Here is a 112,231-nt window from a genome sequence, read left to right as displayed (position 1 = left end):
CTTCAGCCCCATGCGATCACCCTGGATCTCGGCCTGTCGGACATCGATGGATGGGTGCTGCTCGATCTTCTGAAGCATGATCCGCAGACACGCCATATGCCGATCCATGTCATCACCGGGGCGGCAGAAGCTCGGTCGGTGATCGATTTCGGCGCGTTCGGCGTGACCGAAAAACCCGCCAGCCATGAACAATTGACTGGTGTTTTTGCTGGCCTCGCGCGGCATGCGCAGAGCCGTGCGCATCACTTTCTGGTGGTTGGCGGTAGCCGGCTCGAGCGCCAGGCAATCGAAAGCACGATTGCCGGGAGCGGCCGGCGCGTCACCTGCCTCGCGACGATTGGCGATGTGGAAGACCAGCTTGTCCATGACGTTCATGCGGTCGTCCTGCTGGCAGGACGCGGCGCAGCCGGTCAGGCCGCGTTGCTGGCGAAGGACGGGCGACGGCTGGGTGACGCACCGGTGATACTCTACGGCCCCGATCGTCCGTCGTTGAACAAGCTCGCCCTTCCGCTCGAAAAGACACATGATCTGGCCTTTGCTGCGAACCCGGAAGCATTGGATGCGGCGCTGCTCGATGCCATTAAGTTATCGCGCATTGACGGACGGCAAAGCGCCATGACTATCAGCGTTCCGGAACTGGCGGGTGCGAAGATCCTGATTGTCGACGATGACATCCGCAACATCTACTCCCTCACCAGCGTGCTCGAAGGGTATGATGTCGAAGTACTCCACGCGGAGCGAGGCCGCGACGGGATATTGATTCTCGAGCAGACGCCCGGGGTCGATATCGGTCTGATCGATATCATGATGCCCGAAATGGATGGCTATGAAACGATGCGCGAAATCCGCATGCGCCCGGAATTGAGCGGGCTGCCGTTGATCGCCGTCACGGCCAAGGCGATGAAGGGCGATCGCCAGAAATGCCTGGATGCCGGTGCGTCCGATTATATCGCCAAGCCGGTCGATATCGATCTGTTGCTGGCCTTGCTGCGGGTGTGGATAGGCCGCTCGCGGGACGGACAGGCGGGGGGCCTGGCGGCCGTTGCGGCGCAATGACGGTCGCAATCGCGCCGCGCAAGACAGCAAGGGTGTCCCGTTCGCCTTCGTCTGTCATGACGCGGCGCGCGCGTGTACTGCTTGTCGATGATGACCCTCATAACCTGCTGGCTATTCGCACGGTCATCGAGGAAGTAGCGGATATCTTCGTCGCCGCCTCGGGAGAAGAAGCGCTGCGGCAATTGCTGAAAAGCGAGTTTGCGGTCATCCTGCTCGATGTCTTCATGCCGGGTATGGACGGATATGAAACGGCTCAACTGATCCGCCAACGCCCGAACAGCCGACATACGCCGATCATTTTCCTCTCAGCCGTGAACAAGGAGGATGCGCATCTGCTGCGCGGGTACGCGATGGGCGCGGTCGATTATGTGTTCAAGCCGGTCGAACCGATCGTCTTACGATCAAAAGTAAGCGTTTTTGTCGATCTCTATGAAAAAACACAGGAAATAAAGCAGAAGGCAGTCGAGGAACAACGACTGCTTGACGAAAATCTGCGGATACAGGGCGAGCGCCTGGCGGCCGAACAGACTTTGCGGCAGCTGGAGCAGCGTCAGGCGCTGATCGTCCAGTCGCTGCCCATCATACTGTATCTTGAGCCGATCGATGCGCGGCCGCGCGTGCCGCAGTTCGTGGGCGGGAACTTCCAGGCATTGACGGGATTCCCGTTCGGACTTTTGCAGGAGCAGCCCGATCTTTGGGCCGAGCGCCTTCACCCCGAGGATCGCGATCGCGTGCTGCAAGCCTATGCCGATCGCGCCAGTGCCGGAGGAATGGCAATCGAATATCGTTGGCGTTGCGCCGACGGGCGTTACAAACATTTTTCGGAACAGGCGGTGCTGCTGCGTGACTCGGAGGGACGAGCTGCCGAGTTCGCGGGATCGTTGCTCGACGTCAGCGAGCGGCGAGCGCTCGAAGCGCAGTTGACGCAGTCGCTGCGACTTGATGCTATTGGCAAGCTTACGGGTGGTATCGCCCATGATTTCAATAATTTGCTGGCCGCTGTTCTCGGCGGCTTGCGGTTGATAGAGCGACGGGGCGGCCTCAATGAAAAGGGGCAGCAGTTGCTCGACATGGCCCGCCACGCAGCGGAACAGGGGGCGGACCTGATTGGCAGGCTGCTAGCCTTTGCCCGTCGGCAGCAATTGACACCCGCGCCTGTTGCGATCGATCGGCTGTCCGCGTCGCTCAAGGCGCTGATGGAACATACGCTTGGCGGGTTGGTCGATCTGATATGGGATCCTGATCCGCAGGCGTGGCTGGTGATGGCAGATGAAGGGCAGCTTGAACTCGCGCTGATGAACCTCGTGATCAACGCTCGAGATGCGATGCCCAATGGCGGCACGATACGGATCGAGACCGAGAATGTGACGTTGGGTGGCGGAAACGGGGTGCAACTCAAGCCGGGCGATTATGTTTCGATCAGCGTGATCGACAGCGGCACGGGAATGGCGCCGGAAATCGTCGATCGTATTTTCGAGCCATTCTTTACAACCAAAGATATTGGCAAAGGCACCGGGCTGGGTTTGTCGATGGTCTATGGCTTTGCCCAGCAAAGTGAGGGAATCGCTACGGCAGAAAGCATTTTGGGGCAGGGAAGCCGTATTTGCCTTTTTATTCCGCGCGCGACAGGCCTCATTCGGAATGAACAACCCGATCGATCAACGGCGGTGAACGAGCATGCCCGATCACTTCGGATATTGCTTGTGGACGATCATCCGCAAGTGCGGACGATGACGGCCGCCTGGCTTGAGGACATGGGTCATGAAGTCGTTGTTGCCAGTCGTGCGAGCGAGGGGCTGGAGCGGATAAGCACGGACCGGGGCATCGACCTTTTGATGACCGATTATGCGATGCCATTGATATCGGGGACGGACATGATCCATCGGGTGCGGCGTCTGTACCCCAATTTACCGGTCGTCCTGCTGACGGGCTATGCTGATGCCAGCATGATCGCGAACAAACCTGATGATATCATCCTTTTGGGCAAGCCATTTCGCCATGAGCAACTGGTGAAAGCGATCACTGCGGCTGTCCGACCGGCAGAAGACATCCAGTAACACGTCGCCGACGCGCGTATCGCCTTCAGCCCATCATGCCGGTGCGAAACCAGCGTCGCGCGCCGGTCATTCGCATCAACTGACAGCCGCAAAAGCGGCATCGCGCGTGGGTTATGTCGTCGATTTCGGTCTTGCTGCTTGCAAGCGGCGCATGATGGCCGACGGTGCATCCGCGCCGCGATGGGCCCGGCTTGCCAATGGCGCTAGCAAAGGCGGGACGCAGGATCGAGCGGGGTGTGGGATCGCTATGCATGGCTGTCTGTCCTTGCCGTGTCGGTAGCGATCCAATCAGCCCGGCAATTTGCCAGCGTATTTCATGCCTGCAATTTCGCGATATGTGGGGCGGTTTTTGTTGTTGCCCCTGTGATCAGTGGCAGGCGCAGGCGGGCAATTAGCCCGTCGGCACAACGGAGGATCGAGACATCGCCGCCATGTGCGCGGGCGATCGACCGGCAGACCGACAGGCCGAGCCCTATTCCTGCCTTGCCCGAGGCGCGCGAGGCATCGGTGCGATAAAATGGCTGGAAGATGCGCTCCATGTCGTCGTCGGACAGGCCGGGGCCGCGATCGCGAATGTCGACGATCGCATCGTCTCCATCAATCGTCAGCGATATGCGTGCCTGTCGACCATATTTGACGGCATTGTCGATCAGATTGGCCAATGTCCGCTTGATCGCAAGCGCATCGACCGCCACCGGAGCCCGTATTGCCTCGCCAAGCTCGACATCCTTTCCGACGAATGCGGCGTCGTCGACAGCGGTTTCCACCAGCGATCGCAGATCAATGCGTTGGCGTTCGCCCGGATCGGCGGCATCGCGCAGGAAATCGAGCACCGATCCGATCATCGTTTCCATCTCGGCCACTTCGCCGATCATGCCGTCGCGCAGTGCGTCGTCCACTTCTTCGATTCGGAAGCGCAGGCGGGTCAGCGGGTTGCGCAGATCGTGCGAAATCGCACCCATCATCGCCGTACGATCGGCGACAAAGCTTTTCAGCCGTCCCTGCATGCGGTTGAAGGCATCGGCGGCTCGCCCGATTTCGGCCGGCCCCTCGAGTGTGATGACGGGACTGGACGGATCGAGACCGAGCTGTTCGGCCGCATCGGCAAAACTGGCCAACGGCCGGGCGAGCCGGCGAGCGAAGAACAGCCCCAGCGGTACGACCACCGCCAGGGAGACGAGGAACCACAGGAATACGCGGCGCTGCCATGCGTTGGGAAAGGGCTCAGCCGCCGGTTGAACGATGGCCCAGCGCGCCGGACCGAGCCGCAGCGCAGCCACGAAATCACCCTGAATATAGGGCTGTGTCCCGAGGCCGAACAATCCGACTTGCGGCACGCGCGCGATCGGAACGCCGTCGCGATCGATCGTCGGAGTCTGGGCAGGCGTTGGCAGCTGCGTAATCGGTGCGACGGGTTTCGCGGGTTCGGTGGCGATGGGCGGGGGCGATGCGATGGCGGTGGGCGTGTCCGCATCATCCGGATCGTTGGCCGGGACGGGTATCGGCTCTGGCTTCGGTGCTGCAGCGACGGGCAGCCGGAAGGTGTCGCCCGGGAATCTCTGCAGCGGTGCATCGTCGAAACGCGGTAGGGGGGCGGGCAGCCGGGCGATCCGCGGCGCGGGGAAGTGGCCTTCGCCCGGGCGTCCACCCTCGATCACTGGCATCGGCGCTGGCGACCTGGCAATGCCGCGGGGCGCCAGGCTCTGTGAAAAAGCGGGCGCTGTGTCGCCGGGCTGGGCATAGCGAGACGGGGGCAGGATCACTCCCGACTGGCTGAAGCGGCCGCCACCGGGCGACATCGTCGTTCCGTCGCCGATGCGTCCGGCGCCTTGGCGGCGTGCGGCCGGACTGCCGCCTGGAAAGCTGATCGCGCCGCCGTCGCGCAGGCCGGTGGTACCCGTGCCGGGCATGGCGGCCGCCGCCAGTCCGCCGGGTGCGCCGCCAGGCATGGCCGGGCCGCCGCCGCCGGAGCCGCCCGGGCCCTCGTCGAACATCAACATTGATGCGACGCGCGGCTTCGGCGGCTCGGGCATCAGGATTGCGCCTTCGAACGGCAGTGGTGTGTAGAAATAGAGCCGCACATCGTTTGGCGAACGGCGCATCAACCGGGCGAGGTTGACGCGTGAACGATCGGACTGCAACCAGCCACCGCCCTGCGGCACTGGCGGGCCGGGCTGAATACGCAGCACAAGCGCGCGGGGTTGTGCGATTCCGGGCTCGCCGGATCGCAATACCCGCGCGATATCACTCAATTCATAGGTTGGTGGAGGAGCCGGAGGCAGCAGGATGGTCAGCAGCAGAATGACGAACTGGGCAATGAGCAGCCCGCCAACCAGCAGCGCGATGATCTGCATCGCGAGAGGCGGGTTCCGCCAGGCTTCAAGGTGTATTTTCGGGACCATGATGGTTGGTCATGCACCCCGATCGATGAGCCGGATCATGTCGTCATTATCATGCTGCTTGATGAAGCGGGCAAGCCGTGATGGCATCGCCGCACGGACAGGGGAGCGGGCCGGGTACTGAAAGCCTTCGATGGCGAAGCGCGAAGGTGGAGACCGGCATGGTGCGTCTGGGAGATGACGGCCCGCACGATCGATCCATCGCCATCAAGCCAGATGGCATATCTGCCCCGGCCCGCCTGGAGATGCTGTCGCCGTCGCAATGGGGTGCGGCACCCGCCTTTGCCGGAAGGGAACCCGGGAGGGACCAGGCGGTAGCGAACAGAGACATCTCCATGATCGCGATGTTCGCCGGCAAAGGTTGCGGGCGGATTTCAACATGTGACAATCGTATAACAATGCTTGTCGCGAAAATCGGTCGGAATGGGCGATGCTGCAATCTGCCTGCATCATCGGGCTGGCAAATGGTCCGAATGAACGCCATTATTCCCGTCGTGGACCATCAGACACATATCCTTGTCGTCGATGACGATCCGGGCATCCGGACGTTGATTTCGGGCTTTCTCGAACGGCATGGCTATCATGTCGACACAGCCGAGAATGCGGCGAAGATGCGCATTCTGCTTGAACAATCTGCCTATGATCTGATTGTACTCGATGTGATGATGCCGGGCGAAGACGGTTTGAGCGTGCTTCGCCGCATGGATCGGGAGGGTGGCCCGCCCATCATCATGCTTTCGGCGGTAGGCACCGACGTGGATCGTATCATCGGGCTCGAACTGGGAGCCGAGGATTATCTGCCAAAGCCGTGCAATCCGCGTGAGCTTCTGGCGCGTATCCGTACCGTGCTGCGTCGCCGGGCGCCAGTGGAGGAAGGAAGCGCACGGCCAGCCGCTGCGGAGCCGGCCGATGGCAGCGGCGATACGATGCTGCGTTTTGCGGGCTGGCGACTCGATCTGGTATCACGGTTACTCCATGATCCCGATGATATCGTCATCAGCCTGTCTGACGGCGAGTTCCGCCTTTTGAGGGCCTTCGTGGAGCGACCGCGGCGCGTGCTGACCCGCGATCAATTGCTCGATTATGCGCGTGGTGCCGACAGCGATCATTATGACCGGACCATCGATGTCCAGATCAGCCGCCTGCGCCGCAAGCTTGGTCCGGCCGAAGGTAGCGGCGCTCTGATCCGCACCGTGCGGAACGAAGGCTATATGTTCGTCCCGAAGGTAAGCATGGGATAGCCGGAGGCGGGCGGCACGCCTGTCAACAGTTGCGGGTGCATCCACACGCCACGGTGGGCATGGCCTTCACGAACCTCAAGCAGTCTCGAGATCTATCCGGCTTTATTTTCAATATCCTGGCAATATCAGACGAGTTGCTCGATTCGGTCTATGACGATCGAATCGATGTGTGGCGTCGCTGCGGAAAGCGCCTGTGCTGCGCGAAGCAGGAGATCTCGATGCGCGAGCGTATATGCCTCGAGCTCCGGCGCGCTCATCGGGCGGCGCAGTGCGTGCTCCTCCAGAAGATCTGCGGTAACCAGGATTTTCTTCGCGCTACCATCGACAACCGCCCCGAAACTGACGATTCCGTCCGAATATAGCGGGGAGAATCCGATAGTGGTGACTTGCGCCACCCGTTTTCTTTGGTTGTTAAGCATAAACTACATCTCCGAGCATAGCCCGTTACGGATATCCGGTCACCGCTACTATGAGGCGCCGGATCATTGGAGATATGTAACGCCGCCAACATGAACCCTATATTGCCCGGTGGGGGCCGTCGGAGCAGGGCGCCGCGATCGTCGTCAAGGAAGCCGGAAACTACCTGCTTATGGCACAGAATCGATCTCTCCGCGTGGACGAGAGGGAAGTGTGCTTTTTACATTTCAACGTGGATCGGCGGCGAGGATGTGCGCAAATTCCTCCACCACCGCCGCATAGAGTTCGCGTTTGAAGGGGACGATCAATGAGACCAGCTCGTCGGCATCGACCCAACGCCAGGCGTTGAATTCCGGATGCTTGGTCTCGAGGTTTACGTCCTCATCGCTCCCCAGGAAGCGCGCGGCATACCAATGCTGTCGCTGGCCGCGATATCGGCCCTTCCACAATTTCCCGACCAGTTCCGGCGGCAACTCGTACAACAATTCGCGGCTTGCCTTTCCAAGGATTTCTACGAGATGCGGGGGAATCCCGGTTTCTTCCTCCAGCTCGCGCAGCGCGCCGGTCAGCGGTTCCTCATCCGGGTCGAGTCCGCCCTGTGGCATCTGCCACGCGTCGAGCGCGGTATCGATCCGCTGCGCCACGAAGACCTTGTTCCGGTCGTTCAGCAGCATCACCGCGGCCGCGGGGCGATAGGGAAGATCCTGGGTCATGGCCGATATTCTGCGATGATGGTCCGAAGTGCAGTCGTGCAGCCGGCGAGATCGGCCTCGCCTGACGGAATGGCTTTGCGCAAGGTTAGCCAGCCGTGGATCGTGCCCTTTGCCTCGCGATAGACCGTCGGGATGCCGGCTTCGATGCACGACATCGCAAAAGCCCGGCCCTGATCGAGCAATGGATCGAGTGAGGCCGTCACTACCAGGCAAGGCGGCATCCCCGTCTGGCTGCCCGCGCGTGGCGAGGCGCGCCAATCGCTGAAATCCGGGTTATACGCCTCGTTGAACCAGCGCAGCGTGTTAAGGTCGAGCATATAGCCTTCGCCGAGGCGCTCGGTCGACGGATAACGGCGGCGCAGATCAACCGCCGGATAGATCGGCCAGATCGCGATCAATGGCAGCGCGGCGCCCTGATCGCGCAGCGCCATGGCGGTGACGATCGTCAGCGTGCCGCCCGCGCTGTCGCCGGCCAATACCATCGAGTCGAAACGCCGGTCGAACAGCACGCCCTGATCTGCGATCCAGCGCGTCGCCGCCTCGCAATCGTCGGGCGCCGCCGGCCACGGATGCTCGGGCGCAAGCCGATAGTCGATCGACAACAAGGGTAAATCCATCGCAATCGCGATATCGGCACAGGCGGCATCATAGATGTCGAGATCGCCGAAGACGAAACCGCCCCCGTGAATATAGACGATCAGCGGACCGGCATCGCGCGCCTCGCGGGCATCGTAGAAGCGCGCGGCAATCGTCCGGCCGTCGGGCGCAGGAATCACGAGATCGCGGCGGCAGGCGATCGTCGCGCTTTCGACATCGGCAAAGGCACGCATCTTCTGCGACATCACTCGCGCGGTCGGTGCGTCAACCTCCCAGGTCCGCGGCCCCGGGCGCGAATAGACATAGTCGAGGAAGGCGCGCACATCAGGGCGGATAAATTCTTCGGTCATCGCTGCCTTCCATCCAGAAATTCGGTTAGCGTGGCAAGGTGCTGCACATCGTACATCATCCATATTACGTTTCGCCGGCGGCGCCTGGCAGCAGCTTCTCGTTCGATAAATATGGGCTGGTGATGCAGGCCTTTGCCGAACATGCGGTGCCGCATCAGATCCATTTGCCTGATCCCATGGTGCGCGCGTGGATCGAGGCTGTCCACGATCCGCTCTATGTCGAACAGGTGGCGAGTTGCGCGGTTCCCGCCGACAAGGAGCGCCGGATCGGTTTCCCGGTCACCGAACGGGTATCGCGTCGCGCCTTTCTGGCACCGGGGGGCACCTGGCTGGCGGCCCGGCTGGCGCTCCAGCATGGCTTTGCCGCCAACAGTGCCGGAGGGAGCCATCACGCGCTGGCAGATAGCGGTGCCGGTTATTGCGTCTTCAACGATCTGGCGATCGCCGCCAACCGGCTGATCGCAGAGGGCGACGCGAAGCGGGTGATGATCGTCGATCTTGACGTCCATCAGGGCGATGGCACCGCAGCATTGATGGCGGGCAGGGCAGATGTCTTCACTTTCTCGATCCATGCCGAGAAGAATTTTCCGGTGCGAAAGGCGCGATCTTCCTTCGATCTCGGCCTGTCCGACGATACCGGTGACGAGGACTATCTGGCGGCACTGGCCCGGCATCTTCCGCAGGCGATCGATATGTTCGGCCCCGATCTGATCCTCTATCAGGCGGGAGTCGATCCGCACGCCGAGGATCGGCTCGGCCGGCTGGCGCTCAGTGACGCCGGGCTGGCGGCGCGCGACCGCTTCGTCATGCATGCGGCGCGGCAGCGCGGTCTTTCGATCGCGAGCGCGCTGGGCGGGGGGTATGGCGACGATCGCATGGCGGTCGCGCGGCGCCATGTCCGTTCGATGCTGGCCTTGCACGAGGCGTTCATGGCGTGCGGCGAATAGCTTTGTCAGCTTCGGAGAGGCGGGGTACCAAGGTGCGGAAAATTTGGAGTGTGTGATCGTGATCCTGACTTTGATGTTGGTCGCTGCCGTCGCGTCCCCCGCCGTGACGACCAAGGCCCCGCCCGTACAGCTTGTCGAAAGCGCGAAGCGGATTCCCATGTCCGATGAGGGCCGGGCGATTGCAGCAAAGATGTACAGCACGCCGGATTCCCGAACGGCCCAGATTACCAGCGATCTCGTCGCGCTTCGCACCGAACGCGCGCAGATGATCGTTACGCCGCCCGTCGATATTGACCGGCTGGAGGCGCTGCTGCGCAAGGAAGAGGCGCTCACGGCTGAGGCGCGCGTCCGCGCCGATGATCGCCTACTGGTCCTGCTGCGGGCGCTTCCCGAGGCGGATCGCGCGATCATGCTCCAGAATTTGCTGAACGCGCAGAAAGTGCCGGTTGCCAAGCCTGGGTCGATGCCGACGCGCTGAGGACATTCAGTAATGACGTCGATCGTCTGGTTTCGGCAGGATCTGCGGCTTGCCGATCAGCGAGCGGTGGCGGCGGCCACATCGGAAGGCCCGTGGGTCGGCGTCTATGTCCTTGACGATGGCGCGCCGGGCCGATGGGCGACGGGCGGCGCGCAACGCTGGTGGCTGCATCACAGCCTTTCGATCCTGGCGGCAGAGATCTCCGCCAAGGGGGGGCGCCTCATCCTGCGCCAGGGCGATGCCGTTGACGTTTTATGCGAACTGGCCAGCACGATCGGTGCTGCCCGCATCCACGCCATCCGTCATTATGAACCATGGTGGCAGCGCGCGGAGGCTGCGCTCGCGAAGCGGACCGATCTGCAGCTTCATGACGGCGGTCGCCTCGTGCCACCCGCTCGGGTGCTGACGGGCACGGGCGGGCGATATCGGATTTTCACGCCGTATTGGCGTGCACTGAAAGAGCAGATGCCGCCAGCGCTGCCGTTGCGCGCGCCCGAGCGGATCGATGCTCCACATATCCGGATCGCGGCCGACGAGTTAGCCGATTTAGGCCTGCTACCCACCAGCCCAGACTGGTCGACGGGCTTCGATATATGGACGCCCGGTGAGGCGGGGGCCCGCGCCCGGTTGAAGAACTTCTTGCCGAAACTCGCCGCTTATGATGCGGATCGCAACCTGCCGGCGATCGATGGCACCTCGGGCCTCTCGCCGCACCTCCATTTCGGTGAAATCTCGCCTGCGACCGTTTGGCACCATGCGGCCAAGGTGGCGCGGGCAGGGGCCGAGCCATGGCTGCGGCAGGTCGGCTGGCGCGACTTCGCTGCCAACGTGGTCGATATTCTGCCCGGCTACGGCGGCGAGAATGGCCGCGACAGTTATGATCGATTCGCCTGGCGGACCGGCCCGGCGGCGGAACGCGATTTCCGTGCATGGACCAAGGGCCGGACTGGTTACCCGATCGTCGATGCCGGCATGCGCGAACTTTGGGCCACCGGTGTGATGCACAATCGCGTGCGGATGATCGCTGCCTCCTTCCTGATCAAGCATCTGTTGATCGACTGGCGGCGCGGAGAGCGCTGGTTCTGGGATACGTTGCTCGATGCCGATTATGGCAGCAACGCCGTCAACTGGCAGTGGGTCGCCGGCACCGGTATCGATTCCAATCCGTTCGGCAGGATCATGGCGCCTCTGCTCCAGTCGCGCAAATTCGACGCGGGCGATTATATCCGACGTTGGGTGCCCGAACTGGCGCAGGTGGAGGGCGATGCGATCCACGATCCCCATGAGGCTGGCATGGCTATCGCGGGCTATCCTGCGCCTTTGATCGGGCATCGCGAGGCGCGCGCGCGGGCGCTGGCGGCAATTGCCGGAAATTGATCGGGAAAACTTTGTCTCAGGCTTGCAACAAACCGTCTTTGCGTGCCGTATAGGCCAATATAGAGGCGTTGCTCGCGCCGTAACGAACAGGGACAGGACAGCCTTTGATGAATGCCCAGCCGCAACCTCGTGGACGACATCTCATCAGGGCCGACAAGCGTTTCGCGACGGGATCGAGCTGGATGGCGCGCCTGCTCGCACCAGGATTCCAGCGCCTGCTCGATACGATCGATCAAGGCCTCGAGGAAGGCGCGATCGAGGCGACTTTGCCCGATGGCAGCTACCGTGTCCTCGGCGGCCGCAATCCGGGGCCGGTGGCGATCGTCGAGCTCAAGAGCTGGCGACCGCTCGTGCGGCTGGTGACGACCGGATCGGTCGGCTGGTACCGGAGCTGGGCCGAAGGCGAATGGACGAGCCCCGATCCGGTGCCGATCTTCGATCTGTTCATGCGCAACCGCCATCCATTGGGCGAGCTGGGCCGCGCGCAGGGGCCGCTGCGGTTCTTCAACCTGATCTGGCATGCATTCCGCCGCAACAGCCGCGCCAATTCGCGCAAGAACATCTCGTTCCATTACGATCTGGGCAACGATTTCTACGAAACCTGGCTCGACAAGACGATGAGTTACTCGTCGGCCTTGTTCGCGGAGCCGATTTCGGACGCCGAAACCCTCGAATCGGCGCAGCACCGCAAGATCACGGCATTGCTCGACCGGCTTGACCTCAAGCCGGGATCGAAAGTGCTCGAAATTGGCTGCGGCTGGGGTGGCCTCGCCGAGGTGGCGGCGGCCGAATATCAGGCGGATATTACCGGGATTACACTATCGGTCGAGCAGAAGGCTTGGGCCGACGATCGTATCGCCAAGGCGGGACTTGCGAGCCGCGCCCGCTTCGAGATCTGTGATTATCGCGACGTTCCGGGCAAATATGATGCCGTCGCCAGCGTCGAGATGGTCGAGGCCGTCGGCGAGAAATATTGGCCGACCTATATGGAGGCCATCGCACGCGCGCTGAAGCCGGGCGGCAAAGCGGCGATCCAATATATCGAGATCGACGACGCGGTGTTCGAAAGCTATCGCACCGACGCGGATTTCATCCAGACCTATATCTTCCCCGGCGGCATGCTGATCTCCGAAAGCCGTTTTCGCGCGGCAGCAGAGAAGGCGGGGCTGCGCTGGGAAAACCGGGTGGGCTTCGGCCTGCATTATTCGGAGACGCTCAAGCGCTGGCGGCAGACATTCGACGCGGCGATCGCCGCGGACGAACTGCCAAAAGGCTTCGATCCGGAGTTCGTCAAGCTGTGGCGGTTTTACCTGATGTATTGCGAGGGCGGGTTTGCTGGCGGCGGTATCGACGTCGCGCAGGTGACGCTGGTGAAGGTTTAGGCGGGCCTTTTGGCTCGGAGGTTATAGGTTCCAGCCTTCACGGGAATGACGAACTGGGAGGGCTGACACAGTGCCTACCGTTTCGTCGCCAGCCAGATCACATGCTGCGGTCCCTTGCCGTTTTGGCGCGCGCGCACCGAAATTTCCTCGATCGAGAATCCCGCATCGGTCAGCCGCTGGGTGAACGCCTTGTCCGGGGCCGCGGACCAGATCGCGAGCACGCCGCCGGGCGTGAGCGCTGCCCTGGCTGCGGCCAGTCCGCGCATCGAATATAGCTGGTTGTTACCGCGACGGACCAAACCGTCCGGGCCATTATCGACATCGAGCAGGATCGCATCGAACGTGCCGAAGCTTGTGCCGATCAGCGGGGTGACATCGCCTTCGATCAGCCGCACCCGTGGATCGTCGAGGCAGCCGGCGGCAAGATCCATCATCGGCCCGCGCGCCCATGCGATGATTTCGGGTACGAGTTCGGCGACGGTGAGCTTGGCATCGTTGCCGAGTACCGCGAGCGCGGCGCGCAGCGTGAAACCCATGCCATAGCCGCCGATCAGCAGATGCGGGGTCTTGCGGTCGCGCAGGCGTGCGCAGGTGAGGGTGGCAAGCGCTTCTTCCGAACCGCTCATCCGGCTGCTCATCAATTCGTTGCGATCGAGCACGATCATGTAATCGGCACCGTGCCGGACGAGGCGCAACTCGCCGCCGCCGGGAATTTGCGCCGTATCGATCAGTTCACGCGGGATCATTGACGGCTCCGATATCGATACGCGCCCGACCGCGCTTCGGTTTGAGTTCGCTGACCACCACGCCCAGCACGATCGATGCGCCGCCGAGCAGTGCCAGTGGCGGCAGATGTTCGCCTGCCATCCGGCCGATGATCCCGGCCCAGACCGGCTCGGCGGCATAGATGACCGAGGCGCGGGTGGGGGAAATCTGCTTCTGTGCCCAGTTCATCGTAAGCTGAATCACCGCGCTGGCGATACCGAGCCCGACACCAGCGAGCAGAAGGTGCCAGGAGAAGGGCGGCAAGGCCTCGCCCGCGAGCGGCATCGTCGCGAAGGACATCAGGCTGGCAACCCCCACCTGGATCACCGTCACCCGCCGGGCATCGACCTGATCGGCATAGCCGCCGATCAGCAATATTTCCGCGGCGATCGCGACCGTGCTGATCACCGTCAGCCATTCCCCGAGCCCGAGGCCACCCGCGACGGCATCACCCGGATCGGACATCAGCAGCATGCCGATGAACGCCAGCCCAACGCCGGTCCATGCCATCACCGATGGCATCCGGCGCAGCACAAGCCATTGCAGCAGCGGTACGATCGGCACGTAGAGCGAAGTGATGAAAGCCGATTTGCTGCTGAGGATCGTCTGTAGCCCCCAGGTCTGCAGCGCATAGCCGAGATAGATGGTGAGACCGATCAGGATACCCGACTTGAGCTCCAGCCGGGTCAGGCCGCACATCACCGGCCAGGCGAGGGCGCCCGTCACGATCGCCGCGCAGCCGAATCGCAGCCCCACGAAGAATAGCGGGCCGCTCACGGCCATCGCCAAATGGACGATCAGGAAGGTGCCACCCCAGAAGACGGTGATCAGGAGCAAAGACAGCTCCTGCCGGGTGAGGCGAAGCGCGCGCCGCGAGGGCGCGGTCATCCCGCGACGCGGATGCGGTGGCCGGTCGGGAAATCCTGGCTGATGAGGTTGAGAATCGCGTCGGCCACCACCGACGGCGACTTCAGCGTGGATTCGTCCTCGCCGGGAAAGGCCTTCGCCCGCATCTTTGTCGCGGTCGCGCCCGGATCGACGATCGCAGTGCGGATGTTGCTGATCCTGGCGACTTCCTCACCATAGACCAGCAGCAGCATGTCGAGCGCGGCCTTCGACGCGCCATAGGCACCCCAATAGGGCCGCGGCTTGGCCCCGACTGACGAGGTAATGGCGATCACTTTCGCATCGGCCGAGGCGCGGAGCATCGGATCGAACATCGCGATCAATTGCTGCTGCGCCATCACGTTCAAGGTCAGCAGCGAGGCAAATTCCTTGCTGTCCCATGCCGGCACCGGCGCGAGCGTGCCGAGCATTGCGGCGTTGAGCACGAGGATATCGAGCGCGTCCCAGCGCCCGGATATCGCGGTCGCGAGCCTCGCAATGCTGTCATTCTCGGCAAGATCCATCGGTGCGATCGTCGCGCTGCCGCCGGCGGCATGAATCCGCTCCTCGACTTCTTCGAGCCCGCCCGCCGTCCGCGCCGTGAGGATCACGTGGGCGCCGGCCTTGCCCAGAGCCTCGGCCGTGGCCGCGCCAATACCGCGCGACGCACCGGTGACGAGCGCCAGCTTGCCGGAAAGAGATAAGGTCATCGAAAAGCCTCGCTGGGGCGTGGATCAGGCGACCACGCGCTCGCCATGGAGGGCGAGCTGGTCGGTGGGGATCAGCTCTTCCTGATCGGTGAGGTGGGTCGGATAGTCGCCGGTGAAGCAGGCGTCGCAATAACGCGGTTGCCGGGCATCGCGATCGGGTTCGCCCAACGCCTTGTACATGCCGTTGATCGACACGAAGGCCAGGCTGTCCGCGCCGATGAACTTGGACATCTCCGCGATATTCATCTGCGCCGCCAGCAGCTTGGCGCGCTCGGGCGTGTCGACGCCGTAGAAGCAGCTGTGCCGGGTCGGCGGACTGGCGATACGGAGGTGGACCTCGGCGGCGCCGGCATCGCGCAGCATCTGCAAGATCTTGACGCTGGTGGTACCGCGCACGATCGAATCGTCGATCAGCACCACCCGCTGGCCGTCGATCAGCGCGCGATTGGCATTGTGCTTCAGCTTGACGCCGAGATGGCGGACCTGATCGCCGGGCGAGATGAAGGTGCGGCCGACATAATGCGACCGGATGATGCCGAGCTCGAACGGAATCCCCGATTGCTGGGCATAGCCGATCGCCGCCGGTGTGCCCGAATCGGGCACGGGCACGACCAGATCGGCTTCGACGCCGCTTTCGATCGCGAGCTGCGCACCGATCGCCTTGCGGACCGAATAGACCGACGATCCATCGACGATCGAATCGGGGCGCGAGAAATAGACATGCTCGAAGATGCACGGGCGCGGCCGCACATCGGCGAATGGCCGGATCGAACGCAGGCCGCTCTCCGATACGATCACCAGCTCGCCCGGATCGACCTGGCGGATGAAAGTGGCGCCGATCACGTCGAGCGCTACGGTTTCGGAGGCGAAGATATAGGCTTCGCCGATGCGGCCGAGGACCAGCGGGCGGATGCCGAGCGGATCGCGGCAGGCGATCATGCCTTCCGGCGTCATGCACACCAGCGAATAAGCGCCCTCGACCTGCTTGAGCGCATCGATGAAGCGATCGAGCAGGGTGCGATATTTGGACATCGCCACGAGATGGATGATCGTCTCGGTATCGCTGGTCGACTGGAAGATCGATCCGCCGCGCACCAGTTCGCGCCGCAGCTTCATCGCGTTCGAAATATTGCCGTTATGCGAGATCGCGAAGCCGCCCGAGGACAGTTCGGCAAAGAGCGGCTGGACGTTGCGTAGCGCGGTTTCGCCGGTCGTCGAGTAACGGACATGGCCGCAGGCGACATGGCCGGGCAGGCCACGGATCACGTCGTCGCGGTCGAAATTGCCGGCGACATGGCCCATAGCCCGATGAGTGTGGAAGGCTTGGCCATCCCAACTCGTGATGCCGGCCGCTTCCTGGCCGCGGTGCTGTAGCGCATGGAGACCCAGAGCAACCATCGCTGCTGCTGTTTCGGCGCCCCATATGCCAAAAATGCCGCACTCTTCGCGCAGCTTGTCGTCGTCGAACGGATGCGTTGTGAGCATCGCGAATCCTATCGCGGTGGCTGATGGGGGGCATATAGGGTGAGGTATCGGCTTTGTCGCCCCCCAACATTTCACATCTTTGTCACATGGTTGCCTGCTTGCCTCCCGCTATGGTTTCGCGCAATCCGGCGTTATGGATCAGGATCGCGAACAGGGCAGCCAATTGCTGCCGAAATTTGATGCCAACGGCCTCGTCACCGGGGTCGTCACCGATCATGCGACCGGTGATCTGCTGATGGTCGCGCATATGAATGAAGAAGCAATCGCGGCGACGATCGCGAGCGGGGAGGCCACGTTCTTCTCGCGTTCGCGGGGCCGCCTTTGGAAAAAGGGCGAGACCAGCGGCCATGTGATGCGCGTGATCGAGATGCGGATCGACTGCGATCAGGACGCGATCTGGCTGCGGTGCGAGCCGGCCGGGCCCGCCTGCCACACGGGCGAGGCGAGCTGCTTCTACCGGCGGATTGAGGGCGGGGCGCTGGTTCGGGATGATGGATCGAGCGGTATCTGCGGCGTTAACCACGACCATTAGGACTCAATTATCGGTTTCGCCCGTAGGTTAACCCTCAATTACCATTTTCGCGAGGGAGCGGCTGTGTCATCGTGCCGATCATGGACGATGTGGCAAAAAATGTTCCGCTACGCGGACGATTGATCGACTCGCTCTACACCGAGGCGATGGTGCTGGCCGACGAGGCCCGATCCTATTTCGATCAGGGCGGACTCGCCGACCGCGAGGCACTGAGCCCGCTCAAGCGGGTAGTTCTGTCATGCGAATCGCTCCGGGTGACGACGCGATTGATGCATGTCCTGTCGTGGCTGCTCACCCAGCGCGCGATCGATGCCGGGCAGATAGCCACTGCCGATCCCACCCCGGCCGAGCAATGGGCGGGCCTCGAGGCGCAGGCCGCCTCGCTGGAAGGGATGCCGCTGGCGGCGATCGCGATCATCGAGGCGAGCCGGGATCTGTGCGCCCGCGTGGCCCGACTGGACGGCGAGGAGATCGCCGACATGCCGCAAAGCCCCGCGCTGGGCCTGCTCAACCGGCTCGAACAGGCGTTTTAGCACCGCCGATCTGCTGCGACTTCGTACTTTTTGCCGCTGCCGCGGTTGCATAATCGCTATTGCGACGCATAACCTCGCTCCTGAAAGGGAGCTTTATGGTCAAGGCGTTACTTTCTGGGCTGGGGGGCGTGGTCCTTGCCTCCGGCGCCATCGCGGCCGAACCCGTCGCATCGAACGGGCCTCGACAGGAAGCCGATGATCAGATCATCATCGTCACCGCCTTGGCGCGTAGCCAGAACCGCCTCGACACGAGCGTCTCGGTCAGCACTCTGAGCGCCGCCCAACTGGCGATCGTCGTGCCCCGGTCGACAGCAGAGATTTTTCGCGATTTGCCGGGCGTGCGCTCCGAAAGCTCGGGCGGCGAGGGTAATGCCAATATCGCTGTTCGCGGTCTTCCGATCGCGTCGGGCGGCGCCAAATATTTGCAGCTGCAGGAGGATGGCCTGCCCGTCCTGCAGTTTGGCGACATCACCTTCGCCAATGCCGATATCTTTCTGCGTACCGATATGAACGTGCAGAAGATCGAGGCGGTGCGCGGCGGATCGGCGTCGACCTTCGCATCCAATTCGCCGGGCGGCGTGATCAACCTGATCTCGAAGACCGGCGATCGCGAGGGCGGAGCGATCCAGTTCGGAGCCGGCCTCGATTATGACGAATATCGCGTCGATATGGATTATGGCGCGCCGCTGCCCGGCGACTGGACCTTCCATGTCGGCGGCTTCTATCGGCGCGGCGAGGGGCCGCGGGATGCCGGATTCGCGGCCAATCGCGGCGGGCAGATCAAGGCGAACGTAACGAAAAAAATCGCCAACGGCTTCGTCCGGCTCTACGCAAAATTTCTCGACGACCGCGCGATCGCCTATCTGCCCGCGCCGGTGCGGGTGACCGGCCGCAACGGCGATCCGCATTATGCCAGCCTGCCCGGGTTCTCGACCGCTGACGGCACCTTCGCCTCGCGTTATCTGCGCCAGCATTTGACGCTCGATGGCAATAACACGCCCGTCACCGACGATATCGGCGACGGCATGCATCCTCTCGTGAAATCGATCGGGTTGGAGGCGCGCCTCGAGCCCGGCGATGGCTGGACGATCAGCGAACGGTTTCGCTTCGCAGCGATTTCCGGAAATTTCGCGGGGCTGTTTCCGGCGGCAGTGGACAGTGCGTCGGCGGTCGCGACCTCGCTCGGCGGGGCGGGTGCCACGATCGCTTATGCGACGGGACCGCAGGCGGGCACCGTGATCGCCAATCCGGCCGCGCTCAACGGCAATGGTTTGCTCGCGAAGCTGACGGTGTTCGACACGCGCCTCAACAATCTCGACAATATCGCCAACGACCTGCGAGCCACGCGCGATCTCGATCTCGGCGGCGGCAGGTTGAGCCTTACGGGTGGGCTGTTCCTGACCCGGCAGACGATCGGTACCGACTGGTTGTGGACAAGCCTCGTGTCCGAGGTGCGTGGCGATGGGTCGGCGGCTTTGGTCGATATCCGCGATGGCAATGGCCGCCCGGTCACCGAAAAGGGTGTTTACGCTTATAGCGCAGCGTTCTTCGACAATTGCTGCCGGCGCAGCTACGATGTCACCTATACGATCGCGGCGCCGTTCGCGGCGCTGAACTTCACGCATGATCGCTGGACGTTCGCGGGGAGCCTGCGCTGGGACAAGGGCTGGGTGCGCGGCAGCGTGGCGGGCGCGGATCTCGGAAATACCGGGACTGGGCTGGCGATGATCGATGTCAATGGCAACGGAACGATCTCGGCCCCCGAGCGGCAGACCGCGATCCTGCCAGCGGTGCGTTCACCGGTCCATTATGACTATGATTATGTCTCTTGGTCGGCCGGCCTGACCTACAAGGTCAAGCCCGAGCTGGCTTTGTTTGCGCGCTACAGCCGCGGTGCGCGCGCCAATGCCGATCGCATCCTGTTCGGCCCGGCGGTCAATCCCGTGACGGGCGGGCTCGTCGATGCCGACGCTGCCGTCGATGTCGTGCGGCAGACCGAGGCCGGCTTCAAATATCGCGATCGCGGCGTCGGCCTCTACGGCACCTTTTTCTACACGACGACCGAGGAGCAGAATTTCGAGGCGACCACCCAGCGCTTCCTCGATCGCCGCTACCGCGCCTACGGCATCGAGCTGGAGGGCAGCTATCGCAACGGCGGTTTCGGCCTGACAGGGGGCGTGACCTGGACCGATGCGAAGATAATATCCGACCAGCTTATCCCGGCTGTCGTCGGCAACGTCCCGCGGCGGCAGGCGCGCTTCATCTATCAGATGACCCCGCAATATCAGCACGGCTGGTTCACGGTCGGCGCGAACCTGATCGGCACCACCGGCAGCTATGCGCAGGACAATGACGGGCTGCGGCTGCCGGGCTATCGCGAGGTTAACACGTTCGTGCAGGTGCAGCCGCTGCCGCGGGTGGCGGTGTCGCTGAGCGTGAACAACCTGTTCGACGTGGCCGGCTTCACCGAGGCGGAGGACGCGACGATCCCGGCCAACGGGATCGTGCGGGCGCGATCGATCAACGGGCGCACGGTATCGGCCGCGGTGAAGTTCACGCTCTGAAAATTCCTCCCCGTTCCGGGGGGATTTCAGACCTTCGCCTCGATCGCGTCCCAGATCATCGCCGGCGTATCGGTGCCGTTGAAATTGTCGATCGCGACGATGCCGGTGGGCGAGGTGACGTTGATCTCGGTCAGGTGACCGGCGATCACGTCGATACCGACGAACAGCAGCCCGCGCGCCGCCAGATCGGGGCCGAGCGCATCGCATATCTCGATCTCACGCGGGGAAAGTTCGGTCGCGTCGGCGCGGCCGCCGGCGGCGAGGTTGGAGCGGATCTCACCGGCCTTGGGCAGGCGGTTGATCGCGCCCGCCACCTTGCCGTCGATCAGCACGATACGCTTGTCGCCCTTCGATACGTCGGGCAGGAAGGCCTGCACCATGAACGGCTCGCGCCACACTTGCCCGAACAATTCGGTGAGCGCGGCGAGATTGGCATCCTTGCGGCCGACATGGAACACCGCCGAGCCGGCATTGCCGTAGAGCGGCTTCACCACCACTTCGCCGTGCAGTTCGTGGAACGAGCGGGCATCCTCGAGCCGGCGGGTGATCATCGTCGGCGGCATGAAGCGCGCATAATCGAGAACGAACAGTTTCTCGGGCGCGTTGCGCACGGCGGCGGGGTCGTTGACCACCAGTGTCTGCCCCTGGATGCGCTCCAGAAGGTGGGTAGCGGTGATATAAGCGAGGTCGAACGGCGGATCCTGGCGCATCAGCACGACATCGATATCGTCGGCCAGATCGATCACCTTGACCTCGCCGGCTGCGAAATGGTCGCCGGCCACACGCTGCAGTTTCAGGATCGGCCGGGCCGGGGCGGTCAGCCGCCCGTCGCGATAGCACAGATCCCCTGCGCGATAATGCCAGAGCTTATGCCCGCGGGCGAGCGCGGACAACATCACCGCAAAGGTCGAATCGCCGCCGATGTTGAGCGTTTCGAGCGGGTCCATCTGGACGGCGACATTCAAACTCATGGACAGGCGCTCCGGCGACAGGGAAGTGGTGCGTTACCTAGGGATGGCTGACCGGAATGTCACCCGTGCCACACGTTCTTCATGTGAATCGGCAGCCGCCACGGCCGAATCAGCATCACGTCGATCCGGATATCGGTCGCGCCGGCGCCATAGCGCGGCAGCACAGCCTCGGCCGCGGCGATTACCCGGCGCAGGCGGAAATCGTCGATCGCCATCGCCAGCGCGGCCTCGTTCGTCCGCATCTTGACCTCGACGAATGCCAAAGTCCGCCCGCGCCGTGCGATCAGGTCGATCTCGCCGCGCGGCGTCTTCACGCGCTCGCCAAGGATGCGCCAGCCGTGGAAGCGCATCCACCAGGCGGCGATGCGCTCGCCGGCGCGGCCCTGCTGCTCGGCGCGCCTGCGGGTCAATCTTCGCCTTTGAGCGCGGTCGCGCGGACATAGAGGTCGCGGCGGGGCAGGCCGGTCGCCTTGGCTACCTCACCGGCGGCCTTGGCGGCGGGCAGGCGCTTGAGCGCTTCGATCAGCAGCGCATCGGCATCGGCGGCGCTGGCGACCGGCGCCTCGCCCGGGGGGCCGACGACGACGACGATCTCGCCTTTCGGGCCCTGCTCGGCATAACGCTCCGCCAGTGCGGAGAGGGTGCCGGTCACCGCCTCCTCATAGGTCTTGGTGATCTCGCGGACGACGGCGGCGTCACGGTTCCCCAAGCTGTCGTGCAAAGCCGCGAGCATCGCGCCGAGCCGCGGGCCGGATTCGTAGAAGATCAGGGTCGCGCGGATCGCGGCGACCTCGGCGATGGCATCGGCGCGGGCCTTCTCCTTCGATGGCAGGAAGCCCAGGAAGAAGAAGCGGTCGGTTGGCAGCCCCGCCAAGGTCAAAGCGGCGATGGCGGCGCAGGGGCCAGGGATGGTCGTCACGTCATGGCCGGCCGCGCGCGCATCGCGCACCAGCTTATAACCGGGATCGGAAATCAGCGGCGTGCCGGCATCGGACACCAATGCCACCGCGCTGCGGCCCATCCGCTCGATCAGCCCGGGGCGAACCTTGTCGGCATTATGATCGTGATAGGGGGTCATCGCACGCTTGACGCCGATCCGGTTGAGGAGCTTCGCGGTGACGCGGCTATCCTCGACCGCAATCGTTTCGGCGCGCGAAAGGATCGATGCGGCGCGCGGGGAGAGGTCGCCCAAGTTGCCGATTGGCGTGGCCACGATATACAGGCCCGGGGGCAACGGTGCATCGGACGGGATATCGTCGGGCGTGTCGGTTTCGATCAGATCGTTCATAGGATGATGTTCATGGCAGAGGCTTCCCGGCGCAGGCAACCGGTTCGACACATATTCCGGCACGCGGCGCTCATGGCCACGATGCTGTTGGCGAGCTGTTCGATGGTGCCGAAGGGCGGACGTCCCGGGCCGAGCATGCCCGCCAAGCCCGTGGCCGAGGCCCCGGTTGGCGGTCTCCCGCAGGATCAGGCGCGGCATCGCATCGCTTTGCTCGTGCCGCTGACCGGCCCGAACGCGGCGGTTGGTCAGTCGATCGCCAATGCCGCGACAATGGCTTTGCTCGATACCGGCAACAAATCGATCCGCATGACGACTTATGATACCGCGCCCGGCGCGGCGGCGGCGGCGCAGCGCGCGCTGACCGACGGTAACAAATTGTTCCTGGGGCCCTTGCTGTCCGAAGATGCGGCGGCGGTGACGCCGGCGGCACGCAAGGCGCAGGTGGCCGTCATCTCCTTCTCGAACGATGCCGCGATCGCGGGTGACGGCGTGTTTGTGATGGGCTTCTCACCCACCCAGTCGATCGACCGAGTGGTGCGCTTCGCCAGGTCCAAGGGCGTGACGCGTTTCGCGGCCCTGGTGCCGGGCGGTGCTTACGGCCGCAACGCCTCCAACGCGGTGATCAAGGCGGTGGAGAGCGCGGGCGGCAATCTCGTCGCGATGAAGAGCTATGAGCGCAACCCGAAATCGCTCGGCCTCGCGGTCGCGCAGCTCGGCCAGAATCAGGATTATGACGGTGTCCTGCTCGCCGACAATGCCCGCATCGCCGCGACGGCAGTGCCGCTGATCCGCAAGGGATCGAGCCCGCAGGCGCGGATCCTAGGCACAGAACTCTGGGCGGCCGAGCCGACTTTGCTCGCTTCGCCGATGCTGGGCGGCGCCTGGTATGCGAGCGTCTCCGACGGCCGCTACCGGCAACTCGCTTCTGCCTATCGCCGCCAGTTCGGCAAGGCGCCGTTCCGGATCGCCAGTCTCGGCTATGATTCGATGCTGCTGGTGGTGAAGATCGCCGGCGGCTGGAAACCCGGCGAGCGCTTCCCTGTCGCCAAGCTGCGCGATGATGGCGGCTTCGTGGGGGTGGACGGTGCCTTCCGCTTCTCCGGCAGCGGCGTGGCGGAGCGGGCGCTGGAGGTGGATGAGCTGAGCCCCTCGGGAGAGAAGGTGGTTTCGCCGGCGCCCAACGGGTTTTGAGGGGGGAGTTGCGTAATTCCTCCCCGAGCTTGCTCGGGGAGGAATTAGAATGGTTCGATTTTGACGCGTTTTTGCTAGTTTTCGGGCTCCCATCCTTAAGCCTATTACAAAATAACTTATATTAAGATATTGTAATTAATAGATAATTACAAAAAATCTCGAAAAGTCGGCTGGACGCACAGCCGCAATATCGTCACCCTATGATCTGGCGGGATCAATCGAGGAGCCCCCCCCAATGCCGAAGATGATCGCCATGGCCGTGCTGAATGCTGGCGGCCAGCTCGAGCGGATAGAGCGCGATATCCCCGCGCCGGGCGGGGACGAATTGCTGATCGAGGTCCATGCCTGCGGCGTCTGCCACAGCGATTCGCTCACCGTCGAAGGATATATACCCATCCAATATCCGCGCGTGCCCGGCCATGAGGTTATCGGCACCGTCGCGGCGGTGGGCGCCAATGTCAGCGGCTGGCAGATCGGCGACCGGGCCGGGGTCGGCTGGTTCGGCGGCTCGTGCGGCTATTGCGCGCGCTGCCGGCGCGGCGATGCCTTTGCCTGCGAGACCGTCCAGGCGGTGACCGGCGTCACCCGCGACGGCGGCTATGCCACACATATGATCGCGGCCGTATCGGCGGTGGCGCATGTCCCCGCCGATCTCGACGCGATCGAATCCGCGCCCTTGCTCTGCGCGGGCATCACCACCTTCAATGCGCTCAGAAATTGCGGCGCGGGGGCGGGCGATCTGGTGGCGGTCCACGGCGTCGGCGGGCTCGGCCATCTCGGCATCCAGTTCGCCCGCCGGCTCGGCTTCCGCACCGTCGCGGTCAACCGCGGCCGCGACAAGGAGGCGCTGGCCCGATCGCTCGGCGCGCATGATTATATCGACAGCGACGCGGGCGACGTCGCCGAAGCGCTCCAGCGGCTCGGCGGCGCGCGGGCGATCATCGCGACCGTCACCAGCGCCGATGCGATGCAGGCGATCGTCGGCGGCCTCGGCCCCAACGGCATGATGATGGTGATCGGCGCGGTGGGGGCGTTTCCGGTCGACACGCTCGGTCTGCTCGGCAAGCGCGCGGCGGTGAAGGGCTGGTATTCGGGCGTGGCGGCGGATTCGGAGGATACGCTGGCATTCAGCCAGTTGAATGACGTGACCTCGATGAACGAGGTCTATCCGTTCGAGGAGGCGCAAGTGGCCTATGAGCGGATGATGAGTGGGAAGGCGCGGTTTCGGGTGGTGCTCAAGATGCGGTGAGGGGAGTAACCGGGTGAATGTGCCGGTCAATGCTGGAATTTTGAGGGTCTAGTATTTAAGCGCAACGCGACCATCATTTGTTTTATCCAGGGAATCTCTCGGCTTACTGCTGTCAATGCCATCAATTTCGCTTCGATGAAAATGTTGGCCTTTTTCTAGATTCGATGCGGCGATAGCATTGCAAGGGGAAGGAAGCTTGCGATGGTGATCATTGAAGGATCGGCGCTCCCGGGGCTGGCAGCGATTATCTCGGCACTATTGTTGGGGTCGGCAAGCCTCGTTTGGGCGATTAGGCGTAAGCCTTGAGGGGAGTATCGGTAGGTTACCGTAAAGTGATGCGCTTCTGAAGCGTGTCATGGTGAATCTCAATAGAATCTAGATTAAATTCCTATCGGTCGACTTGTTCGGCGTTTCGGGGCATGTGCGCAATTGCAGGTCGAAACAGCTTTTCCGCAGTGGTAACCGCCTCAGCGATTTGATCTGCAAGAGGGTCGGGATCGATGCTGCCCTCCCATATCGCATATTCGAGGTTCTGGCGCGTTTGGAATTGTTGTTCATGGAGCAGCGGGCCAGAGTCGCGGACAAGCATGCTTGCGGCAACATTCACCCGGTGCAAAACTCGCCAGATCTCCTGATAGGGTACTTCGGCTTCTGGACCGAACAAGGCGGTCGCACGATAGCGTCGAGCATAGAAATCGTCGAAGAAGTTGGAATGGGTGCGGACCCTTCGGAGGTACGGATAGTAAGCGTCGCGCGAGCTGCGGATGGCCTCGACCTCGGCATCGCGACCCACACGATCGTCATTCTCGGCTCCGAAAGATCCGGGCGAACGAATGGCCTGCATCCTGCTGCGAGCTTCGTAGAAATCGCTGAGGGCTCTTTCGGCGAACTCGGCGTTACGTTTCCAATCGGTGAGCGCTCGATCAAGCGCCATCTTACGTTCGGCGAGGGCCTTGTCGAACTCAAAGCGCTCTGTCGCCAAAGCGCGGTCTGCGGTAATTTTAGATTGGTGCAGAATCGAGCTTATGACGGCGTTGCCGATCATGACGAATAGTGCGACCAGCCCGGCGACGATTGCTGCATCGACCACCGGTTGGTTTAGCCAGTGGTTGTCGGCAACAGTCTGCACGATCGCCTGCTTAACGCCGGACATCATAACGAAACCGCCGTTAATATTTTGTGGAAACCCTCGGCAGGCGAGGTCATTGGGCGAACAAAAAGCATATTTCTCTAAACCACTGGCCTATCAAGTATAGCACTCTCTGCATTACAATATCAGTACTACCGAATGCGCCAAATGTCGAATTCGGGCGGGCAATGGAGAACCGGATCCGGTCAAACCAGCAACCGCGTGGCGCCGTGACAGTCGGCCCTGCCGTTGCAAGTCGCTGGTCGAATGCATGCACCGCGGCGCCACGTTCCGAATCCACCGCAACGTGCAGAGCGTCCCCGCGCGAGGCCGAGCATATACTGGCCGACTCTATGCGCCGCCATACCATTTGCGCGACGCAAAGATAATGCGCTTGCCGATGCGTGAGGCATAAATGCGAGATTTATACCTCAAATTATGATGCATATTGAGCTATAAACCGCTATCTTATGCCTCATGAAATGGAATTGGCAGCAACCGGACTGGCCGGAGTTTCGCTGGGACCGCACCGCAATCGCCGCGCTCGAAACCCGGTTCCTGCAGCAGGCGGGAGTCCTGATCGGATCGGTGAAGCATCTAGCCGATGGCGATCGTGCCACGATCACTATCGATATCATGACCGGCGAGGCGCTGAAAACCTCCGAGATTGAAGGCGAATTGCTCAACCGCGATAGCGTGCAATCCTCGCTGCGCCGACAGTTCGGGCTGGAAACGGGGCATCGCCATGTCCCGCCCGCGGAGCGCGGCATCGCCGAAATGATGATGGCGCTCTATCGCGACTTTGCCGCTCCGCTGACCCACGAGAGTCTGTGGGCGTGGCACGAGATGGTCATGAGCGGCAGGCAGGATGTCAGCGCGATTGGCCGCTACCGTGACCATGACGATCCGATGCAGGTCGTTTCCGGCCCGTTGCACAAACCCAGGGTGCATTTCGAGGCGCCGCCGTCGAAGGTGATGGCGGACGAAATGGCGCGCTTCTTCACATGGTTTGCCGCGACGGCCCCCGGCGGCGGGCAACCGCCGGGCGCGCTGGCGCGTGCCGGGATTGCACATCTCCATTTCGTCAGCATCCATCCGTTCGAGGATGGCAACGGCCGCATCGGGCGGGCGATTGCGGAGAAGGCGCTGTCGCAGGCAATCGGCCAGCCGAGCCTGATCGCCTTGTCGCACATCATCCAGCGCAGGCGTGCCGCTTATTATGATGCGCTGGAGGCCGCCAACAAGCGCGACGAGATTACGAACTGGCTGATCTATTTCGCCGAGACGGTGATCGATGCGCAGGCGCACAGCCTGGCCGAGATCGATTTCCTGCTCGCCAAGACAAGATATTATGACCGCTATCGCGATCGGATGAACGCGCGGCAGGCGCGGGTGGTGGCGCGCATGTTCCGCGAGGGACTCGACGGATTCAAAGGCGGTCTCAGTGCCGCCAATTATATCGCGATAGCGGACACTTCGCGCGCCACGGCGACCCGCGATTTGCAGGAACTGGTGGCGATCGGGGCGCTTACACAGAAGGGGCAGCTCAAATCGACGCGATACCATCTGAATATCGGCGGCTGATCGAGCAGAAATTGCGGGTTTTTTGGGCAGGACGTCGCTTCGCCGTTTGAGAGGCCACTCTTCAAAAAGTGCGGCTCTACCTGTGGCTCGGTGGATGCTGAAACAAGTTCAGCTGACGATAGAAGAAGCGCGTAGTCAGCCCGTGGACTATCCTATGGCAACGATCTCGGCCAGGATCGCATCGAGCAACAACATCCCCGCCTCGGTCAACGCGATCCGGTAGCCGTCGTGGGTAAGGAGGCTATGCCCTTCGAGGCTCTCCACCTTCGGCCAATGCAACAGATCCTCGGCCGCCACGCCGGTACGCTCGGCGATATCGGCCACGTCGACGCCCTCGGCCAGCCGCAGCCCCATTAGCAGCGCCTCCTGCGCGCGCATTTCCGGGCTGAGATCGTCCTCGCTCTCCATGCCGTGCCCGTTGGCCGTCACTCGCGTGATCCAGTTCTCCGGCTTCTTGCGGCGGACGGTGGCGAGGCGGTTGCGGCGGCCGTGGGCGCCGGGGCCGATGCCGGCATAGTCGCCATAGCGCCAGTAAGTGAGGTTGTGGCGGCTTTCGGCGCCGGGGCGGGCGTGGTTGGAGATTTCGTAGGCGGGGATGCCGGCGGCGGCGGTTTGGGCGCGGGTCTGTTCGAACAATAGGGCCGCGCGGTCGGTGTCGAGCGTCGGGAGGTCGCCTTTGGCCTGGCGGGCGGCGAACTGGGTGCCGGGTTCGATCGTCAACTGGTAGAGCGAGAGATGTTCGGTGCCGAAGCTCAGCGCGCGGGCGAGTTCGGCTTCCCAGCTTTCGGGACTCTGATCAGGGCGGGCGTAGATCAGGTCGAAGCTCACCCGTTTGAACGCGCGCTGCGCGGTGTCGAGGCCGGCGAGGCCTTCGGTGATGTCGTGGGCCCGGCCGAGATAGCGCAAGGCATCGTTGTCGAGCGCCTGCAGGCCGAGCGAGACGCGGTTGACTCCGGCGGCGGCGATGTCGCCGAAGCGGGTGGCTTCGATCGAATTGGGGTTGGCCTCCAGTGTGATCTCGATGTCGGGGGCGAATTGCCAGTGGCCGGCCGCCGCGTCGATCAAAGCGGCGACGGTTTCGGGGGGCATCAAAGAGGGGGTGCCGCCCCCGAAGAAGATTGAGGTCAGCGTGCGGCCGGGGAGTAAAGCGGCTTCATAAGCGAGGTCGGTAAGCAGCGCGGTACGCCAGGCGGACTGATCGACGGACTCGCGGACGTGGCTGTTGAAGTCGCAATAGGGGCATTTCGAGACGCAGAACGGCCAGTGGATGTAGAGGGCGAAACTCCCCTCCCTGCCAAGGGAGGGGCCGGGGGTGGGTTGCGCTGAGGGAAGTGGCAAAACGGTTTGCCGCCCCTGCCAGACTGACCCACCCCCGGCCCCTCCCTGAACAGGGAGGGGAGAAGTCAAGGAAACACCGCCGCGACGAGCTTGGCGAAGGCGTCCGCCCGGTGGCTCATCGCATGCTTGGCGGCGGGGTCCATTTCGCCGAAGGTGATGTCGTGGCCATAAGGCTGGAACATCGGATCATAGCCGAAGCCCTGGTCGCCGCGCGGCGGCCAGACGAGGGTGCCGTCGACCCGGCCTTCGAAGCTCTCGATATGGCCATCGGGCCAGCAGAGCGAGAGCGCGCAGACGAAATGCGCGTCGCGGCCGGCATCGGGGCCGGCTTCCTCGACATGCTGGTTGACCAGCCGCATCGCGAGACCGAAATCCTTGTCTTTGCCGGCCCAGCGCGCCGAGAAGATGCCGGGATCGCCGCGCAGGGCATCGACGCAGAGGCCGCTATCATCGGCGAGCGCGGGCAGGCCCGACAGGTCGGCCGCCGCCCGCGCCTTGAGTTCGGCATTGGCGATGAAGGTGACGCCGGTCTCTTCGGGTTCGGGCAGGCCGAGCGTCGCGGCGGAGACCGGCTCGATGCCGTAGGGGCTGAGCAGTTCGCGGATTTCGCGCACCTTGCCGGCGTTGTGGCTGGCGATCACCAGCTTTCCCGGCGCCAGCTTGCGGTGCGGGATCTCCGCGACGCTCACCGGCCGACGGCCTTGCGCTGAGCGGCGAAGATCTCCGAACAGCCGATGCGGGCGAGCCGCAGCAGACGGAGCAAAGCCTCCTCGTCATAGGTAGCACCCTCGGCAGTCGCCTGCACTTCGGCCATGTTGCCATTGTCGAGCAGAACGAAATTGGCGTCGGCATGCGCGTTCGAATCCTCGATATAATCGAGGTCGAGCACCGGGGTGCCTTCGTAGATGCCGCACGAGATGCCGGCGACCTGCGCGGTGATCGGATCCTCGGTGATCGCGCCCGATGCCATCAATTTGTCGACACAGAGCCGCAGAGCGACCCACGCGCCCGAGATCGATGCGGTGCGGGTGCCGCCATCGGCCTGCAGCACGTCGCAATCGATCGTGATTTGGCGCTCGCCGAGCTTGGCCATATCGACGACAGAGCGGAGCGAGCGGCCGATCAGCCGCTGGATTTCCTGGGTGCGGCCCGATTGCTTGCCCTTGGCGGCTTCGCGGCTGCCGCGGGTGTGGGTGGCGCGGGGCAGCATGCCATATTCGGCGGTGACCCAGCCCTGGCCCTTGCCGCGCAGGAAGGGAGGAAGCTTTTCCTCGAGCGACGCCGTCACCAGCACGCGGGTTTCGCCGAAGCTGATCAGCACCGAACCCTCGGCATGCTTGGTGAAGCCGGTTTCGATGTCGATCGCCCGCATTTGATCGGGGGCACGGCCGGATGGGCGCATGAATAATCCTTCTTGTCGTTCGTCGATGGGGCCGCAATGGGCGGCCGATCGGCGGTTCCTTATGGGAGTGCGGCCGAAGTTGGAAGCCGGGAAACGCCCGAGGCCGGATCGGCGCGGTCCTCCGCGATCCTGCTGCCACGATATGCGCTGTTGAGCATCCGTCATTCTCTCCCTATCTCTCATAGGGTGAGCAGCCAAGCCGTTTCCGAATTGTCGAGCCGGGCCCGCGATGTATTTCGCGTCGTGGTGGAAAGCTATCTCGGGTCGGGCACGCCGGTGGGATCGCGGACGATATCGAAGCTCGCGGGGCTCAACCTGTCGCCGGCGTCGATCCGCAACGTCATGCAAGATCTCGAAGAGCTGGGCCTGCTCGAATCCCCGCACACCTCGGCGGGCCGGATGCCGACCCAGAGCGGGCTGCGGCTGTTTGTCGACGGCATGATGCAGACCGCCGAGCCATCGTTCGAGGAACGCGCCGCGATCGAATCGCGCGCCGCGCGCGGCAGGCCGATCGAGGAGGCATTGGCGGCGACCAGCGCGGTCCTCTCCGGCCTGTCGGCCTGCGCGGGCATCGTGCTGGTGCCGCGCAACGAGCCGGTACTGCGCCAGTTCAGCTTCATCCCGATCTCCCGCGAGCAGGCGGTGGCGGTGATGGTGGGCGGCGATGGCAGCGTCGAGAACCGCGTCGTCGATCTGCCGCCCGGGATTCCGCCGTCGGCCTTGGTCGAGGCCGGCAATTTCATCAGCGAGCGGCTGGCGGGGCTGACGCTGAGCCAGGCGCGCGCGCGGCTTGAAACCGAGATCGGGCGCGAGCGCGCCGCGCTGAATGCCGCCGCGAGCACATTGGTGGAGCGCGGGCTCGCGGTCTGGTCGCACGATGGCAGCGATCGCCCGGTGCTGATCGTGCGGGGACAGGCCAATCTGATCGATCAGGCCGCCGCCGCCGATCTCGAGCGGGTGCGCCAGTTGCTCGATCAGATCGAGGACAAGGAAGAGATTGTCAGCCTGCTTGATCGCGCGCGCGCGGGGCAGGGGATGAAGATCTTTATCGGATCGGAGAACAAGCTGTTCTCGCTGTCGGGTTCATCGGTGATCGCGGCGCCTTATCGCAATGGCGAGGGCCGGATCGTCGGGGTGGTCGGGGTGATCGGACCGACCCGGCTCAATTATGCGCGGATCGTGCCGATGGTCGATTTCACCGCACAGGCGCTGACGCGGATGATGGCGTAGGCCGGCGCTCCGCGCTAATGCGCGTTCTTATATGCGCTCTTCGTCACCAGCGCATCGACCAGTTCGGCCGGGATCGGTTCATCGAACTGCACGCCGAAACGATTGCCCTCGACCCAGCGGACGGTGCCGGGCACCTCGAAATTCTGGCGCTCGAGCAACAATTTACACCCCGGTGGAAGCGGTGGCGAAGCGTTTAACAAGGCGCCACCCTCGGATACGTCGAGCAACACGCCGCCCGTCTCGCCATGCACCGAATGGAGCGTGGCGGCGAGCATGATGCGATGGCGCCCATGGCGCCGGGCTTCGGTGACCGGGATTTTTTCCGATGCTGCCATGCAGGAAATGCCTCGAATATCGTGTCGTTGCGAAGGAGCAATGATCGTCGATCGTTCCTAAGATCCGTTTAACGTCGTTTCGCCTTCAGCAAAAAATCGCAAAACTTGTTGCGGCCAGTGTAACCTGACATGCTCGGGCCACGAATAATGATCGGGGACGCGGGAGGACTCGATGATGGCCGAGGCTGATCATTTTTCAAAGGATGAACCCGAGCCGCAGGGCGGTGCGCTGGTCAGGCGGCATCGCCTGTCGACGCGGATCTGGCACTGGATCAACGCCTTCACCATTTTCGCGATGCTGATGAGCGGCATGATGATCTTCAACGCGCATCCGCGGCTCTATTGGGGGCAATATGGTGCCAATTTTGATCGGCCCTGGCTAACGATCGGAGCGGTTGGCGACAGCGGCAGGCTGACCGTTGGCCCGGTGGTGATCCCGACGACGGGCGTGCTCGGTGTCTGGAAGGATCCGAACGGCGCGGTCCAGCGGCACGCCTTCCCATGGTGGGCGACGATCCCGTCGAGCTACAATCTGGCCGATGCGCGGATCTGGCATTTCTTTTTCGCCTGGGTGCTCGTGATCGGCGGACTGGGCTACTGGCTGGTGAGTTTCATCAACCGTCACGTCCAGCGCGACCTGCTGCCAAAGCGCGACGAGCTTTCGCCGCGCCATATCTGGCACGATATCAAGGATCATGCGCGCCTGCGCTTTCCAAAGGGCGCGGCCGCGCTTCGCTACAATATCCTCCAGAAATTCGCCTATCTGTCGGTACTGTTCGGCGTGCTGCCATTGATCGTGCTGACCGGGCTGACGATGTCCCCGGCGGTCGATGCCGCATGGCCGTGGCTGCTCGATTTGTTCGGCGGACGGCAATCGGCGCGGTCGATCCATTTCCTGTGCGCGTTCGGTTTCGCGCTGTTCATTGTCGTCCATCTGCTGATGGTCGTGCTCGCCGGTCCTCTCAATGAAGTACGATCGATGATCACCGGCCGCTATCGCTTGCCGAAGGAGGCCGAATGATGATCACGCGCAGGGGGCTGGTCGGATCGATCGGCGCGGCGGCCGGCGGGCTGTTGCTGTCCGGTTGCAACCGGATCAACGCCAATCCCGCGGTGCGCGGCGTGCTGGGCAGCGCCGAGGGGCTGACGATGCGCGCGCAGCGGATCATCAGCGATCGATCGGCGATGGCCCCCGAATATGGCGCGGCCGATATGTCGCCGATCTTTCGCGCGAATGGGACGCGCCAGCCGACCAGCGCGGATTATGCGGCGCATATGCAGGCGGGGTTCGCCGCTTGGCGGCTGGGCGTGGATGGACTGGTGGCGCGTCCGCAAAGTTTCACACTCGCGCAGATCCGCGCGATGCCGCGCCGGACCCAGATCACCCGTCACGACTGTGTCGAGGGCTGGAGCGCGATCGGCAAATGGACCGGCGTGCCGCTGAAGCTGCTGCTCGATCAGGCGGGCCTGCGCACATCGGCGCGGTACCTGATCTTCCATTGCGCCGATCTCTATGGCGGGGCGCCTTATTATGAGAGCATCGACCTGATCGACGGCTTTCACCCCCAGACGATCCTGGCCTGGGCGCTCAACGACGCGATCCTGCCCGTCGCCAATGGCGCGCCGTTGCGGCTGCGGGTGGAACGACAACTGGGTTACAAGCACGCCAAATATGTCCAGCGGATCGAGGCCGTCGCCAGCCTGGCCGGCACGCATGGCGGCAAGGGCGGCTATTGGGAGGATAGCCACGATTATGAATGGTATGCTGGGATCTGATGGGCTGATCGTCAGGCGGCGCGGCGCCGGGCATCGAACGGAGCGGGGGCCTTCTGCTCGTCGACCCTATAGCGCGCAACATGATCGACCAACTGATCAGTGCGCTGGCAAAGACGGCTGATTGCAGCGTCGCTTTCCTCTGCCATAGCCGCGTGATGCTGGCTCGACCGGGAGACCTCCTCGACAGCCGCGCTAATCGACTTGACGCTGTCCGATTGGTTGGCCGTGGCGCCCAAAATCTGCTGCATCAACGTGCCGATGCCGTTGATCGACTTCGCAAGTCCGTCGAGCATTTCCGCAGAACCCTGGACATAGGTGACGCCGACGTCGAGCCGCTGTTGCGTCTGGTTGATCAGCGCACGGACTTCCTTCGCAGCAGTCCCCGTACGTTCGGACAAGGCGCGAACCTCATGTGCGACTACCGCGAAACCATGGCCGGCGTCGCCGGCGCGCGCAGCTTCTACACCGGCATTCAGCGCCAGGAGATTGGTCTGGAACGAAATCTGGTCGATCACTTCGACAATCGCTGCGATCTCTGTGGTGGCAGACACGACATCGGACATGGCCTGGCGCATACCGGTTGCCAGCTCCTCGCCGCGAGATGAATCGGCTTCCATCTTCTCCATGCGGCCCGAGGTCTGGCGCGCGCGATCGACGATCGAAGATACTTCGGCGGCAAGGTTGGCGAGCGCGGCGGTCGCCTCCTCAATCGTAGAAGCCTGTGCCTCGCTATGGCGTGCGAGTCGTTCCGAACCGCTGCTGATGACTGTGGTCTCCTCGCCGACATCACGGGTTGTCTCGGCGACCAGACAGATCATCTGCGAGAGGCTGGCAACGCTGCGGTTGAAGTCGGTCTTGAGATCGACGAACTCCATAGGCATCTTGACGATCCGATAGCGTAGATCGCCCTGCGCAATTGCGGCAAGCGCATGTTGTAGTTCGCCAGTAGCGGCCCGTTGCAGCGCGAGGTCAGCCTCTCGCGCCTCAAGCAGGGCGGCTTCAGCATGACGGCGGGCTTCGTCGGCGGCACGCACCTCTGCACCCCGAGCGACGACTGCATCGACGAGGATAGCAATCCGGTGCGCAAGCGACATCAGCACACCGGCCTCGATCAACAGGATAGTCGCGTGGAGAAGAATGCGGCCAAGTTCGCCCTCCGAATTGAAGACGAAATTGGGAGCAATATAGGACAAGGCGAGGTGATGGACGGCAGTAACCAATGTCCCGGCCAGGATCGGCCGCCAGTCGCACAGGATCAGCAGCATCGCCACGGCCGCGAAGAAGGTCATGTGCATATCCATCTGCCAGGGATGGCCGCGCATGATGAAAAGCAGCAAAGCAGGAAACAGCGGGAGTGACACGCCGATAACGATACGCGAGGCCGCATCCTGCCGACCGCGAATCGCGAGAAGGATGGGAAGGGCGGATATACCCACGCCGGTAATCGCCGCAGGAACCAGATCGCCGGGCGAGATCGCCAATGTGATCACAACGACTGCAATCAGGGCGAGGGAGAGTATGCCGGCTGCAATGCGGACCCCCGCGCGGCGAAGTTGGTCGAGAGATTGAATTTCCACGTCAGAGTTCCTCGCGGGATGGCTGTGCCGCACTGCAAAGTGCCGGAACAGCCGGAAGCAGAAGTGCCCGATGCGCGATGGCGACTGGCCAAAGTGCGTTACGGTCGCCGATGATGATCAGCGATCCTGGCAGTTTTCCGACGCCTAGCAACGTCACGCCGGAGAGATGGTCGAGCCACGGTTTGGCGGGTGTGCTGGAAACGGGCCACACGATCATTGTCCCGCGCCGCACCGGGGTGAGAGCGAGCACCATGATCACCAGCAATGCTATGGCAATCTGCGCATAAACACCCCCGGTCATTGCGCGGGGCAGCACAGTTGCGCTTGTCCGTAAAGAAATGGGTTCGCCTCCTTGCAGGAGCGAATTCCATAAACCGACAGCGGTTAACGCGAATTTTATCGTGAGATCAGTAATTCTACGATCAGGGTTCACCGCATTAGCGCTCCCTTATGGCACCAATGCGCGATGCTTGGCTCGTTCGCCAGACGGACCTTTGTGCCCAGTCCGTCGTTAGGCCGACGCGGAGACGCCCCCCCGACTCCGCGCGCTACCAAGGAGACGTTATGAAATACATCCTCATTGCCGCGGCGCTGATTGTCGGCACGCCCGCACTTGCCCAGGATACGCCCTCGGGTCCGCAAAGCACACCGCCCGCCGCTGCCCCAACCATGGGTTCCGATATGCCGGCCACTCCGGCCTCACCGACGCCGCCCGCAGCGACAGCGCCTGCAGCTAATGCAGCGCCTGCCTTCTCCCCAACACCGGTGGATTCTGCCAGCCTGCCGAAATGTTCGCGGACCGTGACTGACAAATGCATTCAATCCGGAGCGGCACACAAGCGTAAGAAATGATTCTGCAAGCAGGGGCAGCCGAGATGCGCTGCCCCTGCTCAGGGGGAATATCCGAAGCGTTCGATCCACGGCTGCAAAACGGGCATGGCTGCTTCGAGATACCGCGAATAGCGACGCCAGCCGCCGTTTGCATTGAAGAGTCCTCTGCGGACTTGCGGGGCGCTGGCAGTCGCGACGCCGCGACGTTGCGCGGTGCGACTGAATTCACGCAGCCGATCAGACCATTCAATGCCGACGAAGGCGCACAAGGCCGCCGTTTCGGTGTCGAAATCCGCCACCAGCCGATCGTGCGACACGGTGTGGACAGTGATCGGCATCGTTGCCCGGCACGCCTCGATGAGCTCCATCGTCGAGGAATAATGGCGGGCAATCCGTTCGATGTTGGTGAATTCGAGTGTGGCTGTGCTCGGCGCGAAACTGCGGCGGAAACAGCTCCAAACCACGTCGCGCGGATCGCGCTGCATGATCACGATTCGCGCATCCGGAAACAGATTTGCGATCAGGGGGAGCTGGATACTTTTTAGCGGATCCATGTCGACGAGGACCCGGCCGGCGGGAACGACTCCTGCCTGTGACACCCTTGCCCAATAGGCTCGGCGGAAGGGCTCGATCGATGCTGCGTCGAGGTCCGCCAGCCGGGAAAGACCATGATCGTCGAGCAGGAATGCCTCCGCCGCGTCACTGAACGTCGGTTGTTCTTCAATCGCGTCGACATCGTCGGCGCTCGCCAGGATGTTTTCAACCAGGGTCGTGCCCGATCGCGGATAGCCAAGCAGGAAGACGTGGCGGCGCGGGAGGCCTGCCGTTGATAACGCGGGTCGCCGTTTAATCGGACCGAGCGTGCCGACCTGCGCGTGGACATGTTCGACAAACGTGCGGTGCGTCGGCTGGTCGCGGTACTGGCGGGCATTCAGCGATAGAAATACGGCATTGGCTTCCTGCCAGGCGGCAAAGGCCTCGTCGGTTGCACCAAGCCTGTCGAGTGCGTCGCCAAGGAGGCCGAGCGCAATGAGCCGCTTGGTTGGGGGCAGATCGCTCCGCCCTAGCAGCGAGCGCAATCGCGATGCCGCAGTGTCAGCGAGGCCCTGTTCGATCTCGCTCTGGGCGATCGCGCTATGAGCGGTGGCGTCGAACGGATCGATCGCCAGCGCGCGGTCGGCATAGTCGCCCACTTCCATGTGATTGCCCTGGACGGCTGCGATCCAGGCGAGGCCGGCAAAGGCGGGTGCGAGGCTGGGATCGAGACCGGCCGCCTGGCGGAAGCTGTCGGCGGCCGGGGCGAAACGATTGGCGGCGTCGAAGGCGAAGCCGCGTTCGAGCCACGCGACCGCATAGCCCGGATGGCGCGCGAGGACGGCATCGAAAGCGGCGATGGCCGCGTCGATCCGGCCTTCCTTGCGCAGGACGGTGCCAAGCGCGGTATCGATCGAGGGATCGCCGGGAGCGAGCAGCCGCGCTTGTTCCAGCAGGTCCCGCGCTCCGGCAAAGTCGCCGTCCTCCTCGCGTCGCCATGCGGCGAGATTGAGCAGCATCGGGGTGCGCGTGCCTTCGCCTATCGCCTGTTCGGCGATTGCTGCCGCGCCGGCGATGTCGCCGGCGGCAAGCAGGGGTTCTATTTTCGTGATGTCAGTCATTGATCAGTCGCGCGCCATCGCCGATCAAGGGACGGCCAAGCCGATCGGGCAGGGGGCAGGCCGCCAGACGCTTGCGCACCCAGTCGTTGCCACGCGTCAGTTCCGGTGCGATCTGCCTCTGGATTGCTGCGCGCCGTTCGAGGCGGGCAGCATTGTCGAACGCAGCCTGCGGATTTTTGGCGTAGGTCGATGTCAGCGCGGTGATGTGCGACGGATCGGCGGGGGCCGGTCGCCCGAAATAGGCGCGTGCGGCCATGATCGTTGCCTCCGGGGCATCGAACAGACGTTCGGCGTCCAGACTGCGGAGCTGCGGCCAGCGATCGAGCGCGCGCGCATAGATGCGCATTTGCGCCAGCCATAAGGCCGCTGCGCGTTCGGTGTCGTCGAGCCCGTCGATCGGCCCAGCTTCGGCCTCGATCGCGGGCGCGATCTCCTGCGTGACCGACGCGAGCCAGGCGCGGTGCTCGGGCGAGCGCAGGATGGCGGAAAGATAATCGTCGAGGCTGAAATGTAGCAGGATCGCCTTCGCACCGGGATCAAGCGCCATCAGTTCGGGCAGGATGAAGTTCACCGGGACATTGGCTTTTACGACGGTAGGCGTCACGCCCTCGTATGACCGCGCCAGCATTGCCGCCACCAACCGCAATCCCGATTGCCACCCGGCATCGGCCGGCCGGCCCGCAAAGGCCGCAGTGGCCTCCACAGCAAGTTGGCGCAGTGGTAATGGTTCGCGCAGCACCAATCCGTCTTTGCTCCCGTCGAGCCCGCGTGCGAGCAGGGTCGAGCCGCAATGGGCGATGTGGAAGATCCAGCCGATCGGTGCGACCTGCCCCCGTGTGGCATGTGCCAGCAGCGAGCCGATCGGCACCTTGAGCATGCCCGGGCCAACCGTATCGATGCGGCGATCGAGGAAGATCGATCGGCGATAGGCCGCCGCATCCATCTCGCGGAACAGCGCCAGATCGCCGTCGAAGGCGAAAAGATAATGGTCCGGGTTGGCGAACAGATCGCCGAGGGTCAGCATGTGGCCGGGGTAGCATGGCCGATGCCGCCGCGCTATGCGGTCGACATGGTGGATATCGCTGTCGGGCAGGACGGTCTCAGAAAGCCCCTCCCCTTCAGGGGAGGGGTTGGGGTGGGGCAGTCCGTCGTTTCAACCGGACCGTTCGGGGTGAGGGCGTCCCCCACCCCAACCCAGTTCAGCGGCTTTTTGCCTTGTCCGGGGGACAAGGCTGCCGCTGAACTCCTAAAGGGGAGGGGCTTTAGTGAGGCGTCATGGCCCGCCTGACCCTGCCCGGCGACGGCCGGCCTTACGCCTTGCTGGAGGCGGACAACGAAGCCAGCCTCCTCGACCTCGCCACCGACACCATCGAAACCCTGTTCCGCCAGCACGGCGCGCTGCTGTTTCGCGGCTTCCCCCCCGATCTTGCGGCCTTCCGGCAATTCACCACGCGCTTCTGTACCGGATCGGTGTTTAACGAGAGCCCCGACCGGCAACTGCTTGACGACGCGCACAATATCCAGTCGGTCAATGGCGGTGCCGATCCGTTCCCGCTCCATCCCGAACTATCGCGCGAGCCGTGGAAGCCCGATGTCTGCTTCTTCCACTGCCTGAAGGCGCCGCGGAGCGGGGGCGAGACGACAATCTGCGACGGCGTCGCGCTTGTCGATGCGCTGCCCGACGAGGTTCGTCGCGAATTGTCGGCACATCGGCTGCTTTATCTGCAGCCGATCCAGCCATGGCATTTCCGCTACTGGCTGGGCACCGATAGTCCTTCGGACGCCGAGATCGCGAACCCGCCGGCATCATGCCCGTACCGGTTCGGCATGGCCGGTGGCTATCTTGTCCGCGCCTTCACCCGCCCGGCGCTGCACAGGCCGATGTTCACCGACCGGCCGGCGTTCGGCAACTTCCTGCTGTTTGCCCGCGACTATAATGGCCGCCACGATTTCCCGCTGCTCGAAGACGGGCGTCAAGTGCCTGATGCGTGGGTTGAAGCCATCCGGGTTGCCGCGCGGCCAATCACGACGCCGGTGGTGTGGCAGCCGGGCGATCTGCTGATGCTCGACAACAGCCGTTTCCTGCACGGACGGAACGCGATCGCCGATCCGACCGACCGGCTGATCGCATCCTTCTTCGGCTATCTCCGCTTTGCGCCGGTCAATCCCGAGGAGCCGGAGAGCCCGCTGTGGCGTCGAAACACCACGTTCAGGCCCCCGCAGCCGCTGCGCTAGACGGGATCAAGACGCCACCGCATCCACGGCGGACCGCCCGCGCTTGACCATCATCTTGTTGAGCGCATTCACATAGGCCCGCGCCGAGGCGACCATCGTGTCGTGATGGGCGCCGCGGCCACGGGTGGTGCGGCCGTTTTCGGCGAGGAGGACCGAGACCTCGGCCTGCGCGTCGGTGCCGCCGGTTACGGCGTGGACTTCGTAGCGTTCCATCACCGAACTGTCGTGCGGCACGATCATACGGATCGCGTTGAACAGCGCGTCGACCGGGCCGTTGCCGCGCGACGTGACGGTCTTGTCCTCGCCGTCGACCTCGAGTGTTAGGATCGCGCGCTGCGGGCCGTTCGATCCGCAATAGATCTCGACTTCCTTGACCTTGATCGCATCATGGCCGCGCAGCACCTCGTCATCGACCAAAGCGACGATATCCTCGTCGTAGACCGCCTTCTTGGCATCGGCGAGCAGCTTGAAGCGGCCAAATGCGTCCTGGAATGCATTGTCGCCCAGATTATAGCCCAGTTCCTCGAGCTTCTGGCGGAAGGCGGCGCGGCCGCTATGCTTGCCCATCACCAGATTGCTGTGGGTCAGCCCCACGCTTTCCGGGGTCATGATCTCATAGGTCTGCGCATCCTTGATCATGCCGTCCTGATGGATGCCGCTTTCGTGCGCGAAGGCGTTGGCGCCGACGATCGCCTTGTTCGGCTGCACCTGGAAGCCGGTGATGCCCGAGATCAGCCGGCTCGCGCGGGTGATTTCGGTCGAGACGATGTTGGTGCGGACGGGCAGCACGTCGTGACGGACCTTGATCGCCATCGCGATTTCCTCGATCGCGGCATTGCCGGCGCGTTCGCCGATGCCGTTGATCGTCGATTCCACCTGCCGCGCGCCGTTCACCACCGCGGACAGCGTATTGGCGACGGCGAGGCCCAGATCATTGTGGCAATGGGTTGAAAAGATCGCGAGATCGGCGTTGGGCACGCGGTTGATCACGTCGCGGAACATTGCGCCATAGGTTTCCGGCGTCGCATAGCCCACCGTATCGGGCAGGTTGATCGTGCGCGCGCCGCAGCGGATCGCGATTTCGACCGCGCGAACCAGAAAGTCCGGATCGGTGCGGGTGGCATCCTCGGCCGACCATTCGACATCAGGGCACAGATTTGCCGCGAGCGACACCGATTGCTGGATCGCCGCGAGCACTTCCTCAGGCGTCTTGTTCAGCTTCACCCGCATGTGGAGCGGGGAGGTGGCGATGAACGTGTGGATGCGCGGGCGCACCGCATGGCAGACGGCCGCCCAGGCGCGTTCGATATCGGGGGTGGCGGCGCGCGCCAGGCTGGCGACGGTGGCGGTCTTGCACTGGCGGGCCACTTCGCTCACCGCCTCGAAATCGCCAGGGCTGGCGATCGCGAAGCCGGCTTCGATGATATCGACGCCCATCGTTTCGAGCTGGGCGGCGACCTGCAGCTTTTCCTCGAGGTTCATCGAACAGCCGGGCGATTGCTCGCCGTCGCGCAAGGTGGTGTCGAAGATCAAAATGGTATCGGTCACGGGGCCTGCTCCTGTTGCAGGGTTGTCATTTCGGGGCTGAGACATCCCTTAGACGCTGTGGCCTGGCGGCCCGTGAAGGGCCCAAGCGAAATCGCGCGCCTAAGGGCGCGTAAGTCGAAGCAGGAGAAGGCCGCGAAATGGCGTCATGGCGCGGCGGATAACGCGGATCGCGATTCAAGTCCAGTGGGGTTTGTTTTGGTCAAACTGCCCTCCCTCTCGGGGAGGAGAGCCTCATGCCACAGGTGGCCTTCCGAACAACCGATCGATCCGGCTCCCCGGCGCGATCCACAATACGGAAACGATCATCGCGCAGGCGATGCTGCCGGCGCTTGTCACGAAGGCCAGCGCGACCCCGATCGCGTAGAGTATCAGCGAAACCGCGCCCTTTCGGCTTTGCGCGCGATGCCGTTGCGCTTCATGCTCGCTGCGATCGCTGCTGCAACTCGCTTCCTTCTCCAGCCAGAGATAGGCGAGAGAGGGCAGCAGCAGTGTGACGAGGTAGGCCGCGGTCGGCACCGCCTTGCTCGGAAACTCGCCGAACCACGCTGTCCCGAACGGGATCAGCGACAGGCAGAACAGCCATAGCATGTTTGCCCAGCGCAGGCCGGTGGTCGAGGCCGATGCCCGATCGAGCAGATTGTGATGATTGATCCAGTAGATTCCGACCTGGACGAAACTCAATCCATAAGCGAGCAGCACGGGCCACAGATGGGCCAGCCCGGCCAGCGAGGGCAATGTGGGCGGGCGCAGTTCGAGCACCATGATCGTGATGATGATCGCTATGACGCCGTCCGAGAATGCTTCCAGGCGGCCGGTTTCGGAGGTTGTCGTAACAGGATCGGGCATGACCGCGTTATGGCGTCGGTTGCCCAATCCTGTCCACCGGCGCTATTTCGCTTTTTCGAACGCCACCGCGATGTCGAGCGGTACATCGTCCGGCACCAGCGGAATGCCATAGCTGATGCCGAAATCGCTGCGCTTCACGGTGGTGGTCGCCTCGAAGCCCATCGCGATCGATCCGCCGGGCAGCATGCTGTGGCCCGCGCCCACGAACTTCGCCTTGAGCACGACCGGCTTGGTGACGCCCTTGATCGTCAGATTGCCGCTGATCGTCGCCGTCATTCCCTTGGCGACCACCGAGGTCGATTCAAAATGCGCTGTCGGGAATTTGGCGGAATCGAAGAATTCGGGTTTCTGAAGGTGCTCGTTGAGCTTTTCGGCAGTCGTCACGACCTTGGTGATCGGGATATCGATCGATACCTTGGCGCCGGCAGGCGTCTTGGGGTCCAGGGTCATCGACCCGGTAATGTCGCCGAAGATGCCGCGATAGAAACTGAAGCCCAGATGATTGACCGTGAAGGCCACCTGGCTGTGGCTCGGCTCGACGGTGTAGGTTCCGGCGACGACACGGGTCGGATCGGGGGCGCCCGGCGGCGTGGTCGGCATCTGTGCTAGGGCAGGGATCGTAACAGCGACAAAGGTCGTCGCGAGCAGCAGGGAATGGATGCGTTTCATCACCGTCTCCGAAATTGATTGGGGCGGCAGGCTATAGCCCGCCGCCCCCATATCAAAGTCCCGAGAGCGAAACGATGTGTTTCGCATGATGCGCTTCCCTTCGTTCGTCTTTCCCGCTTTCACGGGGATGACGAATGAAGGGCGAAGGCCGATCAGTTCTTGGCTTTGTCCACCAGCTTGTTCTTGCCGATCCACGGCATCATCGCGCGCAGTTCCGAACCGACCTTCTCGATCGGATGCTCGGCGGCCTGCTTGCGGGCAGCCTTCAACTCGGGCTGGCCGGCGCGATTGTCGAGGATGAAGTTCTTGACGAAGCGGCCACCCTGAATGTCGGCGAGCACGCGCTTCATCTCGGCCTTGGTTTCCGAGGTGATGATGCGCGGGCCGGTGGTGATGTCGCCATATTCGGCGGTGTTCGAGATCGAATAGCGCATGTTGGCGATGCCGCCCTCATACATCAGGTCGACGATCAGCTTCACCTCGTGAAGGCATTCGAAATAAGCCATCTCCGGGGCATATCCCGCCTCGGTGAGCGTTTCGAAGCCGGCCTGGATCAGATGGGTCAGACCGCCGCACAGCACGGCCTGTTCGCCGAACAGATCGGTTTCGCACTCTTCCTTGAAGGTCGTTTCGATCACGCCCGAACGGCCGCCGCCGACCGCCGACGCATAGGAAAGCGCGACGTCATGGGCGTTGCCCGACGCGTCCTGCGCGATCGCGATGAGGCAGGGCACGCCGCCGCCACGCTGATATTCGGAACGAACGGTGTGGCCCGGCCCCTTCGGCGCGATCATGAACACGTCGATATCGGCGGCCGGCTGGATCAGGCCGAAATGGACGTTGAGGCCGTGCGCGAAGGCGATCGCCGTGCCGGGCTTCAGGTTCGGAGCGAGATCATCATTATAGATCTGCGCCTGATGCTCGTCTGGGGCCAGGATCATGATGATGTCGGCCCAGGCGGCGGCCTCGGCATTGGACATCACCTTGAAGCCGGCGCCTTCGGCCTTCTGTGCCGTCGCCGAACCCGGACGCAGCGCGACAGCAACCTCGGCTACGCCCGAATCTCGAAGATTCTGGGCATGGGCGTGGCCCTGGCTGCCATAGCCGACGATGGCGACCTTCTTGGTCTTGATCAGACCGATATCGGCATCACGATCATAATAGACGCGCATATTCATGTTTCCCTGTCCCGCGGCATCGCTCAGGCGAGAGCCGGCTGATTGAAAATCGTGAGGCCCCGTAACGGGCACGCGCCCGTCCGTCGACCCCTATTAAGAAGGCGTTTACTGGGCTTCGCGTCCCCGTACGATCGCAGCCACGCCGGTGCGGGCGACCTCGACGAGGCCGACTTCGCGCATCAGCTCGAGAAATTTGTCGATTTTCTCAGTGCCGCCGGTGACCTCGAAGATGAAGCTGGAGATCGTTGAATCGACCACGCGGGCGCGGTAAACCTCGGCCAGCCGCAGCGCCTCGATCCGGTGATCGCCGGTGCCGACGACCTTCACCAGCGCCAGTTCGCGTTCGACATGTGGCCCACGCGCGGTGAGGTCCGTCACGCGGTGAACGGGCACCATGCGGTCGAGTTGCGCCACCACCTGTTCGATCACCGCCGGCGTGCCGGTGGTGACGATAGTGATCCGGCTGATCTTCTCATCCTCGGTCACATCGGCGACCGTCAGGCTATCGATGTTATAGCCGCGTGCCGAAAACAGCCCGGCGATCCGCGCCAGGATACCCGATTCATTGTCGACGGTGACCGAAAGCGTGTGCCGCTCAGTAGCTTCTTGTTCGATATGCATCTTATTTCTCAACTATTCGATGGAAGCGAGGGGCGATCAGACGAGGGCCTTCGCCGCATCGTCCATCTCTCCGACCACCTCGTCGGCTTCGAGGATCATGTCGACATGCGACGCGCCCGACGGGATCATCGGAAAGCAATTGGCGAGTTTCGCCACGCGGCAATCGACCATCACCGGCCCGTCATGTGCGAGCATCGCGGCAATGCCATCGTCGAGATCGGCGGGATCCTCGATGCGGATGCCCTTCCAGCCATAGGCTTCGGCCAGCTTTACGAAATCGGGCAGCGCATCGCTATAGCTTTCGGAATAGCGGCCGGCATAGGTCAGATCCTGCCACTGGCGCACCATGCCCATATATTCGTTGTTCAGGATGAAGATCTTGACCGGCAGGCGATATTGGGTCGCCGTGCCCATTTCCTGGATGTTCATTTGGATCGATGCCTCGCCGGCAATGTCGATCACTAGCGCATTCGGATTGCCGAGCTGCGCGCCGATCGCGGCGGGCAGGCCATAGCCCATCGTGCCGAGCCCGCCCGAGGTGAGCCACTTGTTCGGCCCCTCGAAATCGAAATGCTGCGCCGCCCACATCTGGTGCTGGCCAACCTCGGTGGTGATGATCGGCTTCTTGTGATGGGTGGCCTCCCACAGCCGGCGGATCGCGTGCTGCGGCATGATCTCCTTGGTCGAGGGACCATATTTGAGCGACTTCTTGGCGCGCCATTCGGCGATCCGGGCGAACCAGGGGTTCAGATCCTGCGGGGCATGCTGGCGTGCCTTCCACAGCTTGATCATGTCCTCGATCGCGCGGCCGACATCGCCGACGATGCCGAGATCGGCGCGCACCGTCTTGTTGATCGACGAGCGATCGATATCGACGTGGATCTTCTTGCTGTTCGGGCTGAACGCATCGAGCCGGCCGGTAACCCGGTCGTCGAAGCGCGCGCCGAGGCACACGATCAGATCGGCCCGGTTCATCGCCAGATTGGCTTCATAGGTGCCATGCATCCCCAACATGCCCAGCCATTGCGGGCTGGATGCGGGGAAGGCGCCGAGGCCCATCAGGGTCGATGTCACAGGCGCCCCCGTGATGCGTGCGAGTTCGCGCAACAACTGGCTGGCGATCGGGCCCGAATTGATGATGCCGCCGCCGGTATAGAGAATCGGCCGTTCGGCGGCCGCCATCATCTCGACCGCGGCTTCGATCAAAGCCGTATCGGCCTTGACCTGCGGCTTATAGCCCTTGTGCGGCAGCGACTGGATCGATGGCTTGCGATAGGGCGCGGTTGCGACCTGCACGTCCTTCGGCAGATCGACGACGACGGGGCCGGGACGGCCCGAGGTAGCGATATGGAAGGCCTCATGGATGATGTCGCCAAGCTTGGCCGGATCCTTCACCAGATAATTATGCTTGGTGCAGTGGCGGGTGATGCCGACCGTATCGCATTCCTGGAACGCATCGGTGCCGATCAATGGCGTGCCGACCTGGCCGGTGATGACGACCATCGGGATCGAATCCATCAGCGCATCGGCAATGCCGGTAACGGCGTTGGTCGCGCCGGGGCCCGACGTGACGAGCACGACGCCCGGCTTGCCGGTCGAACGGGCATAGCCCTCGGCGGCATGCGCGGCGCCGCCTTCCTGCCGCACGAGGATGTGGCGGATGCGCTTCTGCTTGAACAACGCATCATAGATCGGGAGCACGGCACCACCGGGATAGCCGAATACGACCTCGACGCCGAGATCGCACAGCGCCTGGATCAGTATTTCCGCGCCTGACAGTTCGGCAGCCATCATATCAGTCCTTGTTGGGTCGCCGTCCTGGCGGACCCGTGGTTAGCAAGCGGAGCGCCCTAAAGATAACAAACTAATCTGTCAACGCCTCAATACGTAATTTAATTGCTATTTCGTCTGTTAAATTATCATCGAGTTGCGATTCGATCCGGGGCCAATCCGCGGGCGGCTGGTGGCGGAACCAGGTATATTGTCGTTTGGCATAGCGGCGGGTAGCTGCCTGTGCCCGTTCGATCATGTCGTAGCGGCCGATTTCGCCGGCACGCCAGGCGATGATATCACGAACGCCGATCGCGCGCATCGCCGGCAATTCGGGATCGAGGTCGCGCGCCTGCAGCGCCTCGGCTTCGGCGACGCCGCCCTGCTCGATCATCGCTTCGAACCGCGCATCGCAGCGCGCGTACAGCCAGTCCCGCGGCGGCAGAAGAATTGCCGCCGAAACCTTGACCTGATCGGCGATTCCACCTTCAAGCTGTTGTTGCCATTCGGATAATGTCTTGCCCGTCGAGCGCAACACTTCGAGCGCGCGGGCGATGCGGGTGGTGTCCTGTGGGGCCAGCCGCTTCGCGGCCTCGGGATCCTCGCGGGTGAGCGCGAAATGGGCGCGGTGGGTTGGCAGCGAGCGGACGCGGGCGCGGATCTCCGGATCGATATCCGGAACCGGGGCAATGCCGTACAGCAATGTGCGCAGATAAAGGCCGGTGCCGCCGACGAGGATCGGCAATTGGCCGGCGGCATGCGCGGCATCGATCTCGACCTTTGCATCCTCGGCCCAGTCGGCGGCGGAGCAGGCGGTAGCGGCATCGCGATAGCCGAACAGCCGGTGCGGCGCGCGCGCCATCTCGTCATCGTCGGGCCGTGCCGAAAGGATGCGCAGATCGGCATAGACCTGTGAGGCATCGGCGTTGATCACGACTCCGTTCGCGATTTCGGCGAGGTGGAGCGCCAATGCGGACTTGCCGCTGGCCGTCGGCCCCGCAATAAGCGCGATCGATTTCCTGGGTTGGGAGAAAATTGTGTTCATCGCGACGCTAGTAGCATCAGGCAGGCTGGAAGGTGCGGATATTTCCGATGCCCGTGCGCGCCTCGCCGAATCTGGCGCGGAGCCGGGTGTCGCGCGCTGGATCGAGGCCGGTATGGCCTGCGATTTGCCGTTCACGGGCGATCCGGCGGTGTCGCGCGCGGCGCTTGAAGGCGCGTTCTCCGGCGTCGACGTGATCGTCCAGGTTGAGGCCGCGCGCCGGCGCAGAATGCTCGTCGCCGACATGGATTCGACGATGATCACGATCGAGTGCATCGACGAACTGGCCGATTATGCCGGGATCAAGGCCGAGGTGGCGATCGTCACCGAACGGGCGATGCGCGGCGAACTCGATTTCGAAGGTGCGCTCGATGCGCGGGTGGCTTTACTCAAGGATCTCGATGCCGCGATGATCGATCGCTGCCGCGAGGAACGGGTGCGGATCATGGGCGGCGCGAAGGAACTGGTGCGTACGATGCGCGCAAATGGCGCCGACTGCTATCTCGTCTCGGGCGGCTTCACCGTGTTCGCCGATGTCGTCGCGGCCGAGATCGGCTTCACCCGCGCTCTCTCCAACACGCTCGATATCGCCGATGGCCGGCTGCTGGGCACGGTATCACGGCCAATCGTCGGCGCGCAGGCGAAGCGCGAGACGTTGCTGGCCGAAGCGGCGTTGCATGGGCTCGACCCCGCGGAATGCCTGGCGGTGGGCGACGGCGCCAATGACATTCCGATGATCGAGGTGGCGGGGCTGGGAGTGGCCTATCATGCCAAGCCGAAGACCGCGGCGGCGGCGGCGGCGCGGATCGATCATAATGATCTGACGGCGTTGCTATATGCGCAGGGATATAGTCGTGCCGAATGGGCGGCCGTGTAGCGCCCGCTACTTTTTACCACGCTGGCGGGATCATAGGGCGCCGGTTTCGAGTTACGGGCTAATGGCGGAGGTTGCGCATGACCACGGGGTTTATCGGGCTGGGCCAGATGGGCGCTGCCATCGCCTTCAATATAGCCAAGGCCGGTCATCCGCTCGCGGTGTGGAACCGTTCGGCTGACAAGGCCGCCGATCTGGTGGCGGGTGGCGCGACTCTGGCGGCCAGTCCGCGCGCACTGGGCGAGCGCTGTAATATCGTGATGTCGATGCTGGCCGACGACGCTGCGCTCGAAGCGGTCCTTTCCGGTGAGGACGGCCTGCTGGCCGGATTGGCGCCGGGCGCGCTGCATGTCTCGCTGAGCACGATCGCGGTCGCGTCCGCCGATCGGCTTGCCGATCTGCACAGGACGAAGGGGCAGCATTTCGTCTCGGCGCCGGTGTTCGGCCGGCCCGATGTCGCGGCGGCAGGGCAACTGGCGGTGGTGGCGGCCGGCGATGATGCGGATATCGACCGTGCCATGCCGCTGTTCGACGCGATCGGGCGGCGGACCTTCCGGGCTGGCCCCACGCCGTCATCGGCAAACCTGATCAAGCTGTGCGGCAATTTCATGCTGCTTTCGGCGGTCGAGGCGTTTGCCGAGGCGATGGCGCTGGCCGAGAAGGGCGGGGTGGCCAAGGCGCAGTTGATGGAGGTGATGACGGGGACGTTGTTCGATGCGGCCGCCTATCGGAATTATGGCAAGATCCTGGTCGAGGAGAGCTATCGGCCTGCCGGTTTTGCCGCGCCTTTGGGGTTGAAGGACATGCGGCTGGTGAGTGCGGCTGCGGAGGCGAGCCGGGTGCCGATGCCGTTGCTCAGCCTGCTGCGCGATCATCTGGTCGAGACGCTGGCCAAGGAAGGCGAGGATATCGACTGGTCGGGGATCGGGCTGACCATCGCGAAGAATGCGGGGTTAAGCTCCCCTCCCTGCAAGGGAGGGGCAGGGGGTGGGTAATGACCGAAGGGGCTCGATGCCACTGAGGGCATGTCGCGTGAAGAGGGCGGAAGCTCGCCTACGGCTCGCACCCACCCCCTTACCCCTCCCTTGCAGGGAGGGGAGTAAGAAGGGCAGGTCGGGCTACTCCGCCGTGATCTCGGTCATCACCATCTTGCCGCGCCTTACGCTGAACGCCAGTCGGCCTTCGACCAGATCCAGCGCGTCCTTGCCGAAGATCTCGTAACGCCAGCCGCTCAGGATCGGGATGTCCCGCACGCCCGCCGCAAGCAGTTCGAGATCATCTGCGCGGGCGATCAGTTTCGGGGCGACGTCGGCATCGCGCGAGCGGACCTTGAGCAGCAGCTTGAGCAGATCGGCGATCAGGGCGCCTTCCTTGCCGAGGCCCGGCTTGCGATCCTCGCGCGGTGGCATCTCGGTCTCATCGAGCGGCTGTGCATCGCGGATCGCGGTGATCAGCCGGGCACCGATATCATTATGCGCCCAATTGGCGGAAAGGCCGCGCACCTTGGCCAGATCGGCCTGCTCGCGCGGAGGATGTGAGGCCATGTCGGCGATCGTCTCGTCCTTGGCGATGCGGCCGCGCGGAAGATTCTTGTTGCGGGCCTCGCGTTCGCGCCACGCCGCGATCGCCTTGAGGCGCCCGAGCACCTCGGGCTTGCGGCTTGGCGGGCGGATGCGCAGCCAGGCGAGTTCGGGGACATTGGCGTAGCTGGCTGGGTCGCCGAGCCGTTCCATCTCGATATCCAGCCAGTCGCCACGTCCTGTTTTGCGCAGTTTTTCGAGCATGCGCGGGAACAGATCGGAGAGGTGGGTGACGTCGCCGATTGCATAATCGATCTGGCGCTTGTCGAGCGGGCGGCGGCTCCAGTCGGTAAAGCGGGCGCCCTTGTCGAGCTTGATGCCGAGCATCGTTTCGACGAGGTTCGAATAGCCGATCTGCTCGCCAAGCCCCATCGCCATCGCCGCGATCTGCGTATCGAACAGGGGAAAAGGCGTCTTGCCGGTGAGATTATAGACGATTTCGAGATCCTGCCCGCCGGCGTGGAAGACCTTCAACACATCATGGTTGTTGACCATCAGATCGAGCAGGGGCGTCAGATCGAGGTCCTTCGCTTTCGGATCGATCGCGGCGGCCTCCTCGCGATCGGCGATCTGGATCAGGCAGAGATCGGGCCAATAGGTCGTTTCGCGCATGAATTCGGTATCGACCGTGACGAACGGCGAATTGGAAAGCCGGGCGCACAGATTGGCGAGCGTGGCACTATCGGTAATCAGCGGGTGAATATGCATCCTAGGTTCATAGCCGGGTCTCAGCACTTGACAAGCATGCCGCGCGCGAGTGAAGCGCAGCCCCTGCCAAAATCACCAGAAAGTTGAAGTTTCGCCATGCATTCCTATCGCACCCACCATTGCGCAGCATTGCGCGCGGCCGATGTCGGATCCGAAGTCCGCGTCTCCGGCTGGGTGCATCGCAAGCGCGATCATGGCGGTTTGCTGTTCGTCGACTTGCGGGATCACCATGGCATTACCCAGATTGTCACCGATATCGATGCGCCGGCGCATGCCGTGCTCGATCGGTTGCGCGTCGAATCTGTGGTGACGGTGACCGGGAATGTCGTCGCCCGTGCGAGCGACGCGATCAACCCGAATCTCGCCACCGGCGAGATCGAGGTGCGGGCCCGTGAAGTGACCGTGCAGTCCGCCGCGCAGGAATTGCCGATGCCGGTGGCGGGCGAGGCCGAATATCCCGAGGATATCCGTCTGCGCTATCGCTTCCTCGATCTGCGTCGCGAACGCATCCATGCCAACATCGTGCTGCGTTCGAACGTGATCGCCTCGATCCGCCAGCGGATGATCGCGCAAGGGTTCACCGAGTATCAGACGCCGATCCTGACGGCCTCCTCGCCGGAGGGCGCGCGAGACTATCTGGTGCCCAGCCGCGTCCATCCCGGCAAATTCTACGCGCTGCCGCAGGCGCCGCAGATGTTCAAGCAGCTGCTGATGGTGGCCGGCTTCGATCGCTATTTCCAGATCGCGCCCTGCTTCCGCGACGAGGATGCCCGCGCCGACCGTTCGCCGGGCGAATTCTACCAGCTCGACTTCGAGATGAGCTTCGTCACGCAGGAAGACGTGTTCGCGGCGATCGAGCCGGTGCTGCACGGCGTGTTCGAGGAGTTCTCGCGGGGCAAGGCCGTGACGCCGGCGCCGTTCCCGCGGATCGCCTATCGCGATTCGATGCTCCGCTACGGCTCGGACAAGCCCGATCTGCGCAACCCGATCGAAATCAGCGATGTCGGCAGCCATTTCACCGGATCGGGTTTCGGACTGTTCGCGCGGATCGTCGAGGGTGGGGGTGTCGTCCGCGCGATCCCGGCGCCGGGCGCGGGAGCGAAGAGCCGTAAATTCTTCGATGACATGAACGATTGGGCACGTTCGCAGGGCCATGCGGGCCTGGGCTATATCAACATCAAGGATGGCGTGCCCGGCGGCCCGATCGCCAAGAATCATGGCGAGGAGGCGACCGCGAAGTTGATAGCGGCGCTCGGCCTCGGCCCCAATGATGGCGTATTCTTTGCCGCGGGCAAGGAATTGGCGGCCGCCAAGCTGGCGGGCGCGGCGCGCACCCGCGTGGGCGACGAACTCGGGCTGATCGAGCAGGGTGTGTTCAAATTCTGCTGGGTCGTCGACTTCCCGATGTTCGAATATGACGAGGACGCCAAGAAGGTCGATTTCAGCCACAACCCCTTCTCGATGCCGCAGGGCGAGCTGGAAGCGCTGGAGACGATGGATCCGCTCGATATTCTCGCCTACCAGTATGATATCGTCTGCAACGGCATCGAATTGTCGTCGGGCGCGATCCGGAATCACAAGCTCGACGTAATGTACAAGGCGTTCGAGATCGCTGGCTACACGAAGGAGCAGGTCGACGAGAATTTCTCGGGGATGATCAATGCCTTCAAATATGGCGCCCCGCCGCACGGCGGCTCCGCGCCCGGCATCGATCGCATGGTGATGCTGCTCGCCGACGAGCCGAATATCCGCGAGGTTGTGCTGTTTCCGATGAACCAGAAGGCCGAGGATCTGATGATGGGCGCGCCGTCGCCGGTCAGCCTCAAGCAGCTTCGCGAGCTCAATATTCGGATCGTCGAACCGCAAAAGGGCTGACCGCGCCCGCCCGAGTTTCTCGCCTGGAATCGTCGAATGCGTGATGTCGGCCGCATATGTGCCCAATTCGGGACATAAGCGGCAGATTTCCGCAGAATGCTAGCTATTGCGGATATGACGTCTTTGTTGCAGCATCGACTTGAGTGCCGGGGGACGGTTGCTCGCGGGACACGCGTCAGAACAGTCGCGGCCTTTAAAACGATTGGGCAGAGGATTTGAAAGCATGAACAAACAAGAGCTTATTGGTAATGTCGCCGAGTCTACGGGGCTGACCAAGAATGACGCCAGCAAGGCTGTCGAGGCCGTGTTCGATTCGATCAGCGGTGTGCTCAAGAGCGGCGACGAAGTGCGCCTCGTCGGTTTCGGTACATTTTCGGTCAGCCGCCGCAAGGCATCGACCGGCCGCAACCCGCGCACCGGCGAGCCGATGAGCATCGGGGCATCGAGCCAGCCCAAGTTCAAGCCGGGCAAGGGGCTGAAGGAAGCTGTTAACTGACAGGCGGATTGACGCTCGTCCCGACGACGCCCCCCAAAGGGTATAAGGGGTGGTCGGGACGAGTTCCGAACTTGTGGAGAACCACTTTTTAAGGGTGGACAGCCCGCTTCCACCGCCCTAATCGCGTCGGCGGAACGGAGCTTCTGGCTTTGATCCATACAAAGTGGGCGCGTAGCTCAGTGGTAGAGCACTGTGTTCACACCGCAGGGGTCGCTGGTTCAATCCCAGCCGCGCCCACCATGAACAGCCCGCCGTCCCTGTGGATGGCGGGCTTTTTCTTGTGCGATGAGGGAGGCGATCGGTGATCGAAGGTTCGGCGGCGGTGATATTGTCGATGCTGATGGTCGCCGCGATCGCGTTGGGGTGGGGCGGGACCTGGCTGATCGTGAAGGGCCGCGACCGCAAGCGTGCGGTATTGATGTTGGTGGCGGCGGCGGTGATGCTCGCGAACGTGCTGATCTGGGCGTGGCCGGTGAAGTGAGGGGGCTTGAGGTTTTTGTCATCGATTCCGGCGAAACATAGCCGCGGACTTTACGGCACTCGCTGTCTCTTAAGCCTTCTCCCGCTTGCGGGAGAAGGTGTGGATGGTCTTCTTTCTTCTTCAAACCGGCATTGCGAGGCGAATGCAGCAGGGGCATTTAACCAGCCATTGCTGTCGTTCATGCCTAACGATAGACCAAGAATCCCCACGGGCGATTTGCGTATTTTGATGGAAATTGATGAATGCTCTCGGCCATTTTTCTAATCGCTGCGGCTGCGGCTGCGGCTGACGCGCCAGTTCGATATGAAGATGATCTTCGATGTGCCGCTGCAATGGCAGCAACAATGTCCGATCCAAAAATGATTCCGGGAGTCGATGAAGATACGCTCAAGGGAGCGCAATTTGGATTGCAGTTTTACTTAGGACGCCTCACCGCTCAGGACGAGAACAAAAACTGGTATGCTGCCGTAGCTGACAGAACAAAGACGCTCAATGCTATGGATGCCTTAAGCCTAGTCGTCCCCTGCCTCGGCCGGAAGGCCCAATTATTAATTGGCCCCAGCCAAAGGAAGGGCGGCTAACCGCCGCGGCCATAACACCGCTTCAATCCGATTATCGATCAGAAGAAGCAGAAATAGAAGGAAGAAGACCCTAACCCAACCCTCTCCCGCAAGCGGGAGAAGGTTTATTTGGCGGTGCGCTTACCGGTCCCCGGCGAGCCGCATGTCGAGATAATTGTCCACCGACGTCATCAGTTCGGGCATCTCGTCCGCGAAGAAATGGTTCGCGCCCGGGATCGTATCGTGATGGATCGTGATGTGGCGCTGGGTGCGCAATTTGTCGACGAGCTTCTGGACGGCGCCCGGGGTCACCACTTCGTCGCTGTCGCCCTGGATGATGATGCCAGATGACGGGCAGGGCGCGAGGAAGGTGAAGTCGTACATGTTCGCAGGCGGCGCGATCGAAATGAAGCCCTTGATCTCGGGCCGGCGCATCAGCAGCTGCATGCCGATCCACGCGCCGAAACTGAAGCCGGCGATCCAGGTGGTCTGCGCCTCGGGATGGATCGACTGAACCCAGTCGAGCGCCGATGCAGCATCGGACAGTTCGCCGATGCCGTTGTCGAACACGCCCTGGCTCTTGCCGACGCCGCGGAAGTTGAAGCGCAGGGTTGCGAAGCCACGGCGCACGAAGGTCTGGTACAGCGACTGGACGATGCGGTTGTTCATCGTGCCGCCGCCCTGCGGATGCGGGTGCAGGATCATGGCGACGGGCGCGCGCGGGCGCGGACCCGGATTGAAACGGCCTTCGAGGCGGCCTTCGGGGCCGGGAAAGATAACTTCGGGCATCGACATCCTTCTGAGGAAGCGAATTATGGAAAGGCGCACCGGATGGCGCACCGCTGAACGCCAGCCTATATAAGGATGAAGCGGTTTTTCGCAATCAAATGGAGCATCCTGCCCTGACCGAGCGAACATATCTCGATCATGCCGCAACGACGCCGATGATCGCGGCGGCGCGCGAGGCGATGGTGCGCGCGCTGAGCGACTGGGCGAACCCATCCTCGCCGCATGCCGAGGGCCGTGCCGCGCGTGCTGCACTGGAGGACGCGCGGGGTCGGATCGGCCAGGCTTTGGGCTTTTACGGCGCGATCATCTTCACCAGCGGCGCAAGCGAAGCGATCGCCATGGGACTGGGCCGGGCGAGGGCCGGCGACCGGCTGATCTCGGCCGTCGAGCATGATGCGGTGCGCCGGGCGGCTCCGGATGCGACGATATTGCCGGTTTCAGCCAATGGTCTCGTGGATGTGGCGGCAATTCGCGGCGACCGGCCGCTCGTGGCCGTGCAGTCGGTCAACAATGAGACCGGGGTGATCCAGGATCTGGCCGAGGTGTTGGCGGCGACCCGCGCAGCGGACGGATTGTTGCTCGCCGATTGCGCGCAGTCGGCGGGCAAATTGGCGCTGCCTGAGGCCGACTTCATCAGCGTATCGGCGCACAAATTCGGCGGCCCGCCTGGTATCGGCGCGCTGCTGGTCCGGGATCTCGCGACCCTGGCGCCGAGCGGCGGGCAGGAGCAGGGCTATCGCGGTGGTACCGAAAATGTGCCGGCCGCCATGGCCTTCGCAGCTGCGCTCGACGCCGCCGAGCCGTGGTTGGATCGAGCCGGTGCCATGCGCGGCAGGCTGGACGACATTGTGCGGTCTGCCGGGGGGTACATTGTGGCCGACGCGGTGGACCGGCTACCGACGATCGCGAGCTATCGGATGCCGGGAGTCGCCGCGACCGCGCAGCTGATCCGGTTCGACATGGCTGGCATATCGGTTTCGGCCGGGAGCGCATGCTCCTCGGGAAGTCTCAAGCCAAGTCATGTACTTGCGGCGATGGGCTGGGATGAAATCGCAGCACGCGAGGTGATACGGGTGAGCTTCGGCCCTCAAACAACGGCTGACGATGTCGATCGCTTTGCCGATCTGTGGCGGTTGATCGCCGAGGGGGCGAGGGTTCGCGCGGCATGATTTATCTCGACTATCAGGCGACGACGCCGCTCGCGCCCGAAGCCAAAGCGGCAATGCTGCCGTTTCTCGATGGCGATTATGGCAACCCGCATTCGCCGCACCGTGCCGGGCGACAGGCGGGAGCGGCGGTCGAACTGGCGCGCGAGAGGGTGATGGCGGCGCTTGGCGGCGCGGGCGGGCGGCTGGTCTTTACCTCGGGCGCGACCGAGGCAGCGAACATCGCGATACAGGGCGTGGCGGCAACGGCCGAGCGGCGCACGATCGTGACCATCGCGACCGAACATCCCTGCGTGCGCGATACGGCGCGGGCGATGGCAGCGCGGGGCTTTCGGATACTCGAGCTGCCGGTCGCCTATGATGGGATCGTCGATTTGGAGGCGGCGCGCCGCCTGATTGATGGCGATACCGCTTTGGTGGCGGCGATGCTGGTCAACAATGAGATCGGCGTGATCCAGCCGATTGTCGCGCTCGCGGAGATCGCGCAAGCGGCGGGGGCTCTGTTCTTCTGCGATGCGGTGCAGGGGTTCGGGCGAATACCGGTGCCCGTGATATCCTGCGATTTCATATCAATATCGTCTCATAAGATATTTGGACCAAAGGGAATTGGCGCTCTTTGGTTGCGCGATGGCGTGGTGGTGCCTCCGCTGATATTTGGCGGCGGGCAGGAGGGCGGCCTGCGATCGGGCACGCTGGCGCCGATGCTGTGCGCAGGATTTGGCGTGGCGGCGAAGATCGCGGCGGACCATATGGCCGGCGATGCCGAACGTGTCGAAAGCCTGTGGACGCGGCTTTCGGCGCCGCTGCTTGCCGCAGGGGCGCAGGTCAACGGTAATGTCGATCAGCGCTGGAGAGGAAATCTTAATATACGCCATCAAGCTATTGATTCATCATCATTGATATCCGGGATTCGCGAGGTCGCGTTTTCGGCGGGATCGGCCTGTGCAAGCGGGACCGGGCGGACAAGCCACGTGCTCAGGGCGATTGGCCTGAGCGACGCTGAAGCGCGATCGAGCATAAGGCTGGGCTTCGGACGATATACCACCGACGAGGAGGTGGACCGGTCCGCAGCATTGATCGTTGCCGCCATCGATCGACGGGTTAAGAATGTCGCATGACCAAGGTAACTTTTATCTCCGCCAATGGCGAACACCGCAGCACGGTCGATGCCGCAGCCGGCCAGCGCCTGCTCGAAGTGGCGCAGTCCGACGGCCAGCCGCTGGAAGGGACGTGCGAGGGCCAGATGGCCTGTTCGACCTGCCATGTGATCGTGGCAGCGGAGGATTTTGGCAGGCTGCCCCCGGCCACTGAGATGGAAGAGGATCTGCTCGATCTTGCGAGCCATGTGACCCGCTATTCGCGGTTGGCGTGCCAGATCCATCTCGATGCGGCGCTGGAGAGTCTGACGGTGAAAATGCCCGGCGCAGTGCGGAACATGCAGGGGCGATGAACGTCGCTTCTGAAGCCTTCTCCCGCATGCGGGAGAAGGTTTGGATGAGGGCCTTCTTCGTTCTTCGATCCCGTGGATGTTGCGTTTAAGAAACAGAAAAGAAAGGCAGAAGACCCTCGCCCAACCCTCTCCCGCGGGCGGGAGAGGGCTTCTCGGGGCTCTTGCTTCTCGGCGCTCTTGCATCTCGCCGCGCGCTCCCCCATATGCGCGGCGGGAGTCGGGCGGACGATATTGTCGCCAACCCGGTCAGGTCCGGAAGGAAGCAGCCGCAACGATTTCGTGTCGGGTCGTTCCGGCTCCCACCTCCACCAGCTTTTTTGGCGATTACGAGAACAGCCTTGCATGTTCCTCGGTCTTGCCATGTTTGAGAAGTTCGGCCTGCTCCCGCCATTTGCCGTCTGCGATGGCCCCGGGTTCCGCGCCCAGCCGGCCTTCGAGTGCGGCTTCATCGGCCGGGCTCAGCTCGATGATATCGCCATAGCTATAGACGCCGAGATCGTTGAGGCGCGATTCGCCGCTACGACCGACGCCGTGGATCAGGGCGAGGTCGTCACGCCGGCCGGCCGCCGCCGCGGCGACCGATCCGGCGGTCGCACCTGAGAAAGCCGGCTGATCGCGCTCGAGTTCGGCGATGCGGGCGTTGGCTGCGGTGGTGCGGGCGATATGGCTCTCCCGTTCGCGCTCGAGTTCGATCCGGCGTTCGCGTTCGCCCTCCAATTCTGTCAGCCGCGTGGCATGTGCGGCGCGTTCCTTGTCGGCGGCTATCCGTAAGGCGCGTTCCTGTTCGAAGGCGCGCCGCCATTTGCCGGCGCCGGACCGCATCAGCAAGCCCAGCAACCAGCCGAGAATAAGGACAAGGCCGATGACGGCCCATTGATTGGTGCTGAATTCGGGCATGCGACTGACCTTCCGACGTTTCGGAAGGATAACCGTTTGCCGGCACCGCCGTTCCCTTAGCGGTGGAGCACGTTGTCGCTGATCGAACAGGCCGCAGGACCCAGGATCACGATGAACAGCACGGGCAGGATGAACAGGATTAGCGGCACCGTCATGATCGCGGGCAGGCGGGCGGCCTTCTCTTCGGCCTTCATCATCCGTTCGTGGCGGAATTCGGCGGATAATACGCGCAGAGCCGCAGCCAGCGGCGTGCCATATTTCTCGGTCTGGATCATCGTGGTGACGACGCCGCGGATCGAATCGATATTGGCGCGCTGGGCGAGATTGTCGAACGCCATCCGCCGATCGGTCAGGAAGCCGAGTTCGATCGCGGTCAGCGCGAATTCGTCGCCAAGCTCGGGATAGGCCTTGCCCAGTTCGCGGGCGACCCGGCCGAACGCCATGTCGACGGTCAGGCCGGCCTCGGCACAGATCACCAGCAGATCGAGCGCATCAGGCAGCGCCCTGCGGATTGCGAGCTGGCGCTTGCCGATCAGGTTTTTGACGTAGATGTCGGGCGCCTTGTAGCTGAGCAGCAGGGTACCGGCGACGATCAGATATTTCTTGAGCGCGCCGGCGTCCGGAAACCAGTTGAGCAGATATACGCCGACCGCGACCGTGGTGCCGATCATCACCGGTGCCACGAGCCGGAAGAAGATGACGGTCACCGCCGTATCCTTGGTGCGGATGCCGGCGCGCGACAGGTTGAGCTGCGCCGCCTTCACCTGTGAATCCTGCAGCATCTTCAGCGACTGCAGGAATTTACGCATCCGATCGACCGAGACATTCTTCTTTTCCTGGCGCGGGCGCCTGCGCGTTTTCGAGGCGGCGACACCGGCCTTCAACTGCTCGCGTCGATCATTGAGCGCCTTCACCCGGCGCGCCATTGGGTCCTGGCCCATCTGCTTGACGATCTTGTGCCCGAGCACGAGCATCACGACCGCCGTCGCCAGCGCAAAGCCGATTGAAACGAGCGTCTGAATGAAATGGGTGGTGACCTGATGTTCCATGTCCGGATCCGGCCCTAAATCTCGAAATTGATCATCTGGCGCATGATGAAGGCGCCGATGCCCATCCAGATCATGCCGACGAGGCCGGCGATCATCAGTCGCTGATCCTGGAAGAATCCGGCCATATATTTGGGACTGACGACGCTGATGATGCCGAACACCAGGAACGGCAGCGCGCCGATGATATAGGCCGATGCCTTGGATTCGGACGACATCGCCGAAATCTTGAGTTTCATCTGCATCCGCTTGCGGAGCACTTCGGACAGGTTGGAGAGCGTTTCGGCAAGATTGCCGCCGGTTTCGCGCTGGATCGCCAGGGTGATGACGAAGAACTGAAATTCGGCAGTGCCAAGACGATCTGCGGTTTCCTGCAGTGCTGCTTCGAGGGTGCGGCCGATCTTCATGCGATCGGACACAGCCTGAAATTCCGAACCGACCGGTCCTTCGATCTCGCTCGCGACGGCGCCCATCGTTTCCGATATCGGCAGGCCGGCGCGCAAGCCTCGCACCAGCAATTCGATCGCGTCGGGGAAGCGTACCACGAAATCGGCGAGCCGTCGCTTGACCAGCCAGCCCAGCGCCAGGCGTGGCAGGCCCAGCCCGCAGAATATGCCGAACAGGAGCGCCAAAAGCGCGGGCGCGCCAGCAAGGATGGTCAGCACGAATGCCACGATTCCGGCGGCGCCGGAGGCCAGGAAATATTGCGGGACCGTCCAGTGCTTGCCTGCCGCCTCGACCTGCTTGAGCAGATCCTCGGATTCGGGGATGAGCAGATGGATCAGCTTACGGCGCCTGATCGTGGCGTTCCGGCTGGCCAGAAGCTTGCGCACCTGTTCGTTGACCGCAGGTTCGCCATTGACGTTGTGACGGCCGCGAATGGCGGCGAGGCGCCGGGTCTGTGCCCGTGCCATGCCGGGATTGAGCACCATAAGCCCGAGCAGCACGGCCACCCCGATCAGGGGCAAAGTGAGGATGGCGATCGACATCATGAGAGGGGCGTCGCGATCAATGCGGAGGTGCCGCCGGTCATTTGCGTGCGATTTTGGACTTGGACTTGAAGACGGTCAGAAGTTCGTCGAGCAGGGATGCCTTATGGCTGCCTTCAGATGCGGGATCGTCCGCCACGAGCTGGAGCAGTTTTCGCGAAATCTGGGCGAGGGTTTGGCCGATTTTGGCGGTTTTCGCGGCTTCGGCGATCGACTTGCCGAGCTTGGCGGCGTTGACGACCTGTTTCAGGTCGTAAGGCAGGACGAAATCGATCGGCCGTTCGATTGATGATTCGAAATCCTTGCGACCGATTTCGGTCAGGCTCGGATGGATGCGGTTCGCGACGATCAGGATGCCAGCCTGCGGCGCATTGTTGCGCAGCCATGCAAGGATGCGGATCGTATCGCGGGTCGCTGCCAGAGTGAGATCTACGACGAGCACGATCGACTGCACATCGTGGAAGAGGTGCGGATGCTGGACCATCATGTGGCGCGGCACATCGACGACGGTGCATTCGAACGCCGACTTCATTTCTTCCTGAAGCTGGAAATAGGCTGCGCCGTCGGTCAGGATCGGCGCGTTGATCGGCGCCTCGGCCGAGAGCACCGATAATTTATCGTTGGCCCTCACCAGCGCGCGTTCGAGGAACAGCCCGTCGATCCGAGAAGGATTGTCGATTGCGTCGGTGAGGCCGCGCCCGGGTTCCAGATCCAGCGCCAATGCGCCGGTGCCGAAATGCACATCCAGATCGAGCAATGCGGTGCGGTGTCCGCCATTTTCGCCCATCAACCACGCCAGCGACGCGGCGATCGACGACGCGCCGATGCCGCCGCGAACCCCGATCACCGCGGTCATCAGGTGGATATGGTCATCGGCCGGATCGATCGGGCGCGCGCCCATAAGCATCATCTGCGCCTGCGCCAGCGAATCGCGGACCTGATCGGCGGTAAAAGGCTTCAGCAGATAGTCCTGAATACCGCTGTTCAGCAGTTCGCGGTACAATCGCACATCGTTCACCGTCCCCGCGGCGATCACGACTGTGCCCGGCTCGCATACTTCGGCCAATGCGCTGACGTCGTTCAGCGGATCGGCAGTGTCGGCCAGATCGACGAACAATATGGTGGGGCTCGCCGATACCGAAAGCGCCTGGATCGCGCCGCGCAAACCGCCGCGATTGACCGATTCCGGCGGCCATCCGAGTTCGAACACCAACGGCTTGAGCAATTCCGCGCTGACATCGTCACAGACATAAGCGGCGAAGGGATGGCGGGTGGATGTGCGCGAATTGAAGGGGGCGTTCATGGTTGGCCGCCTTTTACCGATTCAACCTTGAGGCCGCCCTTTGCCGTCGGCATGGCTTCACGCCAGCTTCGGATCGCCTTGGTCGCGGTTTCCGCATCGCCGCCTTGTGCGGCCACGCCGCGGACCAGATCCTGTGGATCGGCGACCATTGCCGCCATCGTCGAATTGATCGCGCAGCCATAATTGGACATGGCCGATGACGTGAAATTGGGTTGCGAGGGTTGGCTCCAATCGGGGCAGCCGGCAACGCTGGCGGTTGAACGGCTGACGATGATGCGCAGGTTGCCGGCGGCGACATCGCCTTGGGTGATCGGCGCGCCGGGGGTCACGAACAGGCCATAGCGCCCCACTAGAGCCGCGATGCTGCTGGTATCGGTAGCGTCGCCCGCAGCCCTGCCGTCGATACTTACACGATCACCATAGCCCAGGTTGATGGCGGCGAACCATTGCAGGATGCGATCGCGATCGGCGATACCGAGCGCGCCGGCGGGCACGTCGAGCACATAATCGTCGCGCTGGACGATCGGCTGGTGGACCGATGAGACGCCGCGATTGTACCGATCCGCCATGGCTGGCGCCCAGGGCAGTACAAGGGCCATTGTCAGGATCAGCAAGTGGCGGCGTTGCGGCATGATCTGTTCCATTGGAGCGCTCAATTCACCGAGAAGCCGGCATCGGGGACGGACGATGGACCTTGATCCCGCACAGATTGCTTGCCGGCAGGGGGCGCTATCGTGCGGGGACTGGCGGTGTGCGGCACCGCGCGTTGCTCGCCGCTTTTGCCATCGAATGACTGACCGGCAATCACCCTCTGCCCGTCTGTTGGCGCGCGATAGCCGTCGGTCGGCAGCGCAATCTGATTAGGAGACACCGGTCGCACCAGATAGGGCGTGACGACGATCATCAGTTCGGTTTCGTTGCGCTTGAAACCGTTTGATCGGAACAACGCGCCAAGCACAGGCAGATCGCCGAGGAACGGCGCCTTGTCGACCGTGTTGTTCTGGCCGTTGCTCATCAACCCGCCGATCATGAACGCTTGGCCTGAGCCAAGTTCGACCGTGGTTTCCGCGCGGCGCGTGCTGATGCCGGGGATTGTGAAGCCGTTGAGTTTGACGGCGCCGGCCGACGACAATTGTGACACCTCGGGGCGTACGCGCAACGAAATCCGGCCGCCTGCGAGCACCGTCGGCGTGAAGGACAGGCTGACGCCATATTGCTTGAATTCGACTGAGACCGAACCAAGCCCGCCCGAAATCGGGATGGGGATTTCACCACCGGCGAGGAAACTGGCGGTTTCGCCGGACAGGGCGGTAAGATTGGGTTCGGCCAGGGTCGTCACCAGCCCGTCATTCTCGGCGAGGTCGATCGCCGCCGCCAGATCCATACCCAGGAACTTGCCAGCGAATCCAAGGCTGGTACCCGCCGACAGAAGGCCGCTCAGCGAATAGGCCGTTCCCGGCCCGGTGACGAACTGGCCGGTCGCCGGATCGAACGGCAGTGACAGCGAGCCGGCGGGGAATCCATAATTGGCCGAAGCGTCCACCTTTGGCAGCGCGCTGATGTCGCGATTGCCGATCGTGCCGAAGCTGCGACCCTGCGCGATACCGAACAGGAATCCGCCGGTCGTGTCGCGGTTGAGCAGGTTGACGCCGATCTGCTTGGCGAATTCGCGGCTGACCTCGGCGATCTTGACGTGCAGGCTGACCTGCAGCGGCGTCGCCGACTTGAGCCGGTTGACGACCTGGGTCTGCTCACCGACGAATTTTTCGACGAGCTTCTGGGCTTCCTCGATATCGGTCGGTGCGGCGACCGTTCCGGTCAGCAGGACGATCCCGTTCATCGTGGTGGCGGTGATCGCGGCCTCGGGCATGGCGAGCTTCAGCATAGCATCGACGCTGGAGATATTGGCGCCGACCCTTACGGTGGACGACCACAGGACCTTGCCCGATTTGTCCGTGGCATAGACCGCGGTTTCGCCCGCACCCTTGCCGAATATATAAAGCATCTGGGAGGATCTGACCTGCACATCGGCGATCTTGTCGTCTGCGACGAACAGGTCTGTCATCGGCTCGGGAAGACGCACCATCTGGCCCGAGCCAATCGACAATGTCGTAGTTTCCTCGGGCTTGCCGATCGATGCATGACGGGTGAATGCGGGGAGGGGCGTGGCCGCCATCCCGGGGCCGGCGACCGCTAGTGCGGCGAATATAGCGGCCGCTGAATGGCGCAATGCCAGGGTGCGCATCAGCGGCCTCCGATCGGCTGTGTGGACACGACGTTGCCGCGCGCGATGCGCACAGCGGGGCCCGCCGGTGCCGGGGTTCCGCCCGATCCGGGTGACGGCATGGGCGCGGCGCCGCCCACCCGGGGTGGGATCGAGCTGCGCTGGAAACGCGATACATCGGCGCCCACGGTATAAGTGGTATCGGTGTCGATCGGCCGGGCTGCGACTTGAAGCAACATCTGCCGCTCGGCGCGGGGATCGGCGGCGGCGGGTAGCTTGACCGCGCCGGATGCCACGGCATCTTCGAGTTCGGCCTGATTGTCTGCGATCGATCGCAGCGAGAGCGACAATTGGCCGATCGCCTGCGCGACCGCGATCTTTTCGGCGATGCGCGGCGTGGCTTCCATCGTGACATTGGAAAATTGCGCGACGACGGTCTTGCCGTCATCGTCGACGTGCTTGTCGGTGCGCTGATCGGTGGCGAGAACGCGGACGTTGCGGATGATCGTCTCGGCGGCTTTCAGCGGCGGACCGTCGCCACCACCCGCTACCTCTTGCGTTAACACCAGATCGACACGGTCGCCGGGAAAAACGAAACCCGCCACACCGGATTGCGCCGATACCGCCACCGTCACCGCGCGCATGCCGGGGCCGAGCGCGGCCGCCAGGAAGCCGCGGTCACCGGGCTTGACGAGCGATCCCTGCGTCAGCGGCGCACCGGCGGTCAGCGCAGAGCGGACGACCGTGCCGTTGAGCGCGGCAAGGTCGCTCTCGCCCTTGAGGAAATAGTTCTTGCCGACGAGTTCGCTCGGCCAGCGCTGGAAGCGAAAGCTTTCGGGGCCGACGATCGTTCCGACTGGCATCGGCCGAATGGCGACCAGCACTTCCGGACCCGACGGAATGGCCGCGGCAGGCGCCGGCGCGGCTTCGGCACGCGCCTGGCTTTCGCCGCCAAACAGGCCGCGTGCCATGAACGCCGAAATTCCGGCCATTACCAGCGCCAGGATCAGCAGCAACAGTTTCTTCGCGTCCATCGGTCCGGGTGCCTCGTCTCGGGGCTTATCGCCTGTGCAACGGCTATGAGCCTGGCATGGTTAACAAGCCGTTCCCGCTCACCCAAAGCCCGCCGATCGCGATCGCGATGCCATAGGGAACCTGCGGCTTGTTCTCATTTGGGCGCCAGCGGTGACGGACGAGCAGGAACAATGTGATGACGCCGCCGGCCAACGCCATCACGGTCAGCATGGTCATGAGCGAGGCGAACGGGAGCCACAAAGCGAGTGCGGCGATCATTTTCACGTCGCCGCCGCCCATCATTCGGAAGGCGAACAATAGCGCGAAGATCGCGAACACCACGAGTGCGACGGCGATGCGGACGCCGATCGCCGGCCATAAGGGAAGGCCGCACACGAACCACCACCCGACCGCGAGGAGAGCGATCGCCGCGTTGACTTCATTGGGAATCGTGCGGCTGCGGATATCCGTCCACCCTGCGATCAGCATCAGGACGATCAGCAGGATCGTAAAAATCTGGGGCAGAATGTTCGACATGGCAAAGCAAAGCTAGACGGACACGCTTACCAAAACGTAACTGACGCGGATGTTGCCGCCGTTAATCCAGCCCGTCGCCCGTTGTGACATCGCCATCATCGGTGCCGGTATGGCGGGCGCGAGCCTGGCGGCCGAGATCGGCGGCGATGCCAATGTGCTGCTGATCGAAGCAGAGGCGCAGCCGGGCTATCACAGCACAGGCCGATCGGCCGCGTTCTGGTCAGAAACCTATGGGGGCCCGGCCGTGCAACCTTTGACGAGCGCGTCGGGCGATTGGCTTCGGCGGAGTGGCTTCCTTGGCCCGCGCGGCGCGCTTCATCTCGCTGCGCCGGGAGGAGGCGCGGCGTTAGATCGTCTGGCGGCGGAATTCGCGGGGCGCGGGATCCGGCTGGAGCGGATGGGGCGGGCATCGATCGCATCGATTTTGCCCGGGATTCGGAGAGGATTCGATGATGCACTCGCCGAACCAAGCTGTTCCGATATCGATGTGGCCGCACTCCATGCCCATTATCTAGGGGCCGCTAGGCGTGCCGGCGGGCGGTTGATCTGCGACGCGCGGGTTATCGGGATCGAGCGCGCAGGTCCCGGTTGGCGGCTCAGCACAACCGCAGGGCAGGTCGAGGCTTCGGTGATCGTCAATTCCGCAGGAGCCTGGGCAACCGAGATCGCGGCTTTGGCAGGCGCGATGCCGATCGCGATCACGCCCTATCGGCGAACCGTCGTTCAACTGCTGGTGGAGCCTGCGGCACCGGCGGAGCTGCCGTTGGTAATCGATGCCGCCGGTCGATATTATTTCAAGCCGGAGGCGGGCGGCCGGATCTGGCTATCACCGCATGACGAGACGCCGGCCATTGCATCGGATATCGCGCCTGATGATTATGATGTTGCTCTTGCGATCGACCGGTTGGAACAGGTCGTCGACTGGAAGATCGTGAAGCGGGAGAAAGCCTGGGCGGGGCTGCGCAGCTTCTCACCGGATCGGGCGCCGGTTTATGGGCCAGACTGTCAGGCTCCGGGATTCTTCTGGTTCGCCGGGCAGGGTGGTTTCGGGATCCAGACGGCGCCTGCGGCGGCAATGATCGGCGCCGCAATTCTGTTGGCGCGCGAATTGCCATCAGCTGTATCAAGCATTGATATCGATCGATATGGGCCGTCCCGCTTCCAAACAAAATATTCCGGTTGCTTCCCGAATCGACGAATCACTTAGGCTGATTCGCCGGTTTTGCGGCATGCTGAGATGGTTTTATCGGCAGTCGACAGCGCCTCCGGCCTAATTCGAATCGACGAATTCTGCGGTATTTCGTCTTTGCATCATGTCGTTCGTCCAGTTTCGGTGGACCACCACAGCCACTCGTCATATGTATGCGAAGGTTCGTGAAGCGGCGTCGATAGGGTCAGAGCACCATGGAAACAGAGTCTGTTGCCAAATTGTCGGAGGGACAGCGCGCCTGCCTCCGGATGGTGCTGATGCACATGTCTTCCAAGGATATCGCCCGCGCACTTGATATTTCGCCGCACACTGTCGACCAACGGCTGCGCGTTGCAATCCAGACACTGGGTGCTGCCAATCGCTTCGAGGCCGCCCGTATGCTCGCTCAGCATGAGCGTCCAGAGCTATATCAATCGCCCCTATATCAAGCACCGCACGTTGCGCAGCCCCCGATAATGGCCAGAGATATGCCTATTGCTCAGCAGGAGCAGCGGCATTTCGAACAGGGTTTCGGTGACGCGGTCAGAGAAGAGCAGGTCGCTTTTCGGGCGAATGCCTGGCCGGTCCAACAATCCTTCCGACTGCCGCTCCCGACAGCCGGAGGAGCGCGGAATGACCTAGGATATGTTTCCCGACTAGGCTGGATCGCCGCTATAGCGGTTGGCACGGCCCTCTCGTTCGGCATGCTGTTGGCCGGACTTGATGCGCTATCGCGGCTGCTTTAGCCCAAGCGCAAATTCTACAAAAATTTATCAGATTCAACGTGCCGTTTGTGAAGCGGCGCGCAGGGAGATTCACATGCTCATCAAACGCCGCGAAGTCGCTCAGGAACTTGCGAACCGTCTGATCGCAGCCGAGCACGCCATTGACGCTGCCCTCACCGCCATCGCCGATCTCTCTGGCTACATGCCCGTCGCTCGTTGCGAAGCGAATATTTCCGCCGTGATCGGGAATGGCGCTTTAGAGTCGGCCGCTGAGACATTTTCGTCGCTGGTGCGCGCGCGCCGCGGCATCATCGACACGCATCACCACCTGGCTGAAGCCCGCGACCAGATCGGTCTGCGCAACGTTGCCCTTGGTGGCCTTGAGCTCAAGTCCGAGCACAACAATGGGGGCCTTTCGATCGTCAAGCGCAACGCAGCCTGACGTTCGCGATGAGGAAGGCTAGGGGAGCTTGACCGGATCATAGCCTTATGGTCCGGTCCGGAAATGATTTTCTACATTCTCCTGGCGACCTACCTCGTCACCCTGCTTTCTTCCTGCGCCTATGCCATCCGCTTTGGCGGACAATCAGAGCTGATCGGTGCCGGCATCATGATCGCTGGATCCTTTTTGACACCGGTGGTGGGATTCGCGTTTTCGAAGCTCCACGCCCATCTGGTGGGCGCGATGCTGATAGATCTCGCTGTTCTCGCGGCCTTTCTGACCTTGGCATTACGCAGTGACAAATTCTGGCCACTATGGACAACTGCATTTCAAATCATCGGGGTCGCGACACATCTCGCAAAGTTCGTCGATCCGGCGATCGTCCCGCGCGCATATTCGATAGCGCAAGGGTTCTGGGCTTATCCGATGCTGGCGGCCTTGGTGATTGGGGCGAGGGCGGACCATATCGCAGCGAAGAGCAATGCAAAACGCTCCTAGAATCGCTGCTGCAGCCGCTTGGCTGGTCGCGCGCCGATACGCTGGCATCTCGCCTGATCAATGAATTCGGATCGCTGCCGGCGATCCTGGCGGCGGGGCCGGACGCGCTGAAAGCGTGTATCCCGGACGATCATAATGCCGTCGACTTCCTGATGGTCGTTCGGGCGACCATGCTGCACTCGCTGCGGATCGAGGCGCGGCGCGGCCCGGTCTTTTCGACATCGGAAGCGCTGATCAATTATCTGCTCGCCAGCATGGCGTATGCTTCGTCCGAACATCTGCGGGTATTGTTCCTCAATGCCAGCAACAGCCTGTTGCGCGATGAGGTGATGGGCAAGGGATCGGTAACCCAGGCGCCGATCTATCCGCGCGAAATCATGAAGCGCGCGCTGGAGCTCGGTGCGACAGCGTTGATCCTCGTCCACAACCATCCCTCGGGCGATCCCTATCCTAGCCGGGGCGATATCGAGGCAACCGAACGGATCGTGGCGGCGGCTTCGGCGCTGGAGATCGCGATCCATGACCATCTGGTGATAGCCAAGTCGGGCTGGACAAGCTTTCGCGAGCGCGGGCTGCTCTGACCCTCAGCGGGGAGCCGCGGCCCGACGAAGCCGATCGTTGATAGCGGCGCCAAGCCCGATCGTTGGTATCGGTGCGACCGCGATACGCCGCTCTGCCTGTTCGTCGGCGCTGTGCAACAGGGCGAACAGGCGAGCGGCGGCTTCGATGAGATCCCCCGTCGCCGACAAGCTGATATTGCCGGCAACCGGGCCGAAGCCGATCAGATATTCGTCGGGCTGAGCTGTCAGGGCGTTTAGTCGCAGCGGCTTGGCCGGAGCATAGTGGCTGCTCAACTGGCCGGGTGCGTCGATCCGGCCGGGGATGGCGGCCTGTATCTCCAGCCCCGTTGCGGCGGTGAGATCGCTCGCCGTAATCGGCCCCTCGCGCAGCAACCGGATTTCATTTTCGTCGACACCGATGATCGTGGATTCGATTCCCACCGCGGTTGGACCGCCATCGAGGATCATGGGAATGCGGCCGGCAAGCGAGCGTGCGACATGGCTTGCGCAGGTCGGGCTGATCGTTCCGCTCGCATTGGCCGAAGGGGCGGCCAGCGGCCGGCCGGCGGCGGCGATCAGCGCGCGCATGATCGGGTGGGCAGGCATCCGAACGGCGACCGTGGGCAGGCCGGCAGTGACGAGCCCGGCAATCGGGGAATTAGGCGCGATCGGCAGCACCATCGTCAACGGCCCTGGCCAGAACGCGTGGGCAAGGCGCTGGGCGAGCGGAGACATTATGGCAATCGCCTGGGCGGCGGAGAGGTCGGTAACATGGACGATCAGCGGATTGAAACCAGGGCGCCCCTTGGCGGCGTAGATGGTGGCGACAGCCTCCCCCGAGGTTGCGTCGGCGGCCAGCCCATACACAGTCTCACTTGGGACGGCGACCGGTTTGCCCTCGATGATCAGGCCTGCCGCACGGGCGATGCCCGCGGAATCGGCCGGCAGGATCACGGGGAAGCTAGGGTCGGACATCATAACAGCTGAAATCCATACCAAAGAGCATCATGTTCGACCGCCGGGCCGTCCTCAGCTCCCAGCCCGCTCCAGCAGGTCGGCCGGATCGATCCGAAGGCGCTGCATCGTGCGCACGACGCGGGGCCATTCTTCGTTCAGGAAGCGCGCGCGCGCCTCGCTGCGCAGCCGATCGGCGGCGCCTTCGGCCACGAACATGCCAACGCCGCGTTTGACCACAACCAGCCCGTCATCCTGAAAGCCCTGATAGGCCTTGGCGGCCGTCAGCGGATTGGCGCCATGCTGGGCGGCAAAGACGCGGACGGAGGGTAGCGCCTCGCCATCGCCATACGTGCCGTCCAATATGGAATCGGCGATGATGTCGCGAAGGCGAAGATAGACGGGACGGTCCTGGCTGCTCATTGCGTGACACTGTGGTAACACAGCATGGCGCGTCAATCCCAATCATCCTTTCCACGTCGAAACGATAGCTTCGCGCGTCGGCCGGGGGCGCTCCTTGAGCGGGCGCGACGGCGATCCCATGAAGAGGAAGCCGGCGATACGATCGTTCGCCCCGCCGCCCAGCGCATCGCGGACATCATCGCTATAGGCGGGCCATCCGGTGAGCCAGCATCCGACATAGCCCAGCGCATGGGCGGCGATCAGCATCGTCATGCAGGCCGCGCCCGCCGACAATTGCTGTTCCCACAACGGAATGTCGCGGCCCTGCGCCGGCGTCGAAAGCACCGCGACCATCGTCGGGGCCTGCCCGGCAAATTGCGCTATCGCCTCGAGCTCGAGGCGTCCGGCGTCGGGCTTTTCGGCGCGATAGGCCTGCTGGAGCCGATCGGCAAAGGCCGGGCGGCGATCGGCGGGGATGATGACGAACCGCCAGGGCGATAGCTTGCCATGATCGGGCACACGCATGGCCGCATCGAGAATCCGGCACAAATCCACCTCGTCTGGGCCCGGCGCTATCATGTCGCGCGGCTTGCCGGATCGGCGGGTGGCGAGAAGCGCGGCGGTGGAGGACAGGTCGTTGAACATTGCGTTTCGTACCAGCGGCATGGGCCGGCAACAATCGGCTTCACAGCGACGAAAATCCCTTTAGTCTCACAGCATTCCGGTGATGGGCTGGCCGACTGCCGCCGACACCCGCACGATAAGACAGAAAGCATTTCATGGTCCAAAGCTCCGCTGACGCGACGACAGAGCCTCCCTCATCCCATCTGAGCCGAAGTGACGGCGATACCTGGTTCGGGCACCCCAGGCAGCTTGCCCGGCTCTTCACCACCGAAGCGATGGAGCGGTTCGGTTATTATGGCATGCGGGCGCTGCTCACGCTCTATCTGACCAAGCATTTCCTGTTCAACGATCAGACCACCAACGGCCTTTATGGCGGCTTTACAGCGCTCGTCTATCTCACCCCGCTCGTCGGCGGAATGATTGCCGATCGTTATCTGGGATCCAAGAAATCGGTCAAATTCGGCGCGATCGTGATGGCTTTCGGCTATTTCGTTTTGTGTTTTGGCGGGCCGACGGCGAAACCCTATGCGATGATCGACGGCACACGCTACGAGGTCGGAATCGATCGGGCGGGAAGCTCCGACACGCAATATGTGGTCGCCGGCGGACAGCATCTGACGATCAAGGGCCAGGATGACGGGACCGTCTCGCTGCTGGCACCCGATGGCACGGTGGCACGGACGGTCGCCAAAAGCGGGTTCGAGCCGGGTGCCGATCGCAGCACATTTCATACGATGCTGATGCTGATCGCATTGTCGATGATCACGGTCGGCAACGGCTTTTTCAAACCGAACATATCGACGATCGTCGGCTCGCTTTATGCAATGGGCGATCGTCGGCGCGATGCGGGATTCACGATCTTCTATATGGGGATCAACCTCGGGTCGCTTTTCTCGCAGATCCTGTGTCCGTTTCTGGCGGTCGCGGTCGGCTGGTGGGCCGGGTTCGGCCTCGCCGCGATCGGTATGTTGCTGTCATGGGCGCTGATCCAGTTCAGTGGAAGCAAGCTGCACGGCTATGGTGATCCGCCACCGGGCCAGACAAGCGATCGCAGCCTGCTGATCTATCTGGGCGCGGTGGTTGCAGTGCCCGTGATGTGGTTCCTGTTCGTCAACCTGATGAACACGCCGAAGGCGGCGCCGGGCAGCGGCATTCTTGGCTATCTGCTCGGCCTGTCAATCATGGGCAAGGTGCTGTTCACGACCTTCCTGATCTCGGTCATCGGCATTCCGCTGTGGTCATGGCGGGTCGGTAACAAGGTCGAGTTTCAGATGATGATGGCGGCGATCGTGCTCATCGTGTTCAACGTCACCTTCTGGACCCTGTTCGAACAGGCAGGATCGTCGCTGACCCTGTTTGCCGATCGCAACACCGATTTGTCGGTGTTTGGGCTGTTCACGATGTCGGCGGGGCAGACGCAATTCTTCAACGCCTTCTTCATCGTCGCGCTGGCGCCGTTTTTCAGCGTGATGTGGAACGCGCTGGGCCGGCGCGGATGGGAGCCGGGGATTCCGATCAAGTTCGCGATCGGGCTGGCTGGCGTCGGCCTGGGATTCCTGGCGCTCGTGTGGGGCACACATTATGCCGGTCCGGACTTCAAGGTGTCGGTCTGGTGGCTCGCCTTGCTCTACCTGATCCATTCGATGGCCGAACTGTGCATCTCGCCGGTCGGCCTTTCGATGATCACCAAATTGTCGATCGCCCGTGTCGTCGGGCTGATGATGGGGGTGTGGTTCCTCTCGATCTCCTGCGCACAATATGTGGCCGGCGTGGTCGCGCAGGTCGCGAGCGTCGAGACGGTCGGCGGGCAGGTAACCAACCTCAAGGTCAGCCTTGATACCTATGCCGGCGTGTTCCAGACGATCGGTCTGATTGCGATCAGCATCGGCGCCTTGTTGTTCGTCATTTCGTTCGCGCTCAAGAAGTGGATGCACGGTGTCCAATAAGCTCAAGGCAATCATCGCGCTGTCGCTGCTGGCAACGGCATGTACCCAGGCGGAACCGCCGAAGACGGCGGCGTCGGAAAGTCCGCCGCCCGGAAAGGGCAAGGGCTTCTCGCACGATCCCTATCCGTCGACCTATCACGCCTATCCGTCGGTGCCGACGGCGATCGTGGGTGCCACTATCTACGATGGCGAAGGCGGCCGGATCGAGAATGGCACGGTGCTGCTCAATGACGGCAAGGTGATGGCGGTCGGCGGGCCCGGTACGCCGATCCCTGCGGGGACCACGACGATCGACGCGCATGGCAAATGGGTGACGCCGGGCATCATCGACGTGCACAGCCATCTGGGGGACTATCCCTCACCCGGTGTGAAGGCGCTGTCGGACGGCAATGAGGCGACCAGCCCCGTTACCGCGGATGTCTGGGCCGAACATAGCGTCTGGCCGCAGGATCCCGGCTTCAGCCGGGCGCTGGCCAATGGCGGTGTGACGACCCTGCAGATCCTGCCGGGGTCGGCCAACCTGTTCGGCGGTCGCTCGGTGGTGCTCAAGAACGTCTATGCGCGCACCACGCAGGGGATGAAGTTTCCGGGCGCGCCGTATGGCCTCAAGATGGCGTGCGGCGAAAATCCCAAGCGTGTCTATGGATCCAAGAATCGCGAGCCATCAACCCGGATGGGCAATATCGCGGTCGATCGCCAGACCTGGATCAAGGCCGTCGAATATAAGCGCAAATGGGACAAATTTGAGAGCAAGGGTGGCGAGATCCCGGGCCGCGACATCGCGATGGACACGCTGATGGGTGTGCTCAACGGCGAAATCCTTGTCCACAACCATTGCTACCGCGCCGACGAAATGGCCAATGTGATCGATATGTCGAAGGAGTTCGGCTATCATGTCAGCGCGTTCCATCATGCGGTGGAGGCCTACAAGATCGCCGACCTGCTCAAGGCCAATGGCATATGCGCGGCGGTGTGGGCCGATTGGTATGGCTTCAAGATGGAAAGCTATGACGGCGTTCGCGAGAATCTCGCCTTGCTGCAGAAGGCGGGGGCATGCGTTACGATCCATTCGGACGATCAGAACGGCATCCAGCGACTGAATCAGGAAGTGGCGAAAGGACTGGCGGCGGGCCGGCGCGCCGGGATCGTCATTCCGGATGAAGTCGCGTGGGAATGGCTGGCGATCAACCCGGCGAAGGCGCTGGGCATCGCCGACAGGACCGGCAGCCTGAAGGCGGGCAAGATGGGCGATGTCGTGCTATGGAACGGCAATCCGTTCAGCGTTTACACGCGGCCCGAAAAGGTCTGGATCGACGGCGCGATGCTCTACGATGCCTATAATCCGAAGTTGCGGCCGGTCAGCGATTTCGAGCTTGGCCAGCCCGGCGAAGGAGACGTGAAATGAAGCATCTCCTTCTCGCCGCGGCGGCCTTGATCGCCGCACCGCTGTCCGCCGAGACGATCGCGATCACCGGCGGCAAGCTGGCTATCGGTGATGGATCGCAGCCGATCGAGTCCGGTACGGTGGTGATCGCCAATGGCCGTATCGTCGCGGCCGGCGCGGGTGTCGCCGTTCCGGCGGGCGTGCGCGTGATCGACGCGCGCGGCAAATGGGTCTCGCCCGGTATCATCGCCGGCGTCAGCACGCTCGGCATCCTCGACGGCTATGGCATGCCGGAGACCAACGATGCCTCGGCGCCGAAGTCCCCCTTCTCCGCGGCGATCGATATCGCCCCCGCCATCGATGCGAGCGGTCAGCGCATTGCCATCGAGCGTTCGGCCGGGGTCACGCGGGCGTTCGTGATACCATCGGCGGAGAATACAATGTTCGCCGGACAAGGCGCGGTCATCGATCTGGGTGCCGATCTCGATCCGGTGACCCGCGCGCGGGCGTTCCAATATGTCGAACTGGGTGAGGACGCGACCGATCATTCCGGCGGTAGCCGTCCGGCGGCACATGTCCTGCTGCGGACCGCTTTGGCCGCCGCCGGCAATCCGGCGGGCGCATCGTTCGCAGACAAGAGCTCGTTGATCACCCGGCAGGATGCTGAAGCGCTGGGGCCCGTGGTGCGCGGACAGATGCCGCTGCTGGTGCATGTCGAACGAGTTGCCGATATCAAGGCGACCCTGGCGCTGAAAGCCGATTTTCCGCGGTTGAAGCTCGTGCTGGTCGGCGCGACCGAAGGTTGGCGGGTGGCCGGCGATATCGCCGCGGCGCATGTGCCGGTGATCGCCGCCGGGCTTGTCGATCTGCCCGAGAAGTTCGAAACCTTGTCGGCGACCCAGTCGAACATCGGGCGGCTCAGCCGGGCTGGCGTTATGGTGGCCTTGTCCAACGCGGACATTTCCGAAGGGCCTTATGAATCCTACCTCGCCCAATATGCCGGCAACCTCGTCGCGCTGACGAAAATACCTGGCGCGCAGGGGCTCGACTGGGGGGCTGCGTTCGCGACGATCACGTCGAAGCCGGCCGCGGCGATCGGGATGGACGGGGAGATCGGATCGCTGAGGCCCGGCCGTCGCGCCGATGTCGTGATATGGGACGGCGATCCGCTGGAGCTCGCATCGGCGCCGACGGCCATCTTCATCGATGGCGTTGCCCAGCCGATGACGAGCCGCCAGACGCGATTGCGCGATCGGTACCTCGATCCCGGCGAGAAGAATTTGCCGAAGGCCTATGAGCATTGATATGAGCCCTCTCCCGCTTGCGGGGAAGGGCTTCAGGTAGACGGGCGGCCACGGCCGCGAAGGGCAACAGCATGACGCGTAGATATTTCGGAACCGACGGCATTCGCGGGCGGACCAATGAGAGCCCGATGACGCCCGAGATCGCAATGAAGGTCGGGCAGGCCGCCGGCGCGCATTTTCAGCGCGGGGATCACCGCCATCGGGTGGTGATCGGCAAGGATACAAGGCTGTCGGGCTATATGATGGAATCGGCGCTGGTGGCGGGGTTCACTAGCGTGGGCATGGATGTGGTGATGGTAGGCCCGATGCCGACGCCGGCGGTGGCGATGCTCACCCGATCGATGCGCGCCGATCTGGGCGTGATGATCTCCGCCAGCCATAATCCGTTTGCCGATAACGGTATCAAGCTGTTCGGTCCCGATGGCTACAAGCTCTCGGACGATGACGAGGCGATCATCGAGAAGGCGCTCGATCAGCCGGTGCGGCTCGTGGCCTCCGCCGATATCGGGCGGGCTCGTCGGGTGGAGGATGCGCGTGGCCGTTATGTTCACGCGGTCAAATCGAGCTTTCCCGAGCATCTGCGGCTCGACGGGCTGCGGATCGTGCTCGATTGCGCCAACGGGGCGGCTTATGATGTTGCGCCGTCCGCTCTGTGGGAATTGGGCGCCGACGTCATCACGATCGGGGTTTCGCCGAACGGGACCAATATCAACGAGAAATGCGGTTCGACCGACCCCAAGGCGCTGCAGGCGAAGGTCAGCGAGACGCGCGCCGATATCGGCATAGCGCTCGACGGCGATGCCGATCGCCTGATCGTGGTCGACAATCATGGCAAGGTCGTCGACGGCGATCAGTTGATGGCGCTGATCGCTTCCGGCGCGCAAGCGCGCGGCGAGTTGCGCGGGGGTGGCGTCGTCGCGACGGTGATGTCGAACCTCGGGCTCGAACGCTTTCTGGGCGGGAAGGGACTGAAGCTCCACCGCACGCAAGTGGGCGATCGTTATGTCGTCGAGGCGATGCGCGCCGAGGGGTATAATGTCGGTGGCGAGCAATCGGGCCACATCATTATGACGGATCATGCAACCACGGGTGATGGCCTGATCGCGGCGTTGCAGGTGCTGGCGCAACTGGTCGAAAGCGGCCGGCCGTCGGCCGAATTGCTTCATCTGTTCGATCCGTTGCCGCAATTGCTGAAGAATGTCCGCTTCGCCGGCGGCGAGCCGCTGAAGGACGAGAAGGTCAAGGCGGCGATCGCGGATGCAGAGCAGAGGCTTGACGGCACCGGCCGGCTGGTGATCCGCAAATCGGGCACCGAACCGCTGATTCGGGTGATGGCGGAGGGCGAGGATAAGGGCCTCGTTGAGGCGATGGTCGATCAGATTTGCGAGGCCGTGCGCAGGGCCGCGTGAGCACCATTTCCCCCGGAACGGCGCGCATCCTGATCATAGCCGGATCGGATTCGGGCGGTGGCGCCGGAATCCAGGCCGACATCAAGACGGTCACGATGCTCGGCGGCCATGCGATGACGGCGATCACCGCGATCACGGCACAGAGCACGATCGGCGTGGCGGCGGTGCATTTGGTGCCGGTGGAAATCGTCCTGGCACAGATCGATGCGGTGGCGGCGGATATCGGCGTCGACGCCGTCAAGATCGGCATGCTGGGCAGCGCCGCGCTCGCGGAGGCGCTCGCCCGCCGGTTGCAGGAATTCACGTCCCTGCCGATCATCTTCGATCCGGTGATGATCGCAAGCAGCGGCGCGGCGCTTGCTGATCGCGACACGATTGCGGCCTTTTCAGCGTTGATGGATCTTGCCACGCTGGTGACACCGAATCTGCCCGAACTGGCGGCGCTCGGCGGTTCGGCCGAGGATCTGGCCAAACGCCATGGCTGCGCCGTCTTGGTCAAGGGTGGACATGGGGCTGGCGACCAACTTTCAGACCGGCTCGTCCGCCGGGCCCGGCCACCCGTGGAATGGCGATCGGACAGGATCGCCACACGCCATGATCACGGCACTGGCTGCACCCTGGCCAGCGCGATCGCGACAGGCCTCGGCCAGGGGCTTTCGATCGAAGACGCCGTGGCGCGCGGGCGGGATTTTGTTCGTGCCGCGATGCTGGCGGCCCCGGGCCTTGGCGCCGGCCATGGGCCGATGGGGCACGGCTTTGTCAAATGTGGCACGTTGGCGTAGGAACTAAGGCGTGTTGACAGCCATCGCCGGACCATTTCTAACCGGTCTATGAAATGGCTGGCTGGATGGGATTTTTCCGCACGCGTCGTGCCGGCGTTGCCGGTGTGGATGGGCCAGATCATCTTCGCGCTTTTGTGCGCACTGGGGTTTATCGGCGTCCGTGTCGTGGTCGATATCGTTTCGCCATCCGCTGGGCCGTTCGCGCTGGTCTATCCGTTCGTGCTGGCTGCAACCCTGTTTGGTGGCTGGCTGGCCGGCGTGATCGCCAATGCGCTGGCCTTTGCCTACATCATTTACTTCGTGCTGCCGGTAACGGGCAATTTCATTCTGGAAGTCATGGCCGATAGACCGCGGCTGCTGGTCAATATCGTGGCCGGCACCATCATCATCCTGTTCGCCGAAATTTTTCGCCGCGCCGTGGTCGACGCGGCGGCGGAGCGGGAAGCGCGGATCGCCGAGCGTGATCTGCTGCTGCATGAGATCGATCATCGCGTGAAGAACAATTTTGCCGCGGTCACCGGGCTGATCCAGCTTCAGCGGCAACGAGCGACGGACGATATAGTGAGGGATGAACTCGGCGTCGCGCTCAACCGGGTCGAAAGTTTCGCGACCGCGCACCGGTTTCTGTATCGTGACGGCGCGCAGGTCGATTCAGTCAATATGCAGGCCTATCTGGAAGAGCTGAGCGCGGCGCTGTCTTCGGGCCTGCTGCGATCGGATCAGGTGCGGATCGTCTGCATATCCGAGCCGATCGAAATATCGCGCGACCGGGCGGTTTCGATCGGTCTGATCGTCAACGAACTCGTCACCAATGCTGCCAAACATGCCTTTCCCGATGATCGCGGCGGGCGGATCCTGATCCTGTTCCAGCGGGTCGACGGCGCGATCGAGCTGATCGTTGAGGATGATGGCTGCGGTGGCGCGGATAAACGGCGCGACGGCAGTCTCGGCCGTCGGCTGATTGCAGGCTTTGTCCAGCAGGCGTCCGGAGAATTATCGATCCAGACTTCGCCCGAGGGGACAAGTTGCCGGGTCCGGCTTCGGTAGTTCAGTTCCTGCGGCATAAAAAGGGCCGCCCGGATCGCTCCGGACGGCCCTTTTTGGCTTTGTGCGATGGCCGACGGATCAGCCTTCGGTAGGCTCGTCGGCCATGTCGGCGGGCAGTTCGCCCGGCTCGGCATTGGGATCATAGTCTTCGGTGAAGCCGGCTTCATCGCGTTCGAACATCGATGCCATGACATCGACGCCCTGCGACTGCAGTTCAGCTTCTTCCGGCGACCGGGCGACGTTGACGGTGATCGTCAGGGTCACTTCGGCGTGGAGCACGATCTTTACGTCATGCACACCGATCGCCTTGATCGGGCGGCTGAGCACGATCTGCGACTTGAGCACCTTCGTGCCGTCGGCTTCCAGCGCTTCGGCAAGATCGCGGGCCGATACCGAACCATAGAGCTGGCCGGTGTTCGATGCCTGACGGATCAGAACAATCGACGTGCCCTTGAGCCCTTCGGCCTCCGCAACGGCAGCCGTGCGGCGATTGGCATTGTCGACTTCGATCTGCGCGCGGTTGGCTTCGAAGATCTTCTTGTTGGCCGCGTTGGCGCGGAGCGCCTTCTTGCGGGGCAACAGGAAGTTCCGGGCGAAGCCGGTCTTCACAGTAACGATGTCGCCGATCTGACCGAGCTTCTCGACTCGTTCGAGCAGGATTACGTCCATAGCGTAGCCCTCCTTATTTCACGATGTAGGGAAGAAGCCCGATATGCCGGGCGCGCTTGATCGCCTTGGCGAGTTCGCGCTGCTTCTTTGCGGATACCGCGGTGATACGCGACGGGACGATCTTGCCACGCTCGGACACGAAGCCCTGCAGCAAGCGTACATCCTTGAAGTCGATCTTGGGAGCGTCCTTCGCGGAGAAGGGGCAGCTCTTGCGGCGGCGGAAAAATGCGCGTGCCATATTGTTCTATCTCCCTCAGGCCGCGTCGCGGTCATCACGGTCACGGCGGGGGCGGTCGCCCCGGTCGCCACGATCGCCTCGGTCACCACGATCACCGCGGTCGCCACGATCCGGACGGTCCCCACGGCGGCCTTCGCGCTCGCCACGGCGCATCATTGCGGACGGGCCGGCTTCCAACTCGTCGACGCGGACGGTCATGTAGCGGATGATGTCTTCGTTGATGCCGGTCTGGCGCTCAAGCTCTGCCACGACGCCTGCGGGGGCATCGATCTGCAGCAGCACATAATGCGCCTTGCGGTTCTTCGCGATGCGGTAAGCGAGACCACGCAGGCCCCAGCTTTCGGTCTTTACGACCTTGCCCTTACCGTCCTCAACGATCTTGGTGGCGATTTCCGCCAGCGCGTCGACCTGGGCTTGAGCCAGATCCTGACGCGCGAGAAACACGTGCTCGTAGAGAGCCATGCGTTCACGTCCTTGCATTTGGCCGATCGCTGACGCCGCCCCATGCGAACGCCCCTCCGGCTGTCTTCAAAAATGAATCGAGGGCGAAGAGACAGGCCCTTCACCCCGATTGCGGCGGCCTATGACGCAAGATGGCCGCAAAGGCAAGCGCGGTCCCCCACGCAATTTCATGGAACAGGGCTTGGCAGCACGGGTTGAGACGTTCAGGATCCAACGAATAGCAAGGCGAATGGTGCATTGACAGTTTTCCGATGGCAGCCGCTCCTGATGGGTGCGGCCATGATGATTGCCGCGCCGGCCCTGGCGTCGACGCCTCGGCAGATATTGACCGAGGCGGCGTTTCAGGCGCGCGACCAGCCAACGGCGCTAGCGCAGGTGGCGCAATCCGAAGCTGCGGCCAACGCCATCCTTGCACGCATTCCGAACGACCGCGAAGCGAGCGTCGTTCGCGCGATGGCGATCGGTTATCGGGCAAAACTTACCCGCAATCGTGCTGACGCGCTTGCCGCGCGCAAACTGTTCACGGCGCTGGTGGCGGCCGATCCGCGCGATCCAGAGGCCGAAGCCGCGATCGGCGCCTGGCATCTGGATTCGGTTGCGGCGTTGGGCGGGCTGGTTGCAGGCATGGTGCTCGGTGCGGACAAGGCCGATGGAACGGCTGCGATGGACCGGGCGGTGGGGTTGGGCGGCGGCCGGGCGATGTTCCCGGGGCTGGCAGCTCTGCTGAGGCTGGCGCTCGATCCCGATGATGCGCGCGCGCGCGCGCTGGCCGAGGAGGCCAGCCGGGGCAGCACCGTCTATCCGCTCGATCGGCTGATGCAGCGAAGCGCCGCGGCCGTGCTGGTGCCGCTCCGGGCCGGCGACAAACGCGGGGCCCAAAACCTGGCAAAGCAATTGCTGCCGTTCGGTCGCCTGCCGTCATGACGGATCGGCTTTTGCTTGCCTTGGGCAAAGGCCTTTCCTAGTGGCGGCTGCCTGAGATCGAACAGGGGGGGGCGACCATGCGCGCATTCATATTTCCGGGGCAGGGCAGCCAGGCAGTGGGCATGGGCCTTGCGCTGTCGCAAGCCAGCGCGGTTGCGCGTGAAGTGTTTCAGGAAGTCGACGATGCGCTCGGCCAGAATCTGTTCCGGCTGATGACCGAGGGACCGGCGGACGAATTGCAGCTCACCGAAAACGCCCAGCCGGCGATCATGGCGAATGCGATAGCCACGCTGCGCGTGCTGTTGAAGGAAGGCGGGTTCAGCCTGCCGGACAAGGCCGATTATGTGGCAGGACATAGTCTGGGCGAATATTCGGCCTTGTGTGCGGCCGGGGCGATCGATCTGTCGACGACCGCCAGGTTGCTGAAATTGCGCGGGCAGGCGATGCAGGCGGCGGTACCGGTTGGCGAAGGCGCGATGGCGGTGTTCCTCGGCCTCGATTTCGCCGGCGCACGGGCGGTCGCGGAGGAAGCGGCGCAGGGCGAGGTGTGCCAGGCGGCGAATGACAATAGCAACCGTCAGGTGGTGGTGTCTGGCCACAAGGCCGCGATCGATCGCGCGATCTTGATCGCGAAGGAAAAGGGCGCCAAGCGGGCCCTGCCGTTGCCGGTATCCGCACCATTCCATTGCTCGCTGATGCAGCCCGCCGCCGATGCGATGGCCGACGCGTTGGCCAAGGCGGCGATCCAGAGCCCGCTGGTGGCGGTCTACGCCAATGTGATTGCAGCGCCCGTCGCCGATCCATCGGAGATCGTTCGGCTGCTCGTCGAGCAGGTGACAGGCACGGTGCGGTGGCGCGAGAGCGTGGCCGCGATGGCCGATGCCGGTGTCGAGCAATTCGTCGAGTTTGGCGGCAAGGCCGTCGGGCCGATGGTGAAGGACATCACCGACAAGGCTAGGGCGATCAGCATCGTGAAGATGGCAGATATCGAGGCTTTTGCCGCCACGTTGTGATGCCGGAGCTAAGGAATTAACCCGTCATCCTGAACTTGTTTCAGGATCCACTCTTCAACACGCGCCGCTCTACTTGTGGCACGGTGAATGCTGAAACAAGTTCAGCATGACGGTCAGGGGAGAAATTGGATGTTCGATCTTACAGGGATGACCGCACTGGTGACCGGCGCATCGGGCGGGATCGGTGCGGCGATCGCGAAGGCGCTCGTGGCGCAGGGGGCCAAGATCGCTTTGTCAGGCACGCGCGAAGAGGCGCTGAATGCGGTCGCGACCGAAATCGGCGGGGATACGGTGATTCTGCCCTGCAATCTGGGCGATGCCGCCGCAGTCGACGGGCTCGTTCCGCGCGCTGTTGAGGCGCTTGGCGGCAAGATCGACATTTTGGTCAACAATGCCGGCGTGACCCGCGATAACCTGATCATGCGCATGAAGGACGAGGAGTGGGATCAGGTCATCTCGGTGAACCTCGAGGCCGCGTTCCGGCTGATCCGGGCGGCAACCAAGCCGATGATGAAGGCGCGTTTCGGCCGGGTGATCACGATCACGTCGGTGGTCGGCACCACCGGCAATCCGGGCCAGGCCAATTATGCGGCTTCCAAGGCCGGGCTGGTCGGCATGTCGAAGGCGCTGGCGCAGGAACTGGCAAGCCGAAACATCACCGTCAATTGCGTGGCGCCGGGATTTATCGCGTCGGCAATGACCGATGTGTTGCCCGAAGCACAGAAGCAGTCGTTACTCACCAGGATTCCGGCCGGAAAGCTGGGCGATGGGGCGGATATCGCCGGCGCCGTCGTCTATCTTGCGAGCCGCGAAGCGTCTTACGTCACGGGCCAGACGCTGCACGTGAATGGCGGGATGGCGATGATCTGAACTTTTATAGAGGGGCAGCTCCGCTTGCTCCCCTCACTGCACGCTTGCAAGCAACCGCGGCCCCGTTTAGGGCATCGGGAAAGAGACCCCAAGGAAGGTTAGAGATATGAGCGAGACCGCCGAGCGCGTTAAGAAGATCGTTGTCGAGCATCTCGGCGTGGATGCCGAGAAGGTAACCGAAGAGGCGAGCTTCATCGACGATCTGGGCGCCGACAGCCTTGATATCGTCGAACTGGTGATGGCGTTCGAGGAGGAATTCGGTGTGGAAATCCCTGACGATGCCGCCGAGAAGATCGCGACCGTCAAGGATGCGATCAGCTATATCGAAGCCAATAAGGGCTGATTTTCGAACCGGTCCGCTGAGCCGCCACTTGCCCGCTGAGGCGACGGCGCCAGAGCCGAAATGATGAACGGCTTCCCGACCCAGGGCGTGTCTATGGGGCGGGGGGCCGTTTTCTCGTTCAGAATAGAGCTTTCAAGACAATCAAGTGGGAGAATGCCATGCGCCGCGTGGTCGTAACCGGGTTGGGACTTGTCACGCCGCTGGGTGCTGACGTCGAAACGGTCTGGGCCAACATCCTGGCGTCGAAATCGGGCGCAGGCCCGATCACGCGTTTCGATGCCAGCGAGCACGCCTGCAAGATCGCCTGCGAGGTGAAGCCGGCGGATCATCCTTATGGCTTCGATCCGAACAAAAGGGTCGATCACAAGGTGCAGCGTCAGGTCGATCCGTTCATCATCTATGGGATCGATGCGGCTGGCCAGGCGCTCGAAGATGCCGGGCTGACCGACATGACCCTTGAAGAAAGCTATCGCGCGGGCCTGTCGATCGGATCGGGCATCGGCGGCCTGCCGGGCATCGCCAGCGAATCGATCATCTGCCATGAGCGTGGCCCCAAGCGGGTTTCTCCGCATTTCGTCCACGGTCGGCTGATCAACCTGATCTCGGGCCAGGTCTCGATCAAATATGGGTTGCGCGGCCCGAACCATGCGGTTGTCACCGCTTGTTCGACCGGCGCACATGCGATCGGGGACGCGGCGCGGATGATCGCGATGGACGATGCCGATGTCATGCTGGCAGGCGGCGCCGAGGGTGCGATCTGCCCGCTCGGCATTGCCGGCTTCGCTCAGGCGCGCGCACTCTCGACCGATTTCAATGATGAGCCCGAACGGGCATCGCGCCCTTATGACAAGGCCCGCGACGGCTTCGTGATGGGCGAGGGTGCCGGCGTGGTGTGCCTTGAGGAATATGAGCATGCCAAGGCGCGCGGCGCGAAGATCTATGCCGAGGTGATCGGCTATGGCCTGTCAGGCGACGCCTATCATGTGACAGCGCCGCATCCCGAAGGCTCCGGGGCCTTCCGGTCGATGGAGATGGCGCTGCGCAAGGCTGGGCTGAAGCCGGACGACATCGACTATATCAACGCCCACGGCACATCGACCCCGCTGGGGGATGAGCTTGAGGCCGGCGCGGTCCGCCGCCTGTTCGGTGATGCGCTGAAGACCGTGTCGATGTCGTCGACCAAATCGGCGATCGGCCATCTGCTGGGCGGTGCCGGCGCGGTCGAATCGATCTTCTGCATCCTCGCGATCCGCGATCAGATCGTGCCGCCGACGCTCAATCTCGAAAATCCGAGCGACGGGCTGGAGGATTTCGATCTGGTGCCGCTCAAGGCAAAGAAGCGCAAGGTTCGCGCCGTGCTTAACAACAGCTTCGGCTTCGGCGGCACCAATGCCAGCCTGATCATGCGGGCGATCTGAAGGGCCGATCGATGATCCGCCGCCTTGTCTGGCCGATCATCCTGCTCGCGCTGATGGCCGGCGCAGGGGCCCTGTGGATATCGCGTGACTGGTGGGCCGAAGGCCCTCTGAAGCAGGAAGTCAGCTTCACTGTGCCGGCGGGCGCATCGCTGGGATCGGCCGCACGCGCATTGGAGAAGGCCGGCATCATCCGGTCGACGACCAATTTCCTTCGGCTTGCGCGTCGGTTTGGCGCCCTCGATCCGGTGCGGGCGGGGGAATTCGACATTCCGGCGCGGGCCAGCGGCCGCGAGGTGCTGGATATCCTCCAGCACGGCAAGCCGCTCCAGCGGCTCGTGACGATTCCCGAGGGCATGCCTTCGATCATGGTGCAGGAACGGCTGGCAGCCGAGCCCATGCTGAGCGGACCGGTGCCGGTGCCGGTAGAGGGATCGGTATTGCCCGACAGCTACAGCTATGAACGTGGCGAGCCGCGCGTGGCGGTGCTGCATCGGATGCAAGCGGCGATGACCAAGGCTCTCGACGCGGCATGGGCAGCGCGCAAGCCGACGACGGTTGCGAAGACTAAGGATCAGGCCGTGATCCTGGCCTCGATCGTCGAGAAGGAAACCGCTCTGGCTTCCGAACGGCGCATGGTGGCCGCGGTCTATTCGAACCGGGTGCGGCAGGGGATGAAGTTACAGGCCGACCCGACGATCATCTATCCGATTACCCATGGTAAGCCGCTCGGTCGCCGCATTCGGGAATCCGAAATCCATGCGGTGAACGGCTATAACACCTACGCGATGACAGGGCTGCCCGCCGGCCCGATCGCCAACCCGAGCGGGGCGTCGATCGAAGCCGTTTTGAATCCGGCACCATCGAAGGCGCTTTATTTCGTCGCGAACGGGAAGGGCGGTCATGTGTTCGCCAATACCCTGGCGGAGCACAATGCCAATGTGCGGCGTTTCTATGCCCTGCGGCGGGCCAAGGGCGAGATGTAAACGAGCGCGATCGCGTGCGGCGGGGGCTTCAAGGCAACCATTCCGATGTGACGTCGAAAATGCACTGGTTCGTGCCTGGGGTCCGAGCCATCTGAAAAATTCTCGGGTGAGGACACTCGACCTGCACCTGCGATGCGCGCTACGCCTAATGGGATGCCGGCGGGTTCTCTGTTCGCAACCGGGAACGGCTGCGAAGATTTGCTCGGCTGAGGTATAAAATAGAGGGTGCAATGATCGGGATAGATCTAAGCGGCAAGACCGCCCTGGTGTGTGGTGCTGGCGGCGGTGGCCTTGGCACGTCGGTCAGTCTGGCGCTGGCGCAGGCGGGCGCGAACATCGTCGCGGTGGACCAGAGCGAAGAGTTTGTTGCGGAAATCAGGGCTGAGGTGCTGGCTCTGGGTGTCGCCTGCGAAACCATCGTTGCGAACTTGATGAACCCCGACGAGGCTGCCGCGCTTGTGGGCAAGGCGCTATCGAAGGTGGATCGTATCGATATCGTTGCGAACATTGCTGGCGGCACCCGCTTCCATCAATGGACGCCGATCGAGGAGACGACTGACGAAGTCTTCCGGGACGTCCTGGCGCTCAACCTCGATTATGTATTCCGCGTGTGCGTGGATGCGGGGCGCCATATGATCGCGGCAGGGCATCCGGGCAGCATCATCAGCCTCACATCGATCTCCGGACTGCGTAGCGCACCATTCCACGGTCCTTATGGCATGGCGAAACGCAGCGTGATGGCGATGAGCGAAACCATGGCGATCGAATGGGCGCGTTACGGCATCCGGGTCAACACGATCGCACCGGGTGGTGTGGCAACGCCGCGGGCCTCCAAATATTCCGGGAATGGCACAGGCGAGCGCGAAGCCGTTTCCAAGGATGGCCTTCGCCGCGTGCTGCCGACGGAGGTTGCCGCGGCGCTGGCCTTCCTCGCCTCGGATCTGGCGAGCGGCATTTCGGGCCAGACGCTGGTGATCGATTCCGGAATGGCCGCCAAAAATCCGGCTGGCGGAATCAAGGAATATGGGATGGTAATGGACGCTGCTGTCGAGCAGGCCAAAGCAGGCGTGGTGCGTTAGGCCGTTCGATCGACAGGCCGGTGCTACGTCAGGGTTGCCGATGTTTGCTGCCGGCCGTTCATCGGCGTAATGCTCTGATCAGCCGGGCTCGCAGAAACGGGGCCTCGGCAGATCTCAAACGATGCATGGGCTCGCATCTCCGGCAATCTGAATGCGGAAATGACATTCAGATTGCCGGGGCGCAATCAGCTCTTGGCGGCCGTTTCCGTTGCCGCAGCCTGGGTCGGCGTCGCGACCGCGCAACGCGCCTTCAACATACTCGATTTGGTCCAGCAATCGTCCGACAACGGTGGAACCGCGACGGGCATGTATAGCGAGCGGCGCGCGAACAACATGTCGCCGACCGGGACCAGGCTATTGCGGAATTCACGCATTTTGGTTGCGGCAAGATCGCTTAGATTGCCGCGCTTGAGCGTGCGGGCTTCGCGCCCGATCGCGCTGGCCGTCTCGCAAAAACCCAATTGGGCGTGCATCGTCGAGAAGCCGTTATAGGTTCTGGTCGTATATTGGTCGAATTTGGTCTGCCAGCCCTTGCCACCCATCCGCTTGAAATAGTTGTTCAGGGTGGTGAAGGCGGTGTTCAGTTCCGCGGCATTCTTGTTGAGCAGGTCGTTGTAATTCGGAACGGTCATCAGGATTGGCGAGAACTGGCACTGTAGCGCCGCGACATTCAGCCCGGCTCGCATGTTCCACAGCATATGTGCCTTGAGCTCGGCCGGAGTTGCCTTGGGCAAGGTCGTTCCGAGCCCAGGTTCATCGCCGTGCACCGCACCGCCAGTGAAATTGGGAGCGGACCAGAACAGATAGGCCGATGCCGGACTGGCGGCGACGACCACCGATAAACCCGCGAGGATCGCACCCAATTTCCGAAATACCATCACACCACTCCTAACAGATTGCTGCCCGAACGCTCGTCAGGTGGCATTGGAGCCATTGTCCATTGCAACATTACCGCCGGCGGTATTGGCCGATCCGGCAGCGTCCATCGTGGCGCTGTCGACGACTGTCATATCGTTCATCGAGCCATCCATCGCATTCATCTCGACGACATTGCTCTCATCCGTGCCGCTGCTCTTGTGGCAGCCCGACAGGCCGATTGTGACGGTAACCAAGGCAGTTGCGGCCAGCATCGTCCGGAACGTCGCACGCATGAAATACTCCCTGAAATCATTGTTTCTGGATGCGACCATATCGTGAACGACTCGGCGGCTCAAGCGGTTCGAGCATCCCCGCCATAATCTCCCAGCGCATTGAGCATGGCTGGAAAATGGCGCTGCAGCGCCTCATCCAGCGCAGTCATGTCATGTGGAGATCCCAGCTGGCGCATGCTGGTGACGGCATAATCGCCCAGGCCGCAGGGCACGATCCCCGAAAAGTGCGACAGATCGGGCGCGACGTTGATCGCGAAGCCGTGGAACGTCACCCAACGACGTAACCGGATACCGATCGCGCCGATCTTGGCCTCCGCCAGGCCATGGCCGGTCCATATCCCCACGCGCCCCGGTTCGCTGCGGGCCGTGATGCCGAGGTCGCCAAGGGTATCGATTAGCCATTGTTCGAGCGCAGTGACGAAACGACGCACGTCCCGGCCCCGCCGTTCGAGATCGAGCATCAGATAGCCGACCCGCTGACCCGGCCCATGATAGGTGTAGCGGCCACCGCGTCCGGTGGCGAAAACGGGAAAGCGATCGGGGGCGAGCAACTCGTCGGCCTTCGCGCTGGTGCCGGCAGTATAGAGCGGCGGATGTTCGACCAGCCAGATGAGTTCACGGGCCTCACCCGCGCGGATCGCCGCGGCGCGGGCCTCCATCGCCGCCAGCGTTTCGGCATAAGGCGACAGGCCGGGGCTCACCCGCCATTCGATACGGCCATCGTCGATCGCGTCCATGGCTCGCTCTTGTCGGCATATCGGCGGCCAATCAAGCCGCATATGATTGCGCGAGGGGGGGCTATCGCGATAGGGCGGCGATCATCGCATATGGGAGCATTATGAATGTCCAGCTTTTCCATCGACGCCATATGGGAGGAGACCGTCGTCTTCCTGCGGCGGGAAAGCGGGCTGGTGCTGCCGGTCGCGATGGCGACTTTTGGCCTCGGCATGCTCATTTTAGGCTTCGCCGCCGACGCGCGGGGCGAGGGGGCTGCGCAATCGCCCGTTTCGGGCGTGAACGGCCTGCTGCTGATCCCCGCCTTGCTGCTGACGGTGATCGGCAACATGGCGGTCAGCCTGATGGCGCTGCGGTCGCGGTTGAGCGTGGGAGAGGCGCTGCGGATAGCGTTGGCGCGGGTGCCGGTGGCCATCGTCGTCGGCCTGATCGTCGCGGCGCTCATATTCGGAGTCTTCGTGGTCGCGGTGGTGATCGTCACCCTGATCGGGCTGGTCGTACCATCCGACAATGTGACGCGGCTCAACGAGGCCATCATCCTGAGCTGTGTGCCGATCATCTGGGGGCAGGTGCGCCTGCTGGTTTTATGGCCGACTTTGGCCGATGGCAGCATGGGCCCGATCGACGCGCTGAAGCACAGTTTCCGGCTGACGCGCGGCAAGACCCTGCGCGCGCTGGCCATATCGGTTATGTTCGGGCTGGCTTATATGACGCTGATCTCGATCAGCCAGCTTGCCCTCGTACCCGTCGCGCGGCTGCTTGCGATGGCGAGCGGGCAGGGCGAGTTGCTGAGGGTTGCCGCCGAATTGATCGTTGCCTTCATCGGATCGGTGCTGATGATGGGATGGACGGTCTATCTGGCTTTTGCTTATGGCCGCTTATCCGCCTGAGGCCTCCGCCAGCATCGGAATGTGCGGTGCTACGGTGGCAGGCAATATACCGGCCACACGCGGATCAACGAAGGTTTCGATCGCCCGCGCGAATGGCGTGAAGCCGTTCTTCCGGTAGAAGCCGAGTGCGCCAGGGTGATCGAGCGTGCAGGTATGGACCCACACACGCTCGATGCCCCTACGCCAGCCAAGCGACAGCGCCTGGCCCATCAGCCAGCCGCCATGCCCCTTGCCGTTGAGTTCGGGGACCAGCCCGAAAAAGGCGATCTCCATCTGGCCGGCGATGCGGAAATCGAGTTCGAGCATACCGATTTCGATCCCCCGTGCATCGCTGACGGCGTAGATCTCTATCCCCGAATCGTTGATGATTGCGATCAGCTCGTCATCGCTCATCACCAGCCGCGAAAACCATAGCCACGGGGCGCCGATGCGGCGGAACAGCGCACGATATTTGTCTGTCGAAGGCGTTTTCCAGCGATTGAGCCGGAATACCGATGGCGCTGCGGGCTTCGGCTTCGGTTTCGCCACCATCTCAAGCGACGTGACGACCGTTGCCAGCATATGCGGCTCGACCGGGGTCAGGCCCATCGGCGCTATTCCCAGGTCGCGACGGGCGGCAGACTCATCAAAATCGCGTCGACATTGCCGCCGGTCTTGAGGCCGAACGCCGTGCCGCGATCATATACGAGATTGAATTCGGCATAGCGGCCGCGGAAAGCGAGCATCTGGCGCCGATCCTGATCGCTGGCCGTCATGCCCATCCGGCGGCGGACGATCGTGGGGAAGATGTCGAGAAAGGCTTCGCCGACGTCCCGGGTGAAGGCAAAATTGGCATCGAAGCCAGCATCGTCCTGAAAATCGAGATGATCGTAGAAAATTCCACCGACGCCGCGATGGGTCTTGCGGTGGGGGATCCAGAAATAGTCGTCGGCCCATTGGCGGAATCGGTCGTGATAGTCGGCGCCGTGCGGATCGCAGGCCAGTTTCAGCCGCGCGTGAAAATCGGCGGTGTCGTCGTCATACGGCAATGGCGGGTTGAGATCGGCGCCGCCGCCGAACCAGCGTTTCGTAGTGCAGAGGAAGCGCGTGTTCATGTGAACCGCTGGAACGTGCGGATTGGCCATGTGCGCCACGAGGCTGATTCCCGTGGCAAAGAAGCCAGGATCCTGTTCGTCCGCCCCGTGGATCGTCTTTGCGAATTCGGGCGAGAAGGCGCCGCCAACCGTCGAGACATTGACTCCGACCTTTTCGAAGACACGACCTTTCATCAATCCCTGGACGCCGCCGCCACCCTTCGCTTCCGGATCATTCTCGCGATTCCATGGGGTGAACGCGAAACGGGCATCGCTGTCGGCTTCCGCCTCGATCGCCTCGAACGTGGCACAGATGCGGTCGCGCAGCGATTCGAACCAGCTGCGTGCTGCCTGCTGCTGCGCGTCCATCATGAAAGTCATTCGGGCCATCCTCCGGTCTGTCGCAAGCCTTCGGCGAGCGCGATGCCAGCGCTGATCGCGACATTCAAGGAGCGGAAGCCCGCGCGCATCGGAATACGTACGCGCAGATCGGCGGCGTCGCGGACATTTTCGGGCACGCCTGCACTTTCCGATCCGAACAGGAGGGTATCCCCGGACGCAAATACCGCCGACGGGAGGGGAATCGCGGCATAGGTCGACAACAGCACGATCCGTCCCCGCCGCGTCGCGATGAAGGCATCCCAGTCGGCATGGCGTACGACGTCGGCCGCGGCCGCATAATCCATGCCCGCGCGTCGCAATGCCCGTTCGGAAAATGCGAATCCGCACGGTTCGATGATGTCGACCGATATGCCGAAACAGGCCGCCAGGCGCAGGATCGTGCCCGTGTTTCCGGCGATATCGGGGTGGTAAAGGGCAATCCGCATAGCCCTGTTGATATGCGAATGTATCGCAATGCCGCAATAATGGTGAAATGGGATTGGCAAAGGCCGCAATCCGGCGCTATCAGCGCGGCCAACCGCCGGGGGATTACGGGCGGTGCGTGGTTCGGGGGGCGACGGTAAATGCCGAAACCTTCCTGACTGCGCCGGATCGTGGCAGCGCAAAGGTTCCGGAATGGCGACGCTCGAAACTACTGAAATACCTGGCGAAGCAGCTGGGGACGGCGTTCGTCGTCGTGACTTCATCAATATTGCGGCCGTGAGCTTCGCCGGAGTCGGCGCAGCGACCGTCCTGCTCCCGCTGGTCAACCAGATGAACCCGTCGGCCGATGTGCTGGCGCAGGCTTCGATCGAGGTCGATTTGACGGCGATCAAGGAAGGCCAGGCGATCAAGACGATCTTCCGCAAGCAGCCCTTGTTCCTGCGCCATTTGACGGCCAAGGAAATTGCGGCCGCCGATGCGGTGCCGCTTTCGGCGCTGCGCGATCCGCAGACGCTGGATCAACGCACGATCGCAGGCCACAAGCAGTGGCTGATCACCATGGGTGTGTGCACCCATCTCGGTTGCGTGCCGCTGGGTGCCGGCGAGGGCGAAATCCGCGGCGAGTTCGGCGGATATTTCTGCCCGTGCCACGGATCGACCTACGATACGGCCGCCCGCATCCGCAAAGGTCCGGCGCCGAAGAATCTTGAAGTGCCGAAATACGCCTTCAAATCCGATACCGTCGTCCAAGTCGGCTGAGGTAAACAGACATGAGCTTCCCCTGGGCAAAACATTACGAGCCGAAGCAGCCGCTGATGAAGTGGCTGGACGAGCGTCTGCCGCTCCCGCGGCTCGTTTATAATGCGATTGGTGCCGGCTATCCGGTTCCGCGCAACCTGAATTATTTCTGGAACTTCGGCGTGCTTTCGGGCGCGGCTTTGGGCATCCAGATCATCACCGGCATCATCCTCGCCATGCACTATGCCGCGAATGGCGGCATCGCGTTCGACTCTGTCGAACATATCATGCGCGATGTGAACTCGGGCTGGCTGTTGCGCTACGCGCACTCCAACGGCGCGAGCTTCTTCTTCATCGTGGTCTATCTCCACATCTTCCGCGGCCTATTTTACGGATCGTATAAGGCCCCGCGCGAAATGGTGTGGCTGCTCGGCCTCGTGATCTTCTTGCTGATGATGGCGACCGCCTTCATGGGCTATGTGCTTCCCTGGGGGCAGATGAGCTTCTGGGGCGCCAAGGTGATCACCGGCCTGTTCGGCGCGATCCCTGTGGTCGGCACGCCGATCCAGACGTGGCTGCTCGGTGGCTTCGCCCCGGACGATGCGGCGCTGAACCGCTTCTTCTCGCTGCACTATCTGCTGCCGTTCGTGATTGCTGCCGTGATCGTGCTGCACATCTGGTCGCTGCACATTCCGGGTTCGAACAATCCGACCGGCGTCGATGTGAAGGGCCCGCAGGATACCGTCCCGTTCCACCCCTATTACACGGCCAAGGACGGTTTCGGATTGGGCGTGTTCCTGATCATCTACTGCCTCGTTCTGTTCTTCGCGCCGAATTATCTGGGTCACCCGGATAATTATATCCCGGCCAACCCGCTCTCGACGCCGGCGCACATCGTTCCCGAATGGTATTTCTGGCCGTTCTACGCGATCCTGCGCGCCTTCACTTTCAACGTGTTCGGCATTCCGGCCAAGCTGCTGGGCGTGATCGCGATGTTCGGTTCGATCCTGCTGCTGTTCTTCCTGCCGTGGCTCGACAAGTCGCCGGTGCGTTCGGGCAATTATCGCCCGACGTTCAAGAAGTTCTTCTGGCTGCTCGTGATCGACGTGCTGATCCTCGGCTATTGCGGCGGTTCGCCGGCGGCAGAGCCCTTCGTGATGATCAGCCAGCTCGCGGCGGCTTATTACTTCGCCCACTTCCTGATCATCCTGCCGATCGTATCGCGCATGGAACGGCCGCTTCCGCTGCCGAATTCGATCACCGAAGCGGTGCTCGGCCACGCGACGCCGACGGCTTAAGGGGAAAGTCAGGTCATGGTTCGTCCTATCGCATTTCTCGCCGGCCTCGGCTTCGTCGGGGTTCTGCTCTACTCGCTGCTCATGGGCGCCATCGCCTATGTCAGCGAGCCGCCGGCCCCCACCGCCGAGAGCGTCTATCACCAGCATCCGAAGGAGGTTTCCTTCGCGTCGGATGGCCCGCTCGGAAAGTTCGACCGGCAACAGCTGCAGCGCGGCTTCCAGGTTTACAAGGAAGTCTGCTCGGCCTGCCATTCGCTCCATCAGGTCGCGTTCCGCGATTTCAAGGATTTGGGCTTCACCGATCCTGAAGTGAAGGCGATCGCCAAGGGCTGGGCGACCGAGGTTCCCTCGATCAACCCGGAAACCGGCGAACCGGCCACCCGCAAGGGCACGCCGGCGGACAAGATCCCGACGCCTTATGCCAACGAAACCGCCGCTCGCGCTGCCAACAACAATGCGCTACCGCCGGATCTGTCGCTGGTGTCTAAGTCTCGCCATGGTGGCGCGGCCTACATCTACTCGCTGCTGACGGGCTTCCAGAAGCAGCCGGCTGAACTGATCAAGCAGTTCCCGGATGCCAAGACTCCGCCGTCGCTCCACTACAATCCGTATTTCGCGAACCTCAACATCGCGATGCCGCCGCCGCTGGTGGCCGATGGTCAGGTGACCTATTCGGATGGGACGAAGTCGACGGTCGATCAGATGGCCAAGGACGTATCGGCATTCCTGGTATGGACAGCCGAGCCGAAGCTCGAAGCCCGTCACCAGACCGGTCTCGCGGTGGTGATCTTCCTGCTGATCGCAACCAGTCTGGCGTTCCTGTCCTATCGGAACATCTGGGCAGGCGTGAAGCACTGAGCTTCAGGTTGAGATTGACGTAAAGAAGGGCCGTCCGGGATGACCGGGCGGCCCTTTTCAATTCAGGGGATGGGGTGGCATGACGGGACGGCTAGGCCTGATCGGCGGCAGCGGGCTCTATCGAATGCCGGCGCTGGCGGACGGACAATGGATCGACGTCGACACGCCCTGGGGCAAGCCATCCGATGCGTTGCTGATCGGGGAGGTATCCGGGCGCAGCGTGGCGTTCCTTCCACGACATGGACGCGGGCATCGGCTGGCGCCGGGCGAGGTCAATTATCGCGCGAATATCGCCGCGCTGAAGGCGGCGGGGTGTACCGAGGTCTTGGCGATCTCGGCCGTCGGCGGGCTGCATGCCGATATGCGGCCGGGGACGTTCGTGCTGGTCGATCAGTATGTCGACCGCACGATTCGCGGCGGGCGCAGCTTTTTCGGCGACGGCATCGTGGCGCATGTCGCTTTCGCGCGGCCGGTTTGCGGGCGGCTGGGCCAATCGGTGGCGGCCGCGCTCGCTGACGACGCAGGCGCGCACCGGATCGGCGGAACGATGCTGGTGATGGAAGGCCCGCAATTCTCAACCCGCGCCGAATCGCTGCTGCACCAGAGCTGGGGCTGCGACATCGTCGGCATGACCGGCTTGCCCGAGGCGCGGCTCGCCCGCGAGGCGGAGCTTTGTTATGCCAGCGTGGCGATGGTGACCGATGACGATGCCTGGTCCGAAAAGGAGGTCGACGTCGCCGAAATAATCGGGGTCATGAACGCCAATGTTGCGCGGGCGCAGGCTTTGGTGGTGGCTGTGGCGGCGCGGGCGGGCGGCGGCGCGGGCTGCCCGCAGGGATGCGATCATGCGCTCGACGGCGCGGTGATGACAGCACGCGATCATTGGCCGGCGGATACGGCGCGCAGACTGGCAACGCTCGCACCGCGACTGTTCGGGTGAAACCGGCGATCAGTTGTAGGTGATGGTGACGTTGTAGCTGGTGCTGTAGCCGCCCGAACCGGCGTTGCCCGGCACGGTGATGACTCCGGTGACGGTCAGCGGCATCGTGCCGCCGCCAGGCATCGTCAACGACCCACTGGCCGAAGGGATCAACGTGACCGGGACGGTGACGGCGGTGCCGTTGGAAAAAGCAAGCGGTGTCGAGACCGTCAGGGTAAAGCTCGTGCTGGGTTCGCCGTACAGTGTGTAGGTGGCGGCGCTGCCGGGGCCCGTGGTCAGAAGTATCGGCGGGCTGGCACCGCCGACGGTACGCGTTCCCAGAGAGTCGACGGTCACCGTGCCGGAATTCGTCCCGGAGCGCAGGAATGAGCCAAAACCGAGGGAGGTACCCGCCGCGATATACATCGCCCGTCGCACTGTGGCGGTCGCAAGGGCGCTAAGACCCGTTATCGGCGTTGTGGGATCCTCGGTGGTGAGCACGGTGAAGCCCGACGTGGCGGCGCCCGTCGTGCCACCGACATCGTCGCCGGTGATCGGCAGCGTGATATCGAGGAAGAAGGTCTTGTTCGTATTGCTGGCCGTCCACCCGGTCAACTGGAAGCTGAGCGAGGTACCCGTGGTCGTGCCGGTGCCGATCGTGCCGGTGCCATTGTTTGCCGTGAAATTGCTGATCGCCTGGGCGCGGCCGCTGATAATGCCGCTGGTCGCGATATCGACGCGCGCGATATTGCCGGCCGTGCTGCAGCGCCGCGGCCTGCCGGAGCCGTCGGTGCAGTTGATCGACACTACGGCCCGCGTGACCGGCCCCGAATAGACGGTCCCACTGCCGCTTTGTTTCGTCACGATGCCGTTGTTCAGAAAGACCGTGGTGCCAGTAACGCCAGTGATCAGGGTCCCGAATGCGGGCGCCGTGATCGAAGAAACCGTATAGGTCTGTGCAGCAACAGGACAGGCCGACAGGGCGCCCAGGGCAATGGCTAGCGAACGTGTCGACAACGGGGGCATTGGCCTGATCCTTGGATGGCGAAGGTGGTAGATCATGGTGCTGCGGACTCGAAGATGATAACACCGCTGACATCGGGCAGCACGCCTCCATCATGCGCAACGGTTACCGCCATCGGGGCTTCGAGGCGCATTTTCAGCCGCGCGGCCTGCACCGGATCGAGATCGATGCGATAATGGCCGGACCTCAGCCCTTCCAGTACGACACTGCCGTCATATTCGGTCTGCGCCTCGACCGGAGCGCCATGATCGGGTGTTGCGATCAATCGCAAGGCGGACAGACCAACTAGCTTGCCGTCAGCCTGCCGCACCGAAATATGGATCATGACCTCGCCCTGGGGCGCCAGAGGATACGGAACGATGGTCGTCCGGCCCGGCCGGGGGGCAAATTCGATGATGCTCGGCGGGGTGCTGACGTTGGTCAGATCGACATCGTCGATGCCGGTCTGCAACCGGGCCGATGGCGCGTCGCCCAGCCCCGTCACCAGCGCGCGGCCGCGTGCATCGGTGGCGATCCGATTGCGACCGCCATCGAGGGTGACGCCCGCCACTGGCCGCTCGCCCGGATCGAAGCGGCCATTATTATTGTCGTCGACAAACGCCTGCAGAGCGAGGTTGCCGCCCGAAGCGGCGCCGGTTCGCGTCATCCGATAGCCATGGCCCAGCGGATCCCAGGCCAGGCTGAAGCCGAATTGCAGCCCGACCCGCCAGTCGTTGCGCGGCGTGGTGTAGCTGCCGTTCAGCGAAAGATCGCCGAGCGGCAGCCGCAGGATCGCGCCGACCTGTGCGGTGACATCGCGGGTATCGGTGAAGGATTTGCCCAAGGCGAGCCGGACCGCCGCCCGCGCGCCGAGATCGCGATCGGCGGTAATCGATGCGCCGCGCAACTGCGCGGTGGGCAGCAGGCTGTAATCGAGGCTCGCGCGCAATTGCCAACGGAACGCCGCGAAGCTTGAGGCCGCGAGCACGCCGCTCAGCGCCTCGGTCGATGTGCCGCTCGCCAGGCTGCTATGCTGGTAATCCAGGCCGGTGGAAACATAGGCGCCGCCGATTGGAAAGGATGCCCGGGCCAGGCCGGACAGATCGGCATCGCCATTGGCGAACTGGTTCCGCGCAGCGCGCAGCGAAAGAGGCAGCGCGAAGCTTTTCCACGGTTTCAGCGTCAGATCGAGATCGAGTTCGCTATAGCGGGTCAGCGCGCGGCCATCACCGCCGGTGGGGATGGTTTCGTCGACGAAGCCGTGCCGATATTCGGAATGGCGTGCGACCGTCGACAGGCCGAATACTTTGCCGGCGACAGCCAGCGCTATGCCCGATCCCGCCTTGTCGTCGCGCGCGCCATCGACCTGCGTGACGAACCCCAGTAGCGAGGTGCGCAGCCCCAATGTTCCCATATGCCGCTGGCCGAAGCCGGTTGGCGAGTAACTGGCTGCGCCTCCGGTGACCGTCACCGCCTCGCTCAGGCCATAAGCGATATTGGCGACCATGCGGATATCGCCGGCACCCGGGCCGGTGATGTCACTCATGTCGCCTGGCCGCAGATCGATCAGCGGGCGTTGTTGCTGGACGGCGCCCCCTTCGATCACGAACGCACCTTTGGCGACCTGCCCGCCGCCGACGCTGATGACGCGGACTTCTTCCGATCGCTCGCCGCGCGGGCCATAGGAGACGATACGGATCACATTGACCCCGCGCACCAGCGGGACGTCCAGAAACTCGTAGCGCCCCTGTACCGGCGTCGTCTGACCATTGCGGAGCACATCGTTGACGTAGAGTTCGACGTCATATCCGATCGGCAACTCGCCGCGCAGATCGACCCGGCCGAACACGCTGGCCTGGGTCAGCGGCACGCTGCTGAACGCGACGCCGCGCCCGTTGAAGCTGCGCGGGCCGATTGCCAGCGTCGGCGTGAAGACATCGCCGGCACTGAGTCGGGTCAGCCCCAGTGGCCCCAGCAGCCGGCCGGTGGGATCACGGCGCTCGAACGTCGCCCGCGTCGATGTCGGGCGGCCCTTGTCATCCGATCCCACGAACCCCTGGAAGCCGCTGAACAGCAGATCACCGGCGGCGCGAACGTCGTAGCGATAGGCCGAGCGGGGGCTGAGCGAACCGCCCGCTGTGTCCAGGCCGATATCGAAGTTGGGTGGCGTGAACAGCCGATAGGGTGTCGCGGTGCGCAACACCTCCTGTTGGGTGGCGCTGCCATCCGGTTGCAGGCTGCGCAGCTTGCCGAGGCGATCGAGGCGTGACTGGATCGGCAGCGGCTCGCGCGCCTCCAGCGTCAGGCGCAGCGCGGATTCTTCGAACGTTGCGCGAACGGGCAGGATTTTTTCCAGCAGAGCCGCGCGCACAAAGATATCGGTGACGCCGACGACCATGTCGCGCGGCGCTAGCGGTTCGGCCTTGCCGCCGATGCGGATCGTTGCGGTGGCTGCATCAATGAGCACAGGGCGCCGCGCTTCGCCGATATTGCCGGTGATGCGGCGTTCGGCCGGCAGCACGGAAAGATCGACATCCAGCAAGCGCGACAATTCGCCGACCGGGATCAGCAGACCGTCCGGCCGCGTGTAGCAGGAAAGCGAATCTGTCAGTGTCAGCCGGTCGAGGACGACCTCGACCAGCAGCAGATCGGCATCATCAAGGGCGGGCGGGGAAGAAAGGGTAGGGGGGGGTGGCATGACGCTGCCGGGCGCGGCGTCGGGGGGCGGGGCCGGGGGGGCGGCGCCTGTCGCGCCTGCCAGGGCCACCGCCATCATCAAGGAGTTCACGGAGCGGAGAGCGATACCTTCGCCAGCACGGCACCCGGATGGATATCGTCATCCCGGAACTGGATGTCGATCCGTTCGCCTGCTGCCGGGATCCGCCGCAGCGGAATCTTTACGAACCTGCGCTCGATTTCCGGATAGACGCCGATGCTGCGGACGATGCCGAGTGGCGGCTGGCTGCCGCCTTCTTTCGCTCCCCGTATTTCAAGATCGCCGAACAGCGAATTCGGGCCCTGACGCACAAGCTCGAGCGACAGGATCGCGGTCGGCACCGGCGCGGCGCGGCCATCGGGCGATACAGACTCGACGGCGACCGTAGCATGTTCGATGCCGGCGCGTACGTCGATCGGGCCGACGCGGATGATCACCGGAATCGAAATGCCAAGCACCGAATTGATCCGGAACGACAATTGTCCGGGCGCCTTGGCGGCGGCATCATCGGCGGTGAGGCCGGCATCGGCCGGGGGAAGGCCGGTCACGGTCAGGTGGGTGCGATACTCGCCGGGGGCTATGTCGGCGGTCGCCGCCGCGCGAACGCGGATCACCTGGCCGCTGCTGGCGGCGAGCTGCAGGCGCCGCGGCGTCGTGACGATCAGCGTCCTGGCGGACTTCAGCCGATCGAGTTCGGCTTTGAGCTCGGGTTTCGACGCGGCATCGCTGGCAGAGATGATCTGGCCATCAGGCAACATGATCCGATCGACCAGCTCGACATCGAAACGGCCGGCGGCACCCTGATTATAGACCGAAATCGTTGCGGCCTTGCCCAGGCCGGCAAAGGTGATGCGCTTCGGATTGATACTCAGATTGGACGCCAGGGCCGGAATGGCAATTTGCGGAGCCGCTACAGCCTGTGCGTATGCGGACGAAGAACTGATCATGGCAAGCAACGCTACGACGCCGACCCGGGTTTTGCCGGTCGGAGAAAGTTTCACATGCGGACGATCATTCATATCTTGCCCTCTTAGCCTGCGGCATCGGCCGATGCCGCGGGCGTAATAGTGCATAATTGAGGGCGTGAGGCATTAATTATATTGCGCTGTGACACGGAGAATGCCCGAATAACGACCCGGCACGCGATCGCCGCCTTCGGCAACACGCCCCCCGACGTTGAAGGCGAGAATGCCGTCACCGCCGGCTAGCCGCTGGCCGGCCGTTTCATCGGGAAGATCGCTGGTTGTGGTGAAGGTGACCGTTTCGTTGCCCCCGATCCGGATCAGCGCTAGCTCGGTCGGTACGGACACGGAGATCGACTGGTCCTGGTCCCCCGTGATCGTGAAATTGGCCTGCGAAAGATCGCGCGGTGCGATCGCGCTTTCCAGCCGGCTAACGGCGGGGGGTATAGTTGCTCGTTGCGAGGGACGGGGCGCCGCCAGAATCGGAGACGCCTTCTTGGAAATCTGCGTGACGAGCGCCGTCGTGCTTGTGATCGGCACCGCGCCTTCGACCAGCCCCTGCTGCGAATCGATCGATGCCGGCGCCGTGATCGTCAGCGATGCGCTGCTGACGGTCGAGGCGCTGACATTGGCCCGTGCTGACGAAAGCTCAAGCCCGACGAAGCCCGCGGCGGCCGCACATCCGATCGTGAAGAGGTGATGACGGTTCATATCGGGCCGCTTCAACGTAAACAGGACAGGCCGAAATTGGCCGAACTCGATATACTTATGCGGATGGCAATTTAATTATACGTAACAACCGCTGTCAGCGTGCCTGTATAGACGCCGGTCGTCTGCGCGCTGGTCAAGGTGAAGGATCCCCCGACAGTAAAGCTATCGGAACCCGATGGCAGCGTGGTCGATGCCTTTGATGAGGTCAGCGTTACCGAAAGGGTGCTGGCGCTGGGCCCGTTCATCGTCATGACGCCGGCGGTGCCGACCGTGATCGACGCAGCCTGACTCGGCTCGCCCGTGATCGAGAAGCTTGCCGCGGTGGTCGCCGGACTGCTGGGCAGATAGGAGTTTGCGGTGCTCGAGGCGTGGCTGCCGGCAGTGTCGACAGTGATCGTGTAGGAACCGGTCGCGGGCTTCACGACCGTGCCGAATGCCAGAACGGTGCCCGCCGTGATCGTCAGCGGAGCCACGATCTTCAGCGTCGCGGTGCTGGAGGCTGAGGCGGTATTTTGGGCGAGCGCGGGCGCGGTTGCCACGCTTGCCGCGGTTGTTGCCGCCAGAAGCTTCAGATACGCCTTCATGGAATCTCCCAACGCATACACCAACTCAACGCTTGCGGTTCAACGCGCAACAGCCGTGCAACCCGGCGGTGATCAAACCCAAAGGTGATTGCCGCGGGATTGCAAAGGCTTGCCAGGCACCCCTGGCGACGAACAATCAGTTGTAGGTGACGACGGCTGTCAACGTACCGGTATAGTCACCCGTTTCCTGCGTATCGGGCAGGCTGAACGAGCCGCCGACGGTGAAGCTGTCGGCCCCCGACGGCAGCGTCGACGTCGATTTGGACGAGGTCAGCGTGACGTCGATCGTTCCGGTGGTCGGGCCGGTCATCGTCATGTGACCAGCCGTGCCCACCGCGATCGATGTCGACTGATTGGCCTCACCGGTGATCGAGAAAGCGGCTGCGGCCGTGGCCGGGCTGCTCGGCAGGTAGGAATTGGCCGTGCTCGATGCATGGCTGCCGTTCGTGCCGACCGTGATCGTGTAGGGGCCAAGGCCTGTGGCAGGCTTTACAACCGTGCCGAACGCCAGTGCCGCGCCCGCCGTGATCGTCAGCGGCGAGATAACCTTGCCGGTCGCCGTGCTGGAGGCCGTCGCGGTGTTCTGCGCGAATGCCGGTGACACGGCAGCTACGGTGATTGCTGCCGCAGAAACGATCTTCAGAAAGGACTTCATTTGATACTCCCCAACTCGAACATCACAAGGATGGCACGCGCCATCGGCAATAAGAAAACCCCACAGGAATCACCGATTCCTGTGTAAAGATATGGTGCCCGTGTGTGCTTTGTTCCCCCCTGGGAACGTGCCCCTATCACGTAGAATCATTTCTTAACTGATTTTTAACTATCACATATTTGTTAACAAGAAAAACTGATTCTGATGTCGGGCCAGCGTCGATTAATTCGTCAACCGGTGGGAATTGCGTAGCGCGAGAATCGACCGAATTAGCGGATCGTTTCGGTGACGACGGCCAACTTGCGGCCGGGAATGGGGGAATTGCCATTTCGCCTGAGGTGGGCGTGAATTCCCCCCGCCATGTGCGCTGGGAATATGAGCAGGCGGCATTGTCCATAGACTTTGACCGGTGCCAGATCGACCTTGACTGGCGGAGCGTGGAAGCGTGGGGTCCAGCCTTGCACGATATCGTGCAAAAGGGATCTCGCCTTCGCGTACCGCGGTGACGGATAGAAGCAACGCAGCGCCGCGGCCAGCACGAATGCGAGCAATCGCATAGGGAGGATATCGATGTCTGAAATTTGTGTAGTCATGGCCAAGGAAGAATATGAACCGTGGCGCCATGTGTTCGATGCGGCCGCACTGCCGGTGCGTTACGCACTGCTTGAGGATGCCGACACCGCGATGATCGATGGCGTGCCGCATGATGCGCGCACGCTGCCTGCCAATGTCGTGTGGATGACGGTGCAGGGCTTTCGCGGGCCGTTGCGGCGGACAATCAAGCACCTGCTCGAAAACGCGCCCGATCTGAAGTGGGTTCATTCGATCGGGGCCGGCTATGACATGCCGATCCTGCAGGACGTGCTGGCGCGCGGCGTGCGGCTCACCACCTCGCACAGCAATGCGATTTCGATTTCGGAATTCGCGATGCGTTCGATCCTGGGCCGCTTCCAGCAGGTGGAAGAGCGGCGCGTGGCGCGCGAGAATAAGGAATATCCGCGCCATGATTTCCGCGAAATCTATGGCACCACCTGGCTGATCTATGGCGCCGGCGCGATCGGCAGCAACATTTCGAAGCGCGCGCAGGCATTTGGCGTGCACACGATCGGCGTGCGTCGTAACCCTACCGGGACCGAGCCGTTCGATGAGATGATCAAGCCCGAGCAGGTCGCCGATCATCTCGGGCGTGCCGATATCGTCATCATGTCGCTGCCCGGCAATGCCGAAACCGCCAACCTGGTCGATGCGGAATTCCTTGCCCGGATGAAGCCGGGCGCGACCTTCGTCAACGTCGCGCGGGCGGGGCTGATGGATGAGGCGGCGGTGCTGGCGGCGCTGGATTCCGGCCATCTCGATGCCGCGATCCTCGATGTCCATACGATCGAGGAGGCGTGGCTCTACCGCAAGGAGCGGATGGACGACAGCCCGCTCTGGACGCATCCGAAGGTCGATCTCACGCCGCACGCCGCGGCGCATGGCAGCGGCCGTTATGTGCGCACCGTGGATCTGTTCATCGACAATCTGCGCCGTTTCGTGGCAGGCGATCCGCGCCTTCCCGACGAGGTCTGAAATCCGGCGGGCCGCCCGTGATGTGCGGGCGGCCCCTGATATCCATCTGCCTGAACAGGGCTCGAACAAGGAGGGGGCGCGAGCGCCCTTGCAGATATGGCTGATCGCATTCTCACTACGCACGTCGGAAGCCTCCCCCGGCCCGCATATTTGCTGGAACGCATGCGGGCGCAGGCCGCCGGCGAGACGATCGATCCCGCAGGCCTTGCCGCGGATCTTGTCAAAAGCGTCAACGATGTCGTCGCCCGGCAGGTTTCGATCGGGATCGATCTGGTCAGCGACGGCGAATATAGCAAGCCGAGCTATGCGACCTATATCGTCGAACGGCTGACTGGTTTCGGTGGCGAATCGCGGGGCGATGCCGCCGCCGATCTGCGCGCCTTTCCCGAATTCGCGCAACAGCAGGTGAAGATCGGTGCGGTGGTGCCGCGCGCCGGCGGCGCCTGCTGCCAGGGGCCGGTTGCGGCCAAGGCGAATGACGGCCTGCCGACCGACATCGCCAATATGAAGGCGGCGGTGGACGCGAACAGGCCGGTCGGCGCGTTCATCAACGCCGCTTCGCCGGGTGTGGTCGCGGTATTCCAGAAGAACGAGTTCTACCCGAGCGAAGACGCCTATATCGAGGCCGTCGCCGAGGCGCTTCGCCCCGAATATGAGGCGATCGTCGAGGCAGGCTTCGACGTGCAGCTCGACTCGCCCGATCTGGCGATGAGCCGGCATCTCACTTACTCCGATCTCGATGAGCAGTCCTTCCTGCGGATCGTCGATCGCAATGTCGAGGCGCTGAACCATGCGACGCGCAACATCCCGGCCGATCGCATGCGGATGCATCTGTGCTGGGGCAATTATGCCGGCCCGCACCATTTCGACATACCGTTCGCGGTCATCGCGGCGCGGGTGTTGAAAGCGCGGCCGCAGATGATCCTGATGGAAGGTGCCAATCCCCGTCATGGCCATGACTGGGCGGTCTTCCGCGACGTTCCGCTGCCCGAAGACAAGATCCTGGCGCCGGGCGTGATCGATTCGACGTCAAACTATGTCGAGGATCCCGAGTTCGTGGCTGAACGGCTGCTGCGATATGCCGATGTGGTAGGCCGCGATAGGCTGGCGGCGGGTTCGGATTGCGGCTTCTCGACGTTCAGCGGCGTGCCGACGGTGTTCCCCGATATCGTCTGGCTCAAACTGGCATCGCTGGTTCAGGGTGCCGCGCTGGCGAGCAAGCAATTGTGGGGTGGCCGCTGAGGACAGAGACGGCGATCACCGCACGTTGAGGCCGAGTTCGGCGAGCAATTGCCCGGCCTGTTCGTTCGAGATGGTGGCGCCGCGGAAGCGTGAGGCGTCGGTCAGGCGCAGGCCGCCGAGATCGGCGTTGCGCAGATCGGCGCCGGCGAAGCTGGCGCCGTCGAGCACCGCGTCGCGCAGGCTGCATTCATCGAGCGTTGCCGCGCGAAAATCGCATTTTCGCAAATCGGCCTGGCTGAAGTCGATCCGCTTGAGGCTCTGCTTGCGGAACGACCAGCCCGGCATTTTTGCGCCGATGAACAGGACCTCGTCGACGCGAATATCGATCGCGGCGGCGTCGGCGAGGTCGGCACCGGTCAGCTTGCATCCGCGGATCGTCGCCGAACGCAGCGTCGCTCGGCGAAACAGGGCGTTGTTGAGATCGCAGGAGGCGAAGCTCGCCTCGGTCAGGTCGGCGGCGACGAAATCGGCAAAGGCGCCGCGGCAGCTCTGCCATGTCGTCGCCTCCAGGGTAGCGCGGCTGAAATCGGTGCGGCGGATCGTGCAGCGTTCGAAGGTCCAGCCGGTGAGATCGAGCTTCGACAGATCGACTTGTTCGAGGTCGCAATCGGTGAGCCGGACGGGGATGCGGCGCGCGACCAAAGGCTCGATATCGGCGCGGGTCAGGCTTTTGCCGTCGATAACAGGTGCGGCGAAGAGGTCATCGGTCATGGGGTTGCCTAACGGCCGGGCGAGCAGATGCCAACCAGGGCCGGTCGGCATTCAGCTCAGGCCGGCCGGAATGGTGATCAACTGTGCGTACAGTCGCTTTCCGGATTGAAGCGGATGAACCCGAGGCCTTTCAGCACGGCACGCGCATCGAAGGCCAGCAATCCGTCGGTGGCCGGGTCGGCACGCTCGCGCCCATAGGCGCGAAGATAAGGACGCAGGGTTTTGATTATGCGGCATCGCCCGGCCCTTTCTGATCCTCCCCCGCCAGGGGGAGGTGTCAGCCGCAGGCTGACGGAGGGGGCGGAAGCCATGCGCCAGGAAGAGTTAGAAGCCGCCTGGCGCCAGGCAAAAGCTGATCGCTGCCCGCCCCCTCCGTCGCTTTGGCGCCACCTCCCCCTGGCGGGGGAGGATAGAAAAAGATGTTCGGCCCAGGGCCTTATCTTGGCGCCTATGGGCGAAAGCCGGGATGAAGAATTTTTTGAGCAAAGGCCATACCAGAGGGGTACTGCCTTGTTCACCCGATTGCCCTGTGCGCTACATACATTCGCACCGGCGACCATCCGTAAATCTTCCCGGCAGCGCCGCGGACCCGGTTCCGGCCGCCCGAATTCTCTCACTAGCTTTGGCCGGCAAAAACCGCATGATACGGATCGCGTGGATGAAACCCGCGGGAATCCGGGAGTGAGAGGATGTCGTTCGAAACAAGGGAACTGGCGCCGAGCATCGGCACCGAGGTCAGGATTGATCGCGCCGACTTGCTGAGCGGCAAATATGCCGGGGAAATCCGCGCTCTGCTGAAGCAGCGCGCCGTTCTGGTATTTCCCGATGCGCCCGTGAACGACGACGAGCAGGTGGCCTTTTCCAAGACGCTGGGCAATTTCGCGCTTGAGGATGGCTATGACGAGAAGGGTAGCGAAACCTACCGGATCAGCCTCGACCCCAATGAAAGCCAACGCGCGTCGTCGCTCAAGTCGTCGTTCCGCTGGCATCTCGACGGGACGACCGCCGACGTGCCGACATACGCTTCGATCATTTCGGCCAAGCGGGTCGCGGCGGTGGGCGGGCAGACCGAGTTCTGCAACACCTACGCTGCCTATGAGGCGCTTCCCGATGCGGACAAGGCGTTGATCGAGGACCTTCACGCGCATCACTCGGGCTATGCGATGATACTCGGCACCTGGCTGGAGATGCCCTACGAACAGTATCGGAACGTGCGCTCGCGCGGCGCGGACCTGCCGTTGGTCTGGCGCCATCGCGATGGGCGCAAATCGCTGGTGGTCGGCTCCTCGGCCGAATATGTCCTCGGCATGACCCCGCAGGAGGGGCTGGGCCTGCTCTTTCGCCTCACCGAATGGGCGACGCAGCGGCGGTTCGTCTATCGTCACGAATGGTCGGAGGGCGACATCGTGATCTGGGACAATACCGGCACGTTGCATCGCGCGCTGCCTTATGCCGCCGATAGCGGCCGGCTGCTGGTCAAGACGCGGTTGGCGGGTGAGGAAACCTTCCTGGGCAGGGACGTCGAACCGGAGATGGCATAAGGGCTCTCTGGCCTTTGGCGGGCTGGACTCAATTGCGAGCCTGCCTGCCGCCGCCTCGCGATATCCCCGGCAAGGGGATCCGACGCCCGCTTCGCCCTGCCGGAAGCCGCAAGGTTTTCATCCAGCCTCTACCGTCAGAGAGGGGGTGAAAGGGCTGGATCACCTATTCCACCCCTTCGAGCACCTTCGCCTCGGGTTTCGCCGGCGCATCTTCCAGCCCGGCCGCCATGGCGTCCTCGACCTTTTCGAGCCAGATGAACTCGAGCAGTTTGCGCGTGCTTTCGGGGATGTCGTCATAGTCGCGCCGGTTGCGCGCGGGCAGCATCACCCGCGTGATGCCGGCCGCCGCTGCCGCGATCACCTTTTCCTTGATGCCACCGACCGGCAGCACCAGCCCGCGCAGCGAGATTTCGCCGGTCATCGCGGTGTCGCTGCGGACGTTGCGGTCGGTGAGCAATGACAGGAGGGCGGTGAACATCGCCACACCCGCGCTCGGACCATCCTTCGGCGTCGCGCCGGCGGGGACGTGGATGTGGATGTCGCTTTTCGACAGACGTTCGGGAGGAATACCGAGCGCGTCGGCGCGGCTCTTGATCAGGCTCATTGCCGCCTGCGCGCTTTCGCGCATGACGTCGCCGAGCTGGCCGGTGAGCTGGAGATGCCCGCTGCCGGGCATGCGGGTCGCCTCGATGAACAGGATGTCGCCACCCACCGGCGTCCAGGCGAGGCCGGTGGCGACGCCGGGGACGCTGGTGCGCTGTGCCACCTCATTTTCGAAGCGGACGCCGCCGAGGATCTCCTCGACTTCGGCCGGAGTGATGTGGACGTGCGCGGCGCTGCCCTCGGCAATCCGCACCGCGGCGTTGCGAAGCACCTGGCCGATCTCGCGCTCGAGATTGCGGACGCCGGCCTCGCGTGTGTAGCCGCCGATGATGCTGGTCAAAGCGGCATCGTCGATCTCGATCTGCGCGGTATCGAGCCCGTTGGCCTCGAGCTGGCGCGGCACGAGGAAGCGGCGGGCGATGTGGAGCTTGTCCTCGCCGGTGTAACCCGACAGCGTGATGATTTCCATGCGGTCGCGCAGCGGCCCCTGGACATTTTCCAGCATGTTGGCGGTGGCGATAAACACCACCCGGCTGAGATCGAAAGTGACGCCCAGATAATTGTCGCGGAACGTGCCGTTCTGCGCGGGATCGAGCACTTCGAGCAGGGCCGCGGACGGATCGCCCTGAACGCCGCTGCCCAGCTTGTCGATCTCGTCGAGCATCATCACGCAGTTGCGCGTACCCGCCTTGCGGATGCCCTGGATGATGTTGCCGGGGAGCGCGCCGATATAGGTGCGGCGATGCCCGCGCATCTCGGCCTCGTCATGGACGCCGCCGAGGCTGACCCGCACGAATTCGCGGCCCATCGCGCGCGCGATCGACTGGCCGAGCGAGGTCTTGCCGACGCCGGGCGGGCCGGCGAAGCATAGGATTGGCGCCTTGCCCTGCGGGGCGAGCTTGCGCACCGCGAGATATTCGATGATCCTTTTCTTGATCTTGTCGAGATCATAATGATCCTCGTCGAGGATGCGGCGCGCCTCGGCGATGTCGATCGTCGCCTCTTCCGGGATCGTCCATGGGAGTTCGATCATCCAGTCGAGCCAGCTGCGGATCATGCCATGTTCGGCGGCACCCTCGGGCATGCGTTCGAGCCGGCGCAGTTCCTTGCGCACCTGCTGCTCGACATCTTCGGGCATGCCGGCTTTGCCGATCGCCTCGCTGAGTTCGGCGATTTCGGCGGTCTTGCCGTCATCGCCTTCGCCGAGCTGGCGCTGGATTGCGGCAAGCTGTTCGCGCAGCAAAGCTTCGCGCTGGCGGCCGCCGAACGTCGCCTGGACGTCGCGGCCGATTTCGGCGCTGAGCCGCAGCACTTCCATGCGCGCAGCCAGCAGGCGTGAGACTTTGTCGAGCCGCTCCTGCAGCGCGATCGTCTCCAATATCTCCTGCTTCTGCGGCGGTTCGAGATCGAGATAGGCCGCAACCATGTCCGCCAGCGCAGCGGCCGAGGTGATGTTGCGCACGGCCTCGGCCATTTCCTTGGGCGCCTGCGGCAGCAGTTCGAGCGTTTCGATCGCCTGCTGGCGCAGATGCAGCAGGCGCGCCTCGATCTCGGCGCCCTTCGTCTCCGGCTCGGCGATCTTCTCGATCCGCGCGACCATATAGGGCCAGCCGGTGAGGAATTCGATGATGCGGAAGCGCTGTTCGCCCTGGACGATCAGATGATGGCCATTGTCGGGCGTGGTGACGTAGCGCAGCACATTGGCGATCGTGCCGATGATGTGCATGTCCGTCGGGGCCGGATCCTCGAGATCGGTACGCTGCATCAGCACGCCGATCTGGCTTTCCGCGCGGACGGCGGCCTGCGCCGAGGCGATCGCCGCCGGCTTTGTGAGCGCGAGCGGCAGCACGACCGAGGGGAACATCACGACATTGGGAACCGGCACGATGATGATCGCATCGGCGGGGATCGGGGGCAGGGCGGTTGCGTCAGCGGCTTTCGCTGACATCGCGATGGTGCTGGCGGGTGTATCGTTCATCGACGGCCTCCCGGTGCGGGGCTCTTGTGCAGGCCGACATAGAGGCAGCCATTGGTGGCGATGCGGCGGACGCCGTCATAGCGGCCGGGCGGCAGCGGCAGCCGCCGTTCGAAGCAGCCCTGTGGCAGTTCCAGCCGGTGGATCACGGCGGTTCGCAATTCGGGCGGCAGGATGCGCTGCCCGAAGATGATCAGCACGCCATCCTCGATCGTCGTCACCACCTGCTCGGGATCGACGCCGGGCAAGGAGATCAGGATCAGCACCTCCTCATCGGTCTCCAGCATGTCGACCGGCGGCTCCCAGCTCGCACGGCCGCCGACGTGACGGCGCGGCTCGAAGCTCTTTGTGTGGAGGCGCTCGACCCGCTCAAGCGCGTCCATCGCCTCGGCCCACATCCAGTTGCGTGCACGGAAAATCGGCATGCGGCGCGTCTCCTGTCGACGCCGGGGCGTCGGTTTCTTGCTAGGCGCTATATTGGGGTGGGGGGAGCGAGATAAAAGAGGGCCGCACGTTCTGAGGCGGTGCGCGCCTCTCTCGTCACCCGGACTGTTCCGGGGGCCACCGGCGAGCAAGGTGTGGCCATGAGAGAGCTAAATCCGTGCGTGTACATCCTCGCGAGCGGCCATAATGGCTCGCTGTACGCCGGCGTCAGATCCGATCTACTCGTCCGGATCGCTCAGCATCGCGAGGGGACATTCGACGGACATACCAAGCGCTACGGTATCACCCGGCTCGTCTACTTCGAGTTTCACGGATCGATGGACACGGCAATCCCGCGGGAAAAGCAATTGAAGCGCTGGCGGCGGGACTGGAAGCGCAACCTGATCGAGCGGGATAATCCGGTTTGGAATGACCTCGCGGTCGGCCTGGGGCTGGAGCCGCTGGCCGCGAACGCCAACACAACCTGAAATGATAGCACTCCAATCGTCATCCCGGATTTATTCCGGGATCCACGGGGCCGGCAATTGCGCCCTTCGAAGGACAGTGGGCGTGTCCCTGTGGACTCCGGAACAAGTCCGGGGTGACGATGGAATGATCAATCGGTATCTCTCAGGCGGCATTGTTTGGTCTTTGTCGTCACTTCATCTTAGCGGAAATTTCGACCTGCTTCTGGTTCTGCTCCCGCTCGCGCTGAAGGTCGGCGGCATGTTTCGTCAGCGGAACAGGGAGTTGTCCGGACGCGGAAATCGCCTTCGTCCAGGGATTCATGCTGATGCACTTCCCGGAATAATCCCCGCATTCCCGGATCTCTCCGGTCTTCGTATCGACGACCACGATGACATGCTCATCATCGTCGGTTGTGGCTGCGGCGGCATCTTTGACTGCCGTATCGGGCCGGGCGGGATCGGCAGCAATCTTCGGCCACAGCTCGCCCGTCGAATAGACGCCGATGCCGGTGTAACGGCTTCGGTCCGAATGGGAGCGGCTGTCGCTGCCGAACAATGTCGGATGGCATGCGGTCAGCATAGCCATCGCGGACAGAAGCCCAAGTGCTACCAATTGCCTCATCAACCTTCTCCCGCTTACATCCTCATTTCGGCCGCCCCGAAAACCCCGCCGCGCTGCGCAACGCATCGGCGTCGAGCAGCTTGCCGTCGAGCATCACCACGCGCGTCTGGCGAAGATCGCCGATCCGCACCGAGGGATCGCCTTCGACGAGAACAAGGTCCGCGGTTTTGCCGACCTTGATCGACCCGGTGTGCTGGTCCTGCCCTACGAGTTTCGCGGGAACGATCGTGGCGGCCGCCAGCGCCTCGGCGGGCGTGAAACCCGCGGAGGTGTAGATTTCGAGTTCGTGGATGATCTCGATCCCCGATCCGTCGGTGCCGGCGACGATCGGCACCCCCGCTTTGCGCATGCGGCCGAGCAGCTCGACCATTTTCGCCCAGCTTGCGCGGTAATCGGCGCGGGTCAGATCCTTGGGCACTGCAAAGCCGCCGCTGCGGAAGCCGCGCTCGGTGGTGGGGGCAGCGTGCCGACGAACGGGGCGTAGGAGGGCGAGAGTTCGCCGTTTTCGGGGACGTAGAGGCCTTCGAACGCCACCATCGTCGGATCGCTGTAGATATGCTTGGTCGCCATGGTCGAGACGATCGCCCTCATCGGCGCGCCGTCGAGATCGACATCCTTGGCATAGCGGCCGGGCCCTTCGAAGCGCATGATGCCGTTCGAGACGGGAATAACGCTGTCGGGCATCGCCTGCATGATGATCCAGTTGATGTGGGTGATCTCGTCATAGCCATCGGCGATCGCATCCATCGGCCG

115 protein-coding genes, 1 tRNA gene and 1 other RNA gene (2 of these 117 cut by a window edge) are annotated in these 112,231 nt (G+C 63.2%); 55 read left to right on the top strand and 62 right to left on the bottom strand.

Annotated elements, in window-relative coordinates:
- A protein-coding gene (locus BLS13_RS05435) for a HAMP domain-containing protein (RefSeq protein ID WP_256325718.1) crosses the window boundary here: on the top strand, positions 1–1,056 show its end. 4,569 nt of this gene lie to the left of the window's left edge; the window shows 1,056 of its 5,625 coding nt (coding positions 4,570–5,625); its start codon lies beyond the left edge, outside the window; it ends in the stop codon at positions 1,054–1,056.
- Positions 1,053–3,113, top strand: coding sequence for a response regulator (locus BLS13_RS05430; protein WP_218123234.1), 2,061 nt, complete (start codon positions 1,053–1,055; stop codon positions 3,111–3,113). The genes BLS13_RS05435 and BLS13_RS05430 overlap by 4 nt, the downstream gene beginning before the upstream one ends.
- A 25-nt stretch (positions 3,114–3,138) precedes the next feature.
- Here the strand turns inward: BLS13_RS05430 and BLS13_RS05425 are convergent, their stop codons facing one another.
- Together BLS13_RS05425 and BLS13_RS05420 are read right to left on the bottom strand one after the other, a co-directional pair.
- On the bottom strand, positions 3,139–3,366 hold the full coding sequence (locus BLS13_RS05425; protein WP_093450418.1) for a hypothetical protein: 228 nt from the start codon (positions 3,364–3,366) through the stop codon (positions 3,139–3,141).
- Positions 3,367–3,427: 61 nt separating this feature from the next.
- Positions 3,428–5,467 (bottom strand): ATP-binding protein, encoded by a 2,040-nt coding sequence (locus BLS13_RS05420; protein ID WP_176943442.1) that lies wholly within the window; start codon positions 5,465–5,467, stop codon positions 3,428–3,430.
- A gap of 518 nt (positions 5,468–5,985) precedes the next feature.
- Here BLS13_RS05420 and BLS13_RS05415 point away from each other — a divergent pair.
- On the top strand, positions 5,986–6,753 hold the full coding sequence (locus tag BLS13_RS05415) for a response regulator (RefSeq protein ID WP_218123233.1): 768 nt from the start codon (positions 5,986–5,988) through the stop codon (positions 6,751–6,753).
- Positions 6,754–6,878: 125 nt separating this feature from the next.
- Here the strand turns inward: BLS13_RS05415 and BLS13_RS05410 are convergent, their stop codons facing one another.
- From BLS13_RS05410 to BLS13_RS05400, 3 genes are all read right to left on the bottom strand, one after another.
- A complete protein-coding gene (locus tag BLS13_RS05410) occupies positions 6,879–7,172 on the bottom strand; it encodes a hypothetical protein (protein WP_093450414.1) in 294 nt (97 codons plus the stop codon).
- A 225-nt stretch (positions 7,173–7,397) separates the two neighbouring features.
- Positions 7,398–7,883, bottom strand: a complete 486-nt coding sequence (locus BLS13_RS05405) for an RNA pyrophosphohydrolase (RefSeq protein ID WP_093450413.1) — start codon at positions 7,881–7,883, stop codon at positions 7,398–7,400.
- On the bottom strand, positions 7,880–8,830 hold the full coding sequence (locus BLS13_RS05400) for an alpha/beta hydrolase (protein ID WP_093450411.1): 951 nt from the start codon (positions 8,828–8,830) through the stop codon (positions 7,880–7,882). The genes BLS13_RS05405 and BLS13_RS05400 overlap by 4 nt, the downstream gene beginning before the upstream one ends.
- Positions 8,831–8,868: 38 nt before the next feature.
- Between BLS13_RS05400 and BLS13_RS05395 the strand changes: the two genes are divergently transcribed.
- The 4 genes from BLS13_RS05395 (at position 8,869) to BLS13_RS05380 (ending at position 13,014) form a co-directional block, all read left to right on the top strand.
- Complete coding sequence (locus BLS13_RS05395) at positions 8,869–9,777, top strand: histone deacetylase family protein (RefSeq protein ID WP_093450410.1); 909 nt, start codon at positions 8,869–8,871, stop codon at positions 9,775–9,777.
- A 58-nt stretch (positions 9,778–9,835) separates the two neighbouring features.
- Positions 9,836–10,255: a hypothetical protein gene (locus BLS13_RS05390; protein WP_143011874.1), complete on the top strand. Its 420-nt coding sequence runs from the start codon at positions 9,836–9,838 to the stop codon at positions 10,253–10,255.
- Between the two features lie 12 nt (positions 10,256–10,267).
- Positions 10,268–11,632 (top strand): cryptochrome/photolyase family protein, encoded by a 1,365-nt coding sequence (locus BLS13_RS05385; protein ID WP_093450407.1) that lies wholly within the window; start codon positions 10,268–10,270, stop codon positions 11,630–11,632.
- A 107-nt stretch (positions 11,633–11,739) separates the two neighbouring features.
- Positions 11,740–13,014: an SAM-dependent methyltransferase gene (locus tag BLS13_RS05380; RefSeq protein WP_093450405.1), complete on the top strand. Its 1,275-nt coding sequence runs from the start codon at positions 11,740–11,742 to the stop codon at positions 13,012–13,014.
- 74 nt (positions 13,015–13,088) lie between these two features.
- On the opposite strand, the gene BLS13_RS05375 is transcribed toward BLS13_RS05380, so the two are convergent.
- Genes BLS13_RS05375 through purF form a run of 4 tightly spaced genes read right to left on the bottom strand, consistent with a single transcriptional unit; the run spans position 13,089 to position 16,859 of the window.
- Positions 13,089–13,760, bottom strand: a complete 672-nt coding sequence (locus BLS13_RS05375; RefSeq protein WP_093450404.1) for a polyamine aminopropyltransferase — start codon at positions 13,758–13,760, stop codon at positions 13,089–13,091.
- Complete coding sequence (locus BLS13_RS05370; RefSeq protein WP_371128183.1) at positions 13,747–14,616, bottom strand: DMT family transporter; 870 nt, start codon at positions 14,614–14,616, stop codon at positions 13,747–13,749. Before BLS13_RS05370 ends, BLS13_RS05375 begins: the two co-directional genes overlap by 14 nt.
- Before the next feature lie 47 nt (positions 14,617–14,663).
- On the bottom strand, positions 14,664–15,374 hold the full coding sequence (locus tag BLS13_RS05365; protein WP_093450401.1) for an SDR family NAD(P)-dependent oxidoreductase: 711 nt from the start codon (positions 15,372–15,374) through the stop codon (positions 14,664–14,666).
- A gap of 24 nt (positions 15,375–15,398) precedes the next feature.
- Complete coding sequence (gene purF / locus BLS13_RS05360; RefSeq protein ID WP_093450400.1) at positions 15,399–16,859, bottom strand: amidophosphoribosyltransferase; 1,461 nt, start codon at positions 16,857–16,859, stop codon at positions 15,399–15,401.
- 133 nt (positions 16,860–16,992) lie between these two features.
- Here purF and hisI point away from each other — a divergent pair, with 133 nt between their 5' ends.
- From hisI to BLS13_RS05345, 3 genes are all read left to right on the top strand, one after another.
- On the top strand, positions 16,993–17,391 hold the full coding sequence (hisI, locus tag BLS13_RS05355) for a phosphoribosyl-AMP cyclohydrolase (RefSeq protein WP_093450398.1): 399 nt from the start codon (positions 16,993–16,995) through the stop codon (positions 17,389–17,391).
- Positions 17,392–17,471: 80 nt separating this feature from the next.
- Positions 17,472–17,924, top strand: a complete 453-nt coding sequence (locus BLS13_RS05350) for a DUF1465 family protein (RefSeq protein ID WP_093450397.1) — start codon at positions 17,472–17,474, stop codon at positions 17,922–17,924.
- A gap of 95 nt (positions 17,925–18,019) precedes the next feature.
- Positions 18,020–20,488 (top strand): TonB-dependent receptor domain-containing protein, encoded by a 2,469-nt coding sequence (locus tag BLS13_RS05345; RefSeq protein WP_093450395.1) that lies wholly within the window; start codon positions 18,020–18,022, stop codon positions 20,486–20,488.
- 26 nt (positions 20,489–20,514) lie between these two features.
- Here BLS13_RS05345 and gshB read toward each other — a convergent pair whose 3' ends face one another.
- Genes gshB through rsmI form a run of 3 tightly spaced genes read right to left on the bottom strand, consistent with a single transcriptional unit; the run spans position 20,515 to position 22,747 of the window.
- Positions 20,515–21,459, bottom strand: coding sequence for a glutathione synthase (gene gshB, locus BLS13_RS05340; RefSeq protein WP_093450394.1), 945 nt, complete (start codon positions 21,457–21,459; stop codon positions 20,515–20,517).
- A gap of 59 nt (positions 21,460–21,518) precedes the next feature.
- Positions 21,519–21,869: a YraN family protein gene (locus BLS13_RS05335; protein WP_093450392.1), complete on the bottom strand. Its 351-nt coding sequence runs from the start codon at positions 21,867–21,869 to the stop codon at positions 21,519–21,521.
- Positions 21,866–22,747: a 16S rRNA (cytidine(1402)-2'-O)-methyltransferase gene (gene rsmI, locus BLS13_RS05330; protein ID WP_093450391.1), complete on the bottom strand. Its 882-nt coding sequence runs from the start codon at positions 22,745–22,747 to the stop codon at positions 21,866–21,868. The genes BLS13_RS05335 and rsmI overlap by 4 nt, the downstream gene beginning before the upstream one ends.
- 12 nt (positions 22,748–22,759) lie before the next feature.
- Between rsmI and BLS13_RS05325 the strand changes: the two genes are divergently transcribed.
- Both BLS13_RS05325 and BLS13_RS05320 read left to right on the top strand, forming a co-directional pair.
- Positions 22,760–23,938 (top strand): penicillin-binding protein activator, encoded by a 1,179-nt coding sequence (locus tag BLS13_RS05325; RefSeq protein WP_093450663.1) that lies wholly within the window; start codon positions 22,760–22,762, stop codon positions 23,936–23,938.
- Positions 23,939–24,173: 235 nt separating this feature from the next.
- Positions 24,174–25,187 (top strand): alcohol dehydrogenase catalytic domain-containing protein, encoded by a 1,014-nt coding sequence (locus BLS13_RS05320; RefSeq protein ID WP_093450390.1) that lies wholly within the window; start codon positions 24,174–24,176, stop codon positions 25,185–25,187.
- A gap of 388 nt (positions 25,188–25,575) precedes the next feature.
- On the opposite strand, the gene BLS13_RS05315 is transcribed toward BLS13_RS05320, so the two are convergent.
- On the bottom strand, positions 25,576–26,343 hold the full coding sequence (locus BLS13_RS05315; RefSeq protein WP_093450388.1) for a hypothetical protein: 768 nt from the start codon (positions 26,341–26,343) through the stop codon (positions 25,576–25,578).
- Positions 26,344–26,793: 450 nt separating this feature from the next.
- Here BLS13_RS05315 and BLS13_RS05310 point away from each other — a divergent pair, with 450 nt between their 5' ends.
- A complete protein-coding gene (locus BLS13_RS05310; protein ID WP_093450387.1) occupies positions 26,794–27,900 on the top strand; it encodes a Fic family protein in 1,107 nt (368 codons plus the stop codon).
- Between the two features lie 147 nt (positions 27,901–28,047).
- On the opposite strand, the gene hemW is transcribed toward BLS13_RS05310, so the two are convergent.
- The 3 genes from hemW to rph form a co-directional block, all read right to left on the bottom strand.
- A complete protein-coding gene (gene hemW, locus BLS13_RS05305; protein WP_256325717.1) occupies positions 28,048–29,238 on the bottom strand; it encodes a radical SAM family heme chaperone HemW in 1,191 nt (396 codons plus the stop codon).
- A 65-nt stretch (positions 29,239–29,303) separates the two neighbouring features.
- A complete protein-coding gene (gene rdgB, locus BLS13_RS05300) occupies positions 29,304–29,927 on the bottom strand; it encodes an RdgB/HAM1 family non-canonical purine NTP pyrophosphatase (RefSeq protein ID WP_093450384.1) in 624 nt (207 codons plus the stop codon).
- On the bottom strand, positions 29,924–30,640 hold the full coding sequence (gene rph, locus BLS13_RS05295) for a ribonuclease PH (RefSeq protein WP_093450383.1): 717 nt from the start codon (positions 30,638–30,640) through the stop codon (positions 29,924–29,926). Before rph ends, rdgB begins: the two co-directional genes overlap by 4 nt.
- A gap of 186 nt (positions 30,641–30,826) precedes the next feature.
- Between rph and hrcA the strand changes: the two genes are divergently transcribed.
- Positions 30,827–31,870 (top strand): heat-inducible transcriptional repressor HrcA, encoded by a 1,044-nt coding sequence (gene hrcA / locus BLS13_RS05290; RefSeq protein WP_093450661.1) that lies wholly within the window; start codon positions 30,827–30,829, stop codon positions 31,868–31,870.
- 14 nt (positions 31,871–31,884) lie between these two features.
- Here the strand turns inward: hrcA and BLS13_RS05285 are convergent, their stop codons facing one another.
- The gene (locus BLS13_RS05285; RefSeq protein WP_093450382.1) at positions 31,885–32,205 is read right to left on the bottom strand and encodes a PilZ domain-containing protein; all 321 of its coding nucleotides are present in this window, start codon (positions 32,203–32,205) and stop codon (positions 31,885–31,887) included.
- A 172-nt stretch (positions 32,206–32,377) separates the two neighbouring features.
- Between BLS13_RS05285 and BLS13_RS05280 the strand changes: the two genes are divergently transcribed.
- The gene (locus BLS13_RS05280) at positions 32,378–33,226 is read left to right on the top strand and encodes a cytochrome b/b6 domain-containing protein (protein ID WP_256325716.1); all 849 of its coding nucleotides are present in this window, start codon (positions 32,378–32,380) and stop codon (positions 33,224–33,226) included.
- Positions 33,226–33,981 carry a molybdopterin-dependent oxidoreductase gene (locus BLS13_RS05275; RefSeq protein ID WP_093450644.1) on the top strand — a complete coding sequence of 252 codons (756 nt, stop codon included), beginning with the start codon at positions 33,226–33,228 and terminating at the stop codon, positions 33,979–33,981. Before BLS13_RS05280 ends, BLS13_RS05275 begins: the two co-directional genes overlap by 1 nt.
- Positions 33,982–33,992: 11 nt before the next feature.
- On the opposite strand, the gene BLS13_RS05270 is transcribed toward BLS13_RS05275, so the two are convergent.
- From BLS13_RS05270 to BLS13_RS05255, 4 genes are all read right to left on the bottom strand, one after another.
- On the bottom strand, positions 33,993–35,558 hold the full coding sequence (locus BLS13_RS05270) for a methyl-accepting chemotaxis protein (protein ID WP_093450380.1): 1,566 nt from the start codon (positions 35,556–35,558) through the stop codon (positions 33,993–33,995).
- 1 nt (position 35,559) lies between these two features.
- Entirely contained in the window at positions 35,560–35,859 is a 300-nt protein-coding gene (locus tag BLS13_RS05265; protein ID WP_093450378.1) for a hypothetical protein, read from the bottom strand.
- A gap of 589 nt (positions 35,860–36,448) precedes the next feature.
- A complete protein-coding gene (locus BLS13_RS05260; RefSeq protein ID WP_093450377.1) occupies positions 36,449–38,044 on the bottom strand; it encodes a tetratricopeptide repeat-containing sulfotransferase family protein in 1,596 nt (531 codons plus the stop codon).
- Positions 38,037–39,068, bottom strand: a complete 1,032-nt coding sequence (locus BLS13_RS05255) for a hypothetical protein (protein ID WP_093450375.1) — start codon at positions 39,066–39,068, stop codon at positions 38,037–38,039. Before BLS13_RS05255 ends, BLS13_RS05260 begins: the two co-directional genes overlap by 8 nt.
- 251 nt (positions 39,069–39,319) lie before the next feature.
- Here BLS13_RS05255 and BLS13_RS05245 point away from each other — a divergent pair, with 251 nt between their 5' ends.
- Positions 39,320–40,279 carry a TauD/TfdA family dioxygenase gene (locus BLS13_RS05245; RefSeq protein ID WP_093450372.1) on the top strand — a complete coding sequence of 320 codons (960 nt, stop codon included), beginning with the start codon at positions 39,320–39,322 and terminating at the stop codon, positions 40,277–40,279.
- Positions 40,280–40,285: 6 nt separating this feature from the next.
- Here the strand turns inward: BLS13_RS05245 and BLS13_RS05240 are convergent, their stop codons facing one another.
- The 7 genes from BLS13_RS05240 to miaA all read right to left on the bottom strand — a co-directional run bounded on the left by BLS13_RS05240 (position 40,286) and on the right by miaA (position 47,956).
- Positions 40,286–41,827 carry a 2-isopropylmalate synthase gene (locus BLS13_RS05240; RefSeq protein ID WP_093450371.1) on the bottom strand — a complete coding sequence of 514 codons (1,542 nt, stop codon included), beginning with the start codon at positions 41,825–41,827 and terminating at the stop codon, positions 40,286–40,288.
- A gap of 231 nt (positions 41,828–42,058) precedes the next feature.
- Positions 42,059–42,673, bottom strand: coding sequence for a TMEM175 family protein (locus BLS13_RS05235; protein WP_093450369.1), 615 nt, complete (start codon positions 42,671–42,673; stop codon positions 42,059–42,061).
- Between the two features lie 42 nt (positions 42,674–42,715).
- Entirely contained in the window at positions 42,716–43,342 is a 627-nt protein-coding gene (locus BLS13_RS05230; protein WP_176943441.1) for a YceI family protein, read from the bottom strand.
- A gap of 152 nt (positions 43,343–43,494) precedes the next feature.
- Positions 43,495–44,514, bottom strand: a complete 1,020-nt coding sequence (gene ilvC / locus BLS13_RS05225) for a ketol-acid reductoisomerase (RefSeq protein WP_093450642.1) — start codon at positions 44,512–44,514, stop codon at positions 43,495–43,497.
- A gap of 111 nt (positions 44,515–44,625) precedes the next feature.
- Positions 44,626–45,141: an acetolactate synthase small subunit gene (gene ilvN, locus BLS13_RS05220; protein ID WP_093450368.1), complete on the bottom strand. Its 516-nt coding sequence runs from the start codon at positions 45,139–45,141 to the stop codon at positions 44,626–44,628.
- A gap of 36 nt (positions 45,142–45,177) precedes the next feature.
- Positions 45,178–46,932: an acetolactate synthase 3 large subunit gene (locus BLS13_RS05215; protein ID WP_093450640.1), complete on the bottom strand. Its 1,755-nt coding sequence runs from the start codon at positions 46,930–46,932 to the stop codon at positions 45,178–45,180.
- A gap of 73 nt (positions 46,933–47,005) precedes the next feature.
- Positions 47,006–47,956 carry a tRNA (adenosine(37)-N6)-dimethylallyltransferase MiaA gene (miaA, locus tag BLS13_RS05210; protein WP_093450366.1) on the bottom strand — a complete coding sequence of 317 codons (951 nt, stop codon included), beginning with the start codon at positions 47,954–47,956 and terminating at the stop codon, positions 47,006–47,008.
- Between miaA and serB the strand changes: the two genes are divergently transcribed.
- Both serB and BLS13_RS05200 read left to right on the top strand, forming a co-directional pair.
- Positions 47,949–48,830, top strand: a complete 882-nt coding sequence (serB, locus tag BLS13_RS05205) for a phosphoserine phosphatase SerB (RefSeq protein WP_093450365.1) — start codon at positions 47,949–47,951, stop codon at positions 48,828–48,830. The genes miaA and serB overlap by 8 nt on opposite strands.
- 77 nt (positions 48,831–48,907) lie before the next feature.
- Positions 48,908–49,822, top strand: coding sequence for an NAD(P)-dependent oxidoreductase (locus BLS13_RS05200; RefSeq protein WP_093450363.1), 915 nt, complete (start codon positions 48,908–48,910; stop codon positions 49,820–49,822).
- A gap of 123 nt (positions 49,823–49,945) precedes the next feature.
- On the opposite strand, the gene rnd is transcribed toward BLS13_RS05200, so the two are convergent.
- Positions 49,946–51,115: a ribonuclease D gene (rnd, locus tag BLS13_RS05195; RefSeq protein ID WP_093450362.1), complete on the bottom strand. Its 1,170-nt coding sequence runs from the start codon at positions 51,113–51,115 to the stop codon at positions 49,946–49,948.
- Positions 51,116–51,211: 96 nt separating this feature from the next.
- Here rnd and aspS point away from each other — a divergent pair, with 96 nt between their 5' ends.
- From aspS to BLS13_RS05170, 5 genes are all read left to right on the top strand, one after another.
- Positions 51,212–52,990, top strand: coding sequence for an aspartate--tRNA ligase (gene aspS / locus BLS13_RS05190; RefSeq protein ID WP_093450360.1), 1,779 nt, complete (start codon positions 51,212–51,214; stop codon positions 52,988–52,990).
- A 223-nt stretch (positions 52,991–53,213) separates the two neighbouring features.
- Positions 53,214–53,486 (top strand): HU family DNA-binding protein, encoded by a 273-nt coding sequence (locus BLS13_RS05185; protein WP_093450358.1) that lies wholly within the window; start codon positions 53,214–53,216, stop codon positions 53,484–53,486.
- Positions 53,487–53,651: 165 nt separating this feature from the next.
- Positions 53,652–53,726: transfer RNA gene (locus BLS13_RS05180), tRNA-Val, on the top strand.
- A gap of 61 nt (positions 53,727–53,787) precedes the next feature.
- Complete coding sequence (locus BLS13_RS05175) at positions 53,788–53,967, top strand: hypothetical protein (RefSeq protein ID WP_093450357.1); 180 nt, start codon at positions 53,788–53,790, stop codon at positions 53,965–53,967.
- Between the two features lie 242 nt (positions 53,968–54,209).
- Positions 54,210–54,548, top strand: coding sequence for a hypothetical protein (locus tag BLS13_RS05170; protein ID WP_143011873.1), 339 nt, complete (start codon positions 54,210–54,212; stop codon positions 54,546–54,548).
- 120 nt (positions 54,549–54,668) lie between these two features.
- Here the strand turns inward: BLS13_RS05170 and BLS13_RS05165 are convergent, their stop codons facing one another.
- Positions 54,669–55,316, bottom strand: coding sequence for an alpha/beta hydrolase (locus BLS13_RS05165; protein ID WP_037527103.1), 648 nt, complete (start codon positions 55,314–55,316; stop codon positions 54,669–54,671).
- 98 nt (positions 55,317–55,414) lie between these two features.
- On the opposite strand from BLS13_RS05165, the gene BLS13_RS05160 reads away from it, so the two are divergent.
- The 4 genes from BLS13_RS05160 to ffs all read left to right on the top strand — a co-directional run bounded on the left by BLS13_RS05160 (position 55,415) and on the right by ffs (position 58,239).
- The gene (locus BLS13_RS05160; RefSeq protein ID WP_093450353.1) at positions 55,415–56,485 is read left to right on the top strand and encodes a cysteine desulfurase family protein; all 1,071 of its coding nucleotides are present in this window, start codon (positions 55,415–55,417) and stop codon (positions 56,483–56,485) included.
- Positions 56,482–57,600: a cysteine desulfurase family protein gene (locus BLS13_RS05155; RefSeq protein ID WP_093450639.1), complete on the top strand. Its 1,119-nt coding sequence runs from the start codon at positions 56,482–56,484 to the stop codon at positions 57,598–57,600. Before BLS13_RS05160 ends, BLS13_RS05155 begins: the two co-directional genes overlap by 4 nt.
- Positions 57,597–57,932, top strand: a complete 336-nt coding sequence (locus BLS13_RS05150; RefSeq protein ID WP_093450352.1) for a 2Fe-2S iron-sulfur cluster-binding protein — start codon at positions 57,597–57,599, stop codon at positions 57,930–57,932. Before BLS13_RS05155 ends, BLS13_RS05150 begins: the two co-directional genes overlap by 4 nt.
- Positions 57,933–58,141: 209 nt before the next feature.
- An RNA gene (gene ffs, locus BLS13_RS05145) (signal recognition particle sRNA small type) lies at positions 58,142–58,239 on the top strand.
- A 17-nt stretch (positions 58,240–58,256) separates the two neighbouring features.
- Here the strand turns inward: ffs and BLS13_RS05140 are convergent.
- From BLS13_RS05140 to BLS13_RS05105, 8 genes are read right to left on the bottom strand one after another with little or no spacing between them, the layout of a single operon-like run.
- Positions 58,257–58,829: a hypothetical protein gene (locus tag BLS13_RS05140; RefSeq protein ID WP_093450350.1), complete on the bottom strand. Its 573-nt coding sequence runs from the start codon at positions 58,827–58,829 to the stop codon at positions 58,257–58,259.
- Between the two features lie 56 nt (positions 58,830–58,885).
- On the bottom strand, positions 58,886–59,878 hold the full coding sequence (locus BLS13_RS05135; RefSeq protein ID WP_093450349.1) for a type II secretion system F family protein: 993 nt from the start codon (positions 59,876–59,878) through the stop codon (positions 58,886–58,888).
- A 14-nt stretch (positions 59,879–59,892) separates the two neighbouring features.
- On the bottom strand, positions 59,893–60,864 hold the full coding sequence (locus BLS13_RS05130; RefSeq protein ID WP_371128184.1) for a type II secretion system F family protein: 972 nt from the start codon (positions 60,862–60,864) through the stop codon (positions 59,893–59,895).
- A 40-nt stretch (positions 60,865–60,904) separates the two neighbouring features.
- Entirely contained in the window at positions 60,905–62,167 is a 1,263-nt protein-coding gene (locus tag BLS13_RS05125) for a pilus assembly protein CpaE (protein ID WP_093450346.1), read from the bottom strand.
- Positions 62,164–62,811, bottom strand: coding sequence for a CpaD family pilus assembly protein (locus BLS13_RS05120; protein WP_256325714.1), 648 nt, complete (start codon positions 62,809–62,811; stop codon positions 62,164–62,166). The genes BLS13_RS05125 and BLS13_RS05120 overlap by 4 nt, the downstream gene beginning before the upstream one ends.
- A gap of 8 nt (positions 62,812–62,819) precedes the next feature.
- Positions 62,820–64,412 (bottom strand): type II and III secretion system protein family protein, encoded by a 1,593-nt coding sequence (locus BLS13_RS05115; protein ID WP_093450344.1) that lies wholly within the window; start codon positions 64,410–64,412, stop codon positions 62,820–62,822.
- The gene (gene cpaB, locus BLS13_RS05110) at positions 64,412–65,425 is read right to left on the bottom strand and encodes a Flp pilus assembly protein CpaB (protein ID WP_093450343.1); all 1,014 of its coding nucleotides are present in this window, start codon (positions 65,423–65,425) and stop codon (positions 64,412–64,414) included. Before cpaB ends, BLS13_RS05115 begins: the two co-directional genes overlap by 1 nt.
- A 43-nt stretch (positions 65,426–65,468) precedes the next feature.
- Positions 65,469–65,942, bottom strand: a complete 474-nt coding sequence (locus tag BLS13_RS05105) for an A24 family peptidase (protein ID WP_093450341.1) — start codon at positions 65,940–65,942, stop codon at positions 65,469–65,471.
- A gap of 49 nt (positions 65,943–65,991) precedes the next feature.
- Here BLS13_RS05105 and BLS13_RS05100 point away from each other — a divergent pair, with 49 nt between their 5' ends.
- From BLS13_RS05100 to BLS13_RS05085, 5 genes are all read left to right on the top strand, one after another.
- Positions 65,992–67,149 (top strand): NAD(P)/FAD-dependent oxidoreductase, encoded by a 1,158-nt coding sequence (locus BLS13_RS05100; RefSeq protein WP_093450340.1) that lies wholly within the window; start codon positions 65,992–65,994, stop codon positions 67,147–67,149.
- Between the two features lie 197 nt (positions 67,150–67,346).
- A complete protein-coding gene (locus tag BLS13_RS05095; RefSeq protein ID WP_093450338.1) occupies positions 67,347–67,877 on the top strand; it encodes a helix-turn-helix domain-containing protein in 531 nt (176 codons plus the stop codon).
- A 73-nt stretch (positions 67,878–67,950) separates the two neighbouring features.
- On the top strand, positions 67,951–68,298 hold the full coding sequence (locus BLS13_RS05090) for a hypothetical protein (RefSeq protein ID WP_093450337.1): 348 nt from the start codon (positions 67,951–67,953) through the stop codon (positions 68,296–68,298).
- 63 nt (positions 68,299–68,361) lie between these two features.
- Positions 68,362–68,796: a hypothetical protein gene (locus tag BLS13_RS20960; RefSeq protein WP_256325730.1), complete on the top strand. Its 435-nt coding sequence runs from the start codon at positions 68,362–68,364 to the stop codon at positions 68,794–68,796.
- Positions 68,691–69,377: a JAB domain-containing protein gene (locus BLS13_RS05085; protein ID WP_256325727.1), complete on the top strand. Its 687-nt coding sequence runs from the start codon at positions 68,691–68,693 to the stop codon at positions 69,375–69,377. The genes BLS13_RS20960 and BLS13_RS05085 overlap by 106 nt, the downstream gene beginning before the upstream one ends.
- A gap of 3 nt (positions 69,378–69,380) precedes the next feature.
- Here BLS13_RS05085 and BLS13_RS05080 read toward each other — a convergent pair whose 3' ends face one another.
- From BLS13_RS05080 to BLS13_RS05070, 3 genes are read right to left on the bottom strand one after another with little or no spacing between them, the layout of a single operon-like run.
- Complete coding sequence (locus tag BLS13_RS05080) at positions 69,381–70,331, bottom strand: L-threonylcarbamoyladenylate synthase (RefSeq protein ID WP_093450636.1); 951 nt, start codon at positions 70,329–70,331, stop codon at positions 69,381–69,383.
- A 54-nt stretch (positions 70,332–70,385) separates the two neighbouring features.
- Complete coding sequence (locus BLS13_RS05075; protein WP_093450334.1) at positions 70,386–70,733, bottom strand: GntR family transcriptional regulator; 348 nt, start codon at positions 70,731–70,733, stop codon at positions 70,386–70,388.
- A 42-nt stretch (positions 70,734–70,775) separates the two neighbouring features.
- The gene (locus BLS13_RS05070) at positions 70,776–71,357 is read right to left on the bottom strand and encodes a nitroreductase family protein (RefSeq protein WP_093450332.1); all 582 of its coding nucleotides are present in this window, start codon (positions 71,355–71,357) and stop codon (positions 70,776–70,778) included.
- A gap of 134 nt (positions 71,358–71,491) precedes the next feature.
- On the opposite strand from BLS13_RS05070, the gene BLS13_RS05065 reads away from it, so the two are divergent.
- The 6 genes from BLS13_RS05065 (at position 71,492) to BLS13_RS05040 (ending at position 79,208) form a co-directional block, all read left to right on the top strand.
- Positions 71,492–73,282 carry a peptide MFS transporter gene (locus BLS13_RS05065; RefSeq protein ID WP_093450330.1) on the top strand — a complete coding sequence of 597 codons (1,791 nt, stop codon included), beginning with the start codon at positions 71,492–71,494 and terminating at the stop codon, positions 73,280–73,282.
- 28 nt (positions 73,283–73,310) lie between these two features.
- Positions 73,311–74,687, top strand: a complete 1,377-nt coding sequence (locus BLS13_RS05060; protein WP_256325726.1) for an amidohydrolase — start codon at positions 73,311–73,313, stop codon at positions 74,685–74,687.
- A complete protein-coding gene (locus BLS13_RS05055; protein ID WP_093450326.1) occupies positions 74,684–75,970 on the top strand; it encodes an amidohydrolase family protein in 1,287 nt (428 codons plus the stop codon). Before BLS13_RS05060 ends, BLS13_RS05055 begins: the two co-directional genes overlap by 4 nt.
- Before the next feature lie 71 nt (positions 75,971–76,041).
- The gene (glmM, locus tag BLS13_RS05050; RefSeq protein ID WP_093450325.1) at positions 76,042–77,379 is read left to right on the top strand and encodes a phosphoglucosamine mutase; all 1,338 of its coding nucleotides are present in this window, start codon (positions 76,042–76,044) and stop codon (positions 77,377–77,379) included.
- A complete protein-coding gene (thiD, locus tag BLS13_RS05045) occupies positions 77,376–78,161 on the top strand; it encodes a bifunctional hydroxymethylpyrimidine kinase/phosphomethylpyrimidine kinase (RefSeq protein WP_256325713.1) in 786 nt (261 codons plus the stop codon). Before glmM ends, thiD begins: the two co-directional genes overlap by 4 nt.
- 48 nt (positions 78,162–78,209) lie before the next feature.
- Positions 78,210–79,208 carry a sensor histidine kinase gene (locus tag BLS13_RS05040; protein ID WP_093450323.1) on the top strand — a complete coding sequence of 333 codons (999 nt, stop codon included), beginning with the start codon at positions 78,210–78,212 and terminating at the stop codon, positions 79,206–79,208.
- Between the two features lie 78 nt (positions 79,209–79,286).
- On the opposite strand, the gene rplI is transcribed toward BLS13_RS05040, so the two are convergent.
- From rplI to rpsF, 3 genes are read right to left on the bottom strand one after another with little or no spacing between them, the layout of a single operon-like run.
- Positions 79,287–79,877 (bottom strand): 50S ribosomal protein L9, encoded by a 591-nt coding sequence (gene rplI / locus BLS13_RS05035; RefSeq protein WP_093450322.1) that lies wholly within the window; start codon positions 79,875–79,877, stop codon positions 79,287–79,289.
- 13 nt (positions 79,878–79,890) lie between these two features.
- Complete coding sequence (gene rpsR / locus BLS13_RS05030) at positions 79,891–80,115, bottom strand: 30S ribosomal protein S18 (protein ID WP_037527061.1); 225 nt, start codon at positions 80,113–80,115, stop codon at positions 79,891–79,893.
- A 15-nt stretch (positions 80,116–80,130) separates the two neighbouring features.
- On the bottom strand, positions 80,131–80,577 hold the full coding sequence (rpsF, locus tag BLS13_RS05025) for a 30S ribosomal protein S6 (protein WP_093450320.1): 447 nt from the start codon (positions 80,575–80,577) through the stop codon (positions 80,131–80,133).
- A gap of 279 nt (positions 80,578–80,856) precedes the next feature.
- Between rpsF and BLS13_RS05020 the strand changes: the two genes are divergently transcribed.
- From BLS13_RS05020 to BLS13_RS04990, 7 genes are all read left to right on the top strand, one after another.
- Entirely contained in the window at positions 80,857–81,501 is a 645-nt protein-coding gene (locus tag BLS13_RS05020) for a hypothetical protein (RefSeq protein ID WP_371128182.1), read from the top strand.
- Positions 81,502–81,578: 77 nt separating this feature from the next.
- Positions 81,579–82,514 carry an ACP S-malonyltransferase gene (fabD, locus tag BLS13_RS05015; RefSeq protein ID WP_093450318.1) on the top strand — a complete coding sequence of 312 codons (936 nt, stop codon included), beginning with the start codon at positions 81,579–81,581 and terminating at the stop codon, positions 82,512–82,514.
- 129 nt (positions 82,515–82,643) lie between these two features.
- Positions 82,644–83,384, top strand: coding sequence for a 3-oxoacyl-[acyl-carrier-protein] reductase (gene fabG, locus BLS13_RS05010; protein WP_093450316.1), 741 nt, complete (start codon positions 82,644–82,646; stop codon positions 83,382–83,384).
- A gap of 106 nt (positions 83,385–83,490) precedes the next feature.
- Complete coding sequence (locus tag BLS13_RS05005; RefSeq protein ID WP_037527066.1) at positions 83,491–83,727, top strand: acyl carrier protein; 237 nt, start codon at positions 83,491–83,493, stop codon at positions 83,725–83,727.
- 158 nt (positions 83,728–83,885) lie between these two features.
- On the top strand, positions 83,886–85,145 hold the full coding sequence (fabF, locus tag BLS13_RS05000) for a beta-ketoacyl-ACP synthase II (RefSeq protein ID WP_093450314.1): 1,260 nt from the start codon (positions 83,886–83,888) through the stop codon (positions 85,143–85,145).
- Positions 85,146–85,156: 11 nt separating this feature from the next.
- Positions 85,157–86,128: an endolytic transglycosylase MltG gene (gene mltG, locus BLS13_RS04995; protein ID WP_093450312.1), complete on the top strand. Its 972-nt coding sequence runs from the start codon at positions 85,157–85,159 to the stop codon at positions 86,126–86,128.
- Positions 86,129–86,358: 230 nt separating this feature from the next.
- Complete coding sequence (locus tag BLS13_RS04990; RefSeq protein WP_093450310.1) at positions 86,359–87,207, top strand: SDR family NAD(P)-dependent oxidoreductase; 849 nt, start codon at positions 86,359–86,361, stop codon at positions 87,205–87,207.
- 185 nt (positions 87,208–87,392) lie between these two features.
- Here BLS13_RS04990 and BLS13_RS04985 read toward each other — a convergent pair whose 3' ends face one another.
- From BLS13_RS04985 to lipB, 3 genes are read right to left on the bottom strand one after another with little or no spacing between them, the layout of a single operon-like run.
- Positions 87,393–88,085, bottom strand: coding sequence for a hypothetical protein (locus BLS13_RS04985; protein ID WP_256325712.1), 693 nt, complete (start codon positions 88,083–88,085; stop codon positions 87,393–87,395).
- A 36-nt stretch (positions 88,086–88,121) separates the two neighbouring features.
- Positions 88,122–88,358 (bottom strand): hypothetical protein, encoded by a 237-nt coding sequence (locus tag BLS13_RS04980; RefSeq protein WP_143011872.1) that lies wholly within the window; start codon positions 88,356–88,358, stop codon positions 88,122–88,124.
- Positions 88,359–88,417: 59 nt separating this feature from the next.
- A complete protein-coding gene (lipB, locus tag BLS13_RS04975) occupies positions 88,418–89,095 on the bottom strand; it encodes a lipoyl(octanoyl) transferase LipB (protein ID WP_093450306.1) in 678 nt (225 codons plus the stop codon).
- 105 nt (positions 89,096–89,200) lie between these two features.
- On the opposite strand from lipB, the gene BLS13_RS04970 reads away from it, so the two are divergent.
- The gene (locus BLS13_RS04970) at positions 89,201–89,983 is read left to right on the top strand and encodes a hypothetical protein (protein WP_093450304.1); all 783 of its coding nucleotides are present in this window, start codon (positions 89,201–89,203) and stop codon (positions 89,981–89,983) included.
- Here the strand turns inward: BLS13_RS04970 and BLS13_RS04965 are convergent.
- From BLS13_RS04965 to BLS13_RS04955, 3 genes are read right to left on the bottom strand one after another with little or no spacing between them, the layout of a single operon-like run.
- A complete protein-coding gene (locus BLS13_RS04965; protein ID WP_093450302.1) occupies positions 89,972–90,571 on the bottom strand; it encodes a GNAT family N-acetyltransferase in 600 nt (199 codons plus the stop codon). The genes BLS13_RS04970 and BLS13_RS04965 overlap by 12 nt on opposite strands.
- A 5-nt stretch (positions 90,572–90,576) precedes the next feature.
- Positions 90,577–91,437, bottom strand: coding sequence for an oxygen-dependent coproporphyrinogen oxidase (gene hemF / locus BLS13_RS04960; RefSeq protein WP_093450300.1), 861 nt, complete (start codon positions 91,435–91,437; stop codon positions 90,577–90,579).
- Entirely contained in the window at positions 91,434–91,883 is a 450-nt protein-coding gene (locus BLS13_RS04955) for a tRNA (cytidine(34)-2'-O)-methyltransferase (protein WP_093450298.1), read from the bottom strand. The genes hemF and BLS13_RS04955 overlap by 4 nt, the downstream gene beginning before the upstream one ends.
- A gap of 190 nt (positions 91,884–92,073) precedes the next feature.
- Between BLS13_RS04955 and petA the strand changes: the two genes are divergently transcribed.
- From petA to mtnP, 4 genes are all read left to right on the top strand, one after another.
- Positions 92,074–92,640 carry a ubiquinol-cytochrome c reductase iron-sulfur subunit gene (gene petA / locus BLS13_RS04950; RefSeq protein WP_093450296.1) on the top strand — a complete coding sequence of 189 codons (567 nt, stop codon included), beginning with the start codon at positions 92,074–92,076 and terminating at the stop codon, positions 92,638–92,640.
- An 11-nt stretch (positions 92,641–92,651) separates the two neighbouring features.
- Positions 92,652–93,917: a cytochrome b gene (locus BLS13_RS04945; protein ID WP_093450294.1), complete on the top strand. Its 1,266-nt coding sequence runs from the start codon at positions 92,652–92,654 to the stop codon at positions 93,915–93,917.
- Between the two features lie 15 nt (positions 93,918–93,932).
- Entirely contained in the window at positions 93,933–94,775 is an 843-nt protein-coding gene (locus BLS13_RS04940; protein WP_093450292.1) for a cytochrome c1, read from the top strand.
- 79 nt (positions 94,776–94,854) lie between these two features.
- Positions 94,855–95,715, top strand: coding sequence for an S-methyl-5'-thioadenosine phosphorylase (mtnP, locus tag BLS13_RS04935; protein WP_093450290.1), 861 nt, complete (start codon positions 94,855–94,857; stop codon positions 95,713–95,715).
- Positions 95,716–95,724: 9 nt separating this feature from the next.
- Here the strand turns inward: mtnP and BLS13_RS04930 are convergent, their stop codons facing one another.
- The 6 genes from BLS13_RS04930 to BLS13_RS04905 all read right to left on the bottom strand — a co-directional run bounded on the left by BLS13_RS04930 (position 95,725) and on the right by BLS13_RS04905 (position 102,325).
- Positions 95,725–96,720: a DUF4402 domain-containing protein gene (locus BLS13_RS04930; RefSeq protein ID WP_176943440.1), complete on the bottom strand. Its 996-nt coding sequence runs from the start codon at positions 96,718–96,720 to the stop codon at positions 95,725–95,727.
- Positions 96,721–96,752: 32 nt separating this feature from the next.
- Positions 96,753–99,473 carry a fimbria/pilus outer membrane usher protein gene (locus BLS13_RS04925; protein WP_093450286.1) on the bottom strand — a complete coding sequence of 907 codons (2,721 nt, stop codon included), beginning with the start codon at positions 99,471–99,473 and terminating at the stop codon, positions 96,753–96,755.
- Between the two features lie 8 nt (positions 99,474–99,481).
- Positions 99,482–100,432: a fimbrial biogenesis chaperone gene (locus tag BLS13_RS04920; protein WP_093450284.1), complete on the bottom strand. Its 951-nt coding sequence runs from the start codon at positions 100,430–100,432 to the stop codon at positions 99,482–99,484.
- Between the two features lie 72 nt (positions 100,433–100,504).
- Positions 100,505–101,086: a DUF4402 domain-containing protein gene (locus tag BLS13_RS04915; RefSeq protein ID WP_093450282.1), complete on the bottom strand. Its 582-nt coding sequence runs from the start codon at positions 101,084–101,086 to the stop codon at positions 100,505–100,507.
- Between the two features lie 71 nt (positions 101,087–101,157).
- Entirely contained in the window at positions 101,158–101,670 is a 513-nt protein-coding gene (locus BLS13_RS04910) for a DUF4402 domain-containing protein (RefSeq protein ID WP_093450280.1), read from the bottom strand.
- Positions 101,671–101,806: 136 nt separating this feature from the next.
- The gene (locus tag BLS13_RS04905) at positions 101,807–102,325 is read right to left on the bottom strand and encodes a DUF4402 domain-containing protein (RefSeq protein WP_093450279.1); all 519 of its coding nucleotides are present in this window, start codon (positions 102,323–102,325) and stop codon (positions 101,807–101,809) included.
- A gap of 570 nt (positions 102,326–102,895) precedes the next feature.
- On the opposite strand from BLS13_RS04905, the gene BLS13_RS04895 reads away from it, so the two are divergent.
- On the top strand, positions 102,896–103,894 hold the full coding sequence (locus tag BLS13_RS04895) for an NAD(P)-dependent oxidoreductase (protein ID WP_093450276.1): 999 nt from the start codon (positions 102,896–102,898) through the stop codon (positions 103,892–103,894).
- Between the two features lie 162 nt (positions 103,895–104,056).
- Positions 104,057–105,136 (top strand): cobalamin-independent methionine synthase II family protein, encoded by a 1,080-nt coding sequence (locus BLS13_RS04890; protein WP_218123232.1) that lies wholly within the window; start codon positions 104,057–104,059, stop codon positions 105,134–105,136.
- Positions 105,137–105,151: 15 nt separating this feature from the next.
- Here the strand turns inward: BLS13_RS04890 and BLS13_RS04885 are convergent, their stop codons facing one another.
- Complete coding sequence (locus BLS13_RS04885) at positions 105,152–105,847, bottom strand: pentapeptide repeat-containing protein (RefSeq protein WP_093450630.1); 696 nt, start codon at positions 105,845–105,847, stop codon at positions 105,152–105,154.
- Between the two features lie 689 nt (positions 105,848–106,536).
- Between BLS13_RS04885 and BLS13_RS04880 the strand changes: the two genes are divergently transcribed.
- Entirely contained in the window at positions 106,537–107,388 is an 852-nt protein-coding gene (locus BLS13_RS04880; protein WP_093450273.1) for a TauD/TfdA dioxygenase family protein, read from the top strand.
- Between the two features lie 163 nt (positions 107,389–107,551).
- On the opposite strand, the gene lon is transcribed toward BLS13_RS04880, so the two are convergent.
- The gene (gene lon, locus BLS13_RS04875; RefSeq protein ID WP_093450271.1) at positions 107,552–109,969 is read right to left on the bottom strand and encodes an endopeptidase La; all 2,418 of its coding nucleotides are present in this window, start codon (positions 109,967–109,969) and stop codon (positions 107,552–107,554) included.
- A complete protein-coding gene (locus BLS13_RS04870) occupies positions 109,966–110,391 on the bottom strand; it encodes an Hsp20/alpha crystallin family protein (protein WP_256325711.1) in 426 nt (141 codons plus the stop codon). The genes lon and BLS13_RS04870 overlap by 4 nt, the downstream gene beginning before the upstream one ends.
- A 159-nt stretch (positions 110,392–110,550) precedes the next feature.
- Between BLS13_RS04870 and BLS13_RS04865 the strand changes: the two genes are divergently transcribed.
- Complete coding sequence (locus BLS13_RS04865; RefSeq protein WP_093450626.1) at positions 110,551–110,877, top strand: GIY-YIG nuclease family protein; 327 nt, start codon at positions 110,551–110,553, stop codon at positions 110,875–110,877.
- Positions 110,878–111,046: 169 nt separating this feature from the next.
- Here BLS13_RS04865 and BLS13_RS04860 read toward each other — a convergent pair whose 3' ends face one another.
- The 3 genes in view from BLS13_RS04860 to BLS13_RS04850 are tightly spaced (at most 22 nt apart) and all read right to left on the bottom strand, a layout consistent with a single transcriptional unit that may run on beyond the window.
- Positions 111,047–111,478, bottom strand: coding sequence for a hypothetical protein (locus tag BLS13_RS04860; RefSeq protein ID WP_143011871.1), 432 nt, complete (start codon positions 111,476–111,478; stop codon positions 111,047–111,049).
- Positions 111,479–111,500: 22 nt separating this feature from the next.
- The gene (locus BLS13_RS04855; RefSeq protein ID WP_143011870.1) at positions 111,501–111,896 is read right to left on the bottom strand and encodes an amidohydrolase family protein; all 396 of its coding nucleotides are present in this window, start codon (positions 111,894–111,896) and stop codon (positions 111,501–111,503) included.
- A protein-coding gene (locus BLS13_RS04850; protein WP_143011869.1) for an amidohydrolase family protein crosses the window boundary here: on the bottom strand, positions 111,881–112,231 show its end. The gene runs 1,305 nt beyond the window's last position; only the last 351 of its 1,656 coding nucleotides appear in the window; its start codon lies beyond the right edge, outside the window — the gene reads right to left on this strand; its stop codon occupies positions 111,881–111,883. The genes BLS13_RS04855 and BLS13_RS04850 overlap by 16 nt, the downstream gene beginning before the upstream one ends.

It is taken from the genome of Sphingomonas sp. YR710, assembly GCF_900101455.1.
Taxonomy (GTDB): domain Bacteria; phylum Pseudomonadota; class Alphaproteobacteria; order Sphingomonadales; family Sphingomonadaceae; genus Rhizorhabdus.
Note: the sequence above shows the minus strand (reverse complement) of the source record. Positions and strands in the feature narration are given on the sequence as shown.

Bases quoted from the DNA above. Each gene is read 5' to 3' on its own strand.
- BLS13_RS05430 (WP_218123234.1), top strand. From the start codon at position 1,053: ATGACGGTCGCAATCGCGCCGCGCAAGACAGCAAGGGTGTCCCGTTCG.
- BLS13_RS05425 (WP_093450418.1), bottom strand. From the start codon at position 3,366: ATGCATAGCGATCCCACACCCCGCTCGATCCTGCGTCCCGCCTTTGCT.
- BLS13_RS05420 (WP_176943442.1), bottom strand. From the start codon at position 5,467: ATGCAGATCATCGCGCTGCTGGTTGGCGGGCTGCTCATTGCCCAGTTC.
- BLS13_RS05415 (WP_218123233.1), top strand. From the start codon at position 5,986: ATGAACGCCATTATTCCCGTCGTGGACCATCAGACACATATCCTTGTC.
- BLS13_RS05410 (WP_093450414.1), bottom strand. From the start codon at position 7,172: ATGCTTAACAACCAAAGAAAACGGGTGGCGCAAGTCACCACTATCGGA.
- BLS13_RS05405 (WP_093450413.1), bottom strand. From the start codon at position 7,883: ATGACCCAGGATCTTCCCTATCGCCCCGCGGCCGCGGTGATGCTGCTG.
- BLS13_RS05400 (WP_093450411.1), bottom strand. From the start codon at position 8,830: ATGACCGAAGAATTTATCCGCCCTGATGTGCGCGCCTTCCTCGACTAT.
- BLS13_RS05385 (WP_093450407.1), top strand. From the start codon at position 10,268: ATGACGTCGATCGTCTGGTTTCGGCAGGATCTGCGGCTTGCCGATCAG.
- BLS13_RS05380 (WP_093450405.1), top strand. From the start codon at position 11,740: ATGAATGCCCAGCCGCAACCTCGTGGACGACATCTCATCAGGGCCGAC.
- BLS13_RS05375 (WP_093450404.1), bottom strand. From the start codon at position 13,760: ATGATCCCGCGTGAACTGATCGATACGGCGCAAATTCCCGGCGGCGGC.
- BLS13_RS05365 (WP_093450401.1), bottom strand. From the start codon at position 15,374: ATGACCTTATCTCTTTCCGGCAAGCTGGCGCTCGTCACCGGTGCGTCG.
- purF (WP_093450400.1), bottom strand. From the start codon at position 16,859: ATGCTCACAACGCATCCGTTCGACGACGACAAGCTGCGCGAAGAGTGC.
- hisI (WP_093450398.1), top strand. From the start codon at position 16,993: ATGGATCAGGATCGCGAACAGGGCAGCCAATTGCTGCCGAAATTTGAT.
- BLS13_RS05350 (WP_093450397.1), top strand. From the start codon at position 17,472: ATGGACGATGTGGCAAAAAATGTTCCGCTACGCGGACGATTGATCGAC.
- BLS13_RS05345 (WP_093450395.1), top strand. From the start codon at position 18,020: ATGGTCAAGGCGTTACTTTCTGGGCTGGGGGGCGTGGTCCTTGCCTCC.
- gshB (WP_093450394.1), bottom strand. From the start codon at position 21,459: ATGAGTTTGAATGTCGCCGTCCAGATGGACCCGCTCGAAACGCTCAAC.
- rsmI (WP_093450391.1), bottom strand. From the start codon at position 22,747: ATGAACGATCTGATCGAAACCGACACGCCCGACGATATCCCGTCCGAT.
- BLS13_RS05325 (WP_093450663.1), top strand. From the start codon at position 22,760: ATGGCAGAGGCTTCCCGGCGCAGGCAACCGGTTCGACACATATTCCGG.
- BLS13_RS05320 (WP_093450390.1), top strand. From the start codon at position 24,174: ATGCCGAAGATGATCGCCATGGCCGTGCTGAATGCTGGCGGCCAGCTC.
- BLS13_RS05315 (WP_093450388.1), bottom strand. From the start codon at position 26,343: ATGATGTCCGGCGTTAAGCAGGCGATCGTGCAGACTGTTGCCGACAAC.
- BLS13_RS05310 (WP_093450387.1), top strand. From the start codon at position 26,794: ATGAAATGGAATTGGCAGCAACCGGACTGGCCGGAGTTTCGCTGGGAC.
- rph (WP_093450383.1), bottom strand. From the start codon at position 30,640: ATGCGCCCATCCGGCCGTGCCCCCGATCAAATGCGGGCGATCGACATC.
- BLS13_RS05285 (WP_093450382.1), bottom strand. From the start codon at position 32,205: ATGGCAGCATCGGAAAAAATCCCGGTCACCGAAGCCCGGCGCCATGGG.
- BLS13_RS05280 (WP_256325716.1), top strand. From the start codon at position 32,378: ATGATGGCCGAGGCTGATCATTTTTCAAAGGATGAACCCGAGCCGCAG.
- BLS13_RS05275 (WP_093450644.1), top strand. From the start codon at position 33,226: ATGATCACGCGCAGGGGGCTGGTCGGATCGATCGGCGCGGCGGCCGGC.
- BLS13_RS05265 (WP_093450378.1), bottom strand. From the start codon at position 35,859: ATGACCGGGGGTGTTTATGCGCAGATTGCCATAGCATTGCTGGTGATC.
- BLS13_RS05260 (WP_093450377.1), bottom strand. From the start codon at position 38,044: ATGACTGACATCACGAAAATAGAACCCCTGCTTGCCGCCGGCGACATC.
- BLS13_RS05255 (WP_093450375.1), bottom strand. From the start codon at position 39,068: ATGCTGACCCTCGGCGATCTGTTCGCCAACCCGGACCATTATCTTTTC.
- BLS13_RS05245 (WP_093450372.1), top strand. From the start codon at position 39,320: ATGGCCCGCCTGACCCTGCCCGGCGACGGCCGGCCTTACGCCTTGCTG.
- BLS13_RS05235 (WP_093450369.1), bottom strand. From the start codon at position 42,673: ATGCCCGATCCTGTTACGACAACCTCCGAAACCGGCCGCCTGGAAGCA.
- BLS13_RS05230 (WP_176943441.1), bottom strand. From the start codon at position 43,342: ATGAAACGCATCCATTCCCTGCTGCTCGCGACGACCTTTGTCGCTGTT.
- ilvC (WP_093450642.1), bottom strand. From the start codon at position 44,514: ATGCGCGTCTATTATGATCGTGATGCCGATATCGGTCTGATCAAGACC.
- ilvN (WP_093450368.1), bottom strand. From the start codon at position 45,141: ATGCATATCGAACAAGAAGCTACTGAGCGGCACACGCTTTCGGTCACC.
- BLS13_RS05215 (WP_093450640.1), bottom strand. From the start codon at position 46,932: ATGGCTGCCGAACTGTCAGGCGCGGAAATACTGATCCAGGCGCTGTGC.
- miaA (WP_093450366.1), bottom strand. From the start codon at position 47,956: ATGAACACAATTTTCTCCCAACCCAGGAAATCGATCGCGCTTATTGCG.
- BLS13_RS05200 (WP_093450363.1), top strand. From the start codon at position 48,908: ATGACCACGGGGTTTATCGGGCTGGGCCAGATGGGCGCTGCCATCGCC.
- rnd (WP_093450362.1), bottom strand. From the start codon at position 51,115: ATGCATATTCACCCGCTGATTACCGATAGTGCCACGCTCGCCAATCTG.
- aspS (WP_093450360.1), top strand. From the start codon at position 51,212: ATGCATTCCTATCGCACCCACCATTGCGCAGCATTGCGCGCGGCCGAT.
- BLS13_RS05185 (WP_093450358.1), top strand. From the start codon at position 53,214: ATGAACAAACAAGAGCTTATTGGTAATGTCGCCGAGTCTACGGGGCTG.
- BLS13_RS05170 (WP_143011873.1), top strand. From the start codon at position 54,210: ATGCTCTCGGCCATTTTTCTAATCGCTGCGGCTGCGGCTGCGGCTGAC.
- BLS13_RS05165 (WP_037527103.1), bottom strand. From the start codon at position 55,316: ATGCCCGAAGTTATCTTTCCCGGCCCCGAAGGCCGCCTCGAAGGCCGT.
- BLS13_RS05160 (WP_093450353.1), top strand. From the start codon at position 55,415: ATGGAGCATCCTGCCCTGACCGAGCGAACATATCTCGATCATGCCGCA.
- BLS13_RS05155 (WP_093450639.1), top strand. From the start codon at position 56,482: ATGATTTATCTCGACTATCAGGCGACGACGCCGCTCGCGCCCGAAGCC.
- BLS13_RS05150 (WP_093450352.1), top strand. From the start codon at position 57,597: ATGACCAAGGTAACTTTTATCTCCGCCAATGGCGAACACCGCAGCACG.
- BLS13_RS05140 (WP_093450350.1), bottom strand. From the start codon at position 58,829: ATGCCCGAATTCAGCACCAATCAATGGGCCGTCATCGGCCTTGTCCTT.
- BLS13_RS05135 (WP_093450349.1), bottom strand. From the start codon at position 59,878: ATGGAACATCAGGTCACCACCCATTTCATTCAGACGCTCGTTTCAATC.
- BLS13_RS05130 (WP_371128184.1), bottom strand. From the start codon at position 60,864: ATGTCGATCGCCATCCTCACTTTGCCCCTGATCGGGGTGGCCGTGCTG.
- BLS13_RS05125 (WP_093450346.1), bottom strand. From the start codon at position 62,167: ATGAACGCCCCCTTCAATTCGCGCACATCCACCCGCCATCCCTTCGCC.
- BLS13_RS05120 (WP_256325714.1), bottom strand. From the start codon at position 62,811: ATGGAACAGATCATGCCGCAACGCCGCCACTTGCTGATCCTGACAATG.
- BLS13_RS05115 (WP_093450344.1), bottom strand. From the start codon at position 64,412: ATGCGCACCCTGGCATTGCGCCATTCAGCGGCCGCTATATTCGCCGCA.
- cpaB (WP_093450343.1), bottom strand. From the start codon at position 65,425: ATGGACGCGAAGAAACTGTTGCTGCTGATCCTGGCGCTGGTAATGGCC.
- BLS13_RS05105 (WP_093450341.1), bottom strand. From the start codon at position 65,942: ATGTCGAACATTCTGCCCCAGATTTTTACGATCCTGCTGATCGTCCTG.
- BLS13_RS05100 (WP_093450340.1), top strand. From the start codon at position 65,992: ATGTTGCCGCCGTTAATCCAGCCCGTCGCCCGTTGTGACATCGCCATC.
- BLS13_RS05095 (WP_093450338.1), top strand. From the start codon at position 67,347: ATGGAAACAGAGTCTGTTGCCAAATTGTCGGAGGGACAGCGCGCCTGC.
- BLS13_RS05090 (WP_093450337.1), top strand. From the start codon at position 67,951: ATGCTCATCAAACGCCGCGAAGTCGCTCAGGAACTTGCGAACCGTCTG.
- BLS13_RS20960 (WP_256325730.1), top strand. From the start codon at position 68,362: ATGATTTTCTACATTCTCCTGGCGACCTACCTCGTCACCCTGCTTTCT.
- BLS13_RS05080 (WP_093450636.1), bottom strand. From the start codon at position 70,331: ATGTCCGACCCTAGCTTCCCCGTGATCCTGCCGGCCGATTCCGCGGGC.
- BLS13_RS05075 (WP_093450334.1), bottom strand. From the start codon at position 70,733: ATGAGCAGCCAGGACCGTCCCGTCTATCTTCGCCTTCGCGACATCATC.
- BLS13_RS05070 (WP_093450332.1), bottom strand. From the start codon at position 71,357: ATGTTCAACGACCTGTCCTCCACCGCCGCGCTTCTCGCCACCCGCCGA.
- BLS13_RS05065 (WP_093450330.1), top strand. From the start codon at position 71,492: ATGGTCCAAAGCTCCGCTGACGCGACGACAGAGCCTCCCTCATCCCAT.
- BLS13_RS05055 (WP_093450326.1), top strand. From the start codon at position 74,684: ATGAAGCATCTCCTTCTCGCCGCGGCGGCCTTGATCGCCGCACCGCTG.
- glmM (WP_093450325.1), top strand. From the start codon at position 76,042: ATGACGCGTAGATATTTCGGAACCGACGGCATTCGCGGGCGGACCAAT.
- BLS13_RS05040 (WP_093450323.1), top strand. From the start codon at position 78,210: ATGAAATGGCTGGCTGGATGGGATTTTTCCGCACGCGTCGTGCCGGCG.
- rplI (WP_093450322.1), bottom strand. From the start codon at position 79,877: ATGGACGTAATCCTGCTCGAACGAGTCGAGAAGCTCGGTCAGATCGGC.
- rpsR (WP_037527061.1), bottom strand. From the start codon at position 80,115: ATGGCACGCGCATTTTTCCGCCGCCGCAAGAGCTGCCCCTTCTCCGCG.
- rpsF (WP_093450320.1), bottom strand. From the start codon at position 80,577: ATGGCTCTCTACGAGCACGTGTTTCTCGCGCGTCAGGATCTGGCTCAA.
- BLS13_RS05020 (WP_371128182.1), top strand. From the start codon at position 80,857: ATGATGATTGCCGCGCCGGCCCTGGCGTCGACGCCTCGGCAGATATTG.
- fabD (WP_093450318.1), top strand. From the start codon at position 81,579: ATGCGCGCATTCATATTTCCGGGGCAGGGCAGCCAGGCAGTGGGCATG.
- fabG (WP_093450316.1), top strand. From the start codon at position 82,644: ATGTTCGATCTTACAGGGATGACCGCACTGGTGACCGGCGCATCGGGC.
- BLS13_RS05005 (WP_037527066.1), top strand. From the start codon at position 83,491: ATGAGCGAGACCGCCGAGCGCGTTAAGAAGATCGTTGTCGAGCATCTC.
- fabF (WP_093450314.1), top strand. From the start codon at position 83,886: ATGCGCCGCGTGGTCGTAACCGGGTTGGGACTTGTCACGCCGCTGGGT.
- mltG (WP_093450312.1), top strand. From the start codon at position 85,157: ATGATCCGCCGCCTTGTCTGGCCGATCATCCTGCTCGCGCTGATGGCC.
- BLS13_RS04990 (WP_093450310.1), top strand. From the start codon at position 86,359: ATGATCGGGATAGATCTAAGCGGCAAGACCGCCCTGGTGTGTGGTGCT.
- BLS13_RS04985 (WP_256325712.1), bottom strand. From the start codon at position 88,085: ATGGTATTTCGGAAATTGGGTGCGATCCTCGCGGGTTTATCGGTGGTC.
- BLS13_RS04980 (WP_143011872.1), bottom strand. From the start codon at position 88,358: ATGCGTGCGACGTTCCGGACGATGCTGGCCGCAACTGCCTTGGTTACC.
- lipB (WP_093450306.1), bottom strand. From the start codon at position 89,095: ATGGACGCGATCGACGATGGCCGTATCGAATGGCGGGTGAGCCCCGGC.
- BLS13_RS04970 (WP_093450304.1), top strand. From the start codon at position 89,201: ATGTCCAGCTTTTCCATCGACGCCATATGGGAGGAGACCGTCGTCTTC.
- BLS13_RS04965 (WP_093450302.1), bottom strand. From the start codon at position 90,571: ATGGGCCTGACCCCGGTCGAGCCGCATATGCTGGCAACGGTCGTCACG.
- hemF (WP_093450300.1), bottom strand. From the start codon at position 91,437: ATGACTTTCATGATGGACGCGCAGCAGCAGGCAGCACGCAGCTGGTTC.
- BLS13_RS04955 (WP_093450298.1), bottom strand. From the start codon at position 91,883: ATGCGGATTGCCCTTTACCACCCCGATATCGCCGGAAACACGGGCACG.
- petA (WP_093450296.1), top strand. From the start codon at position 92,074: ATGGCGACGCTCGAAACTACTGAAATACCTGGCGAAGCAGCTGGGGAC.
- BLS13_RS04945 (WP_093450294.1), top strand. From the start codon at position 92,652: ATGAGCTTCCCCTGGGCAAAACATTACGAGCCGAAGCAGCCGCTGATG.
- BLS13_RS04940 (WP_093450292.1), top strand. From the start codon at position 93,933: ATGGTTCGTCCTATCGCATTTCTCGCCGGCCTCGGCTTCGTCGGGGTT.
- mtnP (WP_093450290.1), top strand. From the start codon at position 94,855: ATGACGGGACGGCTAGGCCTGATCGGCGGCAGCGGGCTCTATCGAATG.
- BLS13_RS04930 (WP_176943440.1), bottom strand. From the start codon at position 96,720: ATGCCCCCGTTGTCGACACGTTCGCTAGCCATTGCCCTGGGCGCCCTG.
- BLS13_RS04925 (WP_093450286.1), bottom strand. From the start codon at position 99,473: ATGATGGCGGTGGCCCTGGCAGGCGCGACAGGCGCCGCCCCCCCGGCC.
- BLS13_RS04920 (WP_093450284.1), bottom strand. From the start codon at position 100,432: ATGAATGATCGTCCGCATGTGAAACTTTCTCCGACCGGCAAAACCCGG.
- BLS13_RS04915 (WP_093450282.1), bottom strand. From the start codon at position 101,086: ATGAACCGTCATCACCTCTTCACGATCGGATGTGCGGCCGCCGCGGGC.
- BLS13_RS04910 (WP_093450280.1), bottom strand. From the start codon at position 101,670: ATGAAGGCGTATCTGAAGCTTCTGGCGGCAACAACCGCGGCAAGCGTG.
- BLS13_RS04905 (WP_093450279.1), bottom strand. From the start codon at position 102,325: ATGAAGTCCTTTCTGAAGATCGTTTCTGCGGCAGCAATCACCGTAGCT.
- BLS13_RS04895 (WP_093450276.1), top strand. From the start codon at position 102,896: ATGTCTGAAATTTGTGTAGTCATGGCCAAGGAAGAATATGAACCGTGG.
- BLS13_RS04890 (WP_218123232.1), top strand. From the start codon at position 104,057: ATGCGGGCGCAGGCCGCCGGCGAGACGATCGATCCCGCAGGCCTTGCC.
- BLS13_RS04885 (WP_093450630.1), bottom strand. From the start codon at position 105,847: ATGACCGATGACCTCTTCGCCGCACCTGTTATCGACGGCAAAAGCCTG.
- BLS13_RS04880 (WP_093450273.1), top strand. From the start codon at position 106,537: ATGTCGTTCGAAACAAGGGAACTGGCGCCGAGCATCGGCACCGAGGTC.
- lon (WP_093450271.1), bottom strand. From the start codon at position 109,969: ATGAACGATACACCCGCCAGCACCATCGCGATGTCAGCGAAAGCCGCT.
- BLS13_RS04870 (WP_256325711.1), bottom strand. From the start codon at position 110,391: ATGCCGATTTTCCGTGCACGCAACTGGATGTGGGCCGAGGCGATGGAC.
- BLS13_RS04865 (WP_093450626.1), top strand. From the start codon at position 110,551: ATGAGAGAGCTAAATCCGTGCGTGTACATCCTCGCGAGCGGCCATAAT.
- BLS13_RS04860 (WP_143011871.1), bottom strand. From the start codon at position 111,478: ATGAGGCAATTGGTAGCACTTGGGCTTCTGTCCGCGATGGCTATGCTG.